The following is a 93,968-nucleotide window of genomic DNA, read 5'->3' on the forward strand; positions in this document are numbered from 1 at the left end:
CCCGCCGCGCCGGCTGCGCCCGCGCCGGCCGCCGCTGCGGCTCCGGCCGCCCTGGCCGGCGCCGGTGCCGGCACCGACCCGGAGGCGATGCCGCCGCGCACCCCGCCGGTCGCCTTCACCGCCGACGAACTGCTGCCGGACAAGGTCCCCTACGCCAGTCCCGCCGTGCGCCTGTTCGCGCGCGAACTCGGCGTCGACCTGGCGCAGGTCGCCGGCAGCGCCCGCGGCGGCCGCATTTCCAAGGAGGACGTGCAGTCCTTCGTCAAGGGCGTGATGCAGGGCGGCGCCGCGCCGGCCGCTGCGGGCGCCGCGGCTTCGCTCGGCGGCGGCCTCAACCTGCTGCCCTGGCCCAAGGTCGACTTCAGCAAGTTCGGCGAGACCGAAACCAAGCCGCTGTCGCGCATCCAGAAGCTCTCCGGCGCCAACCTGGCGCGCAACTGGGCGATGATCCCGCACGTCACCCAGCACGACGACGCCGACATCACCGACCTGGAAGCGCTGCGCGTGGCGCTGAACAAGGAGAACGAGAAGGCCGGCCTCAAGCTGACCATGCTCGCCTTCCTGATGAAGGCCAGCGTCGCCGCCCTGCAGAAGTACCCGACCTTCAACGCCTCGCTCGACGCCTCGGGCGAGAACCTGACCCTGAAGAAGTACTTCCACATCGGCTTCGCCGCCGACACCCCGAACGGCCTGGTGGTGCCGGTGGTGCGCGACTGCGACAAGAAGGGCGTGCTGCAGATCGCCAAGGAAACCGGCGAACTCGCCGCCAAGGCGCGCGAAGGCAAGCTCGGCCCGGCCGACATGAGCGGCGGCTGCTTCTCGATCAGCTCGCTGGGCGGCATCGGCGGCACCGCGTTCACTCCGATCGTCAACGCGCCGGAAGTGGCGATCCTGGGCGTGTCCAAGTCGGCGACCAAGCCGGTCTGGGACGGCAAGCAGTTCGCGCCGCGCCTGATCCTGCCGCTGTCGCTGTCCTACGACCACCGCGTCATCGACGGCGCCGCCGCCGCGCGCTTCACCGCATACCTCGGCCAGTTGCTGAGCGATATGCGGCGCGTGCTGCTGTAAGACGACGGCTACCGGCGTCGGGCGCGACCATGCCGAATCGACTTCGCCACTGCGCGATCGGGCTGCTGCTCGCCGGCAGCCTGTGGTCGGCCGTGGTCCATGCGGATGCCGCATCGTCGCGTTCGCCGCAGGCCCCCCTCGACGCGCGGCTGGCCGCGATCAATGGGCGCGATACGGACGCGCGCATGCGCTTGCCGCTGCGCCCGGTGCGCGAAACCGGCGACATCGGCGTCGCCTTGCTGAAGTACGAATCGCAGGCGCAAGAAGCCGACGGCTGGCGCCTGGTGTACGACCAGAACACCGCGATTCCCCCGGCCACGCCTTGAACAGGATCCCGACAGTTCTCATGAGCGACTCCCGCGCCTTACCGACGTCCGTTTCCGCGCTCGCCCTGATGGCCTTGCTGCTCGCATCCCCGCTGGCGCGCGCCGCGGACGAATGCAAACCCGAACTCGGCCGCGGCTGGCCGCCGGCGACCGAGAACCACGGCCATGCGGTCGAAGGCCTGTTCGCCGCCGGTGCGACGCCCAGCCTGAGCCTGACCACCCTGCCTCGTTACAGCGCCGAAAGCGGGCTGCTGCTGATTCCGGGCGAGGGCGATGCCGACTGGCGCCTGCGTTACGCCGAGGCCGAGGACCGCGTCGCGGCCTGGAGCGGCGGCGCGCTGCGCATGCGCGTCGACCAGGAGCCGGAAATCGCCGAAGTGCCGATGCCGGCCGCGCTGGCCAAGCGCCTGGTCGCGGACTGGCGCCGCGCGCTCAGCGCGACGGTGCCGGAAGACCGCGCCGCCGCCTTCCACGACGAGGACACCCTGCTGTTCATGGTGGGCGGCCTGCGCGTGAGCGGCCTGCTGCCCGAGTGCGGCGCCGGCGAACTGCTGATGCGGCAGCGCGAATTGCTGATCAAGGCGACCGACGACGGCGACGAGCGGCGTGCGCGCCGCTGGGCCGAACTGTCGGCGCGACTGGACGAATTGGACCAATGGCTGGCCGGCAATGCCGCCGGCGGCGCGGGAGTAGCGAATGGCAACGATTGAAGTCAAAGTCCCGGACATCGGCGGTTACGACGACGTACCGGTCATCGAGCTGCTGGTCGCCGTGGGCGACACGGTCAAGAAGGACCAGGGCCTGGTCACGCTGGAGTCGGACAAGGCGACGATGGAAGTGCCCTCGTCGGCCGACGGCGTGATCAAGTCGATCAGCGTCAAGCTCGGCGACAAGGTCGCCGAAGGCACGGTGATCGCGATCCTGGAAGCCGCCGGCGAGAGCGAGGCCAAGGCCGCGCCCGCCGCCGCCGCCCCCGCGCCGGCGAAAGCCGCCGAAGCGGCGCCTGCGCCCAGCGCGCCGGCCGTGCCTGCAGCGCCGGCCGCGCCCGCACCCAGCGCCGCCGCCGCCAGCGGCCGCAAGGCCGATGTCGAATGCCGCATGCTGGTGCTCGGCTCCGGCCCCGGCGGCTACACCGCCGCGTTCCGCGCCGCCGACCTCGGCCTGGATACGGTTCTGGTCGAACGCTACGCCACCCTCGGCGGCGTCTGCCTCAACGTCGGCTGCATTCCGTCCAAGGCCCTGCTGCACGCGGCCGCGCTGATCGACGAAACCTCGCATTCGGCCGACATCGGCCTGGATTTCGGCAAGCCCAAGATCGATCTGGGCAAGCTGCGCGATTTCAAGCAGAACAAGGTGGTCGGCCAGTTCACCAAGGGCCTGGCCGGCATGGCCAAGCAGCGCAAGGTGCGCGTGGTCACCGGCACCGGCCGTTTCGTCTCGCCCAACGAGCTGGAAGTGCAGGGCGAGGGCGGCACTCGGCTGATCCGTTTCGAACAATGCATCATCGCCGCCGGTTCGCAGGCGGTGAAGCTGCCGGGTTTCCCCTGGGACGATGCGCGCGTGATGGACTCCACCGACGCGCTGGAACTCACCGAAGTCCCGAAGAAGCTGTTGGTCGTCGGCGGCGGCATCATCGGCCTGGAGATGGCGACGGTGTACCGCGCCTTGGGCAGCGAAGTCACCGTGGTCGAGTTCATGGACCAGCTGATGCCGGGAGCCGATCCGGACCTGGTCAAGCCGCTGGCCGACCGGCTGAAGAAGCAGGGCGTGGCCGTGCACCTGAAGGTCAAGGCCGCCGGCACCGAGGCCAGCAAGCAGGGCCTCAAGGTCTCGTTCGAACCCGCGGCCGCGGGCGGCAGCGCGCCGGAAGCGCAGCTGTTCGACCGCGTGCTGGTCGCGGTGGGCCGCGCGCCCAACGGCGGCAAGCTCGACGCCGACAAGGCCGGCGTGCAGGTCAGCGAGCGCGGCTTCATCCCGGTCGATCGCCAGATGCGCACCAATGTGCCGCACATCTTCGCCATCGGCGACCTGGTCGGTAACCCGATGCTCGCCCACAAGGCCACCCACGAAGGCAAGCTCGCGGCCGAAGTGGCCGCCGGCGAGAAGAAGGAGTGGGTCGCGCGGGTGATTCCGTCGGTGGCCTACACCGATCCGGAAATCGCCTGGGTCGGCGTCACCGAGACCGAAGCCAAGGCCAAGGGTCTGAAGGTCGGCGTCGGCAAGTTCCCCTGGGCTGCCAGCGCGCGCGCGCTGGGCCTGGGCCGCAGCGAGGGCTTCACCAAGCTGATCTTCGACGAAGCCACTCACCGCGTGATCGGCGCAGGCATCGTCGGCGTGCACGCGGGCGATCTGATCTCGGAACTGGCGCTGGCGATCGAAATGGGCTGCGAAGCGGCCGACATCGGCCACACCATCCATCCGCATCCGACCTTGAGCGAGTCGGTGGCGATGGCGGCCGAGGTGTACGAGGGCACGATCACCGATTTGTACATTCCGAAGAAGAAGTCCTGATCGAGCGTGGCCTCGCTGCATGTCGTACGGACCACTCCGGGCTTGCTGCCGCTGTCTGTAGGAGCGGCGCAAGCCGCGACCGCGAACCGCGGCCGCGGTGCTGGTTTCGGATCCGGTCGGCTTTCTGTGGGAGCGGCGTGAGCCGCGATCGCGAACTCCGACTATTGCGCTGGCCGGGCGTGTTGGGAGGGCCGCGGTTGTTCTCTCGCTCCGCAGGGCTGGCCCGAAGATCAACGGCTTCCGCCCGCTGCCCCACGAGTCACTTTCTCCAGCCCGGGCCCCTGTAGTAGCGGCGCTGGTTTCGGATCCGCTCGGCTTTCTGTGGGAGCGGCGTGAGCCGCGATCGCGAACTCCGACTATTGCGCTGGCCGGGCGGGTTGGGGGGATTTGCTGTTGCTCTTGCTTCTGCTTGGTTGGCACGAAGGTCAACGGCTTCCGCCCGCTGCGCGTGCGGGTCACTTTCTCTTGCTAGCCCAAGAGAAAGTAACCAAAGAGAAGGGCTAGCGGGACCAAACCTCCCCTGCGGGTTCGGTGCTGGCGCGTGGATTTTTCGAATGGACATCCTTGTCCATTCGAAAAACGGCGCGCGTCCTGCGCGCCGCCCTTCGGGTCTACGGCTGCTCGCACGGGTGCGGGGCTATGGACTCCAATGCCGGGGCAACTGCAACTGCAACGGCAACGGTAATCGAAGGCGCCGGCCGTAGGATGTGGTGAGCCCTAGGCGAACCGCATCGTCGTGCGGCGCCACGCGGGCGCGATGGTTCGTTCGCTACCGCATCTCACGAGCCCCGTTCCCTCTCCCGCTTGCGGGAGAGGGCTAAGGGTGAGGGGAGAGCGGCGTCGCAGGCGCCAGTTCCTGGACGCGACGAATCCCGCTTGCGCCGATCAGAACGCAAAGGTCACGCCCGCCATCGGGCCCTTGAAGCGCTGATCCAGGCCGAGCACGCCGTCGCTGCCGCTCTGGTCGACGTCGAGCTTGAACCAGTCGTAGCCGACGAACACGCCGACGTTGGGCGTGAAGCGGTACTCGACCAGCGCGTTGGCGCGGCTGAGGTCGCCCTCGTAATCGTCGAAATTGCCCCAGCTCGCGTCCAGGTACTGGCCCTGGGCGACGAAGCGCCAGTGCTCGTTCGGCGCCACGGTCAGGCGCGCGCCGACCACCGGCGCATAGCCGTCGTCGCTGGAGCTGCTTTCGTAAGTGTTCGCGCCGGCTTCGGCGTAAAGCTTGCCCTCGAGCTTGGCGTACTCTACGCCCAGTTGCAGGCCGAGACTGACGGTGTCGGTTTCGACCACCGCGTAGTCGTACATCACGCTGGCCAGTTCGAACTTGGCCTTGGCTTTGGCGAAGCTGCCGGCGGGGATGGTGACGTCGTCGAAGGACAGGTCCTGGCCGAGCGTGGCGCGGCGGTCCTTGTCGTAGCCGAAGTAATTGAACAGCAGGCGGTTGCGCTCGCTGAAGCGGAACTGGCCTTCCAGCCGCGGCACCACTTCGTCGCCGCCGAAGTCGAAGTCCTCGCTGAATTCGAACGGCTGGCCGGCGAACACGGTGCTGCCGCGCAACTCGCTCTGCGCGTCGACTTGCATCGCGCCCAGGCGCAGGGTGAAACGGTCGTCTTCGATGGCATGCGCGGGGCGCGCGAACGCGACGCCGGCCGCGGCCAGCGCGAGCGTCAGGGGCAGGGTCTTGGGATTCACTGGTCGCACTCCGGATCGGGGGAAAGCCGGCACGGCACAAAGAAGGTGCCGGCGGATCCATCAATGCCGAAATCGCGGTGCAACGATCGTGAAAGCAGGCGTTTGAATCGTACGATTCAAAGTGCCGGGTTCATAAAAAGTGATGATCGTCACAAAAGGCGAAGCCCCGGCCTGGGGCCGGGGCTTCGGGGAGCCCACCGCTGCTTTTGCCATTGACGAGGAGAGAGTGGCGGAGGGCGTTCTTTAAGACTGACCGGGCCTGGACGGAAAGGTTCCGCGATTTTTTCAAGTCGCCACGGCGGCGGTCGCGGCCCCGGCCCGGCGGCGCTCGATGCGCTTCCAGACCTTCTCATGGAGGTGGAAGGCCACGGTATTGCAGGCCGGCTCGACCAGGGCCAGGGCGCCGCCGACCCAGACGCTGCCGGTCATCAGATAGCCGACCAGGAAGGCGACGGTGAAATGCACGCAGGCGAAGCTGACGGTCTTGGTCATGGGGGTGCCCTGTAAATGAGAATTATTCTCAATTGTGCACGGTCGGGTCGCGAAGTCAAATCGATAGTCGTGCGCGTTTCGATAGGTCCAGGCTATCGCGATCCCGTCCGCGCGCGCATACGTCATGTACATGACCTCCCAGGTAATTCAAGGACCTACGCGGCCTGCGTAGAGTGCTGCGCATGGACCGAAGATGCAGCGATACCGTCCACTTCCCCGGCCCCGCGCCTCGCGCGGACGTGACGCCCGGCGGTTGCCCGAATCGCGGGCTCGTTCTATACTTTTGCGGCTCTACCGGGCGCTTTGCGCCTACCCCAGACCGACGAGACCCGCGTGCACGATCCTTTGTCCACGGGCCGCCGGCTGGCGTCGCGCGCGATTGCCTGGCAAGCCGGCGCGACGGCGCTGACCGCGCTGGCCTTCCTCCCCCTCGGTGCGCGCTACGCGCTAGCGGCGGCGGTCGGCGGGGGCGCGGTCTTCGCGGGTGGGTTTGTGGCGGCCTGGATGGCGCTGGGGGGCGGCGTGCAGCCGGCGGGGGCGGCCATCGGGCGCCTGCTGGCCGGAGTCATGCTGAAGTGGGTGGTGGTGTTCTTGGTGCTCGGGCTGGGTCTGGCCGCGTTCCGGTTGCCGCCGCTGCCAATGCTGGTCGGGGTGCTCGCGGCGACGCTGGCCTTCGTACTGGCCAATCTTTTGAAACGATAGGTGTCTTTTCGTGAGTGAACAGACCGGTTCGGGCGGCCTGAACGAATACATCAAGCACCACCTGACCCACAACACCACGGAGGTGTTCGGGGGCCAGTTCCACTTCGACTCGTGGGTCGTCGCGTTGGCGCTGGGCCTGGTGTTCGTGCTGTGGTTCGGCCTCGCTGCGCGCAAGGCCACCGCCGGCGTTCCCAGCAAGGGTCAGGCCTTCGTCGAGATGATCGTCGAGTTCATCGACGGCCAGGTCAAGGACACCTTCCACGGCGACCGCCGCACGGTGACCCCGCTGGCGCTGACCATCTTCATGTGGGTCGTGTTCATGAACACGATGGACCTGCTGCCGCTGGATCTGTTCGGCTGGCTGGTCCACACCACCGCCGGCGCCGAAGCCGCGCACCACACCTATTTCCGCGCCGTTCCCACCGCCGACCTCAATACGACGTTCGCGCTGTCGGCTTCGGTGTTCTTCATCCTGATCGGCCACGCCATCTCCGCCAAGGGCGGTGTCGGCTTCGGCAAGGAGCTGCTGACCGCGCCGTTCCACGCGCACGGCTTCATGAAGATCCTGCTGGTGCCGGTCAACCTGGTGATGAACATCATCGAATGGCTGGTCAAGCCGGTTTCGCTGGCGATGCGACTGTTCGGCAACATGTACGGCGGCGAGCTGGTGTTCATGCTGATCGCCGGTCTGATGGGCAGCATCTACACCTTCGTGCCTGGCGTGATCGCCAATGCCGCCTGGGCGATCTTCCACATCCTGATCATCCTGTTGCAGGCCTTCATCTTCATGATCCTCACGGTCGTCTACATCGCAGGCGCCCGCGAAAGCCATTGATTCAAGCGCGTCACCCAGCAGCACCCCCAATTCGTTTTCCCTTCACCGTTTAGCACTACCTCTACCAGGAGAAGCACCATGGAGTTCATCGCCAACGTTCAGGGTCTGACCGCGATCGCGATCGGCATCATCATCGGTCTCGGCGCTCTGGGCGCTTGCCTCGGCATCGCGATCATGGGTTCGAAGTTCCTCGAATCCGCCGCTCGTCAGCCGGAGCTGGTGCCGATGCTGCAGGGCCGTATGTTCCTGCTCGCCGGCCTGATCGACGCCGCGTTCATCATCGGCCTGGCCGTGGCGCTGTTCTTCGCGTTCGCCAACCCGCTGATCAGCGTCCTGCAGCAGGCCGCCTGATCCGTCTCGGTCCGCGCTTCGCAGCGCGGACCGGACACAGCCGGGCCGGCGCAAGCCGGTCCAACGCACGCAACGTCGAGGACCCGTCATGAATCCCAACATGACTTTCTTCGGCCAGATGCTCTCCTTCGCGATCCTCGTATGGTTCACGATGAAGTTCATTTGGCCGCCGCTGAACGCGGCAATCGAAGAACGCCAAAAGAAGATCGCCGAAGGCCTGGCCGCGGCGGAGCGTAGTCAGAAGGACCTCATCCAAGCGCAAGAACGCGCCGATGCGGAACTTCGCGAGGCTCGTACCAAGGCCAACGAGATCATCGATCAGGCGCATCAGCGCGCCAATCAGATCATCGACCAGGCCAAGACCGATGCCGTCGTCGAAGCCACGCGCCAAAAGGCGCTGGCCGATGCCGAAATCGTCGCCGCCGCCACGCGTGCCCGCGAAGACCTGCGCAAGCAGGTGTCGACGCTGGCCGTCAGCGGTGCCGAGAAGCTGCTCAAGCGCGAGATCGACGCCAACGCCCACAAGGCGCTGCTCGAAGATCTGGCCGCGCAGCTCTGAACGGCGCGCGACGCGAACGCACTGATCGGATAGCCCAAAGCTGATGAGCCAGAACCTCACACTCGCCCGCCCGTACGCCCGCGCCGCGTTCGCGTTGTCGCGCGACGGCGGTCGCTCCGCCGCCTGGTCGCAGGGCCTCGCCCTGGCCGCGCGCATCGCCGCCGACCCGCAGGTGCACGAGCTGCTCGCGCACCCGCGCCTGTCGTCGGCCGACGCCGTCGGCCTGATCGCGATCGACGGCGCCGACGAAGCCTACCTGCGCTTCCTCGGCCTGCTCGCGGACAACCGCCGGCTGCCGTTGCTGCCGGAGATCGCGGGCATGTTCGAGGAACTGCGCGCCGAAGCCGAACGCATCGTCAAGGCGCGCGTCACCGCCGCCAGCGAAATGCCGGCGGCCGAGCTCGCATCGATCAAGGCCGCGCTGACCAAGCGCTTCGGCCGCGAAGTCGAGCTCGAGACCGCGGTCGACGCGTCGCTGATCGGCGGCGCCGTGATCGACGCGGGCGACGTGGTCATCGATGGCTCGCTCAAGGGCAAGCTCGCGCGCCTGCAGACCGCTCTCGCGGGCTGACCGGCGACCAGAACGAACTTAATTGCAAATCCGGCGTCATCGCCGGGCACAAGGGAACCACCCATGGCAAGCACGCAGCTCAACCCGTCCGAAATCAGCGAACTGATCAAGACCCGCATCGAGAAGGTCAAGCTGGCCGCCGAGGCGCGCAACGAAGGCACGGTCACCTCCGTGTCCGACGGCATCGTGCGCATCCACGGCCTGGCCGACGTGATGCAGGGCGAAATGATCGAGCTGCCGAACAACACCTACGCACTGGCGCTGAACCTGGAGCGCGACTCGGTGGGCGCCGTGGTCCTGGGCGACTACGAGCACCTGCGCGAAGGCGACGTGGCCAAGACCACCGCACGCATCCTGGAAGTGCCGGTCGGCAACGAGCTGCTCGGCCGCGTGGTCAACGCCCTGGGCGAGCCGATCGACGGCAAGGGCCCGATCGACGCCAAGCTGACCGCGCCGGTGGAGCGCGTCGCGCCGGGCGTGATCTGGCGTAAGTCGGTCGACCAGCCGGTCCAGACCGGTTACAAGACCGTCGACGCGATGATCCCGATCGGCCGCGGCCAGCGCGAGCTGATCATCGGCGACCGTCAGACCGGCAAGACCGCGATGGCGATCGACGCGATCATCAACCAGAAGGGCACCGGCATTAAGTGCGTGTACGTCGCGATCGGCCAGAAGGCCAGCTCGGTCGCCAACGTCGTGCGCAAGCTGGAAGAGAACGGCGCGCTCGCCCACACCATCGTGGTCGCCGCGACCGCGTCCGAATCGGCCGCGATGCAGTACATCAGCGCCTACTCCGGCTGCACCATGGGCGAGTACTTCCTCGACCGCGGCGAAGACGCCCTGATCGTGTACGACGATCTGTCCAAGCAGGCCGTGGCCTACCGCCAGATCTCGCTGCTGCTGAAGCGTCCGCCGGGCCGCGAAGCCTACCCCGGCGACGTGTTCTACCTGCACTCCCGCCTGCTCGAGCGCGCCGCGCGCGTGTCCGAGGAGTACGTCGAGAAGTTCACCAACGGCGCGGTGAAGGGCAAGACCGGTTCGCTGACCGCGCTGCCGATCATCGAAACCCAGGCCGGCGACGTTTCGGCGTTCGTTCCGACCAACGTGATCTCGATCACCGACGGCCAGATCTTCCTGGAAACCGACCTGTTCAACGCCGGCATCCGCCCGGCCGTGAACGCCGGCATCTCGGTGTCCCGCGTCGGCGGCGCCGCGCAGACCAAGATCGTCAAGAAGCTGTCGGGCGGCATCCGTATCGCCCTGGCCCAGTACCGCGAGCTGGCCGCGTTTGCGCAGTTCGCCTCGGACCTGGACGAAGCCACCCGCAAGCAGCTCGAGCGCGGTCAGCGCGTCACCGAGCTGATGAAGCAGAAGCAGTACGCGCCGATGTCGATCGCGCTGCAGTCGCTGTCGATCTACGCGGTCGACAAGGGCTACATGGACGAAGTGCCGGTCAACAAGATCGGCGCGTTCGAGGAAGCCCTGCACGCGCACTTCACCAACACCGCCGGCGAGCTGATCAGCAAGATCAACAACACCGGCGCCTGGGACGACGAAATCGAAGGCGCCTTCAAGAAGGGCATCGAAGAGTTCAAGCAGACCGGGACCTGGTAAGAGCTGGGATTCGGGATTAGGCATTAGGGATTCGTAGGAGCGGGACTCGGGGCGGCTTTGCCGAATCCCGAATCCCGAATCCCGAATCCCGCGAGCGGAGCGAGTAAATGGCAGGCGGACGCGAAATCAAGACGAAGATCAAGAGCGTGCAGAACACCCGCAAGGTGACGCGCGCGCTCGAGATGGTCTCGGCCTCCAAGATCCGCAAGGCGCAGGAGCGCATGAAGACCTCGCGGCCGTATGCGCGGGTGATGAAGCAGGTGATCGGCCACCTGGCCCAGGCCAATTCCGACTACCAGCATCCGTACATGATCGAGCGCAAGGAAACCAAGCGCGTCGGTTACATCATCGTCTCCTCAGACCGCGGCCTGGCCGGCGGCCTCAACAACAACCTGTTCCGCAAGCTGCTGGGCGAAATGCGCAAGTGGCAGGAGCAGGGCGTCGAGGTCGACGTGGTCACCATCGGCCAGAAGGCCTCGGTGTTCTTCCGCCGGATCAAGGTCAACATGCTGGCCTCGGTCACCCACCTGGGCGACAAGCCGCACCTGGAGCAGCTGGTCGGCGTGATCAAGGTGATGCTGGACGCGTACAGCGCCGGCAACATCGATCGCGTCTATCTGACCTACAACGACTTCGTCAACACCATGACCCAGCGCGCGGCGTTCGATCAGCTGCTGCCGCTGCCGGAGCCGGAAACGCAGGTCGCCCACCACGACTGGGACTACATCTACGAGCCCGATGCGAAGACCGTGCTGGAGCACGTGCTGACGCGCTACATCGAGTCGCTGGTGTACCAGGCGGTGCTGGAGAACGTCGCGTCCGAGCACGCCGCCCGCATGGTGGCGATGAAGGCGGCCAGCGACAACGCCGGCAAGCTGATCGACACCCTGAAGCTGGTCTACAACAAGGCCCGCCAGGCTGCGATCACGCAGGAAATCTCCGAAATCGTCGGCGGCGCCGCGGCGGTTTAAGCCGGGAATGGGGAATCGAGAATAGAGAGTCGACAAAAGCAAAGGCTTTTGACTTCCCATTCCCGATTCCCAATTCCCCATTCCCGACAAACGAATCAAACAAAGTTAGCTGGAGTTACAACCATGAGCCAGGGCAAGATCGTTCAGATCATCGGTGCGGTCGTCGACGTCGAGTTCGCGCGCGCGGAAGTGCCGAAGGTGTACGACGCGTTGAAGGTCGCCAACACCGAAATCACGCTGGAAGTGCAGCAGCAGCTCGGCGACGGCATCGTGCGCACGATCGCGCTGGGTTCGACCGACGGCCTCAAGCGCAACCTGATCGCGACCAACACCGGTCATGCGATCTCGGTGCCGGTGGGCGCGGGCACCCTGGGCCGCATCATGGACGTGCTGGGCAACCCGATCGACGAAGCCGGCCCGGTGCAGGCGACCGATCATTGGGAAATCCACCGTTCGGCTCCGTCGTACGAGGACCAGTCCTCGGCCAACGACCTGCTCGAAACCGGCATCAAGGTCATCGACCTGATGTGCCCGTTCGCGAAGGGCGGCAAGGTCGGCCTGTTCGGCGGCGCCGGCGTCGGCAAGACCGTCAACATGATGGAACTCATCAACAACATCGCCAAGGCGCACAGCGGTCTGTCCGTGTTCGCCGGCGTGGGCGAGCGTACCCGCGAGGGCAACGACTTCTACCACGAGATGAAGGACTCCAACGTCCTCGACAAGGTGGCGATGGTGTACGGCCAGATGAACGAGCCGCCGGGCAACCGTCTGCGCGTGGCCCTGACCGGCCTGACCATGGCCGAGTACTTCCGCGACGAGAAGGACGCCAACGGCAAGGGCAAGGACGTGCTGTTGTTCGTCGACAACATCTACCGCTACACCCTGGCCGGTACCGAAGTGTCGGCGCTGCTGGGCCGTATGCCGTCGGCGGTGGGTTACCAGCCGACCCTGGCCGAGGAAATGGGCGTCCTGCAGGAGCGCATCACTTCGACCAAGACCGGTTCGATCACCTCGATCCAGGCCGTGTACGTGCCCGCGGACGACCTGACCGACCCGTCGCCGGCCACCACCTTCGCCCACCTCGACGCCACCGTCGTGCTGAGCCGCAACATCGCCTCGCTGGGCATCTACCCGGCCGTGGACCCGCTGGACTCGACCTCGCGCCAGCTCGACCCGAACGTGATCGGCGCCGAGCACTACGACACCGCGCGTCGCGTCCAGTCGACCCTGCAGAAGTACAAGGAACTCAAGGACATCATCGCGATCCTGGGCATGGACGAGCTGTCGGAAGAAGACAAGCAGGCCGTGTCGCGCGCGCGCAAGATCGAGCGCTTCTTCTCGCAGCCGTTCCACGTCGCCGAAGTGTTCACCGGCGCCCCGGGCAAGTACGTGTCGCTGAAGGACACGATCCGCGGCTTCAAGGGCATCGTCGACGGCGAGTACGACCACCTGCCGGAGCAGGCGTTCTACATGGTCGGCGCGATCGAAGAAGCGGTCGAGAAGGCCAAAAAGATGGGCGTGGGCTGAGACGCCTGACGGCGTCTCGGGAATTGGGAGTCGAGAATCGGGAATCGTAAGAGCGGAACGTCAGCCCTCGCGGCTTTAGACGATTCCCCATTTCCCATTCCCGATTCCCGTCGAGCGAGCAAAGCGAGAGAAACATGGCCACTACGTTCCGTTGCGACATCGTCAGCGCCGAGGAAGAAATCTTCCACGGCGAGGCGACGCTGTTGGTCGCCACCGGCGAAATCGGCGAGCTCGGCATCGCGCCGCGCCACGCCCCGCTGATCACGCGCCTGAAGCCCGGCAAGGTCGTGGTGACCCTGCCCAACGGCGAGCACCTGGACTTCGCCGTGTCCGGCGGCATCTTGGAAGTGCAGCCGCAGGTCGTGACCGTGCTGGCCGACACCGCGATCCGCGCCCAGGACATCGACGAGGCCGCGGTGCGCGCCGCCAAGGAAGAGGCCGAGCGTGCGCTGGCCAACCGCGACCCGAAGATGGACGTGGCCCAGGCCCAGGCCAAGCTGGCCGAAGCGATGGCGCAGCTGCAGGCGCTGGAACGCCTGCGCAAGAACATGAAGCACTGATCGCGCGCGACCGCGCCGCGAACGAAACGCCGGCCTCGCGCCGGCGTTTTCGTTTTAGGCGGTAGATTTCTGCCGTGGGATAGCAGCGGCGCAAGCCGCGACCGCCATGCCCGATCGCGATGGCAGCCGCGAATCCGCAGATTCGATCGCGGCTTACGCCGCTGCCACGGAAGGCCCGGCCCCGCGCCTCAGCGCCGGTAGACCCAATGCCGCGACAGCAGGAAGCCGATCGCCCCCAGCAGCAGCTCCACCGCGGGTTTGGCCAGCCAGGTCCAGGTCAGGCCGACCGCGTCGTCTATGGCGCCCATGGCCCAGGTGCTGACCAGGGTGGTCGCGATCCACATGCCCAGGAAGCGGCCGAACTGGCGGCGGCCGACGCGGGTGTCGTCGCCGGCGAAGGTGATGCGGCCATTGAGCCAGAAGCCCAGCGCCGCGCCGCTGATGCGGCCGGCGATGTTGGCCGGCTCCACCGCCATGCCGGCGTGGCTGAGCGCGACCAACACGCCCCAATCCAGCAGCCATTGGATCAGGCCGATGATCAGGTAGTGGCGGCCCTGGCGACTCAGGCTCATCCGGCGCGGCTCCTCGCGGCGCGACGTGCCGGCGGGCGGATATGGGAAGGGCGCGGGGGCGGATTCGGCACCGCCGCATCCTAGCAGGGCCGGCGCGGCTAGAATCACTGTTCACTGAACGCGAAAACGCTCCCGGAGTCCGCATGGCCGCACCCTTGCATGTCGTCATCCTCGCCGCCGGCGAGGGCAAGCGCATGAAGTCCGACACCGCCAAGGTGCTGCAGAAGATCGGCGGTCGGCCGATGCTCGCGCACGTGATCGCGACCGCGCGCGCGCTGGATTCGGCCGGCATCCACGTGGTCTACGGACACGGCGGCGAGCAGGTGCGCGCGGCCTTCGCCGATCAGCCGGACCTGCATTGGGCCGAACAGGCGCAGCGCCTGGGCACCGGCCACGCGGTGGAGCAGGCGATGCCGGGCGTGCCGCAGGACGCGCGCGTGCTGGTGCTGTACGGCGACGTGCCGCTGACCACGCCCGCGACCCTGCAGCGGCTGCTGGACGCGCCGGGCCGGTTGGCGGTGCTGGTGGCCGATCTGGCCGATCCCACCGGCTACGGCCGCATCGTGCGCGACGCCGAGGGCCGGGTCGGCCAGATCGTCGAGCACAAGGACGCCGACGACGCGCAGCGCGAGATCCGCACCGTCAACACCGGCATCCTGGTCTGCGACGGCGAGCCCTTGCGGCGCTGGCTGCAGAACCTGGGCAACGACAACGCCCAGGGCGAGTACTACCTCACCGATGTGTTCGCCGCCGCGGCGGCCGAATTCAGCGCCGCCGAGATGGTCCATGTCGCCGACCCGCTCGAGGTCGAGGGCGTCAACGATCCCTGGCAGCTGGCGCAGATGGAGCGCGCCTTCCAACGCCGCGCCGCGCGCGCCTTGTGCGAACGGGGCGCACGCCTGGCCGATCCCGCGCGCTACGACCAGCGCGGCGAAGTCAGCGTCGGGCGCGACGTCGAGATCGACGTGGACGTGGTCCTGGAAGGCCGGGTCGAGCTCGCCGACGGCGTGCGCATCGGCCCGTTCTGCCGCCTCAAGGACGTGAAGCTGGGGCCGGGCACCGAGGTGCGCGCGCATTGCGATCTCGACGGCGTGGTGGTCGAGGGCGCGTCCCAGATCGGCCCGTACTCGCGCCTGCGCCCGGGCACCGTGCTCGCCGACGGCGTGCATATCGGCAACTTCGTCGAGACCAAGAACGCGCGCCTGGGCGTGGGCAGCAAGGCCAACCACCTGGCCTACCTGGGCGATGCGACGATCGGCAGCGGCGTGAACGTCGGCGCCGGCACCATCACCTGCAACTACGACGGCGTGAACAAGTTCAGCACCGTCATCGAGGACGGCGCCTTCATCGGCTCCAACTCGGCCCTGGTGGCGCCGGTGACCATCGGCGCGGGCGCCACCATCGGCGCCGGTTCGGTGATCGGCAAGAACGCGCCGGCGGGCAAGCTCACGGTGGCACGGGCGCGGCAGGTGACGCTCGAGGGTTGGCAGCGGCCGGTGAAGAAGCCCAAGGGCTAGGAGCTGTTGGGGAGTAGGGCGTAACGACTAGGGCAAGTGCGCTTGCTCCTGCTGTTCGCCGTGGGCTTGCGAGCTCTGTGCTCTGCCTGCTGCGACGCCTTGCGGTGCTGTCGTCGCGGATGAGCCGGCGCGCCGCGGCTTACGCCGCTGCTACCCCAAAACCTCTCCGTCTGTCCGCCGTGGGGTAGGAGCGGCGCGAGCCGCGACCCTGAAGGCGGCGGCGGAGATGCTTCGATTCCGGATGAGCTGCGGCGTTCGCGCGGCTGTCGTCGTAGCCAAGGTGTCGTGGTCGCGGCTTGCGCCGCTCCTAACAGGGGCGTTGGGCCGTTACGACGACGATTCGTCGAAGACGCTTGCCGGCTCAGTCGGGGATCAGCATCGACACGCACAGGCCGCCGCCCTCGCGGTTGAGCAGGGCGATGCGGCCGCCGTGGGCTTCGGCGATCTCGCGCGCCAGGGCCAGGCCCAGGCCGGTGCCGTTGCGCTTGGTCGAATAGAACGGCAACAGCGCGTTGGCGAGCACCGCCTCGTTCATGCCGCTGCCGCGATCGAGCACGTCGATGCGCCAGGCGTCGGGCGTGCGTCGCAGCACCAGCCGCACCTCCTCGGGCTTGGAGCCGGACTCGTGCGCGTTCTTGAGCAGGTTGAGCAGGCTCTGCTCCATCTGCGCGGCATCGAAATGGACGATGCCTTCCTGGCCGCGCGCGCGCCCGTCGTAGACGAAGTCGACCTGGCTGCGCAGCTGGGCCAGGAAGCGCGACCACTCCACCGCTTCCAGCCGCGGCGCCGGCAGCTTGGCGAAACGCGCGTAGTCGCGGATGAAACCTTCCAGGTGGCGCGCGCGTTCCTCGATCGTGGTCAATGCCGTCGGTAGCTTGTCGTACTGGCCGCGGCGCAGCAGTTCGGCGCCGGAATGGGCGAGCGAGGCGATCGGTGCCAGCGAATTGTTGAGTTCGTGGCTGATCACTCGGATCACCTTCTTCCAGGTCTGCACTTCCTGGCGCCGCAATTCGGCGGTGAGCTGGCGCAACAGCACCAGTTCGTGGTGGCGGCCGTTGAGGCGGAACATGCGCCGGGCGAGGTGGTAGATGTCCTCGTTGTCCTCGTCGCCGACGGTGAACATGCCGTCGCCGCCGCGGTCGAAGGCCTCGCGCACCGGCTCGGGCGCGCGCGTCAGCAGGTCGTCGAAGGACTGGCCCTCGAGCCGGCGGCCCTCGCCCAGCATCTTGCGTGCGGCAAGATTGGCGTGCACCACGCGCCGGCTCGGGTCGACCAGCAGCATCGCCACCGGCGTGTTCTGGACCATGGTGTCCAACAGCAGCTCGCGTTGCACCAGCGACAGCCGCTGTTCGCGCAGGGCCTCGCCGAGACGGTTGTGGCTGTCGACCAGTTCGCGCAGCTCGCCGCGGCCCGCCCACGACAGGCCGAAGCTGTAGTCGCCGTCGCGGTAGCTGGCGACGCTGCCGGCAAGGGCGCGGAACAAGGAGTTCATCGGCGCGAACGCGCGCCGCACGTGATAGACCAGCAGCGGCAACAGCAGCGCGACCGCCAGCACCGGCGCCATCCAGCGCGCGGACAGCATGGTGCCCAGCCAGCTGGTCAGGGCGGCGCCCGCGATCAGATAAGCCAGCGCGATCGCGCTGAAGCTCAGGCTCAGGGGCAGACGGCGCAACCAGCGCATCGCGATCTCCTCAGTCCCGTTTTATGCCGAGCCGGTCGAGCCGGCGGTACAGCGCCTGTCGCGACAGGCCCAGTTCGCTGGCGGCCTGCGCGAGCACGCCGCCGGCGCGTTCCAACGCGGCCTCGATGCTGGCCCGGTCGGGTTCGTCGCCGCCGGGCGCCGCGGCGGCGGCCGCGCCGACCGCCGGCAGGCCCAGATCGGCGGCATGGAGGTCGTCGCCGCGCGCCAACAGCACCGCGCGCTGCAAGGTGTTGCGCAGCTCGCGCACGTTGCCGGGCCAGGCGTGCGCGACCAGGGCGCGTTCGGCGTCCTCGCTCAGGCGCTTGCCGCCGTCGGGCGCGAGCTCGCGCAGGAACTTGCGCGCCAGCGGCAGCACGTCGTCGGCACGTTCGCCCAACGGCGACAGGTGGATCTCGATGGTGTTGAGGCGGTAATAGAGGTCTTCGCGGAAACGGCCGTCGCGGATCATCGCCGGCAGGTCGGCATTGGTGGCGCTGATCACGCGCACCTTGACCTGGCGTTCGCGGTTGGAGCCCAGGCGTTCGAAACGGCCGGTCTCGAGCACGCGCAGCAGCTTCATCTGCCCGGCCAGCGGCAGGTTGCCGATCTCGTCCAGGAACAAAGTGCCGCCGTCGGCGGCCTCGAACTTGCCCTCGCGCGCCTTGCTGGCGCCGGTGTAGGCGCCGGCATCGGCGCCGAACAGTTCGGCCTCGATCAGTTCCGACGGCAGCGCGCCGCAGTTGAGGGTGACGAAGGGGCCGGACTTGACCGAGGAATTGGCCTGCACGATCTCGGCGATCTTTTCCTTGCCCGCGCCGTTGGGGCCGGTGATCAGCACCGGCACGTCGGCGCGCGCGACATGACAGGCCAGTTCGACCACGCGCGTCAGCGCCTCGGAAGCGAACACCAGGCCGCGCAGGTCGTAGCGCGATTCGAGTTCGCGATGCGCACGCTTGCGCTGGTCGTGCAGGCGCGCGATCTCGCGCGTGCTGGCCGACAGTTCCAGCAGGTTCTCCACGCTGGCCAGCAGCTTCTGGTCGTCCCAGGGCTTGGCCAGGTAGTCGGCGGCGCCGGCCTTGGCCAGGTCGACCGCGATGTCCAGATGGGTCCAGGCGGTGAGCAGGATGATCGGCAGGTCGGGATGGCGCGCGCGGATGGCGCGGAACAGGGCCACGCCTTCCTCGCCCGAGGTGGTGTCGGCGCTGAAGTTCATGTCCTGGATCACCAGGCCGACCGTCTCGCGTTCGAGCGCCTGCAGGCCTTCTTCCGGCGACTGCGCGGTAAGCACGCGGATTTCGCGCAGGCCGAACAGCAGGTCCAGCGCGGTGCCGACCGCGGGGTTGTCGTCGATCACCAGGACGGTGCGCATAGGGCTCCGGAACGTTTGGGGTGCGGCGGCGCTTGCGATGCCGCCGCGGGTCCGGCGGAAGTATAGCCAGCGCCGCCGTACGGCAGCGGCGCAACGGCGCCGGTACCGCACGGCGGCGCGCAGGTCACGGTGCGGTAGTGGCCGCGGCGTCGGCGGCGCCGCGCGCGATCCAGCCGTCGATGCGTTGCTCCAGCGCGTCCAGCGGCAGGGCGCCGCCGCCCAGGACCTGATCGTGGAAGTCGCGGATATCGAAACGATCGCCCAGCGCGGTCTGCGCGCGCTCGCGCAGCTCGACGATCTTCAGTTCGCCGATCTTGTAGGCCAGGGCCTGGCCCGGGTTGGCGATGTAGCGGTCGACCTCGGCCTGGATGCTGGGCTCGTCCGAATCCGAATGCTCGCGATACCAGGCGACCATCTGCTCGCGGGTCCAACGCTTGTGGTGCACGCCGGTGTCCAGCACCAGCCGGTTGGCGCGCACCAGTTCCTGGGCCAGGCGGCCGAAGTCGCTGTACGGGTCCTGATAGAAGCCCAGTTCCTTGCCCAGGCGTTCGGAGTACAGGCCCCAGCCTTCGATGTAGGCGGTCTCGCCGATCAGGCGCCGGAACGGCGGCAGCTCGGGCAGGGCGCGGGTGATCGAGTTCTGCAGGTGATGGCCGGGGATGCCTTCGTGGTAGGCGATCGCTTCGATCGGCATCAGCAGGCGCTCGGTCGGCGAGCTGGTGTTGATCATGATCATGCCCGGGCGCGAGCCGTCGGAAGTGCCGGGCATGTAGCCGGCCGCGGACGCGGACTTCTCGCGATAGGGCTCGATCGCGCGCACCTCCACCCCGGTCTTGGGCAACAGGCCGAACAGCTCGGGCAGGCGCGGCTCCATCTGGGTCACGTACTTGCGGTACAGATCCAGGATCTGCTCGCGCGATTGCGCGTGCTGCTTGGGATCCTGGCGTACCGCGGCGCGCATCGCCTTGAGGTCGGCATAGCCGAGCTTGCGCGCGATCTCGGTCTGGGTCTTCTCGATCCGCGCGACCTCGGCCAGACCGAGCCGGTGGATCTGCTCGGCGCTCATCGTGGTCGAGGCCTGTTGGCGGATCTGGTAGGCGTACAGCGCCTCGCCGTTGGGCAGCGACCACAAGCCGGGCGTTTCGCCGCCCTGCGGCGCGTATTCCTTGGCGACGAACTCGGACAGCTTGCGATAGGCCGGACGCACCTGCTCGTCGACCGCGGCCAGCAAGGCCTTGCGGATGCGCTCGCGCTCGGCCGCCGGCACGGAGTCGGGGAACTTGCGCAGCGGCTGCGCGAACGCGTTGTCGGCGCCGGCCGGCCCTGCGATGGAGTCGCATTGCGCGACCACCTTCTCCAGCAGGTAGCGCGGCGGCACCAGGCCGTCCTTGGCGCCCTGGCGCGCGCGCTCGGTGACCTGGTCCAGCAGCTTGGGCATCGTGCGCAGGCGCACGATGTACTCGTCGTATTGCTTGGCGTCGTTGAAGGGGAAGGCGCCGACGACCAGGGGCAGCAACAGGTGGATGCCGTTCATCTGGTCCAGCGGCATCTCGTGCAGCTTGAGGCGATAGAACTCGCGATCGCTTTCCAGGCGCCGGATCATCAATTGCAGATTGAGGCGGTCGGCCTCGGCCAGGCCGGCCGGGTCGATCGCGCGGAAGCGCACGAGCAGGGCTTCGAGGTCGCGCGCCTGGCGGTCGGCCGCGGCCAGCGAGAAATCGCTCCAGGCGGCGTTGTAGCGATAGTCGCCGAAGAAGCTGGCCTGTTCCGGGGCTTCGCGCAGGAAGGTCTGCCACTGTTCGTCCAGCAGCGCGTTGAGCGCGCGGGTGCGGCTGGCGACGTCGGCGCCGACGGAAGCGGGCGCGGATGCGGGCGCGGCGGCGTGCACGCCGCCGATGGCCAGGCTCAGGGCGATCGCCAGGGCGTGCAGGGTGGTGGTGCGTGTGGACATGAGAACGGACTCCGTGCCGAATGGGACGACCCGGTCCGGGCCCGTCCAGCGCGGGGGCTGGACGGGCTTGCGGACCGACTCGGAGAGACTAGCGGGCGCGTCGCGTTCGCGCCCGGAACTACGACACGCGCTTCATGCGAAGGCGTCAGATCGAGCGGGTCGCGACCGCCGGCGGCACCGCCGCGGCCCGCCGCGCCGGGCCGAACACCGCGACCTGGCCCAGCGTCCACAGCACCAGTGCGCCCAGCGGCAGATAGATCGCGGGCAGCCGCGGCAGTTCGTAGTGGCTCATCAGCACCATGTTGATGCCGTAGGCCAGGGCCATGCCGATCACGATGCCGAGCGTGGCGAGCAGGAAGTTCTCGGTCTGGAAGTAGCGCAGCACCTGGCCGCGGGTCGCGCCCAGCGCGCGCCGCACGCCGATCTGCTTGGTCCGCTGCTGCACCCAGAAGCTGGCCAGGCCGACGATGCCCAGGGCGGTCACCACCAGCAGCGCGATGCACACCGCCACCAGCAGCCAGGCCATGGAACGGTCCTGCTGATAGAAGTCGCGGCGCATCTGCTCCAGGGTCATGCTGTACTCGTTGAGGATGATGCGGGTCGGCCCGTTCTTCTCCAGGGTCGCGATCGCGGCCTTCAGGGTCTCGTCGCGACGGCTGGGGTCCACGCGCAGCAGGTAGTTGCCGCCGACCTCGTAGGTCACCCGGATCGGGAACAGCACCGCGTACTCGTACTCGGCGGCGCCGCCGCGGTTGTTCGGTCGCGCCAGGTGGTCGACCACGCCGACGATGCGGATCGGCTTGGAGCCCCAGCTGTAGAAGTTCTTGCCGACCGCGTTCTCGCCCGGAAACAGCTTCTCGGCCACCACCTTGGTGATGATCGCCGCCGGCACGCCGGCGTCGTCGGGCAGCTTGTCGAAGTCTTCGTAGTTGACGTACTCGTCGCTGTTGAAGCGGCGGCCGGCGATCAGGTTCAGGCCGAGGGTGTCGATCAGCTGTTCGTCGCCGAAGTAGGTGGTCGCGCTGAGGTTCGGGAACGGTTGCTCCTGCTTCAGGCTCACGCCGCTGTTCCAGGAGGAGTTGCCGAACGTGACCTGGTTGGAGACGGTCGCGGCCTTGACTCCGGGCAGCCCGCGCAGCGCGGCCAGGTCGGCCTGGGTGACGGCGCGCGCGTCCTTGTTGTTGTTGATGCCGGTCAGCTGCACGCGCACGATTTCGTTCTCGGCCAGGCCGCTGGTGCGGTTCATCAGTTCCAGGCGGTTGCTGATCAGGAACACGGCGTTGCAGATGATGGCGCAGCTCAGCGCGATCTCGAACACGATCAGCGCGGCGGCGGTCTTGTGGCGACGCAGGGTCGTCAGGATGGGGCGGATGTCCATGGGTGGCCTCACTGGCTCTTGAGCTGGATGGCCGGGGTCACCTGGCAGGCATGCCAGGCCGGCAACAGGCCGGCCAGCACGCTGGCGACGACCGCGATCACGAAGGTGGCGACCAGCATGGTCGGGTCCAGATGCGCGAGTTCGGCGTAGCTGGCGGGCTGTTGGCGCACCGCCCACAGTCCCAGCATCGCCAGGCCCAGGCCGATCACGCCGCCGACCAGGCCGACGGTGCCGGCCTCGACCAGGCATTGGGCGAAGATCGCCCGCCGCGAGGCGCCGAGCGCGCGCCGCACGCCGATCTCGTTGGCGCGGCGCAGGAACTTGGCCAGCAGCAGGCCGACGGTGTTGAGCAGGCACACCAGCAGGAAGCCGAAGGCCAGCCAGGTCTGCAGGCGCACGTCGGCCGGCACGACATGGTTGTGGTCCAGCCAGTCCATCACGTTGTACAGGCGCACGTTGGTCGGACGCTCGAAGCGACCGGCGCGGCGTTGCTCGTCGGAGTAGTTGCCCAGATAGGCCAGGTAGTCCTTGGCCTTGTCGGCCGATTCCAGCTCGACCCAGTACTGCAGCCAGGCGCAGGGCGCATTGAGCGCGTGCGAGCCCTCCTCGTCGTCGGTGCGATTCTCGCCCCAGCAGTTCATGTCGCCGTTGTTGCCCATGCGCAGGACGGTCGAGGTCGAGAACGGGATGAACACCTGTTCGGCGCGACCGAAGCGTTCGTTGCTCAGGTCGTAGAAGCGCGGGGTCGGGCGCCAGTTGTCGACCACGCCGACCACGCGGAACTCCGACTCGTTGATCCGGATCGGCTTGCCCACGCTGGAGCCCGCGCCGTACAGCTTCTCGCTGAGCTCCTTGCTGATCACCGCCACCCGCGAACGGTTCTCGTCGTCGCTGGCCTTCCAGCCGCCGCCCTGCAGGAAGGGCACGTCGAACATGGCGAACATGTCGGCCGAGGTGAAGCGCGCGTCGGCCATGAACGGGGTCAGGCCCTGGCGTTCGGGTTCGATGTTGGCCGCGCCGGCGGTCATCACCGCCTGGCGCACGCCGCGCTTGGCGCGCAGCAGGGCCTCGGAATCGAAGCGGGTCATCTGGAACGAGGGATCCTCGCCCGGCGTGTAGCCGTCCTTGGTGCGCGGATCCATCTGCACGTAGAACAGGCGGTCGCTCTTGCCCGGGATCGGGTTGCCGGAGAGCACGTAGAACACCGTCAGCGTGGTCATGCTCGCGCCGATGCCGAGCGCGATGGCCAGCACCATCAGCGCGGTCAGCATCTTGTTGCGGCGGAAGCTGCGCAACGCCAGATCGAAGTAGTAGGCGAACATGGAGTTAGCGATCATCGCGGCGTCCTCAGGCGGTCGTTGCGGCGGCGTCGTCGTTGGCCAGCGAGCGCACCAGGCTGGGCACGGCCGCGAAATCGGTGGCCATGCCGTCGACGATGTGCACGTTGCGCTGCGCGCGCGCGGCCAGTTCCGGGTCGTGGGTGACCATGACGATGGTGGTGCCCTGCACGTTGATCTCCTCCAGCAGCTCCATCACGCCGCGCGCCATCTGCGAGTCGAGGTTGCCGGTGGGTTCGTCGGCCAGCAGCAGGCGCGGGCTGCCGGCCAGGGCGCGCGCGATCGCGGCGCGCTGCTGCTGGCCGCCCGACAGTTCGGCCGGGTAGTGCTTCATGCGCGAGCCCAGGCCGACCCGGCTCAGCGCGTCCTCGATGCGCTGGCGGCGCTCGGCGCCGGGCATGCCGCGATAGCGCAGGGGCACGTCGACGTTGTCGAACAGGTTCAGGTCGGGAATCAGGTTGAAGCCCTGGAAGATGAAGCCGATCTTGCGGTTGCGCAGCCGGGAGCGCGCGTCGTCGGACATGCCGCTCACGTCCTCGCCGTCGAGCCGGAACTCGCCGCCGGTGAAGGTTTCCAGCAGGCCGGCGATATTGAGGAAGGTGGTCTTGCCCGAGCCCGACGGGCCGGTGACCGCGACGAACTCGCCTTCGCGCACGTGCAGGTCCAGCGAGCGCAGCGCGTGGGTTTCGACGAGTTCGGTGCGGTAAACCTTGGTGACCTGGCGCATGTCGAGCATGACGGTATGTCCTGAGTGTAGAAGTGGAAGAGGAATCAGCGCACGCGGAACGAGGTCGGCGCGGCGTTGCGCAGGTAACCGTTGCGACGCCAGCCGTGGATCGGCGTTTCGACGTTGGCGCTGGGCTGGGCCTGGGCGCGCGCGGCGTCGAAGTCGAACAGCTCGCTCAGGCGCAGCGGCATCGCGCCGGCCAGGTCGTCGCAGGTCCAATGCAGGTCGAACGGGAACACGCTGTTGTTGAGCACGGGGGTCTGGTCGGAAGCTTTCATGGTCATTCTCCTGAGAGGCGGATGCTTTCTGCGTTGTCGAACTGGTCGCTGCCGGACACCACCACGCGCTCGCCCGGCTGCACGCCCGAGACGATCTCGACCGCGCTGAGGCTGCTCGCGCCGGCCTGGATCGGGCGCCGCACCGCGCGACCGCCGTCGACCACGTAGGCGAAGCGGCCACCGGCCTGTTCGAGGAAGGGACCGCGCTCGACCATCAGCACGTTGCGGCGGGTGTCGAGCACGATGCGGGCGGACAGGCGCTGGTTCTGGCGCAGGCCCGGCGGCTGCTTGCCGGTGAAGCGCAGGCGGCTGGTGACTTCGCCGTTGACGACTTCCGGCGACACCGCCGAGACCTGCGCGGCGTAAGGCTCGCCGGCGCCGCTGGTGATCTGCGCCGGCATGCCGATGCCCAGGTCGCGGGCGAAGCTTTCCGGCACCTTGATCTCGACTTCGAACACGGCCAGATCGACCACGCTCAAGACCGGCGCGTTGGCGGCGACGTTGGCGCGCTGCGCGATCTGGACCTGACCGACCTGGCCGTCGAAGGGCGCGCGCAGGGTCAGCGCGTCGACCTGGCGCTGGGTCTCGATCACGATCGCGCGCTGGCGGTCGGCGAGCAGGCGCTTGTTGCGCGTGTCCAGGCCGGCGCCCTGGCCCTGCAGGCCGGCGTCCTCGCGCGCATGCGCCAGGCCGATGTCGGCCTTCTTGAGCTCGTCCTGCGCGCGCGCCACGTCGACCTGCGCCACCGCGCCGCCTTCGAAGCCGCGCTGCTGGCGTTCGAGGTCGCGGATCGCGGCGGTGCGTTCGATCTGGGCCTGGTCGTAGGCCTTGCGCGCGTTCGAGCGCGCCAGCTGGGCGTCGAGCTCGGAGCGGCCGGCTTCGGCTTCCAGGCTGGCCAGGGTCGCCTGCTCCTGCGCGAGCTTGCTGCGCAGTTCGGGGCTGTCGATTTCGGCCAGGGCCTGGCCCTGCTTGACCACGTCGCCGGCGACCACCTTCAGGCTGACCGTGCCCGCGGCGATCGCGTACAGGGTGGGGCTGTTGGCGGCGATCACGCGGCCGTCGGCGGAGATGTCGCGCACCAGGTCGCCGCGCTTGACCTCGGAGATGCGCACCCGCGAGGCGTCGACCGAACGGCCGCCGGCGCTCCAGCCCGACAGCAGCCAGGCCGCGATGGCGATGGTGCCGACGCCGGCGGCGCCGGCCAGCAGCCAGGGACGACGGCGCTTGCTCGCGCTGGAGGAGGTGGCAGCGACGGGGCGGTCCTGGGCGGCGGTATCGCGGATGCTCATGCGGCGTTCGGCTCGGCGGGTGGGCGAAGGTCTTTGCTGTTAAGCAATGCACAACCCGTGCCAATCGCAAGCTGTTGATTTTATTGGTTGGCGCGCCGTGTCCGGGTGTCCGTCCGGACGGACACCGCGTCCGCCGGACGTGTCGCACGCGCCACGCCGTTAAACTAGGTGGACACCAGCAGGAGCATTCGCAGCATGTGTGGAATCGTCGGCGCGATCGCGGATCGCGATGTGGTACCGGTCCTGATCGAAGGTCTCAAGCGGCTGGAATACCGCGGTTACGACTCCGCCGGCATCGCGGTGGTCGACGGTGTCGAGGTGCGGCGCGTGCGCCGCACCGGGCGCGTCGCCGAAATGGAAGGCGCGGCCCAGTCGGAAGGCTTCCACGCCACGCTCGGCATCGGCCACACCCGCTGGGCCACGCACGGTGGCGTCACCGAGGCCAATGCCCATCCGCACATCAGCTTCGGCGAACTGGCGGTGGTGCATAACGGCATCATCGAGAACCACGAAGAACAGCGCGAGCGCCTGCGCGCGGCCGGCTATACCTTCGAGTCGCAGACCGACACCGAGGTCATCGCCCATCTGATCCATCATTACCAGTCGCAGGGCATGGACCTGGTGGTCGCGGTGCAGAGCGCGGTGCGCGAGTTGATCGGCGCCTACGCGATCGCCGTGGTCAGCAAGCGCGAACCCGACCGTCTGGTCGCCGCGCGCATGGGCTGCCCGCTGCTGGTCGGCCTGGGCGAGGGCGAGAACTTCGTCGCCAGCGACGTCTCGGCGATCATCCAGGCCACCCGCAAGGTGATCTTCCTCGAGGAAGGCGACACCGCCGACGTGCGCCGCGACGGCGTTAGCGTCTACGACGAACACGGCCGGCCGGCCGAACGCGACGTCCACATGTCGGACGTCTCGCTGGCTTCGCTGGAGCTGGGCCCGTACCGCCACTTCATGCAGAAGGAGATCCACGAGCAGCCGCGCGCGATCGCCGACACCATCCAGGCGGTGATGGACGACGGCGCGTTCTCGCCGGCCTTGTTCGGGCGCGAGGCCGAGCCGGTGCTGCGCGATATCGAAGGCGTGCAGATCCTGGCCTGCGGCACCAGCTATTACGCCGGCCTGACCGCGCGTTACTGGATCGAAGCCATCGCCGGCCTGCCTTGCCAGGTCGAGATCGCCAGCGAATACCGTTACCGCAAGGCGGTCGCCAACCCGAAGCAGCTGATCGTGACGATCTCGCAGTCGGGCGAAACCCTGGACACGATGGAGGCGCTGAAGTACGCCAAGTCGCTGGGCCACGAGCGCACCCTGTCGATCTGCAACGTGCCCGAAAGCGCGATCCCGCGCGCCAGCAAGCTGGTCTACTACACCCGCGCCGGCGCCGAGATCGGCGTCGCCTCGACCAAGGCCTTCACCACCCAGCTGGTGGCGCTGTTCACCCTGACCGCGACCCTGGCCAAGCTGCAGGGCCGCCTGGACGCCGCGCAGGAAGCCGATTTCATCGACGCGCTGCGCCGCCTGCCCGGCAGCGTGCAGCACGCCTTGAACCTGGAGCCGCAGATCACCGCCTGGGCCGACCGCTTCGCGCCCAAGCAGCACGCGCTGTTCCTGGGCCGCGGCGTGCACTACCCGATCGCGCTGGAAGGCGCGCTCAAGCTCAAGGAAATCTCCTACATCCACGCCGAGGCCTACCCGGCCGGCGAACTCAAGCACGGCCCGCTGGCGCTGGTCGACGCGGCCATGCCGGTGGTGGTGATCGCGCCCAAGGACAGCCTGCTGGAGAAGGTGAAGTCGAACATGCAGGAAGTGCGCGCGCGCGGCGGCGAGCTGTTCGTGTTCACCGACGAGGACAGCCAGTTCGGCCCCTCCGAAGGCGTGCACGTGATCCGCGCCCCGCGCCACGTCGGCGTGCTGTCGCCGGTGGTGCACGCGATCCCGGTGCAGCTGCTGGCCTACCACGCCGCGCTCGCGCGCGGCACCGACGTCGACAAGCCGCGCAACCTGGCCAAGTCGGTGACGGTGGAGTGATGCGCGCCGACACGCGGTGGGGCCAGCGCCGCCACTAGTCTACATGGTGATAATTAGCGTTTTTACGCCTATTAATCGATAATGTCGCCTTATTTGGTGAAAAATCGCTAATTGATAGGAGTCTATTTAACTAGCGGATTTCCGCCTTGTGGTACGCTTTCTCTCGGTAATTCAGCGGAAAAGCGCTAGTTATGAGCACGGTATTCAAGACGCCGCAGGAGCTCCTGGGCGAGCTTGGGGAGCGCCTCAGCCGGCTGCGGATCGGCAAGGAACTCACCCAGGCCGAACTGGCCAGCCGGGCCGGCGTGTCGCCGCGGGCGCTGGGTGACCTCGAGCGCGGCCGGGGCTCGTCGCTGATCACCTATGTCAGCGTGCTCAAGGCCCTGGACGCCTTGTCGTCGCTGGACGCGTTGGCGCCGGCACCGACGATCAGTCCCATGGCCCTGCTCCGCAGCCGGCAAGCGCAGCCCAAGCGGGCGCCGAGGCGGCGGCGCTGATGAGCCCCTTGCAACTCAAGGTCGTCGAAGTGCGCATATGGGGTAAGCGCGTCGGGGCCGTCGCCGCCGATCCCAGCTATGGGTCCTATGCCTTCGAGTACGACCAGGCCTGGGCGCGGCGCGGTATTCAGCTGGCCCCCCTGACCATGCCCACCACCGGCGTCGGCACCTACACATTCCCCAGCCTGGATCGGGAGGCTTACAAGGGCTTGCCGGGCATGCTCGCAGACGCCTTGCCCGACGATTTCGGCAACCAGCTGATCGACGCTTGGATGGCCAGCCACGGCATCGGCAAACAGGACGTGACCACCCTGGACCGCCTTGCCTACATGGGCAAGCGCGGCATGGGCGCGATCGAATTCCGGCCGGCCCGCGGTTCTGCCAAGGAATCCAAGCAGCCGCTGGCGATGAAGAGCCTGGTGGAAGAGGCGCGCCGCGCCATCCATGCCGATCTGAGCGACGACCAAGCCGCGCAAGCGGCGTTGGCCAACATCATTCGGGTGGGCACCTCCGCCGGCGGCGCGCGCGCCAAGGCCGTCATCGCCTGGAATCCGCGAACCAACGAAATCCGAAGCGGCCAGTTCGATGTGGACCCGGGTTGGGAGCACTGGTTGTTGAAGCTCGACGGCGTCGGCAAGGATCTCGAGCTGGGATCCAGCCAGGACTATGGGCGGATCGAGTACGCCTACCATCTGATGGCCGTGGCCGCCGGCGTCGTCATGAGCCCCTGCCGACTCCTGCAGGAGAACGGCCGGCGGCACTTCATGACCCAACGCTTCGACCGCGAGGGCAACAGGAAGGTGCATGTGCAGACGCTGTGCGCCCTGCAGCACCTCAACTACAAGCAGCGAGGCACGCATGCCTACGAACAGCTGTTCATGGTGGCCGCACACCTTGGGCTCGCTCCCGAAGCGCTGACTCAACTGTTCGCGAGAATGGTGTTCAACGTGGCGGCCAAGAACCATGACGACCACACGAAGAACCATGCCTTCATGCTGCGCGAAGGCGACGCCTGGGAATTGACTCCGGCCTACGACGTAACCTTCGCCTACAACCCGAAAGGCGAGTGGACCCAACAGCACCTGATGAGCATCAACGGCAAGTTCGACGGGATCGCGAAGGATGACCTGTTGAACGTGGCGGCCCGGTTCTCGGTTCCGGATGCGGACAAGACGCTAGGCCGGGTGCTGGAGGCCGTCCGGGAATGGCCGGGCTTCGCCGCGGAGGCGGGCGTGCAGGACGGAGAGATCGCCAGGATCGGGGGGCTGCACCTCACCGCGTTCTGATCGATAAGGGCGGCTGCCGGCGCGTGAGCAGGGCGCGTCCGTTCTCGGTCGGCGCTCACGCCGTCTTGGGCGGCCATGGCGGCGAGCGGATCTGGCGGGTCCCCTAGGCCTTGGCCGAAAGCGCGCTCAGCTCTTCCAGGTCCAGGTCGCGTTCCAGCTCGCGCAGCGTCGCGTCGTCGATCTCGCCGGCGCGGTGCAGGCGGATGAGTTCGCGGCGGCCGCTGGCGACCGCTTCCAGCACGACGTCGAAGTGCGCGTGCAGCAGCGGCGTGTAGTGTTCGGTGCGTGCGGCGTAGTCGACGATCGCCACCGACTTGCGCTCGTACTGCGCGAACAGCTTCGGATGGATCAGGTTGCCCTCGCCGTCGTAGGCCAGGCCTTTGACCGTGGCGAACTGCGCCTGGGCCATGGCCGCCTCGGCCTGGCTCATGCTCATGCGCGGTTTCTCCGCTTCCGGCTCGACCAGTCGCGCCCAGGCGATCACGCGTCCCAGGGTCATACCCTGCAGCAGTACGGTGCCGAGGATGACGGCGAACGAGGTGACCAGGATGAAGTCGCGGCCGGGGAAGCCTTCCGGCACGCTCAGCGCCAGGGCCAGGGTGACCACGCCGCGTACGCCGGCCCAGCTCAGTACCGTCGAGCCGCGCGCGCCGATGGGCTGATAACGCCGGATCCCGAGCGCGTTGCACAGCCTGATGATCAGATCGGAGCCGAACACCCAGGCGAAGCGCGCGACGGTGAGCGCGGCGAGGATCGCCAGTATCTGCCAGCCCATCGTCGCGGCCACCACGCCGAAGCCGCCGCCGCGCTCGACCACGCCGCGCAGCGACAGCCCGATCAGGATGAAGACCGAGGCTTCCATCAGGAACACCAGCACGGTCCAGAACGAAGTGCCGCGCATGCGTGTGGAGGCCGACAGGACGATGCTGGAGTTCCAGCTCGCGATCAGGCCGGTGGTCACGGTGGCGATCACGCCGGACACGTGCAGCATTTCGCCGAGCAGATAGGAACTCCACGCCAGCAGCGTGGTGGCCGCGATGATCAGGTACTCGTCGCCGAGGCGGCGCACCAGCTTGACCCAGAGCAGGCCGACCACGGCGCCGACGGCCACGCCTCCCAGGGCCAGCAGGAAGAAGCTTCCCACCGCCTCGCCCGCGCTGAAGGCGCCGGTGACGCCGGCGGCGACCGCGAAACGGAACAGCACCAGGCCGCTGGCGTCGTTGAGCAGGCTTTCGCCTTCCAGCAGGATCTGCAGGCGCCGCGGCAGCTTGACCCGCTGCAGCACCGAGCGCGCGGACACGGCGTCGGGCGGCGAGACGATCGCCCCCAGCGCCGCGCAGGCGGCCCAGGGCAGCGACGGAAACAGCAGGTGGGCGACCACGGCCACGACCACGCAGGTGAACAGCACCGCGCCCACGGCCAGCGAGCCGATGCCGATCAGATGGCGGCGCAGCCGGCCCAGGGCGATGGACCAGGCGCCGTCCAACAGCAGGGGCGGCAGGAAGATCACCAGCACCAGCTCGGGATCGACGCTGATGGTCGGCAGGCCCGGCAGGAAGGCGAGCGCCGCGCCGCCGGCGAGCAGGCCCACCGAGGGCGGCAGCCCCAGCCTATGGGCGACGTAGTGCAGCGCGATGATCGCCAGGAACATCACGATCACCAACTCGAACAAGTGGCTTGGATCCATGCCGTTCTCCTTCGACCCGGCGCCGGCCGCGCCCGATCCTGTTTCCAAACATGATGGGCCGAAACGCAATCGGCGGGGAGGCCGGGTTCTCGCGGCGAACGCCTTCCGAGCGGCCGGTCAAGCCTGGGTCTCCCGGGGCGCGAGCGCGATGCGACCAGCCGTCGTCGCCGCGCGCCGGTCGGACTCGCGCCGGTTCGCGGCGCGAGCGGCCAGCGGCCAGCGGCGCCGGGCTAAGCGGCGTCCTACAACTGCGATTCGATCGGCAGCCAGCCCATGACCCGAGCCGTCGCGCGCCGCGTGAGGCTGGCGTCCGGTTCGTGGTCCAGCCGGCGCGGCGGCCGGCTGGTCTCGTCCAGCCAGCACAAACGGCCGCGATCCAGCGCCACCCGGTAGCTCAGCGCCGGCGCGGCCAGGCGCTCGTACTCGCTGCGCAGGGATGCGGCCAGGGTGGCGTCGTCGAACAGCACGCCCATCTCGGTGTTGAGTTCGGCCGAACGCGGGTCGAGGTTGAAGGAGCCGACGAAGCCGCGCGCGCCGTCGACCACGAAGGCCTTGGTGTGCAGGCTGGCGCCGCTGCTGCCGAACAGGCTGGCGGCGGCGTTGGGGCCGCTGCGGCGAATTTCGTACAGGCGCACGCCACCCGCGAGCAGGCGCTCGCGGTAGCGCGCATAGCCGCTATGCACCGCGGGCACGTCGTTCGCGGCCAGGGAATTGGTCACCACGCCGACCTGGGCGCCCTTGCCCACCAACGCGACCAGCCCCTGGCTGCCTTCGTCGCCGGGCACGAAGTAGGGCGAGATCAGCAAGGCCTCGCGCTGGGTGGTGGCGAGTTCGGCGATCAGCCGCGTCACCAGCCAGTCCTCGCCGTCGTCGCCGCGCTTGAGCGCCGGGTCCGACAGCACGCGCACGCCGCCGCTCCAGTGCATGCCGGTATCCCAGGGCAGGTTTTGGTCCAGGGAGCTGGAGACCCGATCCAGGTAGCGCTTGGCCTCGGCGCCCTTGGCCTCGTCGCCGATCTGGGCGATATAGGCCTGCATCGCGGCCGGGTCCTTGTCCCTGAGCGCGGCGATCGGCACCACCGCGGCGCTGTTCCAGTAGCGGTCGAAGATGGCGCTGGCGTCGGCGACCGCCGGACCGGCCAAGACCAGGTCGAGGTCGCGGAAGTTCACTTCCTGGTGGGCGTCGAAATATTCGTCGCCGATATTGCGGCCGCCGACCACCGCGACCCGGCCGTCGGCGATCCAGGCCTTGTTGTGCATGCGGTGGTTGATGCTGAAGACGCGTTGCACCATTTCCAGCAGGCGCCACAGCCCCTCGCGATTGCGGAAAGGGTTGTACAGGCGGATCTCGATGTTGGGATGCGCGTCCAGCACCATCAGGGCCGGGTCCAGGCCCTTGGCGTTGATGTCGTCCAGCAGCAGGCGCACGCGCACCCCGCGTTCGGCCGCGGCGTAGACCTCGCGCCCGAGCAGGCCGCCGACCAGGTCGTCGTGCCACATGTAGTACTGCAGGTCCAGGCTGCGGCCGCTGGCGCGCGCGCTGGTCGCGCGCGCGGCGAAGGCTTCCAGGCCGCCGGCGATCATCAGCACGCCGGTCTTGCCCGGATGCGCGGCCAGGCGCGGCGCCAGTTCGCGGTCGATCGTGGTTTGTGCCGCGCGTAGCGGCAGGTGAGTGCTGGGCGCGCCGGTCGCGGGCGGGGTCAGGCGGTCGGCCAGGAGCACGCCGCTGGCGACCAGCGCCAACAGTGCCAGCAGGCCCCAGGCGAACCAACGCCAGCTTATGCGGATGCGCATCGCGGCTCCTTAGCGGTTGCAGAAGTATGCGATGCGCCTATCGGGCACGCCAAGACAGCCGCGCCCGTCTTGTCCGGGCACTGCGCAAGCTCGCAGGGCAGGCTTAGGCGGTCATCCTGCGTTTGCGCCATCGGATGCATCCGGTCGCTGCGCCACGGCGTTCTCATGCGCAGTCTTGCAGCACGCCTCCGCCTGCTCCAGCAACCAAGCGCGGAACGCGCGAATCTTTCCGCTGTTGCGGCGCGCGGCCGGATAGGCGAGCCAGTAGTCGCGGTGATCGCGCACGACCGTATCGAACGGCTGCAGCAGCCGGCCCGCCGCGAGCTCGGCTTCGAAGAACAAGGGTGAGCTGATCGCCACGCCATGCCCGGCGATCGCGGCGGTGACGGCGTGCTGTTCGACATCGAGCTCCACGCCGGGTTTCGCGCTCAGGTCGGCATCCGGTAAGCCGGCGGCGGCGAACCAGGCGCGCCACCAGCGCTCGCGGCCGTAGCGCGGCAGTGTCAGCAGGTCGGCGGGCTTGCGCAGGCGTTTGCGCAGGGCCGGGCCGCACAGCGGCGTGAACAGGCTGGGCATCAGGAAGTCCGCGTGCAGATCCGGCCAGTCGCCGGCGCCGATGCGGATGCCGACATCGAACTCGCCCTGGCTCAGATCGATCAGCGGCACGCCGGTGTCCAGCCGCACGGCGAGTCTGGGCTGCGCGAGTTGGAAGAAGCCCAGGCGCGGTACCAGCCAGGTGGCCGCGATGGTCGGCAGCGATGTGATCGCCAATTCGGATTCCTCGTGCTCCAGCGTTTGCGCGAACGCGGCATGCAACTGCTTGAACGCGTCCAGCACGGCGGGGCCCAGGCGTTGTCCGGCCGGCGTCAGCACGACTTGGCGCGGCTGGCGTTGGAACAGGCTCAGGCCCAGGCGTCGCTCCAACTGCTTGATCTGGTAGCTCACCGCCGCCTGGGTCATGTGCAGTTCGTCGGCGGCGCGGGTGAAGCTGCCCAGCCGCGCGGCGGCTTCGAAGGCGCGGATGGCGGGCAGGGGCGGCAGCGGACTATTCATAAGTACACCTTATCCATAGGCGACGAATTTCGCGTTGTGCGCCTGGCGAACCGATGCCTAGGATCGCGCTTATGCAGCGGAATCAAGCCAATCTCACGCGAATCGCCCCGGCTGGACGCGAATATGTGCCAGAAGTCAGGCTAGGGCAAGACCGCCGCATGGCCGATCCGTTTTCCCATCGCCTGCGTCGCGCTGTCGGCAGCCGGCGCGGTGCGGATCTCTCCCTCCCCCCGTCCATCGACAAGCACCGGAGTCCGCGTCATGCGTAGCCTCGTTCTGATCCTCGCCCTGCTGGCGGCATCGCCAGCGGCCGCCGTAGAAGCCACCGCGACCAACGCGGAGGAAGTCGTCGTACTGAAGGATTCCGCCGCGCTCAACAATGCCGACCTGGGCGCGCTGATGGCGGTGCTCGCGCCCTCGCTGCGCATCTACAAGCCACCGGTCGAGCCGCACAGCCTGGTCGGGCCGCTGTCGGAGAAGATCGGCACCTACGAGCAGGTGCGCAGCTTCTTCAGCGAGAACTTCAAGCAGGGTCCGCAAGGCCGGCATGAAGTGCTGGACATGGTCTCGATGGGGGACCTGGTGCTGGCGCACGTGGAGTTCCAATTCCTCGGCCAGGCCGAGACCCACCAGATGCTCACCGGGTTCCGGGTGCGCAACGGCTTGATCGAATCGATCTGGCATATCGCGCGCGCCGACAACGCGCCGGTCGATTCGGGCGCCGCCGCGCAGGCGGTGATCCGGCGCTTCAACGAGGCGGCCGACCGCAACGACGTCGACACGTTCCTGGCGCAGTTCTCGCCGGACGCGCGCAACTTCCACTTCCGCAATGCGCCGGACGCGTTCGGCGGCGGACCGTCCAAGAGCATCACCGACGCGGCCAGCCGCGAACGCGTGTTCCGCCAGATGTTCGCGCAGCGGCCGGCGCGGATCGAGGTCTTGGAAGGCTTGGCGGTGGGCGAATGGGTGGTCAGCCACGATCGCGCCACCCAGAAGGACGGCACGGTGTCCGAAGGCCTGTCGATCTACCGCGTGCAGGGCGGCAAGATCGTCGACGACTGGTACCTGGCGGAGAGGAAGCCGGCGGGCCGGTCCTGAGGGATCGTCGCGGCTCGCGCCCGGAACCGGCGCGAGCCGCCTTCGCGCTAAACCGATGCGGCGCGCTCGACCAGGGCCAGCACGAACATCGCGCTGGCGACGGTGCAGCCCAGCGTGCGCACATGGTTCCAACGCGTCCAATCGCGCAGATAGCGCTGCCAGACCGGCAGCGCGGCTTCGCCGGCCCGATCGACCGCGGCCAGGGCGTTATTGAGCGGCACGTTGAGGGCCACCGTGCACACGAACATGCCCAGGACATGCGCGGCGCCGCCGACCAGCATGGCCGCGGAACCCGGCCTGTCCCAATGCATCGTCGCGATGCCGCCCAGCGCCAGCGCGGCCAAGGTCGTCGCCCAGAACAGCGGCATGAACAGCGAGCGCAGGATGACGCGGTTGATCGCATTCATCGCAGCGATGCCGGACGCGGGCGCGATGCGGCCCAGCGCGCTCATGATGAAGACCGAGAAGGCGAAGAACAGGCCGCCGAGCAGGCCGCAGCCGATCGCGCCAGTCCACAGCAGGACGCTGATGACGGTGTCCATCATCGCAAGGGCTCCTCGCGCGTCGAGCGGAGGACGACGGTTGCGCCTTCCGTCGCCGTCGAGAGCCTAGTGCTTGGGGACGCTGTCCGTCGAGTGCTCGCGTGCCGTATCGGCGGCCTGCGGCGGCAGGCGGTAGCGAACCAGGTACAGCTCCATGCTTTGCGCACCGTCGCGCTGGGCCGAGTAAAGCAGCCGATCGCGTTGCGACCAGTCCAGCATCGGTCCGTAGCTGTCGGTCCGCGCGCTGTTCACGCTCAGCGGCAGGCGCTGGCCCGCGGTGTAGCCATCGCCTTGCGGTCTGGCCAGATACAGGTCGACGCGATCGGTGCGGAAATCCTGCGCGCGCGAGTAGACGATGCTGACGTCGTCGCCGAGGTAGCTGGCATCGAAATCGTTGGCGGACGTGTTGATGTCGCCGCTCAAGCGGTGCGCGGCCGCGAAGCCCTTGCCGCGCCGGTGCGCGACGTAGAGATCGAGCCCGCCCGCGCCACCCGGGCGGTCGCTGGAGAACAGCAGGCGCCGGCCGTCGGCCGACAGCATGGGCGCGTACTCCTTGCCGGCGCTGTTCACCGCCGCGCCCAGGTGCTCGGGCTGGCCGAAGCCGTCGGCCGTGACCGCCACTCGCCACAGGTCGTCGGCGCCCAGGCCGCCCGGGCGGTCCGAGCAGAAGTAGATGCTGCGGCCGTCGGCGGAAAACGCCGGGTCGAAGTCGCGGCCCGGCGAATTGAACGGCACCGGCGCGGCTTCGCTCCAGCCCTGCGCGCCGCGGCGCGAGATCCAGATGTCGTAGCCGCCGGCGCCGCCGGGCCGGTCGCGGCTGAACCACAGCGCGGTGCGGCCGTCGGGGCTGAGGGTGAGGCGGATCTCCGCGTGGCGCGTGGAGGCGATGCCGGGCGCGAACACAGTGGGCGCATCGAGGATCTCGATGACCGGCTTCGATGCTTCGTCCGCGATCGCGGGCGCGCTGGCGCCGCTCGCGATCGCGGCCAGTACCGGCGCGCAGGTCGCGGCCAGGAGGAGTGCGTGCTTGGCTGCGATTTCCGCGCGCATCGATCGCCCTCCTAGGCCTTGCGCACGAAATCGCTGATCCAATTGGTTTCCCAGCTGGCGCCGCCGTCGTTGGAGCAGGCCTGCTCCCAACGCGCCGAGCGCGCCGTGATGCGCGACCACAGCACGCGGGTCTTGATCGGCTTGCCGTCTAGGCTGTCGTCGCCGATGAAGCTGCCCAAGCCCTGGGCGTCGAAGCCGCCGCGTACGGGCGCGGCGATCGACGTCGGCGTGCGGCCGTCCAGCCACCAGCTCAGCCACTGCCTGGCTTGCGGATCGTAGGAGCGCAGGCCGACGCCGCGCACCGTGCCGGTCGGAAATTCGAAGACGTTGTCGCCGACGTTGCCGTGGCCGCCGAGCACCGGCCAATTGCGCAGCGTGCCGCCGAACTCGTCCCAGTCCTGGCTGCCGACCAGGCGCTGGCGCAGGCGGCGGTGGCTGACCTGCCACTCGCCGACCAGGAAGTCGAAATCGCGCGGCGCGCCGGCGAGCTTGTCCAGGGGGGAGGGCCGCGCCGCGGTGCGGGTGAAGTAGTTGCGCCAGTTCACTTCCCAACTGGCGCCGTCGTCGGGCGAGAAGGCCTGCTCCCACCACGGTTGCGCGCCGTGGATGTCGTGCCAGCGGAAGCGCATCAGGATCGGCTTGCCGCGCAGGGTGTCGCGGCCGAGGAACTGGCCGCCGTCGCCGTCGAAGCCGCCGCGCACCGGCGGATCGATATGGGTGGGATTCCGCGCGTCCAGCCACCAGATCGACCACTGGCCCGAGGCGCGGTCGAAGGCGCGGATGCCCAGGCCGCGGTAGGGGTCGCCGGGCAGGTCGACGATGTTGTCGTCGATGGTGCCCAGGCCGCCCAGGGTCGCCCAGCAGGCGCTCTTGCCGGCGAAGTCCTGCCAATCCTGGCTGCCCGTCAGCCGCTCCTTGAGGCGGCGATGGCGCACCTCCCAGTTGCCCAGCAGCCAGGCCCAGTCCCGCGCATGCGGGCCGGCCTGGGCGGCGACCGCGGCGGGCGCCTTCGCCCAGCTCCAGGCGGGCAGGGCCAGCGCCGCGGCACCGGCCAGGCCCGCGCGGGCGATGAAGCCGCGACGGTCGGGCGAGGCGGGCGCTCCGGCGGCCTCGGCGGTGGTCGGGGATGCGGAACGGAGGAAGAGAGGGGGCATGCGCGGTCCCTGTGGCGGTGGGCGGATCGACGGCGCCAGCATGGAATGCGGCCGGCACGGTTGACGACGCAAATTCGCGGCCGCAGGCTAAGTCACACTTATGGTCCAGGCATCGCGCTTCCCCTCTCTGTCCGCGATCCGGGCCTTCGAATCGGCGGCCCGGCTGGGCAGTTTCGCCAAGGCCGCGCAGGAACTGGACACCTCGGCGGCCTCGGTCAGCTACCACGTGCGCCGGCTGGAGGAGCAGATCGGCGTGGCCCTGTTCCGGCGCCATCCGCACCGGGTCGAGCTGACCGAGTCGGGCGAACTGGTCGCGCGCGAGGCCATCGCCGCCTTCGCCGCGCTGCGCGCCAGCTTCATCCGCGCGGTCGACATCGACGAGTCGCGTTTGTCGCTGACCACCCTGCCGACCCTGGGCACCAGCTGGCTCACGCCCAAGCTGGGGCGCTTCCGCGCGCGCCATCCGCAGATCGCCTTGGAACTGGATCTGTCGGTCGAGGCCCAGGACCTGGGCATCGGGCGCTACGACCTGGCGATCCGCAACGGCCACGGCAGCTGGCCCGGGCTGCAGGCCATGGAGTTGTTCCCCGCGATCTTCATGCCCCTGTGCGCGCCGGCCCTGCGCGCGGCCGCGGCGGAGCTGGGCGATCCGCGCCGACCGTTGGCCGTACCCCGGCTGGGGCGGCCGGACTGGTGGGCGCTGTGGTACCGCGCGCAAGGCCACGCCGACGCCGCGCCCGGCGGTTTCGGCACCCATCTGTCGGCCGAGCACCTGGACGTGGCCGCCGCGGTCGCCGGCCACGGCATCGCGATCGGTTCGCCGATCCTGTTCCGCAACGAACTCGAGAGCGGACGCCTGGTGCCCGCACACGATTTCGTCGCCGGCGACGGCCGCGCGTTCTGGCTCACCTACCCCAGTGCGCGCCAGCACGGCGGCAAGATCGCCAAGTTCCGCCAATGGCTGGGCGAGGAAGTCGCGCGCGACCGCGAGGCGGCGCAGGCCTATCTGCGGCGGGCGGTGATCGTCGCGTCCTGAGCCTTGCGCGATGCGTCGCCAGACCGAGGAGCCGGGCCAGGAGAGGTACAGCGCGAACGCGCAGGCGCAGGAAGCGGTCGATACGCGATCGCGTCCGCCGCCGTCAAACCGGCGGGCGTTCGCGGCCGCGCGCGTTACCGCGTCGGGCGCGGCCTTATCGCCGCGCGGCCCCTTCGGCCGGCGACGCGGGCGCGCCAGCGTTCTTGCAGGCGCGGGCGCGCTGGTTCACCGCTTCGTTCTCCGCTTTCGATATCCACAGGGCGTCGGTGCCGTCCAGCATCTGGCCGCGGTCGCGCAGGCTGTCGCGGTAGCTGCGCACCGTCCGCGTAAGGCCGTCGTCGGGCTTGAGCACGCGTTCGTCGAAACGCAGCGCCTGCTCCAGATAGCCCGCGGCCTCGGCCTGACGGCAGGTCTCGTGCGCGTACAGCGCGCGGTACACCAGCGCCTGGTTCAGCAGCCGGGCGCGCGAATACTGCTCGTTGGTTCGCCCGATCGCCGCGGCATTGAGGATGTCGCGATGCCTGCCGATACGGCTGGCGATGCCCAGGTCGGCTCGTTCTCGATGACCTTGCAGATACAACAACTGATCGCTGAGCTGGCCCAGCTGTTGCCGCAGCAGGTCGTCGCGCCCGCCGTAATAGCGCTCGGCCTCGAGGATGCCTTCCTGTAAGTGGTAGCTGGCCGTGGACAGTCGCGCGCGGTCGCCGTCTCCGATGATGGCCGCGGCCATCTGGCGCCGTTCGTAGGGCGCGGCGATGCCCGACAGCTGTTTCGCGGCGATCGTTCGCTGCAACTGCTCGATGCCTTCGGCGAAATCGCGTGGGTTGCGATCGGCGCCGGACAGGCCGACCAGGGCGGCGCCCAGGTTGCCCCGGAGCGCGATGGTGAGTTCGGCGCGCGGACCGGCGGTGCGCTCGAGCGTGGCCAGCGCCTCGCGCAGCAGGCGCACGAGGTCCTGCTTGTCGCGCGCGATCGCCCAGGCCACGCTGCCCAGGGCGGCGGCGTAGTTGGGGTTCTCGCGTCCGTAGCTCGCCTCCAGTTGCGCCAGCGCGCCCTTGACGTCGCCCGGCACGGGACGCGGGTACTGCACCCAGGCTTCGCGTACCGTGGCCTGGGCGGTCTTGGGATGGTTCGGGCCGAGGTGGCGGCTGCGGTTGGCGACCAGCTCCTGCGCGCGCTCCAGTACCCCCGGCTTCATCCGGCGGCCGAGGATCACGACCTGCATCTCCAGCGCATCGTCGGCCAGCACCGGATTGAGCGGGCGCGCCAGGGCTTCGGCGCGCTTGGCGTCGGCCTCGGCCTCCTCGAAGCGCAGCATCCGATGCAGGAAGTTCGCGCGCACCAACAGCAGCTCGGCCTGCATCTCCTCGTGGCCCTTCGGCAGGTGCTGGGCCTGGCCCAGCACGCGGTCCATGGTGCGGATCGCGGCCAGGGTGTCGGCCTGCCCCCATTGCGCCTTCGCCAGTTCGGCGCCGAAGGTCAGTCGCATCGACCGGGTATCGTCGCGGTCGCCCAGCGCATCCAGCTGGAGCTGCGCCAGTCTCGCCGCGTCGGCGTAGCGGCCATAGCTGTTGAGCATCGACAGGTGCGTGGCCGCGATGAAGCCGTCGTCGTCGTGCCCGTCGCCCAGCGCGCGCTGCGCTTCGGCGGCCAGCAGGCTGGCGCGGCGGTAGTCGCCGAGCACGGCGTAGCTGCGCGCCAGGGTCGCCAGGCTGCGCGAGCGCAGCAGCGGGTGTTCGTCCAGCGGCAGTTCGCGCAGTTCGCGTTCGGTCTTGTCCAGCAGGCCCTTCGACGAGAACGGCGTGCTGCCCAGGCCCGACAGGGTCGCGGTGCCGAGCGTGGAGGCGAACAGATGGCTGACCACGGCGGTGGCCTGCGCCTCGCGCACCGCCGCCCGGTGTTCGCGCCAGGCCAGTCCGGCGCCGGCCAGGCCGGCGATCACCACCGCGGCGCAGATGCCGGCGGACAGGCGATGGCGGCGCAGGAACTTGCGCGCCCGGTACAGGACATCGTCGCCGCGCAAGGCCAGCGGCCGATGCTCGCGCCAGCGCCGCAGTTCCTCGGCGAACTCCTTGACGCTGGGGTAGCGGTCCTGCGGCTTCGCGGCCACCGCCTTGCGCACCAGCGCGGACAGGTCGCCGGCCAGCACGCGCCTGAGCGCGGCCGCATCGGCAAGACCGCGTCGCCGCGCGGCCTCGGCGGAGGCCTCGTCCACCAGTCGATCCATCGGCACGGCCTGGCCGCCGGTCTCGTCCGGCAGGAGATCGCGCAGCGTGTGCAGCGGCGACGGCCATTGCCCGCACAACAGGCGATAGCTCAGCACGCCCAACGCGTACAGGTCCGTGGCCGGGCCGTTGGCGCCGCGTTCGCGCGCTTCCGGGGCGGCGTAGTCGCGGCTCAGCGCGATCTGCTCGCGCTCGGCGCCCTCGCGCGCGACGAAGGTGGAGGCGATGCCGAAATCCACCAAATGCACCCGGCCGTCGGCGGTGACCATCAGGTTGGAGGGTTTGATGTCGCGGTGCAGGACGCCTTGCGCGTGCGCGTAGGCGAGCGCCTCGCTGGCCTGGATCAGCAAATCCACGCGCAGGTCGATGCCCGCGTCGCGGCCGTCGCACCAGGCGTCGATGGCGATACCCTCGACGTAGCGCATCGCGAACCAGGGGTGGCCGGTTTCGTCCACGCCGCCGTCGATCAAGGCGGCGATGCCGGGATGTTCCAGCCGCGCCAGCACGTCGCGTTCGTCGCGGAACGCCGCGATCAGGGCGGGCGTCACCAGTTCGGTGAGGATGCACTTGAGCGCGACGCGTTGCCGGTAATGGCCGTCGTCGCGCTGGGCTTCGTACACGGTGCCCATGCCGCCGTGCGCGATCAATCGCTCGATGCGCCAGGCGCCCAGGCGCGTTCCGATCCGCGGATCCGGCCCCGCCGCTGTCGGCTCCCCCTGGTCGGACGGTGCCTGCCGGCTGGAGATCACCGCCGCCGCCGATCGGTCCAGCGCCTCGCTTCGCGCGCCGGTGTCGGAGGCCAGCATGGCCCGCAGGGCGCGGTGCAGTTCCGGATCGCGCGTGGACAACTCCGCCAGCGCGCGTTCGCGCTGCGCGGGCGGCAGATCGACATAGTCGTCGAACAGGGCCAGGGCGCGTGCGTCGACCCGGTTCATGGCGTTGCCCGCGAGGTTTCGGGCCAGGCTGCCGTGGAGCCGATGAGGAAGGGCGCGAAGGCGGCGTCCGTGTGCGCGCCGCCGGGCTCTGGCCAAGTAGGGCGCCTGTCGAGGAGCGGCCGTTTCGACGACATGCTGCGGTGTCCTGTTCTGGCGCTGCGAATCCGGGTGCTTGTATGGGCGGCCAGAGGGGGCGAGCGGTCCCCTCGGCCGCGGTCGGGCAGGAACACGTTACCTAATGCCGCGATGCCTGGCGTGATCGGCGACGGGGCCGGCGGCCCCAGCCCGCCTGTTTGCCACCTATTCAGCGGATGGCTTACGCAATGCATGTGCCATCAAGCTAGACGGCAGGAACGCAAAAGCCCGGCCGAGGCCGGGCTTTCGGGCAGGGCGGGCGGTCCGGCTCAGTCGACCGGCGCGTAACGCAGGGTCAGGAACCACTCGCGGCCGGGCTGGTTGTAGAACGAGACGGTCTCGTAGTCGCGGTCGAAGACGTTGGCCACGCGCGCCTGCAGGGACCAGGACGGGGTGAACGCGTATTCGGCGCGCAGGTCCATGGTGCCGTAGCCGCCGACGCGGCGGCTGTTGGCGACGTCGTCGTAGCGCGCGCCGGAGGCGACCGCGGTGACGCCGAAGCGGAAATCGCCGAAGGCGCGGTCGATGTCCACGCGCGCGCTGCGCTTGGCGCGGCGCGGCAGGTCGTTGCCGGCGAAGAAGCCGACCCGGTTCTCGCTGTCGAGGAAGCTGGCGCTGGCGGCGATGGTCCAGTCGGCGACGGTGGTGTCCACGCCGATCTCGGCGCCGCGCACGCGCGCGCGCTCGATGTTGTTGGGCAGGAAGATCGAGGCGTCGTAGGCGATCAGGTCGTCGACCCGGGTGCTGAAGCCGTCGATGCGCGCGTTGAAGCGCTCGCCGCGGTAGGCCAGGCCCAGTTCCCAGGTCTTGGACTCTTCCGGACGCAGCGCCGGGTTGCCGAAGAACGGGTAGTAGAGCTCGTTGAAGGTCGGAGCCTTGAAGGCGGTGCCGTAGCCCGCGGTCAGGCGCCAGTTCCCGGCGAAGCCCAGGCCCCAGGCGATGCTGCCGGTGGTGTGGCCGCCGAACTGCTCGTTGTCGTCGCGGCGCAGGCTGGCCTCGATCGACTGCGCGCCGAAGCGGCCCTGGTACTGGACGAAGCCGGCGCGGTTGTCGCGTTCGCTCTCGTCGTAAGCCGTGTCGCTGTCGACGCGGTCGCGCAGCCAGTCGAAGCCGACGCTCAACAGCTGGCCTTCGCCGACGCCGAAATCGCCCTGCAGGGTGACGCTGTCGCGGTCGGTGGAGAAGAAACCGTTGGCCACGTCGCCGAGGAAGTTATCGGACGAGTCGCGGTTGCGGCCGGCGCTGAACTGCAGGCGCACGTCGTCGTTCGGGCGCCAGGTGGCCTTGCCGCCGATCACCTGCTGCACGACTTCGGAGTAGTTGACGAAGCTGCCGTCGTATTCGTTCTCGCCTTCGGCGCGCAGGGCGTGGCCTTCGAAGCTGAGCGTGTCGGTGGCGTCGAAACCGCCGCGCAGCGACAGCGAGCGGTTGCGGTAGCCGTCGCGGTCGGGCTCCTCGGTGAAGCAGCCGGCGAACAGGGTGCTGGAGCCGGTGCAGGCGTTGATGCCGTCGCTGCGCTGGTAGGCGGCGTCGGCGCCGAACCAGCCGCGGCCGAGGCGGCCGCCGATGCCGGCGCTGGCTTCGCGGCCGCCGTGGCTGCCGACGGTGACGCTGGCGCGCGGCGCGACGGCGCCGCGGTCGCGGCGGGTGAAGATCTGGATCACGCCGCCGATGGCGTCGGCGCCGTAGAGGCTGGAGCGCGGGCCGCGCACGATTTCGACGCGGTCGATCAGGGCCATCGGCAGATCCTGGAACGAGACCAGGCCGGAGGTCGGCGAGCCGATGCGGACGCCGTCGACCAGGACCAGCACGTGGTCGGTCTCGGCGCCGCGCAGCGACATCGTGGTCAGCTTGCCCAGGCCGCCCTGGTTGCCGATCGAGATGCCGGCGCGGCCGCGCAGCAGGTCGGGCAGCGAGCGCGCCTGGCTGCGGGCGATGTCGTCGCGGGTGATCACCTCGACCGGCGCGAGCGCGTCGTTGGCGCTGATCGCGGTACGGGTCGCGGTGACGACGACGTCGTCCAGATCGGTGGCCTCGTCGTTCGGCTGCGCCTGGGCGAGAGCGGGCAGGGCGAGGGCGGCGGCGATGGCCAGGGACAGCTTCGGAACACGCATGAGCAAACTCCAGGGGCGCGGCGGTCGTGCCGCGCCGTCGATCGAGGGAGTCGCGAGGAGAGAGGGCCGCGAATGCGGGCGCTGGACGCGCCGACGGTCGCCGCCGCGACGCCCTCCGCATCGCAACCAGTCGCGCATCGGGGCCGGTCTCCGGACTCGCGAGCCGGGACCGGGGTCCCGTGCGCGGCGCCTTCCCGTGCTGGGCACAGTGGCGGTTGCCGCGCTCGACTCGCTTACCGTTGCGGGGGCAGTGCCGGGCTGGCCCGATCGCGCTGATGGAGCGCTGGGGCGTCACCGGCTTCCCGTTTCAACCCTGACGGCGGATGCCGGGGGTCACCTCGAAGCGCGCGCAGTCTACGCGATTCGGGGGCAAGGGGGCCAAAGGGCTGGGGTTGGCGGCGCTTGGCGAGCCGGAGGAGGGGACGAGGGCTGGCGCGAGCGGGCTGCTAGCGCCTTGCCGTGCGCCCCCATCCGCCCTTCGGACACCTTCTCCCGCGGGCAGGAGAACGGAGGGGTCGGAAGGCTTCGCTACCGCCCTTCTTCCGCCACTGCAGAGGGCTTGCCCGCCAGTGGAAGCGGGCTTGGGATGGGCCCGCGCGAGGCGCGGCCCGAATCTCGCCCGGCCTTACTCGCGCTCTTCGGCCTCGTCGCGCCCTTCGCCCGCGGGCTCGTCGTCGAAGCCGTCGTCGTAGGACGGCGGCATCGCCACGGTGTCTTCGGTCAGCACCGTGGTGCGCACCGGGCCGGCGGCCGGGCGGTTGCGCGGCGCGGGCAGCAGGGCGGTGGCGGCCTCGGCGGCGGCGATCAGCTCGTTGCGGCGCTGGTCGGGGATCTCCTGCCAATGGCAGCCCAGCAGCGCGCCTTCGATCGCGTACAGCAGGTTGAGCGTGGGTTTGAAGCCGGCGCGCTTGACCCGCATGAAGGCCTCGACCGTGCCGATCGCGGCGATGTCCTCGTGCGAGCGCAGGCCGACCTGGCGCAGCCAGGCCGCGCTCTTGGGGCCGATGTTGCGCAGCTTGGGGGCGGCGGTCATCGCAGCGACTCCACGAAGGCCTGCGCGATCGCTTCCAGGCCGCGCTGGTCGTCGGCGTCGAAACGGTCGAGCTTGGGGCTGTCCAGATCGAACACGCCGATCAGCTCGCCGTTCAAGGACAAAGGCACCACCAGTTCGGAGTTCGACGCCGAATCGCAGGCGATGTGCCCCGGGAAGCGGTGCACGTCGGCGATGCGCTGGGTCTGGCCGGTGGACGCCGCGGCCCCGCACACGCCCTTGTCCAGCGGGATGCGGATACAGGCCGGCAGGCCCTGGAACGGCCCGACCACCAGCTCGCGGCCGTCGTAGAAGTAGAAGCCGACCCAGTTGAGGTCCGGCAGGGCGTGGTAGACCAGCGCCGACAGGTTGGCGGCGTTGGCGACACGGTCGCGCTCGCCCTCGATCAGGGCGCGTGCCTGGGCCAGGAGCAGGTCGTATTGTTCCGGCTTGCTGCCGGACAGAGGGTTGGCGGCGAACATAGCTTGAGTGTAGCAGCGGCACGCCCGGGCATTACCATGGCCGGATACCGCCCCCCGAAGTCCGTCTCCGAGGATGCCGATGACCGTGCCAGGCCCGAGCTTGCCCGCCTTCCGCGAACGCGGCCATCAGGTGACGCGGCTGGAGAGCTTCGTCGACGCCGCGTTCGCGTTCTCGCTGACCATGCTGGTGATCCTGTTCAACGAACTGCCCGACACCGTGGCCGAGCTGCGCGAAGTCCTGCGGCGGGTGCCGACCTTCGTATTCTGCTTCGTGCTGATCGCGCTGTTCTGGGGCGCGCACAACCTCTGGAGCCGACGCTTCGGCCTCGACGACGGCCGCTCGATCGTGCTCAGCCTGGCCCTGGTGCTGGTGGTGATGATCTACGTCTATCCGCTGCGCATGGTGGTCTCCAGCGCGATGGCGATGTTCACCGGCGCCTGGGTCAAGAGCGAACTGGGCATCGACCCCGTGCATTGGAATGCCGATCTGCAGACCGCCTTCATGGTCTATGCGGTGGGCTTCGGTTTGTTGTCGTGGATCGTATGCGAACTCAATCGCCATGCCCTGCGCCGCGCCGACGCGCTGGGCCTGAGCGTGGCCGAGCGCTACGAGACCGGCACCGAGATCGGCCTGCACTGGATCCTCACCGGCACCGCCGTACTGAGCCTGCTGCTGAGCGGCTTGGCGTTGGCCTGGCCGGGTGAAAACGCGCCGGGACTGATCGCGGCCCTGCCGGTGTGGGTATACGCGGGGCTGGGCGCGGCGATGCCGTTGTACGCCAAGCGCCGCAACCGTTCCTGGCTGTTGCGGCAATCGCCGCAGGAAGCGTCGGCTTGAGCGTGCGCAGTTACTTCGTCACCGGCACCGACACCGGCATCGGCAAATCCTTCGCCAGCGCCGCGCTGTTGCATGCGCTGCGCGCGCGCGGCCTGCGCGCGGTCGGCATGAAGCCGGTCGCGAGCGGTTGCGAACTCACTCCCGAGGGCCTGCGCAACGAAGACGCGCTGCTGCTGCAGGCGGCCAGTTCGCCCACGCCCGCCTACGCCGACATCAACCCCTATGCCTTGCGCGCGCCGCTCGCGCCGGAACTGGCCGCGGCGCAGGACGGCGTCGAGGTCGCATTGCCGCCCCTGCTGGCCGCGCACGCGCGCTTGGCCGCGCAGGCCGACGCGGTGGTGGTCGAGGGGGTGGGCGGCTGGGCCGCGCCGCTGTCGGCGACCCTGGATCAGGCCGAACTGGCGCGCGAGCTGGGCGCGGCGGTGGTGCTGGTGGTCGGAATGCGGCTAGGCTGCATCAACCATGCGCGCCTGACCGCGCGTGCGATCGAAGCCGACGGCCTGCGTCTGGCCGGCTGGATCGGCAATGAGATGGACCCTCATATGGAACGGCGCGATGACAATTTCCGTTTGCTGCGCCAGCGCCTGGGGGCGCCCTGCTGGGGCCGGCTGCCGTTCGCGCCCGAGCCCGAGCCGAGCCGTTTTTCGCATTGGCTCGACGTGCCGTAATGGCGCGATCCCCGTGACTTATGGGGGGTGGGCGCCGAACCCAGAATGTTAGGCTTCCCGGGATAGGGACTAGAACAATCACCGAGCGCCCGCGCTCTAGACAACGATGGAACCGGAGTCTTCCCCATGATCATGATCCCGCGCTCCGCGGCCCTGGCCCTCGCGCTGGCCCTCGCCCTCACCGCTTGCGGTGGCGGCAACGAAGAAGCCGGCGGCGCACCGCCGCCGCCGGAACTGGGCGTGATCAAGGCGCAGCCGGCGAACGTGCCGCTGCAGAAGGATCTGGTCGGCCGCCTGGCCGCCTACCGCAGCGCCGACGTGCGCGCCCGCGTGCCGGGCGTGCTGCAGCGCCGCGTGTACGCCGAAGGCAGCGACGTGAGCGAAGGCCAGGTCCTGTTCCAGATCGATCCCGCGCAGATGCAGGCCGAAGTCGGCCAGGCCCAGGCCTCGCTGGCCTCGGCCGAGGCCAACTACGCCAACGCCCGCGCCGCCGCCGATCGCGCGCGCCGCCTGGCCCCGGAGAAGTTCATCTCGCGCTCGGACCTCGACAACGCGCTGGCCGCCGAACGCAGCGGTTCGGCCGCGGTGAAGCAGGCCGAGGCCGCGCTGGCCAACGCCCGCATCAACCTGGGTTACGCCACCGTGCGCTCGCCGATCAGCGGTCGCGCCGGCAAGCAGCAGGTCACCGAGGGCGCGCTGGTCGGGCAGGGCACCGCGACCCTGCTGACCACGGTCGATCAGATCGACCAGCTGTACGTGAACTTCTCGCTCAGCGTGTCCGAGCTGGAACAGATCCGCCGCGCCCAGGGCGCCAGCAGCCAGGGCGAGACCCAGGTCCAGGTGATCCTGCCCGACGGCACCGTCTACCAGCGTCCGGGCGTGATGGATTTTTCCGGCGACGTGGTCGATCCGGCCACCGGCGCGATCGCCCTGCGCGCGCGCATCCCCAACCCGGACAAGACCTTGCTGCCCGGCACCTACGTGACCCTGAAGGCGACGCTGGGCAACCAGCCCAACGCCTTCCTGGTGCCGCAGGCGGCCTTGCAGCGCGATGCCGGCGGTTCCTACGTGCTGGTGGTCGGCGGCGACGGCAAGGTCGCGCGCAAGGGCGTGACCGCCGACCGCAGCCAAGGCGGCAACTGGGTGATCAGCAGCGGCCTGGCCGCGGGCGATCAGGTCGTGGTCTCCGGCATCCAGCGCGCCGTTCCGGGCGAGGCGGCCAAGGCCACGCCGTGGCAGCCCGAGGGCGCCAAGGGCAAGCCCGATGCCGCCGCGCCGGCCGCCAAATAAGGACTGAGCGAACGCCATGTCCAGATTCTTCATCAATCACCCGGTCTTCGCCTGGGTCATCGCGATCCTGATCACGCTGGGCGGCGTGCTCGCGATCTTCAATCTCGGCGTCGAGTCCTATCCCAACATCGCGCCGCCGCAGGTGGGAATCTCGGCCAGCTACCCCGGCGCCAGCGCCGAGACCGCGGAAGGCGCGGTCACCCAGGTGATCGAGCAGCAGCTGACCGGCATCGACAACCTCGACTACTTCAGCTCTTCGTCCAGCGCCTCGGGCGGCTCCTCGATCACCCTGACCTTCGCGCCGGGCACCGATCCCGACATCGCCCAGGTCCAGGTCCAGAACAAGGTCGCCCTGGCGACGCCGCGACTGCCGGAGGAAGTGACCCGGCAGGGCGTGGTGGTGGCCAAGTCGAACTCGAACTTCCTGATGGTGGTCGCGCTGCGCTCGGAGAACCCGGGCGTGGACACCAACGCGCTCAGCGACATGATCGGTTCGCGCGTGCTCGACCAGATCGCGCGCGTGCCCGGCGTCGGCAGCACCCAGCAGTTCGGCAGCGAATACGCCATGAACATCTGGCTCAACCCCGAACAGCTGCAGGGTTACGGCCTCTCGGCCACCCAGGTGCTGAACGCGGTGCGCGGCCAGAACGTGCAGTTCGCCGCCGGTTCGATCGGCGCCGAACCCTCGCCGCAGGAGCAGGCCTACACCGCCACGGTGTCGGCCGAGGGCCGCTTCAGCACGCCCGAGGAGTTCGGCAACATCATCCTGCGCGCCAACGCCGACGGCACCACGGTGCGCCTGAAGGACGTGGCCCGGATCAAGGTCGGTTCGCAGTCCTACGGCTTCGAGGCGCGCTGGAACGGCGCCCCGACCGGCGCGTTCGCGGTGCTGCTCAGCCCCGGCGCCAACGCCCTGGGCGTGGCCGAGGCGGTGCGCAAGCGCATGGACGAGCTGCAGACGAGCTTCCCGCAGGGCGTGAAGTGGTTCTCGCCCTACGACACCTCGACCTTCGTGCGGATCTCGGTGGAGGAGGTCGTCAAGACCCTGCTCGAGGCGATCGCGCTGGTGTTCCTGGTGATGCTGATCTTCCTGCAGAACTTCCGCGCCACCCTGATCCCGACCCTGGTCATCCCGATCGCCCTGATGGGCACCTTCCTGGGCATGTACCTGCTCGGGTTCACCATCAACCAGCTGAGCTTGTTCGGCATGGTGCTGGCGATCGGCATCGTGGTCGACGACGCGATCGTGGTGATCGAGAACGTCGAACGCATCATGACCGAGGAAGGCCTCAACGCGCGCCAGGCCACGATCAAGGCGATGAGCCAGATCAGCGGCGCGGTGGTCGCCATCACCGTGGTGCTGGCGGCGGTGTTCATCCCCAGCGCCTTCCAGGGCGGCTCGGCGGGCGAGATCTACAAGCAGTTCGCGATCACCATCGCCATGGCGATGGGCTTCTCGGCGTTCCTGGCCCTGGGCTTCACCCCGGCGCTGTGCGCGAGCATGCTCAAGCCGACCGAGCACCATAAGTCGAACTTCGTCTTCCGCGGCTTCAACACGGTCTACAACAAGGTCGCCGGCACCTACGTCGGCCACATCGGCAGCGCGGTCAAGCATGCGCCGCGCTGGATGGCGGTGTTCGTGGCGCTGGCGGTGCTGTGCGGCTTCTTGTTCACCAGGCTGCCGGGCAGCTTCCTGCCGGAAGAAGACCAGGGCTACGCGCTGGCGCTGGTGCAGTTGCCGCCGGGCGCGACCATGCGCCGCACCCAGGCCGTGTTCGACGACATGCGCAAGGCCCTGGAGAAGCAGGAAGGCTACGACGGCATGATGGAAGTGGCCGGCTTCAGCTTCGTCGGCCAGGGCGAGAACATGGGCATGGCCTTCATCCGCCTGAAGCCCTGGGACGAGCGCAAGGTCGACGCGAGCACCTTCATCCAGACCACCTACGGCACCCTGAGCGGGATCCGAGACGCGCAGATCTTCGTGATCAACCTGCCGACCGTGAGCGGCCTGGGTTCGTTCGGCGGTTTCGACATGTACCTGCAGGATCGCGGCGGCAAGGGCCGTGAGGCGCTGACCGAGGCCCGCAACATCCTGCTCGGCAAGGCCGGCGAGAACAAGGCGCTGGTCGGCGTGCGTCCGAACACGCAGGAAGATTCGCCGCAGCTCAAGCTCGACGTCGACCGCGTGCAGGCGCAGGCGATGGGCCTGTCGGTGACCGACATCTACAGTTCGATCCAGCTGATGCTGGCGCCGGTGTACGTCAACGACTTCGTCGACAACGGCCGCATCAAGCGCGTGACCATGCAGGCCGATGCGCAGTACCGCACCGGCCCGGAGTCGCTGAGCCGGTTCTACACGCCCAATCCGTCGGCCGTCGTCAACGTCGACGGCAGCAGCGCCGACTCGACCACCAACGCGATGATCCCGCTGACCAACGTGGTCCACAGCAAGTGGATCATGGCCTCGCCGTCGCTGACCCGCTACAACGGCTATTCGGCGGTCGAAATCGTCGGTTCGCAGGCGCCGGGGCACAGCTCGGGCGAAGCCATGAACGCGATGCAGGCGATCGTCGACAACGATCTGCCGGAGGGCTTCGGTTACGACTGGACCGGCCAGTCCTACCAGGAAATCCTGTCGGGCAACCAGACGCCGATGCTGATGGCGCTGTCGATCCTGGTGGTGTTCCTGTGCTTGGCCGCGCTGTACGAAAGCTGGTCGGTGCCGGTGGCGGTGCTGCTGGTGGTGCCGCTGGGCGTGCTCGGCGCGGTGGTGTTCTCGCTGCTGCGCGGCCTGCCCAACGACATCTACTTCAAGATCGGCCTGATCACGGTGATCGGCCTGGCGGCGAAGAACGCGATCCTGATCGTGGAGTTCGCGATCGAGCAGCGACAGGCCGGCAAGACCCTGCGCGAGGCGACGATCGAAGCCTGCAAGCTGCGTTTCCGCCCGATCCTGATGACCTCCTTCGCCTTCATCATGGGCGTGGTCCCGATGGCCATTTCGTCCGGCGCCGGCGCCAACTCGCGTCACGCGATCGGTACCGGTGTGATCGGCGGCATGATCTTCGCGACCTTCCTGGGCGTGTTGCTGATTCCGGTGTTCTACGTGGTGGTGCGGCGCATCCTCGGCGACAAGCTCGACGAGGCGCCGAAGATCGTCCGCCACGACGATGAGCCGCCGATGCCGCGTCAGCCTGCGGTTTGAGGCCAGCGCCGATGCACGAAGAGCCCGCCGCAAGGCGGGCTTTTTCTTTGCGGCGGGCAAGGCCTGGGGAGGTTCCGAATGGGACCGGCCTTCTGTGGGAGCGGCGTGAGCCGCGATCGCGAATTCCGGCTGCTGCCTTAGCTGGGCCCTTGTTGAGATCCGCTGACGTCGGGTTTTTGCTTCGGATCAAGGGCTTCCGCCTGCTGCGCGAGCGGATCACTTTCTCTAGCCCCACGCTCCCTGTAGGAGCGGCGCAAGCCGCGACCGCGAGCTCCGGCCGCGGTGTTGGCTGGTCATCTGCTCCTGCTTTTGGCTCCCTCCTTTATCAAAGGGTGAAGCCGTGCGTTTACGAACCGCAGGTTCGTGCGCGGCTGAACGCCCGCGGGCTATGCCTGTGGCCTGGGTGGGGTGGGGAGGATTTGTTGTTGCACTTGCTGTGCGTGGTTGGCACGAAGGTCAACGGCTTCCGCCCGCTGCGCGTGCGGGTCACTTTCTCTTGCTAGCCCAAGAGAAAGTAACCAAAGAGAAGGGCTAGCGGGACCAAACCTCCCCTGCGGGTTCGGTGCTGGCGCCGGGATTTTTCGAATGGACATCCCTGTCCATTCGAAAAACGGCGCGCGTCCTGCGCGCCGCCCTTCGGGTCTACGGTTGCTCGTGTGAGTGCGGGGCTATGGATTCCAATGCCGGGGCAACGGCAGCGGCAGCGGTAGCGGTAGCTGCTGCTACAACGGTTGGTCGCTCTGCTCTCGTAGGAGGTGGTGAGCCGCAGGCGAACCGCATCGTCGCGGAATGCCGAGGTATCGCGACGATGCGATTGTCATCGCATCCTACGGTGGTGCGGATTTGCTTTTGCCCGTCATCCCGGCGAAGGCGGGGATCCAGTGCCTTCAGCGTGGAGGCGCGTGTTGAGGGGAATGGCGGCTGGCGAGGTCGGTGGTGGTGAGCCGTAGGCGAACCGCATCGTCGTGGAATGTCGAAGTCTCGCGACGATGCGGTTATCGCCGCATCCTGCGTGCGCCGTCGCTTCCGCTCGATCCGAATGCCGCGCGCAGGCCGCTGCTGCGGACCGAGCGCGCGATGGCGTCGCCGCCGCAGCCAACAAAAAACCCGGTAGCTGGCGCTACCGGGTTTCGTGTCCGTCGGGGTACGACGGGGAGAGAGACGTTGCGGCTTACTTGGCGGCGACCTTGGTCGCGGCCTTGGCGGCCTTCTCGACGTTGGCCTGGGTGGTCTTGGCGGCCGACTCGATCTGCGACTTGGCCAGCTCGCCGATGGCTTCGTTGGCCTTCAGGGTGCGGCCGAAGACTTCCTGGCCGGTGCTGACGGCGCGCTCGACGTTCTCGCGAGCGACCTGCACGCCCTTCGGCCACAGGGTCTTGAGGGAGTCGAGGTCGCGGGCTTCGGCGGCTTCGCCGAAGAAAGCGAAGGTGGCGTTGACGCGGTCTTCGATCGCGGCCAGCTGCAGGCCGAACACGGCCTCGGCGTTGTCGAGGGTCAGACGGTTGACCTGAGCGGCCGTGTCAGCGAACTGACGCGTCGCGGCGGCGAACTGCTCGTTGAACTGCTGGTACATGGCGTGCTCCTGGGTGGGATGGTCCGGGCCGGGGGAATGCCCGGATTGTGCGGTGCAGCATAATCCGCCTTTTGTTGCATTGCAACATCGAGCCGACAAGCGGTTGTCGGCCGTTCATGCGGCCTTTGAAATCAATTGGTTACAGCGCAGGCGGCGGCCTGCGCGGCCCAGGATCGGACCCGGCGATGACCGCGCGATGACGCGGCCGTGGCAGGCGAGGGCCCGGGCGGGCTCAGCCGCGGTAGCGGCAGCCCGAGGTGCAGGTCTCGTGGACCACGATCTCGCTCAGCAGCGGCAGGGCCGGCTTCAGGCGTTCCCAGATCCAGATCGCCAGCCGTTCGCTGGTCGGATTCTCCAGCCCCGGGATGTCGTTGAGGTAGTGGTGGTCGAGCTGGTCGTAGAGCGGCTGGAAGGCCTTCTTGACGTCGCCGAAGTCCATCACCCAGCCGCTGTGCTCGCCCGGCTCGCCGTCCAGATGGACCTCGACCCGGAACGAATGGCCGTGCAAGCGCGCGCATTTATGGCCTTCCGGCACGTTCGGCAGCCGGTGCGCGGCTTCCAGGGTGAAGACTTTGAAGATGTTCATGGCGACATTGTGCCGCAAGCCCAACGCGGCTGCCGCGTTGCCGGTCGCTCCTGCGTTCCCTGCGCGCGATCGGCGCCGTCAGCCCATCAACCAGACGTAGCCGACGCCGCGCGCGGCATTCAGCGGCAGCGCTTCGCGGGTGGTGTTGAGCACCTTGCGCCGCAGCCGGTGGATCAGCATTTCCAGGCGGTGCGGATCGAAGTCGTGGATGTCGCGTGCGAGCCTGGAAATAATGGCGTCGCGGGCCACGGCCTCGCCCGGCGAAGACGATAGCAGGCCGACGAGCACGCGCTCGGCGTGGCTCAGCCGCACGCGGTTCCCGGTCGGCGACGCCAAATGCCAGCTGTCCTTCTCCAGGCGCCAGCCGGTCGCCGGCGTGGCCGGCGCCGCGGCCCCGGCCCGCGGCCCTAGCCGGCGCAACACGCTGCGCACGGTGGCTACCAGCAAGTCCATGTCGAAGGGCTTGAGCACGTAGGCGTCCGCGCCCTCGTCCAGGCCGCGAATGCGATCGCTGTTGCTACGCCTGCGGCCGGTCAACATGACGATGCCGGCATTGGTCAGCGAACGCAGATGCCTGGCCGTGGTGAGGCCGTCCTCGCCAGGCAACCCGATATCCAATACGAACAACGAGTAGTCGCGCTTGAGCATGCGGCGGTAGGCCTCGGCGGCATCGCCGGCCCCCTCCACGCTGAAGCCGGCATCCGCCAGCCCCGGCACCAGGATCTCGTCGCGCATTTCCGGGTCGTCCTCGACCACGAGGATCCATGGCTCGGCGCCATCCGTCATAACACTCCCCCTGTGCATACGGTCATGACCATCGGGCTGGTCGCCGGCCGCCGAACGCGTGATCCCCATGCGTCGCGCGCGCCTTGCCCGTTTTTCACTTGCCTGGATCAGGTCAGAGGCCGTGTGCCTGGCTTGCAGATATATCAGAAATGTTGATTTTTGGTGAGTTTTTGCAAGTAAAGGTGCGTGTAGTCGCGCGGACCGCTTTTTACAGTGCGAGCCAGGGGGAGGGCCGCTGCGAAGGCGGGCCTGCAATATGTCCGGGGGCTTGCATCCATCGCCTTTCCCTGCGCGCGCGTGCGACCAGCCGCCGCCGACGGGCCGCAGTAGCGGCAGCCAAGCCAGGGAAGTGGTGGAATGAATCGATCGATCTGTGGCGTCCGTGCCTACTCCGTGGAACCGCTGCGCGCGGTGCTGGGCCGGACGCTTCGCAACGTCTTCTTCCTGGGCGCGCTGGCGCTGGCGATCGTTCCGACCGCCCATGCGCAGACGTCCGTCGACAACGTGGCGCGGGTGTCCAACCCAGCCGGCTTGTCGTGCTCGGACGCTGCCACCAATCCGACTTGCGAGCGCATCGACAACGCCGTGGTCGGCGTGACGCCGGCGGTGCCGGCTTACGACTTCTGCCCCAGTACCGGCGCCAAGCCGGTGTTCAGCCTGGCCAACGGCGTGCGCATTTCCGCCTATCCTCCGGGCAGCGCCAACGACGCCTTCGTGACCGAGTTGGACTTCGCCATCGCCGGCGACCTCAACGCCCTGATGGTCGATCCGGTACGCAACCGCCTGCTGTTCGTTTCCCGCTCCGGTGGCAATACCCTGCTGTGGGCGTACGACGCCGCCAATGGCGGTTGGTATCAGGCTGCCGCGCCGTTCGCGTCGGCCGATTTCCCGCGCGCCGGCATGGGGCCCAATGGCGTCGGCTATCTGATCTCGGGCGGCAGCGCCACGCCCGACGTTTGGCGCGTCACCGCCGATCCCACGCCGGGCAGCTTCGGCTACACGGTGCAGAACATCGGCACCTTGTCCTACGACATCGCGCCGACCAACCTCAGCTCCGGCGACATCGCCCTGGACGGCGACGGCATGGGTTGGTTGTCGGCGGGGCAGGATCTTTATCGCATCGACTTCGGCGCCAGCCTGCAGGCGGTGCGGCAAGTGCGGCCGCTGCTCAACGGCGCACCCAGCACCATCTCCTGGGCCGGCGTGGCCTTCGCCGACGACGGCCGGTTGTTCGTGGCCGACAACGGCGCCAGCAGCAGCTACTACGCCTACGACCCGGCCACCGGCGTGCTGACCCAGTCGGCGCCGACCGTCGCGGTGGCGTCGCGCGACCTGGCCTCCTGCGCCTTCCCGACGCTGGCGGCGGCCGACCTGTCGGTGAACAAGACCCTGGCGCAGATCAACGGCGTCCCGGCGGCGGCAGGTGCGACCGTGGCCGCCGGCGACACCCTGACCTACGCCGTCCAGCTCAGCAACAGCGGCGGCACGGTCACCACCGTGTTCGCGGGCGAAGTCGTCGAGACCCTGCCGGCCAATACCACCGTGGTGACCGCCGGCAACGACTTCACCTGCAGCGGCAGCAATTGCCCCAACACCGCGGCGGTGAACGTGCCCGCCGGCAATAGCGTCACCCTCGATTTCGTGGTCCAGGTCGTCGCTCCGCTGCCCGGCAACATCGCCAGCATCGACAATGCGGTGACCGTGGCCGGGGTGGACTGCGCCGCCGCCGGCAACGACTGCACCGAAACCACGCCGCTGGCACCGACGCTGACGGTCGCCAAGAGCGTCAACCCGGCCAGCGGCACCGCGGTGTCGGTGGGCGACACGCTCAGCTACACGCTGACCGTGGAGGTGGCCAACGGCGTCACCGTGAATCCGGAAGTGTTGACCGATACCTTGGGTGCCGGCCTGGCCGTCGCTACCCTGCCGGCCGGCTGCACCGCCGCGGGCCAGGTCGTGACCTGCACCCTGCCAGCGGGCAGCGCGATCGGCAGCCACTCCTTCAGCTATACCGCCACGGTCTCGGCCGATGCGGTCACCTCGGTCAGCAATACGGTCGTGCCCAGCAGCGGCAGCTGCACCACGTGCACCACCACGAACCCGGTCGATCCGACCCTGACGGTCGCCAAGAGCGCGAACCCGGCCAGCGGCACCGCGGTGTCGGTGGGCGACACGTTGAGCTACACGCTCAGCGTGACCGTGGCCAATGCGGTGACCACCGCGCCGGAAGTACTGACCGACACCCTGGGCGCCGGCTTGAACGTCGGCACGCTGCCCGCGGGCTGCACCGCGGCGGGGCAAGTCATCACCTGCACCCTGCCGGCCGGCAGCGCGATCGGCACGCATGGCTTCAACTACACCGCCACCGTCGACGCCGCCGCGACCACCTCGGTCAGCAACACCGTGGTGCCCAGCAGCGGCAGCTGCACCAGCTGCACCACGACCAATCCGATCAACCCGACCATCGCCGTCGCCAAGAGCGTGAATCCGGCCAGCGGCACCGCGGTGTCGGTGGGCGACACGCTGAGCTACACGCTCAACGTCACCGTGGCCAACGCGGTCACCACCGCGCCGGAAGTGCTGACCGACACGCTGGGCGCCGGCCTCACCGTCGCTACGTTGCCCGCGGCTTGCACGGCGTCGGGCCAAGTCATCACCTGCACCTTGCCCGCCGGCAGCGCCATCGGCGGCCACAGCTTCAGCTACACCGCGACGGTCGACGCCGCCGCCACCACCTCGGTCAGCAACAGCGTCGTGCCCAGCAGCGGCAGCTGCACCAGCTGCACCACGACCAATCCGGTCAACCCGACCATCGCCGTCGCCAAGAGCGTGAACCCGGCCAGCGGCACCGCCGTATCGGTCGGCGACACCTTGACCTATACGCTGACGGTGACGGTGGCCAATGCGGCCACCACCGCGCCGGAAGTGCTGACCGATACGCTGGGCGCCGGCCTCACTGTCGCTACGCTGCCGGCCGGCTGCAGCGCGGCGGGTCAGGTCATCACCTGCACCCTCGCCGCCGGCAGCGCGGTGGGCAGCCACAGCTTCAGCTACACCGCGACGGTCGATGCCGCCGCGACCGCTTCGGTCAGCAACACCGTGGTGCCCAGCAGCGGCAGCTGCGTGAGCTGCACCACGACCAATCCGATCAACCCGACCATCGCCGTCGCCAAGAGCGTGAACCCGGCCAGCGGCACCGCGGTGTCGGTGGGCGACACGCTGAGCTACACGCTCACCGTGACCGTGGCCAATGCCGCCACGACCGCGCCGGAGGTGTTGACCGATACCTTGGGCGCGGGCCTGAGCGTCGGCACGTTGCCGGCCGGCTGCAGCGCCGCGGGCCAGGTCATCACCTGCACCTTGCCGGCCGGCAGCGCGATCGGCAGCCACGCTTTCACCTACAACGCCACCGTCGCCGCCGCCGCGACCACCTCGGTCAGCAACAGCGTCGTGCCCAGCAGCGGCAGCTGCACCAATTGCACCACGACCAATCCGGTCAACCCGACCATCGCCGTCGCCAAGAGCGTGAACCCGGGCAGCGGCACCGCGGTGTCGGTGGGCGACACGTTGAGCTACACGCTCAGCGTGACCGTGGCCAATGCGGTGACCACCGCGCCGGAAGTACTGACCGACACCCTGGGCGCCGGCTTGAACGTCGGCACGCTGCCGGCGGGCTGCACCGCGGCGGGCCAAGTCATCACCTGCACCCTGCCTGCAGGCAGCGCGATCGGTACGCATAGCTTCAACTACACCGCCACCGTCGACGCCGCGGCCACCACCTCGGTCAGCAACAGCGTCGTGCCCAGCAGCGGCAGCTGCACCAGTTGCACCACGGTCAACCCGGTCGATCCCACCGTCACGGTCGCCAAGAGCGTGAACCCGGGCAGCGGCACCGCGGTCTCGGTGGGCGACACGCTGAGCTACACCCTCACCGTGATCGTCGCCAACGCCGCCACCACGGCGCCGGAAGTGCTGACCGATACCCTGGGTGCCGGCCTGACCGTCGGCACCGTGCCGGCCGGCTGCAGCGCGGCGGGCCAGGTCGTGACCTGCACCCTGCCTGCAGGCAGCGCGATCGGTAGTTACAGCTTCAACTACACCGCGACCGTGGCCGCCAGCGCGGCCACGTCGGTCAGCAACAGCGTCGTGCCCAGCAGCGGTGGCTGCACCACCTGCACCACGACCAATCCGGTCAATCCGACCCTGAGCGTCAACAAGAGCGTGAACCCGGCCAGCGGCACCGCGGTGTCGGTGGGCGATACGTTGAGCTACACGCTCAGCGTCACCGTGGCCAATGCCGCGACCAGCGCGCCGGAAGTACTGACCGACACCCTGGGCGCCGGCTTGAACGTCGGCACGCTGCCGGCGGGCTGCAGCGCGGCCGGCCAGGTCATCACCTGCACCCTGCCGGCCGGCAGCGCGATCGGCACGCATAGCTTCAACTACACCGCCACCGTCGACGCCGCGGCTACCACTTCGGTCAGCAACACCGTGGTGCCCAGTTCGGCGATCTGCGGCACCTGCACCACCACCAACCCGGTCGACCCGACCCTGACCGTCGCCAAGAGCGTCAATCCCGCCAGCGGCACCGCGGTGTCGGTGGGGGACACCCTGACCTACACGCTGACCGTGACCGTGGCCAATGCGATCACCAGCAACAACGAGGTGCTGACCGATACCCTGGGCGCCGGCCTGACCATCGGCAGCGTGCCGGCGGGCTGCAGCGCGGCGGGTCAGGTCGTGACCTGCACGCTGCCGGCCGGCAGCGCGATCGGCAGCCATACCTACACCTACACCGCGACCGTCGCCGCCAGCGCCACCACCTCGGTCAGCAACAGCGTCGTGCCCAGCAGCGGCACCTGCGGCACCTGCACCACGGTCAATCCGCTGCTGCCGACGATCGATGTGAGCAAGTCGGTGAACCCGGCCGGCGGCACCACGGTGTCGGTGGGCGACACGCTGACCTATACGCTGACCGTCGATGTCGCCAATGCCGCCACCACGGCGCCGGAAGTGCTGACCGACACGCTGGGCGCCGGCCTCACCGTCGGCACGCTGCCGGCCGGCTGCAGCGCTTCGGGCCAGGTCATCACCTGCACCTTGGCCGCCGGCAGCGCGATCGGCAGTTACAGCTTCGTTTACACCGCGACGGTCGACGCCGCCGCGACCACCTCGGTCAGCAACAGCGTCGTGCCCAGCAGCGGCAACTGCGTCGGCTGCACCACCACCAACCCGGTCGCGGCCGTCATCACCGTCGCCAAGAGTGTGAACCCGGGCAGCGGCACCGCGGTGTCGGTGGGCGACACGCTCGACTACACCCTCAGCGTGACCGTGGCCAATGCCGCCACCACCGCGCCGGAAGTGCTGACCGACACCTTGGGCGCGGGCCTGGCGATCGGCGCCTTGCCGGCTGGTTGCGGCGCGGCGGGCCAGGTCATCACCTGCACCCTGCCTGCAGGCAGTGCGATCGGTACGCACAGTTTCGCCTACACCGCGACCGTGACCGCCAGCGCGACCACGTCGGTCAGCAACAGCGTCGTGCCCAGCAGCGGCAACTGTGTCGGCTGCACCACCACCAACCCGGTCACGCCGACCCTGACCGTCGCCAAGAGCGTCAGCCCGGGCAACGGCACCACCGTGGCGGTGGGCGACACGCTCAACTACACCCTCAGCGTGACCGTAGCCAACGCCGCGACCGGCGCACCGGAAGTGCTGACCGATACGCTGGGCGCCGGTCTGGCCGTCGGCACGCTGCCGGCCGGCTGTGCCGCGGCCGGCCAGGTCGTCACCTGCACCCTGCCCGCCGGCAGCGCGATCGGCACGCACACCTTCGCCTACACCGCGACGGTGACCGCCAGCGCCACCACCGCGGTCAACAACAGCGTGACCGCCAGCAGCGGCAACTGCACCGCCTGCACGACCAGCAACCCGGTCGCGCCCATGATCACCGTGGCCAAGAGCGTCAATCCGGGCAGCGGCACGGCGGTGTCGGTGGGCGACACCCTGACCTATACGCTGACCGTGAACGTGGCCAATGCCGCGACCGCCGCGCCGGAAGTGCTGACCGACACCCTGGGCGCGGGCCTGACCGTGGCCACCGTGCCGGCCGGCTGCAGCGCTTCGGGCCAGGTCATCACCTGCACCGTGCCCGCCGGCAGCGCGATCGGCGGCTACAACTTCGTCTACACCGCGACCGTGGCCGCCAGCGCGACCGCCTCGGTCAGCAACAGCGTGACCGCCAGCAGCGGCAATTGCGTCAGTTGCAGCACCAGCAACCCGGTCACGCCGACGATCACCGTCGCCAAGAGCGTCAACCCGGCCAGCGGCAGCGCGGTGTCGGTGGGCGACACGCTGACCTATACGCTGACGGTGAACGTGGCCAATGCCGCGACCGCAACGCCGGAAGTGCTGACCGACACCCTGGGCGCGGGTCTGACTGTCGGCACGCTGCCGGCCGGCTGCGGCGCCGCGGGCCAGGTCATCACCTGCACGGTGCCCGCCGGCAGCGCGATCGGCAGCTACAACTTCGTCTACACCGCGACCGTGGCCGCCAGCGCGACCACCTCGGTCAGCAACAGCGTCGTTGCCAGCACCGGCACCTGCACCAGCTGCAGCACGACCAATCCGGTGAGCTCGACGGTGACCGTGGCCAAGAGCGCGAACCCGGCCAGCGGCACCGCGGTGTCGGTGGGCGACACCCTGAGCTACACGCTCACGGTGACCGTGGCCAATGCAGTCACCGCTGCGCCGGTGGTGCTGACCGACACCCTCGGCGCCGGCCTGAGCGTGGGCGCGTTGCCCGATGGTTGCCATGCCGCCGGACAGACCATCACCTGCACCCTGGCCGCGGGCGCGGCGATCGGCAGCCACGACTTCAACTACACCGCCACGGTCGGCGCCGACGCCAGCGTCTCGGTCGCCAACAGCGTGACCACCAGCGTCGGCAGCTGCACCGCCTGCGCCACCAGCCATCCGGTGGCGCCGCGGATCGCGGTGAACAAGACCGCCGACCCCGCCAGCGGCGAGACGGTGGAAGCCAATCAGCTGATCACCTATACCGTCACCGTCACGGTGGGCAACGCGCCGACCACGCAGGCGCTGACTCTGACCGACACCTTGAGTGCCGGTCAGACCCTGCAGACCGGCTCGATCCAGGCGCCGGCGGGCGGCAGCTGCAATGCGGTGGCCGGAGGCCTGGCGTGCGGCCTGGCCGCGGGCGCCGCGCCCGGCAGCTATGCCTTCGTCTACCAGGTGCGCGTGGATGCCGGCGCCACCGGCAGCATCGGCAACAGCGTCGCCGCCAGCGGCGGTGGCGGTGTCGGGCCGCAATGCCAGGTCTGCCAGACCGAGCACCGCATCGCCGTGCCCGTGGTGGACGTGAGCAAGTCCTCCGCGCCCGGCGGCGACGCCGTGCTGCGCGTGGGCGATACCCTGCAGTACACCCTGACGGTGAACGTGTCGCAGGCCACCACCACCGCCGAGGTGGTGCTGGAGGACACGCCCAGCGCTGGCCTGACCCTGGGCGCGCTGCCCGCGGGCTGCACCGCCAGCAGCACCGGCCTGCGCTGCGTCCTGCCGGCCGGCACCGCGCCGGGCAGCTACGCCTTCACCTACCCGGCGACGATCAACGCCGACGCCGGCGGTACCGTCAGCAACGTCGTGGTCGCCAACGGCGGCGGCGGTTCGCAGCTGCCGCCCAGCTGCCTCAACTGCGCCACCACGCATCGGGTCGATTCGCCGGCGCTGCTGCGCGTGATCAAGACCAGCGCGGTGCGCGAGGCGCGCATCGGCGACCTGGTGCGCTACACCATCACGGTCGAGAACGTGGGCGATACCAACGTCCGCGGCGCCACCCTGGTCGATACGCCGCCGGCCGGCTTCAGCTATGTCGACGGTTCGTTGTCGGTGGTGGACGGCGACAATGCCGCCACCGCCAGCGGCTACAACCCGATCCGCTTCGCCGGCCTGGACATCGACGTCGGCCGCTCGGCGAGCCTGGTCTATCTGATGCGGATCGGCGCCGGTGTGCGCACGGGCGTGCAGATCAACCAGGCGCAGGCCTACTCCAGCGTCGGTCGCCCGATTTCCAATGTCGCCACCGCCGAAGTCGCGCTGGCCGCCGATCCCCTGGTCGACGACAGCCTGATCCTGGGCACGGTGTTCGACGACCGCGACGGCGACGGCTGGCAGGATCGCGCCGACCTGAGCGGCGTGCGCGTACAGGGCGGCTTCGATCCGGCCGCTTACGTGCCGGGTTCGACCACGATCGACCGCGGCGCCGGCCCGCAGCCGGTGGCCGACGCCAGCGCACCGCTGCTGCACGGTATCGATCTGGGCGACATCGGCGCGCGACAGTCGCCGGCCGACCCGGTCCAGCTGCGCCAGATCGTGCTGCGCCAGCGCCTGAGCCGGCCCGACTTCCGCGACGACTTCGTGCTTACCACCCGCGAGGGCGCCAGCCTGCGCATGGACGCGGCCGGCCGGACCACGCTGTCGACGCAGGGCGAGGCGGCCAAGGGCCTGAACGCGGCGCTGCCGCAGGTCGAGCGCCGCGTCGCCCAGGGCGAGGGCGGCTATGTGGTGGACTACGTGATCGGCAACGCCGGCATCGACGAGCGCGGTATCCCGGGCGTGCGCATCGCTTCGGTCGACGGCTTGCTGGTGGAGACCGACCAGTACGGCCGCTATCACCTGGCCGGCATCCCGGGCGGCGCTTGGGCGCGCGGACGCAACTTCATCCTCAAGGCCGATCCGTCGACGCTGCCCGCGGGCACCGCGCTGACCACCGACAACCCGCTGATCCGCCGCATCACCCCGGGTCTGCCGGTGCGTTTCGACTTCGGCGCCAAACTGCCGGACGAGACCGTGCCAGGCGCCGAACGCAGGGTCGAGCTGGACTTGGGCGAGGTGATCTTCGCGCCCGGTAGCGCGCAGCTGCGCGAGCGCTACCTGCCGGCATTGGATCGCATCGCCGCGCGCATCGCCGAGTACGGCGGCGGCGAGGTGGTGATCGTCGCCGACGGCGACAGCGAGGCGCTGGCCTTCGATCGCGCGGCCGCGGTCAAGGACGCGCTGCTGTCCCGGCTGCCCAAGGACGTGGCGCAGGCGCTGAGCGTCAGCGCGCGTACCGTCGCCAACGACCGCGACAGCCTGGTCGCCGGCGTCGGCCAAGCCGGCCCGCGCCTGGGCACGGTGCTGTTCGACACCGACAGCGCCGCGATCAAGCCTGAGTTCCTGCCGCTGGTCGAGCGCATCGCCGCGCATCTGGAGCAGACGCGTGGCGGCACCGTGACCCTGGTCGGCCATGCCGACATGCGCAGCGCGGCGGACTACAACCTGGCCTTGGGCATGCGACGGGCACGGGCGGTGTACGAGGCGATCGCGAGCCGGCTGAGCGCGCAGACGCGCAGCCAGGTCCGGGTGGAATCCAGCAACGAACCGGCAGCCCCTGCCGGCAGCGGCAAGTGAGGGGGCGTGCCATGACCACCAAGATGAAACTGCTCGACTACACCCTGATCGGGCTGCTGGCCAGCCTGCCGCCGCTGGCGCAAGCGCAGGACGCGCAGTCGCCGTCGGCCGCTACGCCGCCGGTGAGCGGCGCGGACTGCACCGGCGACGAATGCAGCTCCGAAGAAGGTCTGCTGTTCCGCCTGCGCACCCTGGGCGAAAGCGATCCGCTGGCGCCGGCCGGCAGCAGCTCCTCGCAGGCGCTGCAGCCCGACCGACGCGTCGACATCGACCTGGGCCGCGGCGCGGCGCCGGGGCGGGCGACGGTGGCCGGCAAGTTCGTCCTGCGCCTGAGCAACGGCGGCGCGATCTGGGCCACCGAGGATCCGGCCCTGGGCCTGCCCGAACTGTCGGTATCCGCGCCGGGCTTCGCGCCCTTCGACGGCCGCAACGTCGTCAAGCCGGTGCAGTTCTACGTGCGCAGCAACTATTCGTCCTTCATCGAGCGCTATGAGCTCAAGCTCTACCGCGCCAGCGACGCCGACCTGGTCGAACCGCTGGCGACGGTGCCGCTGGACGTGGCGGCGGTGACGCAGGGCGACTGGGACGGCGCGCTGCCGGACAAGTACCGCTTCCGCGCCGGCGACGACCTGATCTACGTGCTGCGCGCCTACGACCGCGAAGGCCACTTCGACGAAACCCAGCCGCGCACGCTGCAGCTGGTGACGCCGGAGGAAGCCGAGCGCGGCGGCCGCAAGCTGCGCGAGGGCGTGGAGAAGTCGCTGGGCACCGCGCTGAGCACCGAACAGGCGCAGACCCAGGCATTGATCGACGAGGCGTTCGCGGCTAACGGCCTGCGCCAGCAGAACATCCCGATCTACGGTTCGCGCATTCGCATCCACGGCCGCAATCTGCCGCCCGGCTACAGCCTCACCATCAACGGCGACAGCCATCCGGTCGACCTGGAGCGCAAGTTCGTCGCCGAATACCTGATGCCGGTGGGGCACCACGACTTCGCCGTCGAACTGCGCGGCGGCGCCGACGGACTCGGCGGCGAGCCCGCGTCCGACGCCCAGGGCGTGCGCCAGACCCTCGGCGTCGACGTCAGCGGCCGCTACTTCTTCGGCGTGGGCCTGGCCGACGTGACCGTGTGGCAGAACAAGATCAGCGGCTCGGTGGAACCTTTCGGCGTCGACAGCCGTTATGCCGACGACGTGATCAGCGACGGCCGCCTGGCGTTCTACGGCAAGGCCAAGCTGCGCGGCAAGTACCTGATCACCGCCCAGGCCGACACCACCGAGCGCGATCTGGAACATCTGTTCGACGGCTTCGGCCAGGCCGATCCGCAGGACGTGTTCCGGCGCCTGGACCCGGACCTGTACTACCCGGTGTACGGCGACGACTCGACCACCTACCGCGATGTCGACACCATGGGCCGCTTCTACCTGCGCGCCGACTGGGACAAGAACCAGGCGTTGTGGGGCAACTACAGTACCGGCATCACCGGCACCGAATACGGCCAGTACCAGCGCTCCTTGTACGGCGCCGCGCTGAGCTGGCGCTCGCGCGGCAGCAATGCCTGGGGCGATCCCGGTACCGAGCTGCGCGCATTCGGCTCCGAGGCGCAGACCGCGCCCGGCCACAGCGAGTTCGCCGGCACCGGCGGCAGCCTGTACTACCTCAAGCACACCGACCTGCTGCCCGGCTCCGACGTGGTGGTGCTGGAGATCCGCGACGCCACCACCGGCCGGGTCGAGAACCGGGTCAATCTCAAGCGCGGCTCCGACTACGAGATCGACGAACTGCAGGGTCGTATCCTGCTGACGCGGCCGCTGGCCGTGGTCACCCGCGAGAACCTGCGCAGCATCTCGCGCGACGCTCCGCTGGACGGCTACGAACAGCGCCTGATGGTGGACTACGAATGGGTGCCCTCGGGCTTCGACGCCGACGAGGTCAGCGCCGGCCTGCGCGCCAAGCACTGGTTCGGCGATCACCTGGGCGTGGGCGCGACCTACGTCGACGAGAACCGCGCCGGCGAGGACTATTCGCTGGCCGCCGGCGACATCACCCTGCAGGCCGGCCGCGGCACCTATCTCAAGGCCGAATACAGCCAGACGCGTTCCTTCGGTGCGCCGGTGTTCTTCTCCGACAACGGCGGCTTCAGCTTCGTCCAGCTCAACCCGGTCGGGCCGCGCGAAGGCGAGGCCAAGGCGGTGGAGGCGCGGGTCAACTTCCGCGAACTGGGTTGGACCGAACAGGACTGGTCGGCCGGCGCCTGGTGGCGCCGCGTCGGCGCCGGCTATTCGACCAGCCGCGCCGACAACGGCCTGGACATCGAAGAGCAGGGCATCGAACTGCTGGGGCAATTCACGCCCAACCTGGGCCTGTACGCGCGCTACACCCAGGCCGAACGCGGCGGTGAGTCGCTGGACCAGACCCAGGTCACGGTGGAGTGGCGCGCCAGCGACGCGGACACCTTCACCGCCGAGCTGCGCCGCACCGAACAGCGCCGCGCCAGCGGCGACGCCGACGGCACCCTGGCCGCCCTGCGCTACGCGCGCAAGGTCGGCAGCGCGCTGGACCTGTACGGCACCGCCCAGTTCACCCTGGACGACGACGGCGGCGCCTACGCCGACAACGACGCCTACACCGTCGGCGGCAAGTACCTGTTCGGCGATTCGTCCACTCTGGGCGCCGAGCTGACCCATGGCGACCGCGGCAACGCGGCCCAGGTCAACGCGGAGTACCGCTTCAGCCCCGAGCACACGCTGTACGGCAACTACACCTATTCCACCGACAGCACCCAGCACGATTCGCTGTTCAATCCCAATCGCCAGAACGGTTGGGCCTTGGGCCAGCGCTGGCGGCTGTCGTCGCAGGCCAACCTGTTCAACGAAAGCCAGTTCCTGAAGAATCGCCAGGAGTCGGGCCTGGCCCACACCTTCGGCATGGACTTCTATCCGGCGCAGGGCTGGAACCTGGGCTTCACCCTGTCCGAGGGCGACCTGACCAACAGCGCCGGCGGCGAAGTCGACCGCCGCGCTATCAGCCTCAGTGGCGGCCGCACCTCGCCCGACACCGATTGGAACAGCAAGCTGGAATGGCGCCGCGACACGGGCGTCGAGCGCCGCCGGCAATGGGTCAGCACCAATCGCCTGCTGCACAAGATCAACGAAAGCTGGCGCATCGCCGCGCGTTTCAACTACTCCGACACCGACGACGAGACCGATCCCAACGCCGGCGCGCGCTTCATCGAAGGCAACTTCGGCTTCGCCTGGCGGCCATGGAACAGCACGCGTTGGGCTCTGTTCGGCCGCTACACCCATCTGTACGACCTGGCCACCCTGGCCCAGGTCAACGGCGCCAGCTACGACCAGAAATCGCAGATCCTGTCGCTGGAAGGCGTGTACAAGCGCGACCGCAACTGGGAGTTCGCGGCCAAGCTGGCGCGGCGCGAGGGCGAAGTCCGCTTCGGCCGCGGCAGCGGCGCCTGGTTCGATTCGGGCACCACCTTCGCAGCCGGCCAGGTCCGCTACGAACTGCGCCAGCAGTGGCATGCGCTGGCCGAATACCGCTGGCTGGACGTGCGCGACGGCGGCAGCCGCAAGGGTTGGCTGCTGGGCGTGGACCGCGATCTGGGCCGCAATTTCCGCATCGGTGCGGGCTACAACTTCACCGATTTCAGCGACGATCTGACCGATTTCGATTACGACCACAAGGGTTGGTTCGTGAACTTCGTGGGGAGCTACTGAGCATGTCCGTTGGCTGCGCATCCATCGCCGATACCCGTCCGAGCCGCCTGAGCACCCGGGCCGCGCAAGCGCGCGCGGCAGGCCCCGATCATGGCCAAACCGTTCGCCGCCGGGCCGCGGCGGCCCTGTGCGGCCTGCTCGCCATGCTGGCGCTGTGGAGTACGGGCGCGCACGCGCAAGTCACGTTCCGCGAAACCTTCGGCGCGGCCAACGGCGCTTTGCCTACCGCGCAGAGCACCGCCGACGGCAACTGGACCAGCGCCGCCTGCCTCAACGGCCAGATCGTGAACGCCGGCGGCGACGCCACCTCCGACGGCGGCGCGTCGACGCACTACCTGTACCACAACACCGCCAACTGCGCGTACACCGCGGGCCAGGCGGTGTGGCGCAACGTAGCGGCGATTACGGTGCAGCCGAACAAGAGCTACATGTTCTCGTACTGGACCATGGTGACCAACCAGGTCAGCGACCCGGTGCTGAGCCAGGTCGTCACCCCCAACGCCGGCGCCGTCACCGTGCTGACCACGCTCAACACGGCTTATCCGGCGACCAACAACACCTGGGTCCGGCGCTGGGTGATCTTCACCACCTCCGCCACGACCACGTCGGTCAACCTGCGCATCAACAACGCCAGCACCGCGGCCACCGGCAACGACTTCGGCATCGACGACGTGATCCTGGCGCCGATGCCGACCGTCAGCCTCACCAAGACCACGTTGAACGGTGCCGGCGGCGCGTTCGGCTTCGCCCTGACCAACACCCAGCAGACCACCGGCACGGTCACCACCAGCGCGGCGAACACGCCGACCGCGGTCGACGGCAACGCCAGCGCCGCGGTCACCGATTTCACCGTCGCGGCCATCGCCACCGCGATCACCATCAACGAAACCAGCCTGCCGGCCACCTGGTCGTTCGGCAGCGCCAGCTGCACCAACTCCGCCGGCGCCACGGTGGGCACGCTGAGCGGCCGTCAGATCACCATCCCGGCCGCTTCGGTCGCGTTGGGCGAGTCGTTCGCCTGCAGCTACGTCAACCAGACCCAACCCAGCTTCGGTACCTGCAGTTCCACCATGTATCTCGGCGTGGGCGGACCGACCCAGTTGCATCGCATCGACACCAGTACCAATCCGCTGACGTATCCGCCGATCGGTGCGCCCGATGCCCTGGGCTACAACGCCATGGGCTACGACCCGGCCAGCAATTACCTGTTCGCCACGCGCTTCGACAGCGCCACCTCCACCTATCGCCTGCTGCGCATAGGCGGCGACGGCAGCGTGCTGGACATGGGCGCCATCGCCGGCGCCGGCATCAATGCCGTGACGACCATCGCCTCGGGCGAAATCGGCGCGGACGGCTTCTATTACCTCAAGCAGAACGCCACCACCAACCAGATGTGGCGGGTCAATCTCAACACCCGGGTCGCCACGCTGATCACGATGAGCCAGGCGATCAACTCGGCCGACCTGGCCTGGTCGAACGGACTGCTGTACGTGCACGACCACACGACCGGCTTCTTCCATTCGATCAACCCGACCACCGGTGCGGTCCTCCAGATCGGCCCCTCGGGCCTGATCGGCGACGTCAACGCCTTCGGCTCGATGATCGGCGCCAGCAACGGCATTTTCGGCCGCCGCAACAACGGCGGGTTCTACCAGTTCGACACCGCCACCGGCCTGGCGACCCTGATCTCCGACGCGCCGGCCGGCGCCGGCGACGGCGCCAAGTGCGCCACCACGGCGGTGCAGTTCGCCGCCGACCTGGCGATCACCAAGACCGACGGCAGCGCCATCTACACGCCGGGCAACAACGTCACCTACAGCATCGTGGTCAGCAACAACGGCCCCTTCGGCGTGCAGAACGCGCAGGTGACCGACCCGCTGCCGACCGGCGTGACCACCGCCAACTGGACCTGTGGCAGCGCCACCGGCGGCGCCGTCTGCGGCGCGGCCAGCGGCACCGGTGCGATCAACACCACCGCCAATCTGCCGGCCGGCGGCTCGGTCACCTACAGCCTGACCCTGTTCGTGCCCTCGACCTTCTCCGGCAACCTGGTCAACACCGCGACGGTGACGACGCCGACCGGCACGGTCGACGCGACCCCGGCCAACAATTCGGCCACCGACACCGATACCCAGTTCCCGCTGCCGCCGGGCAATGTCGCCACGATCACCTGCAACAGCGGCGGCGCGCTGTTCAACACCGCCTACGACGGTGCCGGCGGCCGGCTCACCTCGGGCGCGGACAACTATTGGCAGGTCGCGCTGACCACCACGCCCGTCACCGGCGCGCCGCCGGCGGGCCTGAGCTATGCCGCGGCGCAAGTGGTCGCCGCCCCGCCGGCCAACTACATCGTCTCGCCCTACGGCAACGCCAACTGGATCTCGCACGCCGCCAACGCGATCCACCCCAGCAACGTCAACTACGACGTGTTCTACCGTTTCCAGTTCAATCTCGGCCCTGGCGTGGACCCGGCGGCGATGTCGCTGGACATGCAGTTCTACGCCGACAACGCGGTGTACGAGGTCTGGGTGAACGGCGCGGCGCAGGGCGTGCAGTCGAACTACGGCGCGGCCAACCCCTATTTCTATGCCGGTTTCGCGGTGGGCGCACAGGCCTCGGGTGTGTTGAACGGGCCCTGGCAGGGCGGCCTCAACGAGATCGTCGTGCACATCAAGTCCGGTCCCGGCGCGCAGGCGTTCCTGGCCCAGGTGCTGCCGCCGGCGGCGGTGTGCGCGCCGGCCACGGTCACGCTGAACAAGACCACGCGCTTCGTCACCGGCGGGCCGTTCAACTTCGCGCTCAGCAACACCGCCCAGGCCACCGGCACCGTCACCACCCCGGCCGCCGACGCGCCGGCGCAGGTCGACGGCGATACCGCCAGCCCCGCCACGATCGAGCCCTATGCGGTGGCCGTCTTCGGCACCGACGTGGTGATCACCGAAAGCGCGCTGCCCAGCGGTTGGACGCTCAGCGACGCCAGCTGCACCAGCGGCGGCACGCCGATCGGCAGCCGCTCCGGCGGCGCCTACACCATCCCCGGCAGCGCCATCGACGCCAGCGCCGAGAGCTTCGTCTGCAACTTCACCAACACCCCGGGCGTGGACCTGCGCATCGACAAGGCGGCCAATCCGGCCACCCTGCGCAGCGGCGAAACGGTCACCTACACGCTCACGGTGAACAACGACGGCCCCGGCCCCGGCGACGGCGCCGTGCTCAGCGACCCCGCCATCCCCGGCGTGGACTGCAGCGCGGGCAGCCTGAGTTGCGGCAGCGCCAGCGGTGGCGCGGTCTGTCCGGGCGCGCCGACGGTGGCGGCCTTGCAGGGCAGCGGCGTGACCCTGCCGACCCTGCCAGCGGGCGGCTCGATGCAGTTCACCTTGGTCTGCACGGTGACGGCCAGCGGCTTGTAGGCGAAACCCGCGGCGCCGGTGCGTTCCAGGCCGGCGTTCGCGAAGCTCTTTGCAGTGGCATAAAAAGTGTGCCTAATGGCGTGGTCAAATCTTGGCCCGCGCAGGCAGCCGACGCGGGTCCGACGAACAGGGACGTCGACCCCGGATGAACAAACCCGCCACCACTCCACCTTCCCGTCGCGAATCGCCGTGGCGGGCTGTCCCCGCCTGGCTGGCGCGCGTGCCCATCGACGACCCCGTCGACCGTCGCAATGCGCCCATGTTGCAGATCGTGCTGTTGCTGCTGGGCAGCCTGCCGCCGCTGGCTTGGGCCTATCGCCTGATCACCGGCATTCCCTGGCGTCCCGGCGAAACGCTCAGCCTGTGCCTGAGCCTGGCGCTGAGCGCCCTGGCGATCTTCAGCTTCGTCCTGATCCGCCGCGGCCGCCTGCAGTGGGCGGTACGCCAGTTGATGGCGGTGGTGGCCCTGGTGGTGATGCTGTCCTACCTGGGCAACGGCTTCGACGCCAATCGCTTCGAGCATCCGGTGCAGGTGATGTGGCTGGTCATCGCCGGCCTGATGATCGGTCGCCGCGCGCTGTGGCTGATGTACGCCTGGACCGTGCTCGCGTTCGCGGTCGGCGTCTGGCGCGACGTCGGCGCCAAGGTGCCGGCGGCGTCCTCGGTGGCCAACTTCGGCGTCGACGCCGCGATCAGCGCCACGATCTTCTTGTTCGTGGCCATCGTCGTCGACCGCAGCATGTCGGCGCTGCGCGAGAGCCTGGACGCCGCCAACCGGCGCGGCAGCGAGCTGGCCGAGGCCAACCGCCGCCTGCAGGACGAGATCGCCGAGCGCGAACGGGTGCAGTCGCAGCTGATCCATGCGCAGAAGGTCGAGGCGGTGGGCCGCCTGGCCAGCGGCGTGGCCCACGACTTCAACCACCTGCTGGGCCTGATCCTGGGCTATGCCGAGCGCGGCCAGCGCAGCAGCGACAGCGCCGAGGCGCAAAAGGCGTTGTCGGGCGTGGAGTCGGCGGCGCGGCGCGCCAGCGCGATCAGCCAGAAGCTGCTCAACTTCAGCCGCCAGGACCTCGCCCGAGCGGAAACCTTCGATGCCTGCGCGGCGCTGCTGGACATGCGGATGCCGCTGCGACAGCTGTTCGACCCGGCCGTGGAAATCGACTTCGACCTGCCCGAGCGGCCGGTGCCGATCCATTTCGACCGTGTCCACTTCGAACTGATGGTGCTCAACATCGCCGCCAACGCCGACCACGCCATGCCCGACGGCGGCAGCTTCACCATCGCCCTGCGCCACGCCGAGGAGGAAGGCGCGCTGGTGGCGCTGGACCTCAGCGACACCGGCCACGGCATGGGCGAGGACGTGCGCGCACGCGTGTTCGAGCCGTTCTTCACCACCAAGCCCAGCGGCCAGGGCACCGGCCTGGGCCTGGCGGTGGTGCGCGACCTGGTGGTCAACGCCGAGGGCCGCATCGAGGTGGAAAGCCGGGTGGGCGAGGGCACGGTCTTCCGCATCCGCCTGCCGCAGCGGGCCGAGGCGGCCTAGCCGGCCTAGCCGGCCTGGTCTTGGGCGCGCCGTTCACGGCCAAGGGCAACAAAAAAGGCCGGAACTCCCGGTTACGTCGGGAATCGTCGGCCTTCTGAATATGGTGGCTATGGGTGGACTCGAACCACCGACCCCAGCATTATGAGTGCTGTGCTCTAACCGGCTGAGCTACATAGCCACGGGGAACCGCGAATTATTCATGCCGGGACGGGTGCCGTCAATCGTCCCGGGCCGGCTTGTCGTCGGGCGGGGGCCGTGGCAGAGTCGGTCGCAGTGAATTTGGAGTCCGCATCGTGATCGATCCGGACGGCTACAGGCCCAATGTCGGCATCGTGCTGATGCACCCGGACGGCCGCCTGTTCTGGGCCCGACGCGTGCATCGCGACGGCTGGCAGTTCCCGCAAGGCGGGATGAACACCGACGAGACGCCGCTCGAGGCGATGTACCGCGAGCTGCGCGAAGAGACCGGCCTGCTGCCGCAGCACGTCGAAGTGCTGGGCGCGACCCCGGGCTGGCTGCGCTATCGCCTGCCGCAGCGGGCGATCCGGCGCAACGACCGCCTGGTCTGCATCGGCCAGAAACAGGTCTGGTTCCTGCTGCGCCTGACCGGCCAGGAGTCCGACCTGCGCCTGGACCTGACCGACAAGCCCGAGTTCGATCACTGGCGCTGGGTCGATTTCTGGTACCCGGTCGAGCACGTGGTGGTGTTCAAGCGCGGGGTCTACTCCAGCGCCCTGCGCCATCTGGCCCCGTTCGCGCGCAGCATCGCCGGCGCCCAGGCGGTGCCGGCGCCGGGTCCGGACGCGCGCGCGCAGCTGGATCCGCGTGCGGGCCCAGGGCGCAACCGCCAGCGGCCGCGCGCCCGCCAACCGGGGATGAACGTCCGCGGCGGCCAGGACCCGACGTCGAATTGACAATCATTCGCATTCCTGGCGAAATGGGCTCGCAGCCGATCCGGCTGCCTGCCCGCCCAACGCCACCGTGTACGTCTGCATCTGCAACGGAGTCACCGAACGCGACATCCTCCAGGCCGCCGAGGCCGGTTGCCGCAGCGTGCCCGAACTGACCATGCGGACCGGCGCCGGCGCCAATTGCGGCAGCTGCCTGGACATGGCCTCCGAATTGCTCGAACGCGCCCGCGCGCTGCGCGAGCTGCCGCTGCCGGTGTTGCAGCAGGCCGCCTGACCGTCCCGGCGAACGCGCGCCGCGCGTTCGCGAACTCCCGTTTCCCGCCTGGCCGCGTGTGCGAAATGCACTCGATTCGCGTTCCGTCATGGCGCGCGCGAAAGGGCTAGAGTGCCGCCATTGCAACCGCCGGAGCACGGCCATGAAAGGCGACGCCAAGGTCATCGAGTTCCTCAACAAGGCGCTCTACAACGAATTGACGGCGATCAACCAGTACTTCCTGCACGCCAAGATGCTGAAGAACTGGGGTCTGAAGGAACTCGCCGAACACGAGTACCACGAGTCCATCGACGAGATGAAGCACGCCGACAAGCTGTCGGAGCGCATCCTGTTCCTCGACGGCCTGCCGAACTTCCAGGCCCTAGGCAAGCTGCGCATCGGCGAGAATCCGCGCGAGCTGCTCAACTGCGATCTGGCGCTGGAGCTGGAAGCGCTGCCGGTGCTGCGCGACGGCATCAAGCACGCCGAAGCCGTCGGCGACTACGTCAGCCGCCAGCTGTTCGCCGACATCCTCGATTCGGAGGAAGAGCACATCGACTGGATCGAAACCCAGCTCGCGCTGATCGACCGTCTGGGCGAGCAGAACTACCTGCTGACCAAGATCGAAGAGTGAGCGTCCGCGCCGGCGCGCGCGGCCACCGCATCCAGCCAGCCATCGAACGCGCCAGGCGCGCTTCGTCGCCAGCCAGACATCGAAGCCACCGGTTCGCCGGTGGCTTTTTTTTTGCGCGCGTCGAACCCGTACTAGGCGTTGCTGACCTTGGGCGCGCGCCGGAAGATCAGGCGCCACACCCACCACAGCAGCAGGGCGACGACCAGGCTGATCAGGGCGACCAAGGACAGCGCGATCCAGGGGTGGGCGAACACCAGGGCCAGGGTGCCGACCACGGCCAGGTCCTCGCCGACCGAGGCGGTCCAGTTGGTCACCGGTTCGGGCGAGGTGTTGAGCAGCACGCGCGAGCCGGCCTTGAGCAAATGGCTGCCCAGGGCCACGCCGGCGCCGGTGGCGAGCGCGCCGGCGCCGAGCTGGCCGTCCGGGGACAGGGTGGCCGCGGCCAGGAAGGCGCCGACCGGCACCCGCAGCAGGGTGTGCAGCAGGTCCCAGCCCGAGTCCACCCCGGGGATCTTGTCGGCGAAGAATTCGGTGGCGGCGAGCACGCCGGAAACGCCGATCACCCACGGCGACTGGGTCGCCTGCAGGGCCTGCGGCAGGTCCAGCCAGCCCAGGGCGCCGGCGATGCCGACCCCGAACACGGTCAGATAGACCCGGACCCCCGCCAACCAGGCGAGAACTACCCCAATTGCGAACAGGTGCGCATCGGACACGGCGGCAACCCCGCTAGACTTGTCGGCCGAGTATAGAACCAGCCAGCGGCCCCCGCCGCCCCTTCGCATGGCCAAGGCCCCACCGCCCCGTTTCGTCATCGTCCAGCAGCAGCCCGACCGGCGGCCGTTGATCGCGGCCGTGGTGGCGGCGATCTGGCTGAGTTCGCTGGCCGGCGCTTGGGCCTGGGCGACCTGGCGCGCGGCGCCGCAGCTGCCCAAGGTCAGCGCCGAACTCGACGCCGTGCGCGCGACCCTGCGCGAGCGCCAGGCCCGCCTGGACCAGCTGGAGCAGCGCGAGGCCACCTTGCAGCGCTCCGACCAGATCAGCCGAGTCGCCAACAAGCAGATCCAGGGCGCGCTGGCCGAGCGCGAGGAAGAGATCGCCGACCTGCGCGCCGACGTCGCCTTCTACGAGCGCCTGGTCGGTTCTACCGGCAAGCCGCAGGGCCTGAACGTGCATTCGACCCAGTTCTCGCCCGAGGCCGGCGGCACCTGGCGATATCTGATCGTCCTGACCCAGAACCTCAACCGCGGCGCAGTCAGCGCCGGCCGGCTGGAGTTCGCGGTCGAGGGCGTGCGCAACGGCAAGCTGACCACGGTCGGCTGGGCCGAGCTGCACCAGCGACCGGCGGCGCCGGCGCAGGACTACTCTTTCCGCTACTTCCAGCAGCTCGACGGCAGCGTGATGCTGCCGGCCGGCTTCACCCCGCAGCGCGTGCGAGTATCGCTGCGGGGCGACAACGCCTCGGTGGATCAGGCGTTCGACTGGCGCAGCGGCGCCACCGTCACAGGGGAAACCTAAGCATGTTCAAGAACAAATCCACCCAGCTCGCCGCGGGCCAGGTCGACACCATGATCGGCCCGCAGGTGGTGATCCGCGGCGACCTGCAGTTCAGCGGCGGGCTGTACATCGAGGGCCGGATCGTCGGCAAGATCGTGGCCGAGCCCGGCCAGAAAGCGGTGCTGACCCTGGCCGAGAACGGCAGCATCGAGGGCGAGGTGCATGCGCCGGTGGTGGTCATCAACGGCGAGCTCACCGGCGACGTCTACGCCGCCGAGCGGGTCGAGCTGGCGGCCAAGGCGCGCGTGCTGGGCAACGTGCATTACAAGGTGGTCGAGATGATCGCCGGCTCGATGCTGACCGGCCGCCTGATCCATTCCGACACCGCCGCCCCGCCGCGCGCGGGCGCTGAAGCCCCGGTGACCGCGCACGCTCTGGCCGACTGACGGGAGATTGCGCCGGCCCGCGCCGCGCCCTATTAATGGGGCATGGCCGAATCCGAACCGCGCAGTCCCCAGAACGCGCCCAGCCACTGGCGCTACGCCGCCGCGGTGGCGCTGGCCGCCGCGCTCGCGTTCGGCGGCTGGGGCCTGTGGCGGGCCTGGTCGCCGCCGCCGCCGCCCCCCGCGGTCGGCCCGGATGAGGTCCGCGACGCGCGCGTCGAGCAGGCCGAACTCGAGCAATTGCGCCAGCGCGTGACCACGCTCAGCCGCTCCGATCAGATCAGCCGCGAAGCCAATCGCGACCTGCAGGGCACCCTGTCGGAGCGCGACGAGGAAATCGCCGGCCTGCGCGCCGACGTCGCCTTCTACGAACGCCTGGTCGGTTCCACCGCGCAGCGCCGCGGCCTGGCCGTGCACGCGCTGCGGGTGCAGCCGCAAAACGGCGGGGCCTGGCATTTCACCGGCACCCTGACCCAGAACCTCAACCGCGGCGCGGTCAGCGCCGGCCGCCTGACCGTGGCCCTGGAAGGCAGCCGCGGCGGCAAGCTGCAGAAGCTGAGCTGGGACGATCTGCGCCAGCAGCCCAATGCGCCCGGGCTGGCCTACTCGTTCAAGTATTTCCAGCAGATCGAGGGCGACCTGTTCCTGCCCGCGGGCGTGACCCCGGTGCGGGTGACCGTGCGCCTGGCCCCGCAGAGCGGCGCGGCGGTGGAGCAGTCGTTCACCTGGGCCGAGGCGACGCGCGAGGGCAATGGGGCGACCGCGGCGGAGTAGGGGGGCACTGCGTACTTCCGCAGCCCCAGGCCTCGATGCTCTTGCTCGTCAGTCCCGCGAGAGCGGGAACGACGATTCGAGGGCTTCGACGGAATTGCCGCTGCGCCAGGCGCCTCAGGCCCTCGAATCGAGGCCCGCCGCGCCGCGATATCCCAACGATCGACCGCAGCGTTCGATCCGCGAGCTTGAATGCGGCGCCTTCGCGCCCCATCCTGAGAGGATGGAAACGATCACTGCCCTGCCCACGGCGCCCGACTACCACTCGCTGGAGCGGCCGCTGGATTTCACCGCCGCGGCCGCGACCAAGGTCCGCGAGCTGATCGCGGAAGAGGGCAATGCCGCGCTCAAGCTGCGCGTCTACATCCAGGGCGGCGGCTGTTCGGGCTTCCAGTACGGCTTCGAGTTCGACGAGCAGCAGGGCGAGGACGACCTGGCCGTGCAGACCGACGGCGTCACCCTGCTGGTCGATCCGCTCAGCCTGCAGTACCTGATGGGCGCCGTGGTCGATTACACCGAAAGCCTGCACGGCGCGCAGTTCGTGATCCGCAATCCGAACGCCAAGACCACCTGCGGTTGCGGCTCCTCGTTCGCGGTGTGAGCGAGGCCGGCGACAACCCGACGGCGCGCGCGCCCTACGCCTTCGTCGAAGCCGGCAGCGATGCCGCCGTGCGTGCGGCGCTGGACCGTGCCGATCATCTGCGCGACCAGCCCGAGGCGCTGACCGCGCTGTGGTCGCGGGCGCGCGTGATCCTGCTCGACGAATCCGGCCAGGCAATGGCCGACGACGACGGCCAGTTGCTCGCCCCCAGCGGCGCCGAACTCAGTTCCGGTCCCGGCGGCGTCGGCGCGGCCGTGTTCCTGGGCCTGGCGCCGGACGGCGGCGGCTGGTTCGCGCTGGAATCGGCGCTGACCGCGTTCGAGGCGCCGCGCCGGGTCGATCTGCGCAATGCCGCCGCGCATTGGCCGGCGCTGCACGCCAGCGTGTTCGCGCAGGCGCGCGCGCTGCAGCATTGGCGCTCGCGCAACCGCCATTGCGGCGTCTGCGGCGGCGAGGTCGGATTCTCGCGCGGCGGCTGGCAAGGCCGCTGCACGCAATGCGATGCCGAACACTATCCGCGCACCGATCCGGCCGTGATCGTGGCCGTCAGCGACGGCCAGCGCCTGCTGCTGGGCCGCCAGGCCGGCTGGCCGGCGCGGCGCTATTCGGTGCTGGCCGGTTTCGTCGAGCCCGGCGAATCGCTGGAGCAGACCGTCGCGCGCGAGGTGCTGGAAGAGGCCGGCGTGCGCGTGCTGCGCTGCCGCTACCTGGGCTCGCAGCCGTGGCCGTTCCCGGGCGCGCTGATGCTGGGTTTCTTCGCCGAGGCCGGCCCGGACGAGCCGCAGGTCGGCGACGAACTGGAAGAGGCGCGCTGGTTCAGCGCCCAGGAAGTCCGCGAGGCCCAAGCCCGCGGTGAGCGCCCGCCCAGCGAGGACGACCAAGGCCCGCTGCTGTCGCCCAGCATTTCGATCTCGCGCTGGCTGATCGATCAATGGCTGGCGGCCGTCGAGGCAGGTACTGCGCGTTGAGCCACGGTAGAATCGGCTGACGAGCGTCGCGGAACGTCCGGCCGGATGGCCGGAGTCGGCCATGACGCCTTCATCGGACACATTCATCGGATTGGCCACGCCGGGAGCCGGGACGCAATGTCAGAAACGCTGATCGCCGCCGTCGTCGCGCTCGTGCTCGGCCACCTCGCGCAGTCGCTGGCGGCCTCGGTGCGGCATTACGGCTGGTACGCGGACTGGCTGCGCTGGCTGGGCACGCGTTTCCCCGAGGACAGCATCTGGCGCGGCCGCTGGGGCATCGCCCTGGCGCTGGTGCCGCCGCTGCTGGCGGTGGGCCTGTTCCAACTCGCCCTGGACGAGCCGCTGTACGGCCTGGCCGGGCTGGTGTTCGGCATCGCCGCCCTGTTCTACGCCTGGGGGCCGCGCGACCTGGACCTGGACGTGGACGCGATCGTCGCCGCGCCGGACGCGGCTGGGCGCCGCGAGGCCGCCTCGCGGCTGTGGCCGGAAGGCGCGACGCCGTCCCTGGACGGCGGTTCGCTGGTCGAGGCGGTGTTCCGTAACGCCCTGCGGCGCTGGTTCGGCGTGCTGTTCTGGTTCCTGCTGCTGGGCGCGTTCGGCGCGGTGCTGTACCGCCTGACCGAGCTGGCGGCCGAGGGCGAAGCCGCGCAGGAACTGCCCGGCGAAACCGCCGCGGGCGCGCGCACCCTGTTGGCGATCCTGGAATGGCCGGTGGCCCAGCTGCTGACCCTGGCCATGGCCCTGGTCGGCAACTTCGACACCGTGCTGGGCGCCTGGCGCGAATCCGGCGGCGCCTCGCTGAGCCTGGACAACCGCTTCCTGGGCGCGGTCGCGCGCGCGAGCGTGAAGACCGAGCTGGCCGAGGAGGCCGCCGACTACGCCGAAGACAACGGCAGCGGCGCGGCCGCGCTGACCGGCTCGGAACTGCCCGAGCTGCGCGATGCGATGAGCCTGGTCTGGCGCAGCCTGCTGGTATGGCTGGCGGTGCTGGCCTTGTTCGTGATCGCCGGCTTCGTCAGCTGATCGCCCGATCCAGCGGCCTCAATGCCCGCCGAGCGCGGCGCCGAGCACGGCGAGCCCGCCGAAGCACACGAACCACAGCACCACCGCCACCGGCAGCGCGACCACCGATGCGATCGCCCAGTTGATGGCGCTGCGCGAGGCCGCGCGCGCGCCGGCGATGTCGCCCGCGGCGCGTTTGCCGTCGACCTGGGCGGCGTACACGATCGAAACCACGCCCAGGGGTAGGCAACAGAACAGGGTGGACAGGATCGCCCAGACCAGGTGGTTGGGAACGTATTCGCCGTAAGGTGCGTTCATGCGGTTCTTCTAGGGATGGAATGGTGCGCCGCGTTCCCGGCGGCGAGACGGACGGTGCGGCTCAGCCCGGCGCGAGCCAGCTGAACGGCCACCAGGGCAGATTGCGCGCGATCCAGTAGCCGAAGATCAGCGTCAGCCAGAACTTGGCGCTGAGCAGCACGTCGATCGCACGCTTGGGCAGGGGCAGGCGATAGCCCATGCCGTGCGCGATCAGCAGCGGCAATGCCGGGATCACCACGAACAGCAGCGGGTTCATCGCCAGCGCCTGGCCGAGGTCGCCGTGGACCAGGCCGTGCATGGCGCGGGTGCTGCCGCAGCCCGGGCAGTACAGCCCGGTGAAATGGAAGAACAGACAGCCCGGTAGCGGACTGTCGGGCGCGTTCGGATCGACGCGCCGCAACAGCCAGACGCCGGCCCCGGCCGCCGCGAGCGCGGCGGCCGCAGCCGTCGCGTGCCACAGTCGGGGCTGGCGCAACGCGCTCATATCACTGCGCGTTCTGGATCTGCTGCATCATTTCCATGTACTGGGCGGTGCCGCCCATCATGAAGCTGCCGATGTTGAGCAACAGGCCCAGGGCGACCACCGCGGTCGCGACCCAGCACCAGATCTTGGCGTTCTCGGAGGCCTTGCGCGCGCCTTCCAGATCGCCCGCGTTGGACTTGCTGTTGACCTGCGAGCCGTAGACGATGCCGACGATGCCCGGCGCGCAGCCGATGATGCAGCACAGGCAGAAGCCGAGCACGGTCATGCTGATCGACCAGGCCAGGTAGTTTTGAATCGGCTGCGCAGGCGCGGCCTGAGACGGCTCGTACATGGGTATCCCCTATCCTTGTTGTGTAGTGTGATCGCCGGCACGAGCCGGCGCCCCCTTGCCCATCCTAGCAGCGGGCCGCGACGGCTGTCAGTCCTGAACGGGCTTTAGCGGGTTTTTTCAGGCCGCGTTTCAGGCCACGTTTCAGGCCGCGTCGCCGCGCAGCGCGCGCACCTGCGCCTCCAGGCCCTCGGCGTCGGCGGCGGCGCCGTCCATCGGCGCGGCGGCGACCACCTCGACCTGGGCGCGGAAGCGCCGCGGCACGCGCATGCGCGCCATGCGCGAATCGCGATGGCTCCACATGCTGGTCCACATGCCGCGCAGCGCCATCGGGATCACCGGCACCGGCTGCTTGGCCAGGATGTGTTCGACGCCGGACTTGAACTTGGCGATCTCGCCGTCCTTGGTCAGGGCGCCCTCGGGGAAGATGCCGACGATCTGGCCGTCGGCGAGCGCGGCTTCGATCTCCTCGAACGCGCGCCGCATGATCTCGGGGTTTTCGCGCGCGCCGGCGATCGGAATGGCCTTGGCGGTGCGGAAGATCCAGCTCATCACCGGGATGTTGAAGATCTTGTAATACATGACGAAGCGCACCGGGCGCGGAATGCTGGCGCTGAGGATCAGGGCGTCCATGTAGCTGACGTGGTTGCACACCACCAGCGCCGCGCCTTCGTCGGGGATGTGCTCGATGTCCTTCACCCGCAGCCGGTACAGCGCGCGCACCAGCACCCAGCTCATGAAGCGCATCAGGAACTCGGGCACCAGGGTGAAGATCCAGATCGCGACCAGCACGTTGGCGATCGCCAGGGCCAGGAACAGCTGCGGGATGGTCCACTCCAGGAAGCGTTGCAGCGCCACGCCCAGCGCCGCGGCCAGGACGATGAAGGCCGCGTTCTGGATGTTCATGCCGGCGATCACGCGCGACAGTTCGTGCTTGGGGGTGCGGCTCTGGATCAGGGCGAACAGCGGCACCACGAAGAAACCGGTGAACAGGCCGATGCCGACCAGATCGATCACGATCCGCCAACTGCCCGGCTGTTGCATGAAGGCGGCGATGTCCATGCCGACGATCGGCGCCAGGCCGGTACGGGCGAAGTAGAGGTCGAACAGGAACGCACTCATGCCGAACGCGCCCAGCGGCACCAGACCGATCTCGACCGTGCGCGCGGACAGCTTCTCGCACAGCATCGAGCCCACGCCGGTGCCGATCGAGAACAGCGCCAGCGGGAATACGTACCAATCGCCCAGGCCGAGGTTGAGCTCGGTGTAGTTCGGGATGTTGCTGGTCAGCACGGTGCCGACGAACCAGAACCAGGACACGCCCAGGATCGAGTTGCGCACCGCGACCTGCTTGCGTGCCAGGCGCAGGATCGCCAGCGACTCCGGCAGCGGGTTCCAGTTGATCTTGAGCTCGGGCGCGCCGGCTTCCGCGCGCGGGATCGCGCGGCTGACCAGGTTGCCGGTCACGGCCAGCACCACGATCGCGATCGCCGCGACCATGGGGCCGTGGTCGCCGGCGATCTTGAAGATCACGCCGCCGAAGATCATGCCGATCAGGATCGAGATCGAGGTGCCCATCTCGACCAGGCCGTTGCCGCCGGTGAGCTCCTCGGGTTTGAGCACCGAGGGCAGGATCGAATACTTGACCGGACCGAACAGGGTCGACTGCAGGCCGGTGCAGAACAGCGCGGCCAGCAGCACCGGCAGGTTATGGGTCAGGAAGCCGATCGCCGCCAGCGACATGATCACGATTTCCATCGTGGTCGTGATCCGGATCAGGCGCGACTTCTCCAGCTTCTCGGCGATCTGGCCGGCGGTGGCCGAGAACAGGAAGTACGGCAGGATGAAGATCGCCGGCGCCAGATTGGTGTAGAGGGTCTTGTCGGCGGCGTCCACGCTCAGGTAGCCGAGCAGGCCGATGATGGCTTGCCGGTAGACGTTGTCGTTGAACGCACCCAGCGCCTGGGTCAGGAAGAACGGCAGGAACCGCCGTTGCTTGAGCAGCTCGAACTGGTTGTGCGCCATGCGGCCTGCGGGTCCGGTCAGGTCCGCACGTCGATGTGCGGCTCGTGCGAAGGGTTCGCCGGAGGAGCCTAGCAAAACGTCCGCGACAGGGTGTAGCGGCTCGGGCGAGGTAGCGGAAAACTAGCCCGGGGATGGCGCCGGCCTAGCCTTCGCCCGCGCCGGCCCTGGCGCCGCGGGCTGGTTCCATCGGGTTTGCGCGCCGAGTGAAGACCGCGTGTGCGGGACGGGGGGCATTTCGCATCCAGCCAGCTTCGCCTAGCTACCCTGGACCGAACCCTTGCGAAGAGGAGCCCGCCATGTCCGCCGATACCAAGACGCCGCTGGACCATGTGAATACGGCGCTGAACCAGCTCAAGGAAATGCGCCATTACTCCAAGACCTATGTGGAGCAGCTGACCGCGCAGTGGCTGCTGTTCGACGGCGAGCTGTCGAAGCTGAAGCTGGCCGCGCACATCGAGGACCTGATGGTGCGTCAGGGCGAGTTGTACGACGCGCTGGAAAAGGAGATCGCGGAGTTGGAGGAAGTCGCCGTGTCCTTGCAGCCTGCGCCTGAGGAGGCGGCTGGGGCGGCGCACTAGTTGTCGCGTTTGCGCCGGCGTTGGTGTTGGCGCGATCGCGGCTTACGCCGCTCCCACAGAGAGCGGGTGCGTCGCTACGGAATTGAGCGAAGAAGAACGGCCGGGAGCGCGTAGCTTCCGGCCGTTTTGTTTTTGCGTTGGGCGAACCGGGACTAGGACTGCGCGGCTTGCCGCTCGCGTTCGATCGCGCGCCAGCCGATGTCGTGGCGGTGGAATTCGCCGTGCCAGGAGATGCCGGCCACCGCTTCGTAGGCGCGGTGCTGGGCTTCGGCCACGCTCGCGCCCAGCGCGCATACGCACAGCACGCGGCCGCCCGCGGTCACGACCTGGCCGTCGACCAGTTGGGTGCCGGCGTGGAAGACCTTGCTGTCCTCGGGCATGGGCACGTCCCAGGTGCTGATCGGATCGCCGGTGCGCGGGGTGTTGGGGTAGTGCTCGGCGGCCATCACCACGCCCAGCGAGGGGCGCGGGTCCCACTGCGCCTGGGTCTCGTGCAGGCGGCCGTCGATCGCGGCCTCCACCAGGTCCAGCAGGTCGGACTGCAGGCGCATCATCACCGGCTGGGTTTCCGGGTCGCCGAAGCGCACGTTGAACTCGATCACCTTGGGTGCGCCGGTCTTGTCGATCATCAGCCCGGCGTAGAGGAAACCGGTGAAGGGGATGCCGTCGGCGATCATGCCGCGCACGGTCGGCTCGACCACTTCGCGCATCACCCGCGCGTGCACTTCGGGGGTGACCACCGGTGCCGGCGAGTAGGCGCCCATGCCGCCGGTGTTGGGGCCGGTGTCGCCGTCGTGGACGCGCTTGTGGTCCTGCGAGGTCGCCATCGGCAGGGCGGTGCGGCCGTCGACCATGGAGATGAAACTGGCCTCCTCGCCATCGAGGAATTCCTCGATCACCACGCGCGCGCCGGCCGCGCCGAAGGCGTAGTCGGCCAGCATGTCGGTGATCGCGGCCTCGGCCTCGGCCAGGCTCATGGCGACGATCACGCCCTTGCCGGCGGCCAGGCCGTCGGCCTTGATGACGATGGGGGCGCCCTTTTCGCGCACGTACTCCAACGCTTCCTCGACGTGGGTATGCACGGCGTAGTGCGCGGTCGGGATCTTGTGGCGGGCCAGGAAGTCCTTGGCGTAGGCCTTGCTGCCTTCGAGCTGGGCCGCGGCCGCGCTGGGCCCGAAGATGCGCAGGCCGGCGGCGCGGAAGCGGTCGACCACGCCCGCCACCAGCGGCGCCTCGGGGCCGACCACGGTCACCGCCACGCCCTCGGCCGCGACCAGGGCCAGCAGGCCGTCGATGTCGGTGGCGGAGACCGCGACGTTGCGGCAGCCGTCCTCGGTGGCGGTGCCGGCATTGCCCGGGGCGACCAGCACCTCGCTCACGCGCGGCGACTGGGCCAGTTTCCACGCCAGCGCGTGTTCGCGTCCGCCGGAACCGATAACGAGGACTTTCATGCGAACTCCTGATGGGTGGATGGCGGCGCGAACCGCGAATTTTACGCGAGCCGGCCGTAGCGGGCGATGAGCGCGGGCGCGGGGCCGCGCTCAGGCCAGGTCGAAGGCGGCGTGATAGGCCACCTCGCCGCGCGCGCTCGCGCCGGCCAGGGGCAGGGCCATGAAGTATTCCGGCGGCAGGCCCGGGTAGCGCAGGTCCGCGTTCGCGGCGAAGCCGAAGCGCGCGTAGTAGGCCGGATCGCCGGCGACCACGCAGCCGGCGGCGTCGAGCGCACGCAGCCGCGCCAGTCCGGCTTCGATCAGGGCGCGGCCGATGCCGTGGCGCTGCTGCGCCGGCGCCACCGCGACCGGGCCCAGGCCGTACCAGCCCGGGCTGCCGTCGCCGATGGCGACCGGCGAGAACGCGACGTGCCCGAGCACCTCGCCGTCGCGTTCGGCCACCAGCGACAGGCTCAGGGCATCGGCGGCGCGCAGGGCGTCGACGATGTGGTGTTCGGTCTGCCGGCTGTGCGGATGCCCGGCGAACGCGGCCGCGACCACGGCGCGGATCGCGCCGATGTCGCCGGCGCGTTCGTCGCGGATGCTCGGCGCGCCGACGTCCATGCTCAGTGGCGGAAGTGGCGCACGCCGGTGAACACCATCGCCAGGCCGTGCTCGTCGGCGGCGGCGATCACTTCGCCGTCGCGCATCGAGCCGCCGGGCTGGATCACCGCGCGCACGCCGGCGGCGGCGGCGGCGTCGATGCCGTCGCGGAAGGGGAAGAAGGCGTCGGAAGCCATCACCGAACCCGGCACCACCAGGCCGGCTTCCTCGGCCTTGAGCGCGGCGATCTTGGCCGAGACCACGCGGCTCATCTGGCCGGCGCCGATGCCGATGCTGCGATGGTCGCGGGCGTAGACGATGGCGTTGGACTTGACGTACTTGGCCACGCGCCAGGCGAACAGCAGGTCGGCCAGTTCGGCCTGATCGGGGGCGCGCTGGGTCACCACCTTGAGCTCGTCGCGGCCGACTTCGCGGATGTCGCTGGTCTGCATCAGCAGGCCCGAGCCGACGCGCTTGACGTCCATGTTGTTGCGGCCGTCGCCGTGCGGGATGCGCAGCACGCGCACGTTGGCCTTCTTGGCGCAATAGGCCAGCGCGGCCTCGTCGTAGTCCGGCGCGATCAGCACCTCGACGAACTGGCGGTCGAGGATGGCCTTGGCGGTGGCGGCGTCCAGGCGGGTGTTGAAGGCGATGATGCCGCCGAAGGCCGAAGTGGGGTCGGTGGCGTAGGCCAGCTCGTAGGCGTCGCCGCAGGCCACGCCCTCGGCCACGCCGCAGGGGTTGGCGTGCTTGACGATCACGCAGGCCGGGCGCTCGAACTGGCGCACGCATTCCCAGGCCGCGTCGGCGTCGGCGAGGTTGTTGTAGCTCAGCTCCTTGCCCTGCAACTGGCTGAAGGTGGCCAGGGTGCCCGGCACCGGGTACAGGTCGCGGTAGAACGCGCCCTGCTGGTGCGGGTTCTCGCCGTAGCGCAGGTCCATGACCTTGACGAAGTTGCTGTGCTGCTGGGCCGGGAACTGCTGGCTGCGGGCGCCGTCGGCGTCCAGCGAGGACAGGTAGTTGGCGATGCAGGCGTCGTACTGGGCAACGCGGTTGAACGCGGCCACCGACAGGGCGAAACGGGTCTGCGCCGACAGCGTGCCGGCATTGGCCTGCAGTTCCTCGATCAGGCCGGCGTACTGGGCCGGGTCGGTGGCGACCGCGACGCGGGCGAAGTTCTTGGCCGCCGAGCGCAGCATGGCCGGGCCGCCGATGTCGATGTTCTCGACGATGTCCTCGAACGAGCTGTCGGCCTTGGCCGAGACCTGCTCGAACGGATACAAGTTCAGCACCAGCAGGTCGATCGCGCCGATGCCGTGCTCGGCCATCACCGCGTCGTCGATGCCGGCGCGGCCGAGCAGGCCACCGTGCACGATCGGGTGCAGGGTCTTGACCCGGCCGTCCATCATTTCCGGGAAACCGGTGACGTCGGAGACGTCGCGCACGGCCAGGCCGGCGTCGCGGATCGCCTTGGCGGTGCCGCCGGTGGACAGCAGTTCGACGCCATGGGCGGACAGGGCACGGGCGAGGTCGAGCAGGCCGCTCTTGTCGGAAACAGAGAGCAGCGCCCGGCGGACGGGCAGGCGATCGGAGGTCATGCGGGGAGTCGGGCAGCGGAGGGGCGCGGGAATTATAGCCGCGCGGGGCCGGCGACCCGGCCCTTTCGGACCGGCACAGCCGCGTTTTTCGGCGCCGGCAAACCCGGTCGGCGCGGGCGCGGAGGCTTGCGACGACGGCAAGAGGAGCGCGGACCTAGCCCCGCCGGCCAGGATTGCGCTACCCGATGCGTTGCCGCCTGGATCCTCCGTCATCGCGGCCCGCAACCGCTAAGCTGGTCCGCGACCGCCCGATCGGGGCATGGGGAACGCTCAGGGAATGGCATCGATCTACGCATTGAAGGGGCGCTTCCAGGCGCTGTTGCGGCCGCTGGTGCGCGCGCTGTTCGCCGCTGGCGTCACCGCCAACCAGGTCACCTCGCTGGCGGCGCTGGGGTCGCTGGCGGTGGCGGCCTGGGTCGCGCTGTGCGGCGGCGCGCAGCCCTGGGTATTCGCGGCCCTGCCGCTGTGGATGTTCCTGCGCATGGCCCTGAACGCGATCGACGGCATGCTGGCGCGCGAACACGGCCAGCAGTCGCGCCTGGGCGCCTACCTCAACGAGCTGTGCGACGTGGTCTCCGACAGCGCGCTGTACCTGTCCCTGCTGGCGGTGCCCGGGGTCGCGCCCTGGACCCTGCTGCTGTTCGCGGGGCTGGCGGCGCTGACCGAATTCGCCGGAATCCTGGGGCCGATGGTCGGCGCGCCGCGCCGCTACGACGGCCCGATGGGCAAGAGCGACCGCGCCTTCGTGGTCGGCGCGCTGGGCCTGGCGCTGGCGCTGGGTTGGGCCGGCGCGCGCGCGACCGAACTGGTCGCGATCCTGGCCGCATTGTTGTGTGTGTGGACGGTGCTGCGGCGGATCTCCGCCGGCGTGCGCCACGGCGCGGCGCCCGCCGACGCCGCAACGCAAGGGAGTCGCGAATGAGGGAACACCAGGAACGCCACTACGCCAGCTTCGACGGCGCCCAGCTGTACTACCGTCATTGGCCGGCGCGCGGCGAGGGCCCGCGGCGCGCGGTGGTGCTGCTGCATCGCGGTCACGAGCATTCCGGCCGGGTCATGCACCTGGTCGACGAGCTGGGCCTGGACGATTGCGATTTCTTCGCCTGGGATGCGCGCGGCAACGGCCGCTCGCCGGGCGAACGCGGCGACGCGCCCGGCTTCGAGGCGCTGGTGCGCGACCTGGACCGCTTCGTCGCCCATATCGGCGACACGCACGGGATCGCGGTGGAGGACACCGCCGTGATCGCGCAGAGCGTGGGCGCGGTGGTGGCCGCGACCTGGGCCCACGACTACGCGCCGCGCCTGCGCGCGCTGGTGCTGGCCTCGCCGGCGTTCAAGGTCAAGCTGTACGTGCCGTTCGCGCGCACCGGCCTGGCGCTGATGCAGAAGCTGCGCGGCAATTTCTTCGTCAACAGCTATGTGCAGCCGCAATGGCTGAGCCACGACCCCGAGCGCGTCGCCAGCTACCGCAGCGATCCGCTGATCGCGCGGCCGATCTCCGTGCGCGTGCTGCTGGGCCTGTACGAGGCCGCCGAGCGCATCGTCGCCGATGCGCAGGCGATCCGGGCGCCGGTGCAGCTGCTGGTTTCGGGCTCGGACTTCGTGGTCCATCGCGCGCCGCAGGACCGTTTCTACGAGCGCCTGGGATCGAGCATCAAGCAGCGCCATTTCCTGCCCGGCTTCTACCACGACACCCTGGGCGAGAAGGAGCGCGCGCCGGCGCTGGCCAAGATCCGCGATTTCCTGCGCGCGCGCTTCGAAGAGCCCCTGCAGCACGCCTCGCTGCTGGACGCGCACCGCCACGGCGACAGCTTCGAGGAGGCCGAGCGCCTGGCCTGGCCGCCGCAACGCAATTCGCTGCAGGATCTGCGCTGGCGCTTCGTGCGCGCCAGCCTGCGCTTCGGCGGCACCCTATCGGAAGGCATCCGCACCGGCCTGGACACCGGCTTCGATTCCGGCAGCAGCCTGGACTACGTGTACCGCGACCAGGCGCTGGGCGCGGGGCCGCTGGGACGCATGGTCGACCGCAACTACCTCAACGCGATCGGCTGGCGCGGCATCCGCGTGCGCCGCAGCCATCTGCACGAGCTGCTGGGCGAGGCGATGCGGCGCTTGCGCGCGGCCGGCGCGCCGGTGGACGTGGTCGATATCGCCGCCGGCCATGGCCGCTATGTGCTGGAAGCCCTGGCCGGCGGCGCCGACTCGATCCGCCTGCGCGACTACAGCGAGCTCAACGTGCGCCGGGGGCGCGCGCTGATCGCCGAGCTCGGCGCCGGCGGCGTGGCCACGTTCGAGCAGGGCGACGCCTTCGACCGCGCCGCGCTGGCCGCGCTCGCGCCGCGTCCGACCCTGGCGATCGTGTCCGGCCTGTACGAACTGTTCCCCGACAACGCCCTGGTGCGGCGTTCGCTGGCCGGCCTGGCCGACGCGGTCGCGCCGGGCGGCTACCTGGTCTACACCGGCCAGCCCTGGCATCCGCAGCTGGAGTTCATCGCACGCGCCTTGACCAGCCACCGCGGCGGCGAGGCCTGGGTGATGCGGCGGCGCTCGCAGGCCGAGATGGACGAACTGGTGCGCGCGGCCGGCTTCCGCAAGCTCGATCAGCGCATCGACCGCTGGGGCATCTTCACCGTGTCGCTGGCGCAGCGGGTCGACGCATGAGCGAGGTAGGCGGCCGCAGGCCGTGGCTGCGCGCGCTGTTGTGGCTGGCGTTGCTGGGGCCGTTGTTCTTCCTCAGCTACGGCTATGCGAATTCGGTCGCGGCGCAGCGCGTGGGCGTGCCCAGCATCGTGTTCGGCTGGGAGCGGGCGATCCCGTTCTGGGCCTGGACCATCGTGCCGTACTGGTCGATCGACCTGTTCTACGGCATTTCGCTGTTCGTCTGCCGCGACCGCCGCGAACTCGACAACCAGGCCCTGCGCCTGCTGACCGCGCAGGCCATCGCGATCGCCTGCTTCCTGGCGTTCCCGCTGACCTTCAGCTTCGTGCGGCCGCCGACCGACGGCGCGTTCGGCTGGATGTTCGACGTGCTGCTGGGTTTCGACAAACCCTTCAATCAGGCGCCGTCGCTGCATATCGTGCTGTTGATCGTGCTGTGGGTGCGCTTCGCCCAGCACCTGGGCGGCGTTTGGCGCTGGCTGCTGCACCTGTGGTTCGGCCTGATCGGGGTGTCGGTGCTGACCACCTACCAGCACCATTTCGTCGACGTACCGACCGGGCTGCTCGCGGGCTGGCTGTGCGTGTGGCTGTGGCCTGAAGGCGTCCGTTCGCCCTGGCGCGCCGCGGCCTGGGCGCGCGATCCGGCGCGTTGGCGGCTGGCGGCGTGGTATCTGGCCGGCGCGGCGCTGTGCATGGCGCTGGCCTGGGCCCTGCGCGGCGCGGCCTGGTGGCTGCTGTGGCCGGCGACTTCGCTGCTGCTGGTGGCGCTGAACTACGCGCTGCTGGGTGCCGACGGTTTCCAGAAACGCGCCGACGGCCGTCTCAGCGCAGCCGCGCGCTGGCTGTATGCGCCCTATCTGTGGGGTGCGTGGATCAACTCGCGGCTGTGGACGCGGCGCGCGCCGCAGCCGGTCGAGGTCGCCGACGGCGTCTGGCTGGGGCGCATGCCCGGTCGCGCCGAGGCCGCGCGCTACGCCGCCGCGGTCGACGTCTGCGCCGAGCTGTCGGCGCCGCCGGCGCTGCGGCTGGCGGCGGTGCGGCCGATGCTGGACCTGGTCGCGCCGGAGCCGCAGGCCCTGCGTGCGGTCGCGCGCGACATCGAAACCGCGCGCGCGGCCGGCGCGGTGCTGGTGTGCTGCGCCCTGGGCTATTCGCGCAGCGCCGCGGCGGCCGCGGCCTGGTTGCTGGACAGCGGCCGCGCCGATACCGTCGAGGCCGCGATCGCACGCGTGCGCGCCGCGCGGCCGGCGGTGGTCCTGGGCGAGGCGCATAGACGCGCGCTGGAAGATGCCTATGCTGCTGCGATCACCCCTACGGCCTCGCTAGGAGCGCCCGCCCTATGACCACGTCCTTCGACCTGCACGCGATGGCGCTGCTGTTGCGGCAAGGCCGGCGCTTGAACTCGTTCTCGTTGGGGCTGTTGGCCCTGACCGGGCTGTGGCTGCTGTTCGCCGCTTTCGGCTACGGCACGATGCGCGGCGCCGGCTACATCCTGGGCGGAAGCATCATGGCGGGCTTGCTGCAGTTCTACTACGCGACCCGGGTCGATTTCGATGCCGGCCTGCTGATGTGGGCGGCGCGCGAGCGCGATCTGGCGGATGCGGCGGCGACCCTGGATGCCAGTATGCAGGCGCTGAATCTGGTGCCGCCCGAACGCGGCGGCCGCGACTGGTCCGAGCGCATAGGCGGCGCGCGCCGCTTGCTGCTGCGCCAGGCGCTCTCCTTGGCCGCGCAGCTGCTGTTGCTGGCGGTGGCGTGGTGGCTTGCGGTGCAGCCGTTGAACCGTGGCGAAGAAGCCAAGGCCTCCGACAACGGTCGGGTTGCGTTGCAGGTCGACGCCGCGCGCTCGTTGCCGGCGTTGCGATCCGGGGGACGAGCGCATGCTTAGCGGTTGGATCGCCGACGGTTTCAGTTTCGCGATCCGCGCCCTGACCGGCGCGCGCGCGTTGTGGCGCTGTCCGCCCCTGGGCGATCGCCGGGTCTATTACGGCAACCATGTCAGCCACGGCGATTTCGTGATGATCTGGTCGGCGCTGCCGCGCGCCCTGCGCGACGAAACCCGGCCGGTCGCGGGCGCGGACTATTGGCAGCGCGACGCCTTGCGCCGCTATCTGATCCGGGAAGTGTTCAACGGTGTACTGGTGGACCGCGAGCCCAAGCCGCAGGACTGCGGAGATCCAGACCAGCGCCGTCACGAGGCCATGCAGACCCTGTGCGATGCGGTCGACGGCGGCGCCTCGCTGATCCTGTTCCCCGAGGGCACGCGCAATCAGGGCGACGGCCTGTTGCCGTTCAAGAGCGGTCTGTTCCACCTGGCCCGGCTGCGGCCGGAATTGGAGTTCGTACCGGTGTGGATCGACAACCTGGCGCGGGTGATGCCCAAGGGCAAGCTGCTGCCGCTGCCGCTGCTGTGCACCGCGACTTTCGGCGAGCCGCTGCGCCTGCACAGCGACGAGGACAAGCCGGCGTTCCTGGCGCGCGCACGCGAGGCGCTGCTGGCCCTGTCCGGCGACGGCACGGGCGCGCGCGGATCGGAGGGCGGCGCATGAGCGCGAACCTCGCGACCCTGATCGAGCGCCTGAAAGTGTTGCCGCATTCGGTGCTGCTGTTCCTGGGCGTGGCCGGCGTGCTGCTGCTGGCCACGACGATCGCGGAGTTCCTGCGCTGGCGCACGCGCGGGCGGCCCAGTCCGGTGATCGCCAACCTGACCGCGCGCATCCGCGCCTGGTGGGTGATGGCGGCGGTGGTCGGGGCGTCCTTCCTGATCGGACGGGTCGGCGTGATCGTGTTGTTCGCGCTGGTGTCGCTGTTCGCGCTGCGCGAGTTCATCACCCTGACGCCGACCCGGCGCAGCGATTACTACGCGCTGGCGGTGGCGTTCTACGTGGCCCTGCCGCTGCAGTACTGGCTGGTCTACACCGACTGGTACGGGCTGTACACGCTGCTGATCCCGGTCTACGCCTTTCTGCTGCTGCCGATCCTGTCCACGGTCGGCGGCGACACCACGCACTATCTGGAACGCGCGGCCAAGGTGCAGTGGGGCCTGATGATCTGCGTGTTCTGCATCTCGCACGTGCCGGCGCTGTTGAATCTGGACATTCCCGGCTACGAGGGGCGCAATCTGCTGTTGATCGCGTTCCTGGTAATCGTGGTGCAGTCCTCGGACGTGCTGCAGTACGTATGGGGCAAGTTGTGCGGGCGGCGCCTGATCGCGCCCAAGCTGTCGCCGTCCAAGACGGTGGAGGGTTTCGTCGGCGGGGTGGCGTCGGCGACGGCGTTGGGCGCGGCGCTGTGGTGGATCACGCCGTTCACGCCCTGGCAGGCGGCGGCGTTGGCGCTGGTGATCAATCTGATGGGCTTCTACGGCGGCCTGGTGATGTCGGCGATCAAGCGCGATCGGGGGATCAAGGATTGGGGGCACATGATCGAGGGGCATGGAGGGATGCTCGATCGCCTGGATTCGGTGTGTTTCGCCGCGCCGGTGTTCTTCCACTTGATCCGGTACTGGTGGGTGTAGCCGGACGCTTTGCGCGCACTGCGCGCAGTCCGGCTACACGCCCGGCCAGGGATGGCCGGGCCGGGCGATCCGGAGCCGTGGCGGTCGCGCCATGGATGGCGACATCGAAATCCGTGCCGCGCCGTATTCGCGCATTGCGCGCAGTCCGGTGACACGCCCGGCCAGGGATGGCCGGGCCGGGCGATCCGGAGCCGTGGCGGTCGCGCCATGGATGGCGACATCGAAATC

At 69.2% G+C, this 93,968-nt stretch carries 74 protein-coding genes, 1 tRNA gene, 2 pseudogenes and 1 riboswitch; of the genes and pseudogenes, 43 read left to right on the forward strand and 34 right to left on the reverse strand.

The window, feature by feature from the left end:
• The 4 genes from V1318_RS16795 to lpdA all read left to right on the forward strand — a co-directional run.
• Positions 1–1,068: dihydrolipoyllysine-residue acetyltransferase (locus tag V1318_RS16795; protein WP_332940882.1), on the forward strand; the 1,068-nt coding region annotated here is incomplete at its 5' end.
• 29 nt (positions 1,069–1,097) lie between these two features.
• The gene (locus V1318_RS16800) at positions 1,098–1,394 is read left to right on the forward strand and encodes a hypothetical protein (RefSeq protein ID WP_332940883.1); all 297 of its coding nucleotides are present in this window, start codon (positions 1,098–1,100) and stop codon (positions 1,392–1,394) included.
• A 20-nt stretch (positions 1,395–1,414) separates the two neighbouring features.
• Positions 1,415–2,104, forward strand: a complete 690-nt coding sequence (locus V1318_RS16805; protein ID WP_332940884.1) for a hypothetical protein — start codon at positions 1,415–1,417, stop codon at positions 2,102–2,104.
• On the forward strand, positions 2,091–3,905 hold the full coding sequence (gene lpdA / locus V1318_RS16810; protein ID WP_332940885.1) for a dihydrolipoyl dehydrogenase: 1,815 nt from the start codon (positions 2,091–2,093) through the stop codon (positions 3,903–3,905). Before V1318_RS16805 ends, lpdA begins: the two co-directional genes overlap by 14 nt.
• Before the next feature lie 885 nt (positions 3,906–4,790).
• Here the strand turns inward: lpdA and V1318_RS16815 are convergent.
• Both V1318_RS16815 and V1318_RS16820 read right to left on the reverse strand, forming a co-directional pair.
• On the reverse strand, positions 4,791–5,609 hold the full coding sequence (locus tag V1318_RS16815) for a hypothetical protein (protein WP_332940886.1): 819 nt from the start codon (positions 5,607–5,609) through the stop codon (positions 4,791–4,793).
• 276 nt (positions 5,610–5,885) lie between these two features.
• Positions 5,886–6,092, reverse strand: coding sequence for a DUF2061 domain-containing protein (locus V1318_RS16820; protein WP_332940887.1), 207 nt, complete (start codon positions 6,090–6,092; stop codon positions 5,886–5,888).
• Between the two features lie 345 nt (positions 6,093–6,437).
• On the opposite strand from V1318_RS16820, the gene V1318_RS16825 reads away from it, so the two are divergent.
• The 9 genes from V1318_RS16825 (at position 6,438) to V1318_RS16865 (ending at position 13,782) form a co-directional block, all read left to right on the forward strand.
• Positions 6,438–6,794 (forward strand): hypothetical protein, encoded by a 357-nt coding sequence (locus V1318_RS16825; protein WP_332940955.1) that lies wholly within the window; start codon positions 6,438–6,440, stop codon positions 6,792–6,794.
• 10 nt (positions 6,795–6,804) lie between these two features.
• Positions 6,805–7,629, forward strand: a complete 825-nt coding sequence (gene atpB / locus V1318_RS16830) for a F0F1 ATP synthase subunit A (protein ID WP_332940889.1) — start codon at positions 6,805–6,807, stop codon at positions 7,627–7,629.
• Positions 7,630–7,707: 78 nt separating this feature from the next.
• Positions 7,708–7,980 (forward strand): F0F1 ATP synthase subunit C, encoded by a 273-nt coding sequence (atpE, locus tag V1318_RS16835; RefSeq protein ID WP_055904408.1) that lies wholly within the window; start codon positions 7,708–7,710, stop codon positions 7,978–7,980.
• Positions 7,981–8,068: 88 nt separating this feature from the next.
• On the forward strand, positions 8,069–8,539 hold the full coding sequence (locus V1318_RS16840) for a F0F1 ATP synthase subunit B (protein WP_332940890.1): 471 nt from the start codon (positions 8,069–8,071) through the stop codon (positions 8,537–8,539).
• 43 nt (positions 8,540–8,582) lie between these two features.
• Complete coding sequence (locus V1318_RS16845; RefSeq protein WP_332940891.1) at positions 8,583–9,110, forward strand: F0F1 ATP synthase subunit delta; 528 nt, start codon at positions 8,583–8,585, stop codon at positions 9,108–9,110.
• A gap of 63 nt (positions 9,111–9,173) precedes the next feature.
• On the forward strand, positions 9,174–10,724 hold the full coding sequence (gene atpA, locus V1318_RS16850; RefSeq protein WP_332940892.1) for a F0F1 ATP synthase subunit alpha: 1,551 nt from the start codon (positions 9,174–9,176) through the stop codon (positions 10,722–10,724).
• A gap of 107 nt (positions 10,725–10,831) precedes the next feature.
• Positions 10,832–11,695 carry a F0F1 ATP synthase subunit gamma gene (gene atpG / locus V1318_RS16855; RefSeq protein WP_332940894.1) on the forward strand — a complete coding sequence of 288 codons (864 nt, stop codon included), beginning with the start codon at positions 10,832–10,834 and terminating at the stop codon, positions 11,693–11,695.
• Positions 11,696–11,818: 123 nt separating this feature from the next.
• Positions 11,819–13,222 (forward strand): F0F1 ATP synthase subunit beta, encoded by a 1,404-nt coding sequence (atpD, locus tag V1318_RS16860; protein WP_332940895.1) that lies wholly within the window; start codon positions 11,819–11,821, stop codon positions 13,220–13,222.
• 134 nt (positions 13,223–13,356) lie between these two features.
• The gene (locus tag V1318_RS16865; RefSeq protein WP_332940896.1) at positions 13,357–13,782 is read left to right on the forward strand and encodes a F0F1 ATP synthase subunit epsilon; all 426 of its coding nucleotides are present in this window, start codon (positions 13,357–13,359) and stop codon (positions 13,780–13,782) included.
• Positions 13,783–13,970: 188 nt separating this feature from the next.
• Here the strand turns inward: V1318_RS16865 and V1318_RS16870 are convergent, their stop codons facing one another.
• The gene (locus V1318_RS16870) at positions 13,971–14,354 is read right to left on the reverse strand and encodes a GtrA family protein (protein WP_332940897.1); all 384 of its coding nucleotides are present in this window, start codon (positions 14,352–14,354) and stop codon (positions 13,971–13,973) included.
• A gap of 143 nt (positions 14,355–14,497) precedes the next feature.
• Between V1318_RS16870 and glmU the strand changes: the two genes are divergently transcribed.
• The gene (glmU, locus tag V1318_RS16875; RefSeq protein ID WP_332940898.1) at positions 14,498–15,871 is read left to right on the forward strand and encodes a bifunctional UDP-N-acetylglucosamine diphosphorylase/glucosamine-1-phosphate N-acetyltransferase GlmU; all 1,374 of its coding nucleotides are present in this window, start codon (positions 14,498–14,500) and stop codon (positions 15,869–15,871) included.
• 361 nt (positions 15,872–16,232) lie between these two features.
• On the opposite strand, the gene V1318_RS16880 is transcribed toward glmU, so the two are convergent.
• The 8 genes from V1318_RS16880 to V1318_RS16915 all read right to left on the reverse strand — a co-directional run bounded on the left by V1318_RS16880 (position 16,233) and on the right by V1318_RS16915 (position 25,881).
• On the reverse strand, positions 16,233–17,453 hold the full coding sequence (locus V1318_RS16880) for an ATP-binding protein (RefSeq protein WP_332940956.1): 1,221 nt from the start codon (positions 17,451–17,453) through the stop codon (positions 16,233–16,235).
• Positions 17,454–17,562: 109 nt separating this feature from the next.
• Complete coding sequence (locus V1318_RS16885; RefSeq protein ID WP_332940899.1) at positions 17,563–18,921, reverse strand: sigma-54 dependent transcriptional regulator; 1,359 nt, start codon at positions 18,919–18,921, stop codon at positions 17,563–17,565.
• A gap of 124 nt (positions 18,922–19,045) precedes the next feature.
• Complete coding sequence (locus V1318_RS16890; protein ID WP_332940900.1) at positions 19,046–20,872, reverse strand: DUF885 family protein; 1,827 nt, start codon at positions 20,870–20,872, stop codon at positions 19,046–19,048.
• Between the two features lie 145 nt (positions 20,873–21,017).
• Entirely contained in the window at positions 21,018–22,250 is a 1,233-nt protein-coding gene (locus V1318_RS16895) for an FtsX-like permease family protein (protein WP_332940901.1), read from the reverse strand.
• Between the two features lie 8 nt (positions 22,251–22,258).
• Positions 22,259–23,572: an ABC transporter permease gene (locus V1318_RS16900; RefSeq protein WP_332940957.1), complete on the reverse strand. Its 1,314-nt coding sequence runs from the start codon at positions 23,570–23,572 to the stop codon at positions 22,259–22,261.
• Positions 23,573–23,597: 25 nt separating this feature from the next.
• Positions 23,598–24,323, reverse strand: coding sequence for an ABC transporter ATP-binding protein (locus V1318_RS16905; RefSeq protein ID WP_332940902.1), 726 nt, complete (start codon positions 24,321–24,323; stop codon positions 23,598–23,600).
• Positions 24,324–24,358: 35 nt separating this feature from the next.
• Positions 24,359–24,592 (reverse strand): hypothetical protein, encoded by a 234-nt coding sequence (locus V1318_RS16910; protein ID WP_332940903.1) that lies wholly within the window; start codon positions 24,590–24,592, stop codon positions 24,359–24,361.
• 2 nt (positions 24,593–24,594) lie between these two features.
• Positions 24,595–25,881, reverse strand: a complete 1,287-nt coding sequence (locus V1318_RS16915) for an HlyD family efflux transporter periplasmic adaptor subunit (RefSeq protein WP_332940904.1) — start codon at positions 25,879–25,881, stop codon at positions 24,595–24,597.
• Between the two features lie 195 nt (positions 25,882–26,076).
• Between V1318_RS16915 and glmS the strand changes: the two genes are divergently transcribed.
• The 3 genes from glmS (at position 26,077) to V1318_RS16930 (ending at position 29,692) form a co-directional block, all read left to right on the forward strand.
• Positions 26,077–27,909, forward strand: a complete 1,833-nt coding sequence (gene glmS / locus V1318_RS16920; RefSeq protein WP_332940906.1) for a glutamine--fructose-6-phosphate transaminase (isomerizing) — start codon at positions 26,077–26,079, stop codon at positions 27,907–27,909.
• Positions 27,910–28,100: 191 nt separating this feature from the next.
• Entirely contained in the window at positions 28,101–28,406 is a 306-nt protein-coding gene (locus tag V1318_RS16925) for a helix-turn-helix transcriptional regulator (protein WP_332940907.1), read from the forward strand.
• A complete protein-coding gene (locus V1318_RS16930) occupies positions 28,406–29,692 on the forward strand; it encodes a type II toxin-antitoxin system HipA family toxin (RefSeq protein WP_332940908.1) in 1,287 nt (428 codons plus the stop codon). Before V1318_RS16925 ends, V1318_RS16930 begins: the two co-directional genes overlap by 1 nt.
• 103 nt (positions 29,693–29,795) lie before the next feature.
• Here V1318_RS16930 and V1318_RS16935 read toward each other — a convergent pair whose 3' ends face one another.
• The 3 genes from V1318_RS16935 to V1318_RS16945 all read right to left on the reverse strand — a co-directional run bounded on the left by V1318_RS16935 (position 29,796) and on the right by V1318_RS16945 (position 34,225).
• Entirely contained in the window at positions 29,796–31,379 is a 1,584-nt protein-coding gene (locus V1318_RS16935) for a Na+/H+ antiporter (RefSeq protein WP_332940909.1), read from the reverse strand.
• A gap of 242 nt (positions 31,380–31,621) precedes the next feature.
• Positions 31,622–33,172, reverse strand: a complete 1,551-nt coding sequence (locus tag V1318_RS16940) for a phospholipase D family protein (RefSeq protein WP_332940910.1) — start codon at positions 33,170–33,172, stop codon at positions 31,622–31,624.
• A gap of 111 nt (positions 33,173–33,283) precedes the next feature.
• On the reverse strand, positions 33,284–34,225 hold the full coding sequence (locus V1318_RS16945; protein WP_332940911.1) for a LysR substrate-binding domain-containing protein: 942 nt from the start codon (positions 34,223–34,225) through the stop codon (positions 33,284–33,286).
• Between the two features lie 261 nt (positions 34,226–34,486).
• Here V1318_RS16945 and V1318_RS16950 point away from each other — a divergent pair, with 261 nt between their 5' ends.
• Positions 34,487–35,323, forward strand: a complete 837-nt coding sequence (locus V1318_RS16950) for a nuclear transport factor 2 family protein (protein ID WP_332940912.1) — start codon at positions 34,487–34,489, stop codon at positions 35,321–35,323.
• Between the two features lie 47 nt (positions 35,324–35,370).
• Here V1318_RS16950 and V1318_RS16955 read toward each other — a convergent pair whose 3' ends face one another.
• The 3 genes from V1318_RS16955 to V1318_RS16965 form a co-directional block, all read right to left on the reverse strand.
• Positions 35,371–35,868: an anthrone oxygenase family protein gene (locus V1318_RS16955; protein ID WP_332940913.1), complete on the reverse strand. Its 498-nt coding sequence runs from the start codon at positions 35,866–35,868 to the stop codon at positions 35,371–35,373.
• 63 nt (positions 35,869–35,931) lie between these two features.
• A complete protein-coding gene (locus tag V1318_RS16960; protein WP_332940914.1) occupies positions 35,932–36,915 on the reverse strand; it encodes a hypothetical protein in 984 nt (327 codons plus the stop codon).
• 11 nt (positions 36,916–36,926) lie between these two features.
• On the reverse strand, positions 36,927–38,069 hold the full coding sequence (locus V1318_RS16965; protein ID WP_332940915.1) for a hypothetical protein: 1,143 nt from the start codon (positions 38,067–38,069) through the stop codon (positions 36,927–36,929).
• Positions 38,070–38,169: 100 nt separating this feature from the next.
• Between V1318_RS16965 and V1318_RS16970 the strand changes: the two genes are divergently transcribed.
• Positions 38,170–39,105: a LysR substrate-binding domain-containing protein gene (locus tag V1318_RS16970; protein ID WP_332940916.1), complete on the forward strand. Its 936-nt coding sequence runs from the start codon at positions 38,170–38,172 to the stop codon at positions 39,103–39,105.
• 154 nt (positions 39,106–39,259) lie between these two features.
• Here V1318_RS16970 and V1318_RS16975 read toward each other — a convergent pair whose 3' ends face one another.
• The 4 genes from V1318_RS16975 to V1318_RS16990 form a co-directional block, all read right to left on the reverse strand.
• On the reverse strand, positions 39,260–42,265 hold the full coding sequence (locus V1318_RS16975) for a serine/threonine-protein kinase (protein WP_332940917.1): 3,006 nt from the start codon (positions 42,263–42,265) through the stop codon (positions 39,260–39,262).
• 404 nt (positions 42,266–42,669) lie between these two features.
• Complete coding sequence (gene btuB / locus V1318_RS16980; protein WP_332940918.1) at positions 42,670–44,514, reverse strand: TonB-dependent vitamin B12 receptor; 1,845 nt, start codon at positions 44,512–44,514, stop codon at positions 42,670–42,672.
• 123 nt (positions 44,515–44,637) lie between these two features.
• Positions 44,638–44,870: riboswitch (cobalamin riboswitch) on the reverse strand.
• Between the two features lie 269 nt (positions 44,871–45,139).
• Positions 45,140–45,547 (reverse strand): TfoX/Sxy family protein, encoded by a 408-nt coding sequence (locus V1318_RS16985; protein ID WP_332940919.1) that lies wholly within the window; start codon positions 45,545–45,547, stop codon positions 45,140–45,142.
• Positions 45,544–46,026, reverse strand: a complete 483-nt coding sequence (locus V1318_RS16990) for a GAF domain-containing protein (protein ID WP_332940920.1) — start codon at positions 46,024–46,026, stop codon at positions 45,544–45,546. The genes V1318_RS16985 and V1318_RS16990 overlap by 4 nt, the downstream gene beginning before the upstream one ends.
• A 79-nt stretch (positions 46,027–46,105) precedes the next feature.
• Here V1318_RS16990 and V1318_RS16995 point away from each other — a divergent pair, with 79 nt between their 5' ends.
• From V1318_RS16995 to V1318_RS17010, 4 genes are all read left to right on the forward strand, one after another.
• Positions 46,106–46,864, forward strand: coding sequence for a TMEM175 family protein (locus tag V1318_RS16995; protein WP_332940921.1), 759 nt, complete (start codon positions 46,106–46,108; stop codon positions 46,862–46,864).
• Entirely contained in the window at positions 46,861–47,532 is a 672-nt protein-coding gene (gene bioD / locus V1318_RS17000; RefSeq protein ID WP_332940922.1) for a dethiobiotin synthase, read from the forward strand. Before V1318_RS16995 ends, bioD begins: the two co-directional genes overlap by 4 nt.
• Before the next feature lie 126 nt (positions 47,533–47,658).
• Positions 47,659–48,822 carry an efflux RND transporter periplasmic adaptor subunit gene (locus tag V1318_RS17005; protein WP_332940923.1) on the forward strand — a complete coding sequence of 388 codons (1,164 nt, stop codon included), beginning with the start codon at positions 47,659–47,661 and terminating at the stop codon, positions 48,820–48,822.
• Positions 48,823–48,838: 16 nt separating this feature from the next.
• Positions 48,839–52,027 (forward strand): multidrug efflux RND transporter permease subunit, encoded by a 3,189-nt coding sequence (locus V1318_RS17010; RefSeq protein WP_332940924.1) that lies wholly within the window; start codon positions 48,839–48,841, stop codon positions 52,025–52,027.
• Positions 52,028–53,198: 1,171 nt separating this feature from the next.
• Here the strand turns inward: V1318_RS17010 and V1318_RS17015 are convergent.
• The 3 genes from V1318_RS17015 to V1318_RS17025 form a co-directional block, all read right to left on the reverse strand.
• Complete coding sequence (locus V1318_RS17015) at positions 53,199–53,600, reverse strand: phasin family protein (RefSeq protein WP_332940925.1); 402 nt, start codon at positions 53,598–53,600, stop codon at positions 53,199–53,201.
• A gap of 232 nt (positions 53,601–53,832) precedes the next feature.
• Positions 53,833–54,186 (reverse strand): 6-carboxytetrahydropterin synthase QueD, encoded by a 354-nt coding sequence (queD, locus tag V1318_RS17020; RefSeq protein ID WP_332940926.1) that lies wholly within the window; start codon positions 54,184–54,186, stop codon positions 53,833–53,835.
• A 78-nt stretch (positions 54,187–54,264) separates the two neighbouring features.
• On the reverse strand, positions 54,265–54,972 hold the full coding sequence (locus V1318_RS17025) for a response regulator transcription factor (RefSeq protein WP_332940928.1): 708 nt from the start codon (positions 54,970–54,972) through the stop codon (positions 54,265–54,267).
• A 357-nt stretch (positions 54,973–55,329) separates the two neighbouring features.
• Between V1318_RS17025 and V1318_RS17030 the strand changes: the two genes are divergently transcribed.
• The 4 genes from V1318_RS17030 (at position 55,330) to V1318_RS17045 (ending at position 73,124) form a co-directional block, all read left to right on the forward strand.
• Positions 55,330–64,440, forward strand: coding sequence for an OmpA family protein (locus V1318_RS17030; RefSeq protein ID WP_332940929.1), 9,111 nt, complete (start codon positions 55,330–55,332; stop codon positions 64,438–64,440).
• Between the two features lie 11 nt (positions 64,441–64,451).
• Positions 64,452–68,171 (forward strand): hypothetical protein, encoded by a 3,720-nt coding sequence (locus V1318_RS17035; RefSeq protein WP_332940930.1) that lies wholly within the window; start codon positions 64,452–64,454, stop codon positions 68,169–68,171.
• A 2-nt stretch (positions 68,172–68,173) separates the two neighbouring features.
• Positions 68,174–71,581: a DUF11 domain-containing protein gene (locus V1318_RS17040; RefSeq protein WP_332940931.1), complete on the forward strand. Its 3,408-nt coding sequence runs from the start codon at positions 68,174–68,176 to the stop codon at positions 71,579–71,581.
• 259 nt (positions 71,582–71,840) lie between these two features.
• Positions 71,841–73,124 carry an ATP-binding protein gene (locus V1318_RS17045; protein WP_332940932.1) on the forward strand — a complete coding sequence of 428 codons (1,284 nt, stop codon included), beginning with the start codon at positions 71,841–71,843 and terminating at the stop codon, positions 73,122–73,124.
• Positions 73,125–73,225: 101 nt separating this feature from the next.
• Here V1318_RS17045 and V1318_RS17050 read toward each other — a convergent pair.
• Positions 73,226–73,302, reverse strand: a tRNA-Met gene (locus V1318_RS17050).
• Positions 73,303–73,417: 115 nt separating this feature from the next.
• Here V1318_RS17050 and V1318_RS17055 point away from each other — a divergent pair.
• The 3 genes and pseudogenes from V1318_RS17055 to bfr all read left to right on the forward strand — a co-directional run.
• Positions 73,418–73,897 (forward strand): annotated as a pseudogene (locus V1318_RS17055) (RNA pyrophosphohydrolase); the annotation flags it as partial.
• A gap of 208 nt (positions 73,898–74,105) precedes the next feature.
• Complete coding sequence (locus tag V1318_RS17060; protein WP_332940933.1) at positions 74,106–74,309, forward strand: (2Fe-2S)-binding protein; 204 nt, start codon at positions 74,106–74,108, stop codon at positions 74,307–74,309.
• 142 nt (positions 74,310–74,451) lie between these two features.
• Positions 74,452–74,922 carry a bacterioferritin gene (bfr, locus tag V1318_RS17065; RefSeq protein WP_055904302.1) on the forward strand — a complete coding sequence of 157 codons (471 nt, stop codon included), beginning with the start codon at positions 74,452–74,454 and terminating at the stop codon, positions 74,920–74,922.
• A gap of 131 nt (positions 74,923–75,053) precedes the next feature.
• On the opposite strand, the gene V1318_RS17070 is transcribed toward bfr, so the two are convergent.
• Complete coding sequence (locus tag V1318_RS17070; protein ID WP_332940934.1) at positions 75,054–75,635, reverse strand: DUF4126 domain-containing protein; 582 nt, start codon at positions 75,633–75,635, stop codon at positions 75,054–75,056.
• A gap of 67 nt (positions 75,636–75,702) precedes the next feature.
• Between V1318_RS17070 and V1318_RS17075 the strand changes: the two genes are divergently transcribed.
• From V1318_RS17075 to V1318_RS17100, 6 genes and pseudogenes are all read left to right on the forward strand, one after another.
• A complete protein-coding gene (locus V1318_RS17075; protein WP_332940935.1) occupies positions 75,703–76,437 on the forward strand; it encodes a DUF6776 family protein in 735 nt (244 codons plus the stop codon).
• 2 nt (positions 76,438–76,439) lie between these two features.
• Positions 76,440–76,796 (forward strand): annotated as a pseudogene (locus V1318_RS17080) (polymer-forming cytoskeletal protein); the annotation flags it as partial.
• Between the two features lie 108 nt (positions 76,797–76,904).
• Positions 76,905–77,633, forward strand: coding sequence for a DUF6776 family protein (locus tag V1318_RS17085; RefSeq protein WP_332940936.1), 729 nt, complete (start codon positions 76,905–76,907; stop codon positions 77,631–77,633).
• A gap of 220 nt (positions 77,634–77,853) precedes the next feature.
• The gene (gene erpA, locus V1318_RS17090; protein ID WP_332940937.1) at positions 77,854–78,231 is read left to right on the forward strand and encodes an iron-sulfur cluster insertion protein ErpA; all 378 of its coding nucleotides are present in this window, start codon (positions 77,854–77,856) and stop codon (positions 78,229–78,231) included.
• A 68-nt stretch (positions 78,232–78,299) separates the two neighbouring features.
• A complete protein-coding gene (gene nudC / locus V1318_RS17095; protein WP_332940958.1) occupies positions 78,300–79,199 on the forward strand; it encodes an NAD(+) diphosphatase in 900 nt (299 codons plus the stop codon).
• Between the two features lie 117 nt (positions 79,200–79,316).
• Complete coding sequence (locus tag V1318_RS17100; protein WP_332940938.1) at positions 79,317–80,222, forward strand: hypothetical protein; 906 nt, start codon at positions 79,317–79,319, stop codon at positions 80,220–80,222.
• Positions 80,223–80,240: 18 nt separating this feature from the next.
• Here V1318_RS17100 and V1318_RS17105 read toward each other — a convergent pair whose 3' ends face one another.
• From V1318_RS17105 to V1318_RS17120, 4 genes are all read right to left on the reverse strand, one after another.
• The gene (locus V1318_RS17105; RefSeq protein WP_332940939.1) at positions 80,241–80,519 is read right to left on the reverse strand and encodes a CD225/dispanin family protein; all 279 of its coding nucleotides are present in this window, start codon (positions 80,517–80,519) and stop codon (positions 80,241–80,243) included.
• Between the two features lie 61 nt (positions 80,520–80,580).
• Positions 80,581–81,003 (reverse strand): DUF2752 domain-containing protein, encoded by a 423-nt coding sequence (locus V1318_RS17110; RefSeq protein ID WP_332940940.1) that lies wholly within the window; start codon positions 81,001–81,003, stop codon positions 80,581–80,583.
• A gap of 1 nt (position 81,004) precedes the next feature.
• Entirely contained in the window at positions 81,005–81,334 is a 330-nt protein-coding gene (locus tag V1318_RS17115) for a CD225/dispanin family protein (RefSeq protein ID WP_332940941.1), read from the reverse strand.
• 141 nt (positions 81,335–81,475) lie between these two features.
• Positions 81,476–83,356 (reverse strand): MFS transporter, encoded by a 1,881-nt coding sequence (locus tag V1318_RS17120; protein ID WP_332940942.1) that lies wholly within the window; start codon positions 83,354–83,356, stop codon positions 81,476–81,478.
• A 296-nt stretch (positions 83,357–83,652) separates the two neighbouring features.
• Between V1318_RS17120 and V1318_RS17125 the strand changes: the two genes are divergently transcribed.
• Complete coding sequence (locus V1318_RS17125) at positions 83,653–83,934, forward strand: hypothetical protein (RefSeq protein ID WP_332940943.1); 282 nt, start codon at positions 83,653–83,655, stop codon at positions 83,932–83,934.
• Between the two features lie 152 nt (positions 83,935–84,086).
• Here the strand turns inward: V1318_RS17125 and purD are convergent, their stop codons facing one another.
• The 3 genes from purD to purH form a co-directional block, all read right to left on the reverse strand.
• Positions 84,087–85,385: a phosphoribosylamine--glycine ligase gene (purD, locus tag V1318_RS17130; RefSeq protein ID WP_332940944.1), complete on the reverse strand. Its 1,299-nt coding sequence runs from the start codon at positions 85,383–85,385 to the stop codon at positions 84,087–84,089.
• Positions 85,386–85,475: 90 nt separating this feature from the next.
• The gene (locus tag V1318_RS17135; RefSeq protein WP_332940945.1) at positions 85,476–85,988 is read right to left on the reverse strand and encodes an N-acetyltransferase; all 513 of its coding nucleotides are present in this window, start codon (positions 85,986–85,988) and stop codon (positions 85,476–85,478) included.
• 2 nt (positions 85,989–85,990) lie between these two features.
• Positions 85,991–87,565, reverse strand: coding sequence for a bifunctional phosphoribosylaminoimidazolecarboxamide formyltransferase/IMP cyclohydrolase (gene purH, locus V1318_RS17140; protein WP_332940946.1), 1,575 nt, complete (start codon positions 87,563–87,565; stop codon positions 85,991–85,993).
• Between the two features lie 277 nt (positions 87,566–87,842).
• Between purH and V1318_RS17145 the strand changes: the two genes are divergently transcribed.
• Genes V1318_RS17145 through V1318_RS17170 form a run of 6 tightly spaced genes read left to right on the forward strand, consistent with a single transcriptional unit; the run spans position 87,843 to position 93,740 of the window.
• On the forward strand, positions 87,843–88,487 hold the full coding sequence (locus V1318_RS17145) for a CDP-alcohol phosphatidyltransferase family protein (RefSeq protein ID WP_332940947.1): 645 nt from the start codon (positions 87,843–87,845) through the stop codon (positions 88,485–88,487).
• Positions 88,484–90,226, forward strand: a complete 1,743-nt coding sequence (locus tag V1318_RS17150) for a bifunctional alpha/beta hydrolase/class I SAM-dependent methyltransferase (RefSeq protein ID WP_332940948.1) — start codon at positions 88,484–88,486, stop codon at positions 90,224–90,226. Before V1318_RS17145 ends, V1318_RS17150 begins: the two co-directional genes overlap by 4 nt.
• Positions 90,223–91,566: a phosphatase PAP2/dual specificity phosphatase family protein gene (locus V1318_RS17155; RefSeq protein ID WP_332940949.1), complete on the forward strand. Its 1,344-nt coding sequence runs from the start codon at positions 90,223–90,225 to the stop codon at positions 91,564–91,566. The genes V1318_RS17150 and V1318_RS17155 overlap by 4 nt, the downstream gene beginning before the upstream one ends.
• Positions 91,563–92,111, forward strand: a complete 549-nt coding sequence (locus V1318_RS17160) for a hypothetical protein (RefSeq protein WP_332940951.1) — start codon at positions 91,563–91,565, stop codon at positions 92,109–92,111. Before V1318_RS17155 ends, V1318_RS17160 begins: the two co-directional genes overlap by 4 nt.
• Entirely contained in the window at positions 92,104–92,772 is a 669-nt protein-coding gene (locus V1318_RS17165) for a lysophospholipid acyltransferase family protein (protein ID WP_332940952.1), read from the forward strand. Before V1318_RS17160 ends, V1318_RS17165 begins: the two co-directional genes overlap by 8 nt.
• A complete protein-coding gene (locus V1318_RS17170) occupies positions 92,769–93,740 on the forward strand; it encodes a phosphatidate cytidylyltransferase (protein ID WP_332940953.1) in 972 nt (323 codons plus the stop codon). Before V1318_RS17165 ends, V1318_RS17170 begins: the two co-directional genes overlap by 4 nt.
• A gap of 33 nt (positions 93,741–93,773) precedes the next feature.
• On the opposite strand, the gene V1318_RS17175 is transcribed toward V1318_RS17170, so the two are convergent.
• The coding region (locus V1318_RS17175) for a hypothetical protein (RefSeq protein WP_332940954.1) at positions 93,774–93,968 on the reverse strand (195 nt) is incomplete at its 5' end.

The sequence above is a fragment of the Lysobacter sp. CCNWLW3 genome, assembly GCF_036697405.1.
Taxonomy (GTDB): Bacteria; Pseudomonadota; Gammaproteobacteria; order Xanthomonadales; family Xanthomonadaceae; genus Lysobacter.

Bases quoted from the DNA above. Each gene is read 5' to 3' on its own strand.
- V1318_RS16880 (WP_332940956.1), bottom strand. From the start codon at position 17,453: ATGCTGTCCGCGCGCTGGATGGCGCCGGTGCTGGCGGTCGCGCTGCTG.
- V1318_RS16970 (WP_332940916.1), top strand. From the start codon at position 38,170: ATGGTCCAGGCATCGCGCTTCCCCTCTCTGTCCGCGATCCGGGCCTTC.
- V1318_RS16870 (WP_332940897.1), bottom strand. From the start codon at position 14,354: ATGAGCCTGAGTCGCCAGGGCCGCCACTACCTGATCATCGGCCTGATC.
- erpA (WP_332940937.1), top strand. From the start codon at position 77,854: ATGGAAACGATCACTGCCCTGCCCACGGCGCCCGACTACCACTCGCTG.
- V1318_RS16910 (WP_332940903.1), bottom strand. From the start codon at position 24,592: ATGAAAGCTTCCGACCAGACCCCCGTGCTCAACAACAGCGTGTTCCCG.
- V1318_RS17010 (WP_332940924.1), top strand. From the start codon at position 48,839: ATGTCCAGATTCTTCATCAATCACCCGGTCTTCGCCTGGGTCATCGCG.
- V1318_RS16885 (WP_332940899.1), bottom strand. From the start codon at position 18,921: ATGCGCACCGTCCTGGTGATCGACGACAACCCCGCGGTCGGCACCGCG.
- V1318_RS17025 (WP_332940928.1), bottom strand. From the start codon at position 54,972: ATGACGGATGGCGCCGAGCCATGGATCCTCGTGGTCGAGGACGACCCG.
- bfr (WP_055904302.1), top strand. From the start codon at position 74,452: ATGAAAGGCGACGCCAAGGTCATCGAGTTCCTCAACAAGGCGCTCTAC.
- lpdA (WP_332940885.1), top strand. From the start codon at position 2,091: ATGGCAACGATTGAAGTCAAAGTCCCGGACATCGGCGGTTACGACGAC.
- glmS (WP_332940906.1), top strand. From the start codon at position 26,077: ATGTGTGGAATCGTCGGCGCGATCGCGGATCGCGATGTGGTACCGGTC.
- V1318_RS16890 (WP_332940900.1), bottom strand. From the start codon at position 20,872: ATGTCCACACGCACCACCACCCTGCACGCCCTGGCGATCGCCCTGAGC.
- V1318_RS16895 (WP_332940901.1), bottom strand. From the start codon at position 22,250: ATGGACATCCGCCCCATCCTGACGACCCTGCGTCGCCACAAGACCGCC.
- atpE (WP_055904408.1), top strand. From the start codon at position 7,708: ATGGAGTTCATCGCCAACGTTCAGGGTCTGACCGCGATCGCGATCGGC.
- V1318_RS16800 (WP_332940883.1), top strand. From the start codon at position 1,098: ATGCCGAATCGACTTCGCCACTGCGCGATCGGGCTGCTGCTCGCCGGC.
- V1318_RS17125 (WP_332940943.1), top strand. From the start codon at position 83,653: ATGTCCGCCGATACCAAGACGCCGCTGGACCATGTGAATACGGCGCTG.
- V1318_RS16845 (WP_332940891.1), top strand. From the start codon at position 8,583: ATGAGCCAGAACCTCACACTCGCCCGCCCGTACGCCCGCGCCGCGTTC.
- V1318_RS16960 (WP_332940914.1), bottom strand. From the start codon at position 36,915: ATGCGCGCGGAAATCGCAGCCAAGCACGCACTCCTCCTGGCCGCGACC.
- V1318_RS17075 (WP_332940935.1), top strand. From the start codon at position 75,703: ATGGCCAAGGCCCCACCGCCCCGTTTCGTCATCGTCCAGCAGCAGCCC.
- V1318_RS16900 (WP_332940957.1), bottom strand. From the start codon at position 23,572: ATGTTCGCCTACTACTTCGATCTGGCGTTGCGCAGCTTCCGCCGCAAC.
- atpD (WP_332940895.1), top strand. From the start codon at position 11,819: ATGAGCCAGGGCAAGATCGTTCAGATCATCGGTGCGGTCGTCGACGTC.
- V1318_RS16950 (WP_332940912.1), top strand. From the start codon at position 34,487: ATGCGTAGCCTCGTTCTGATCCTCGCCCTGCTGGCGGCATCGCCAGCG.
- V1318_RS16940 (WP_332940910.1), bottom strand. From the start codon at position 33,172: ATGCGCATCCGCATAAGCTGGCGTTGGTTCGCCTGGGGCCTGCTGGCA.
- V1318_RS17115 (WP_332940941.1), bottom strand. From the start codon at position 81,334: ATGTACGAGCCGTCTCAGGCCGCGCCTGCGCAGCCGATTCAAAACTAC.
- V1318_RS17145 (WP_332940947.1), top strand. From the start codon at position 87,843: ATGGCATCGATCTACGCATTGAAGGGGCGCTTCCAGGCGCTGTTGCGG.
- V1318_RS16930 (WP_332940908.1), top strand. From the start codon at position 28,406: ATGAGCCCCTTGCAACTCAAGGTCGTCGAAGTGCGCATATGGGGTAAG.
- V1318_RS17105 (WP_332940939.1), bottom strand. From the start codon at position 80,519: ATGAACGCACCTTACGGCGAATACGTTCCCAACCACCTGGTCTGGGCG.
- V1318_RS17045 (WP_332940932.1), top strand. From the start codon at position 71,841: ATGTTGCAGATCGTGCTGTTGCTGCTGGGCAGCCTGCCGCCGCTGGCT.
- V1318_RS16975 (WP_332940917.1), bottom strand. From the start codon at position 42,265: ATGAACCGGGTCGACGCACGCGCCCTGGCCCTGTTCGACGACTATGTC.
- V1318_RS17005 (WP_332940923.1), top strand. From the start codon at position 47,659: ATGATCATGATCCCGCGCTCCGCGGCCCTGGCCCTCGCGCTGGCCCTC.
- V1318_RS16865 (WP_332940896.1), top strand. From the start codon at position 13,357: ATGGCCACTACGTTCCGTTGCGACATCGTCAGCGCCGAGGAAGAAATC.
- V1318_RS17035 (WP_332940930.1), top strand. From the start codon at position 64,452: ATGACCACCAAGATGAAACTGCTCGACTACACCCTGATCGGGCTGCTG.
- V1318_RS17135 (WP_332940945.1), bottom strand. From the start codon at position 85,988: ATGGACGTCGGCGCGCCGAGCATCCGCGACGAACGCGCCGGCGACATC.
- queD (WP_332940926.1), bottom strand. From the start codon at position 54,186: ATGAACATCTTCAAAGTCTTCACCCTGGAAGCCGCGCACCGGCTGCCG.
- purD (WP_332940944.1), bottom strand. From the start codon at position 85,385: ATGAAAGTCCTCGTTATCGGTTCCGGCGGACGCGAACACGCGCTGGCG.
- V1318_RS16995 (WP_332940921.1), top strand. From the start codon at position 46,106: ATGACCGTGCCAGGCCCGAGCTTGCCCGCCTTCCGCGAACGCGGCCAT.
- glmU (WP_332940898.1), top strand. From the start codon at position 14,498: ATGGCCGCACCCTTGCATGTCGTCATCCTCGCCGCCGGCGAGGGCAAG.
- atpA (WP_332940892.1), top strand. From the start codon at position 9,174: ATGGCAAGCACGCAGCTCAACCCGTCCGAAATCAGCGAACTGATCAAG.
- V1318_RS17040 (WP_332940931.1), top strand. From the start codon at position 68,174: ATGTCCGTTGGCTGCGCATCCATCGCCGATACCCGTCCGAGCCGCCTG.
- purH (WP_332940946.1), bottom strand. From the start codon at position 87,565: ATGACCTCCGATCGCCTGCCCGTCCGCCGGGCGCTGCTCTCTGTTTCC.
- V1318_RS16955 (WP_332940913.1), bottom strand. From the start codon at position 35,868: ATGATGGACACCGTCATCAGCGTCCTGCTGTGGACTGGCGCGATCGGC.
- V1318_RS16990 (WP_332940920.1), bottom strand. From the start codon at position 46,026: ATGTTCGCCGCCAACCCTCTGTCCGGCAGCAAGCCGGAACAATACGAC.
- V1318_RS17160 (WP_332940951.1), top strand. From the start codon at position 91,563: ATGACCACGTCCTTCGACCTGCACGCGATGGCGCTGCTGTTGCGGCAA.
- V1318_RS16945 (WP_332940911.1), bottom strand. From the start codon at position 34,225: ATGAATAGTCCGCTGCCGCCCCTGCCCGCCATCCGCGCCTTCGAAGCC.
- V1318_RS17030 (WP_332940929.1), top strand. From the start codon at position 55,330: ATGAATCGATCGATCTGTGGCGTCCGTGCCTACTCCGTGGAACCGCTG.
- atpG (WP_332940894.1), top strand. From the start codon at position 10,832: ATGGCAGGCGGACGCGAAATCAAGACGAAGATCAAGAGCGTGCAGAAC.
- V1318_RS16905 (WP_332940902.1), bottom strand. From the start codon at position 24,323: ATGCTCGACATGCGCCAGGTCACCAAGGTTTACCGCACCGAACTCGTC.
- V1318_RS17100 (WP_332940938.1), top strand. From the start codon at position 79,317: ATGTCAGAAACGCTGATCGCCGCCGTCGTCGCGCTCGTGCTCGGCCAC.
- V1318_RS17150 (WP_332940948.1), top strand. From the start codon at position 88,484: ATGAGGGAACACCAGGAACGCCACTACGCCAGCTTCGACGGCGCCCAG.
- V1318_RS17085 (WP_332940936.1), top strand. From the start codon at position 76,905: ATGGCCGAATCCGAACCGCGCAGTCCCCAGAACGCGCCCAGCCACTGG.
- V1318_RS17110 (WP_332940940.1), bottom strand. From the start codon at position 81,003: ATGAGCGCGTTGCGCCAGCCCCGACTGTGGCACGCGACGGCTGCGGCC.
- V1318_RS17155 (WP_332940949.1), top strand. From the start codon at position 90,223: ATGAGCGAGGTAGGCGGCCGCAGGCCGTGGCTGCGCGCGCTGTTGTGG.
- btuB (WP_332940918.1), bottom strand. From the start codon at position 44,514: ATGCGTGTTCCGAAGCTGTCCCTGGCCATCGCCGCCGCCCTCGCCCTG.
- V1318_RS16915 (WP_332940904.1), bottom strand. From the start codon at position 25,881: ATGAGCATCCGCGATACCGCCGCCCAGGACCGCCCCGTCGCTGCCACC.
- V1318_RS16985 (WP_332940919.1), bottom strand. From the start codon at position 45,547: ATGACCGCCGCCCCCAAGCTGCGCAACATCGGCCCCAAGAGCGCGGCC.
- V1318_RS16935 (WP_332940909.1), bottom strand. From the start codon at position 31,379: ATGGATCCAAGCCACTTGTTCGAGTTGGTGATCGTGATGTTCCTGGCG.
- V1318_RS16925 (WP_332940907.1), top strand. From the start codon at position 28,101: ATGAGCACGGTATTCAAGACGCCGCAGGAGCTCCTGGGCGAGCTTGGG.
- V1318_RS17015 (WP_332940925.1), bottom strand. From the start codon at position 53,600: ATGTACCAGCAGTTCAACGAGCAGTTCGCCGCCGCGACGCGTCAGTTC.
- V1318_RS16965 (WP_332940915.1), bottom strand. From the start codon at position 38,069: ATGCCCCCTCTCTTCCTCCGTTCCGCATCCCCGACCACCGCCGAGGCC.
- V1318_RS16840 (WP_332940890.1), top strand. From the start codon at position 8,069: ATGAATCCCAACATGACTTTCTTCGGCCAGATGCTCTCCTTCGCGATC.
- V1318_RS16805 (WP_332940884.1), top strand. From the start codon at position 1,415: ATGAGCGACTCCCGCGCCTTACCGACGTCCGTTTCCGCGCTCGCCCTG.
- V1318_RS17170 (WP_332940953.1), top strand. From the start codon at position 92,769: ATGAGCGCGAACCTCGCGACCCTGATCGAGCGCCTGAAAGTGTTGCCG.
- V1318_RS17165 (WP_332940952.1), top strand. From the start codon at position 92,104: ATGCTTAGCGGTTGGATCGCCGACGGTTTCAGTTTCGCGATCCGCGCC.
- V1318_RS17120 (WP_332940942.1), bottom strand. From the start codon at position 83,356: ATGGCGCACAACCAGTTCGAGCTGCTCAAGCAACGGCGGTTCCTGCCG.
- V1318_RS16820 (WP_332940887.1), bottom strand. From the start codon at position 6,092: ATGACCAAGACCGTCAGCTTCGCCTGCGTGCATTTCACCGTCGCCTTC.